Here is a 111,910-nt window from a genome sequence, read left to right on the forward strand (position 1 = left end):
AGGTCTCGATAAACAGGCCGGGGCGCTCAATATCTTCGTATACCGCCCAGCTCATCGCTCCGGCGCGGCGTCGCACCCGACGCAGCTCGTGTACCGCCTCCAGGAAGGCTTTTGCGTTGTGCGGGTCGATGAGGTACTCGTGCGAGACCAGCACCGGGCCGCGCTCGTTCGGCAGGTCGATCTCCACCCCGTCCAGCGGCTGACCGCTCAGGTCGAGGTTTAATTCCGGGTCTTTCTCCAGCTTCCAGCGGAATACGGTGGCGCTTGCCAGCACCATCCCCAGCGTGGCGACAACCAGCGCGGTCGGGGTGCCGAACCGGGAGGCAATCTGCCCCCAGATGGCGCTGCCCGTGGTCATCGAGCCGAAGAATACCGTCAGGTAGACCGCCAGCGCGCGGGCCTTCACCCAGCGGGCGGCGCTGCGCTGGGCGCCGAGGTTCAGCGTCGAGAGCACCGCAATCCACGCGAAGCCGGTGAAGAACTCAAACAGGTTGAGCAGCCAGACGTGGCGCACAAACGCCAGCGCCAGCATGGTGAGGGCAAAGACCAGGCTCGCGGCCACCATCAGCCGGTCGGCGTTCAGCCGCTGGCGCAGGCGCGGCAGCAGGATGGCCCCGGCAATGGCGCCCAGGCCAATGCATGCCAGCATCACGCCGTAGCCTGCCGGGCCCAGGCCCAGCTCGCGGCGCGCCACCAGCGGCAGCAGTGCCCAGCCCGCGCTGCCAAAGACAAAGAACGCCACGGTACGCACCAGCACGTTGCGCAGCACCGGGGCGGCGTGCACGTAGCGGATGCCGGTGCGCACCGCAGAGAAGAAGTGCTCCGGCGGCAGACGCTGAATGGACGGGGCCGGACGCCAGCGCCACAGTACCCACGCCACGCCCACCACGGACAGTGCGTTCAGGGCAAACACCATCCACGGCCCGGCGAGCGACAGCAGGAAACCACCCAGCGCGGGGCCAATCGCCCGGCTGATGTTCACCCCCAGCGAGTTCAGCGCCACGGCGGCGCCCAGCTCCGGCTTGCTCACCAGATCGGGCACCACGGCCTGGAACGGCGGCGAGCTCATCGCCGCCCCCACGCTCAGCAGAAACGTCGCCACCAGCAGCACGGTGGGGGTGACGTGTCCGGTGAAGGAGAGCGCCGTCAGCCCGGCGGCGGCGATGAACACCCACAGCTGGGAGAAGAGCAGGTATTTACGCCGGTCAACGATGTCCGCCATCACCCCGGACGGCAGGGCGAAGAGGAACATCGGCAGGCTGCTGGCCGCCTGCACCAGCGCGATATCCAGCGGGTCGGCGCTCAGGGTCAGCATGCTCCAGTTGATGCCGACGTCGCTCATCCATGAGCCGACGTTAGAGACCACCGTGGCGATCCACAGCATGCGGAACACCGGCTGGCTCAGCGGCTGCCAGGGTGAAACCGTCGGTGCGGGCGTCGTCTCGACGTGTGCGTCGCGAACGTCGTTAACCTGGGTCATGCGAACCTCTCCGTTGCCTTACGCTGCAGCCGCCACTGGCCCGGCCCGGTGAGGGCGAGAGTGGTGAAGATAATCAGCAGCAGCCAGCCAAACTGCCCTTCGGCAATCGACCAGTTCGGGTGGACCGCCAGCATCGCCACCAGCAGCACGGCGATAATCGGCAGGCACGCCAGTCGGGTGTAGACGCCCGCAATGATAAACAGCGGGCAAACCACCTCGGCGACAATCGCCGGGATCAGGCTGGCGTAAGGCCCGAAGCCGAACGGATCTTCAATGCGCGTCAGCTCTTCGCTGAAGTGCAGCACCTTCGGCAGGCCGTGCACGTACAGCAGCAGCAGGCTGCCGGTCAGGCGCAGGAAGAACAGCCCCAGGTCGATCCGGGGCGGCATAGTGGTGTTTTTCATCAGAATGCAAAGCAGCTGCAGCCCAGCGCCCCCCAGAAAGCGTTATCGTCGGACACCGGCATCGCTGACGTGCGGGCGAAATCGTGCTGGTGGCTGTGAACCCCGCACGGGCCGCTGCAGTGGTGGATAGGGCTCAAGCCGACGCGTGCGGCCTGCGGCGGCGCGCTGCGGTAGTGGCCCGGCACCTTGACCACCGGGGACCACTCGGGCAGGACCGGGATGGCCGGCGGCGCGAGCGGGCCAAAGCTGCCCGCGGCGTAGACGATATCGCCGTTGACCACCGTGAGAACGGACTCGATGCCCTTGATCTCCTCTTCCGGCACGCGGAAGTAGTCTTTGCTGAGCACCGCCAGGTCGGCGAGCTGGCCGACCTTGATCTGCCCCTTCTGGTTCTGCTCGCTGGAGAACCACGCGCTGCCCTGGGTCCAGAGCATCAGGGCGGTATCGCGATCCAGTCGGGCGCTGTGGTCGTACATCTGCATCCCGCCGACGGTGCGGCCGGAGACCAGCCAGTAGAGCGCGGTCCACGGGTTGTAGCTCGCCACGCGGGTGGCGTCCGTTCCCAGGCCCACCGGTACGCCGGTCTCGAGCATTTTCGCCACCGGCGGCGTGTGGCGGGTGGCTTCGATGCCGTAACGCTCGGCAAAGTACTCGCCCTGGAAGGCCATGCGGTGCTGGACGGCAATGCCGCCGCCGAGCGCTTTAATGCGGTCGATGTTGGCCTGTGACACGGTTTCCGCATGGTCGAAGAACCAGTGCAGGCCGTTGAACGGAATGTCGCGGTTCACCTTCTCGAAGACGTCCAGCATGCGGCTGATGGATTCGTTGTAGGTGGCGTGCAGGCGGAACGGCCAGCGGTGCTCCACCAGATGGCGCACCACGCGCTCCAGCTCGTCCTCCATGCCCGGCGCGAGATCCGGGCGCGGCTCGAGGAAATCTTCAAAATCGGCGGCGGAGAAGACCAGCATCTCGCCCGCGCCGTTGTGGCGGAAGAAGTCGCTGCCCTGGCCCGGCGTGAGCATGTCGGTCCATTTTTCAAAGTCTTCCAGCTCGTGGCCCGGGCGCTGGGTAAAGAGGTTGTAGGCGATGCGGATGGTCATCTGCTTTTTCTCGTGCAGCTCGGCAATCACCTCGTAATCTTCCGGGTAGTTCTGGAAGCCACCGCCCGCGTCGATGGCGCTGGTCAGCCCCAGACGGTTGAGCTCGCGCATGAACTGGCGGGTGGAGTTGACCTGCTGCTCCAGCGGCAGCTTCGGCCCTTTGGCCAGCGTGGCATAGAGGATCATGGCGTTCGGACGGGCAATCAGCATCCCGGTCGGGTTGCCGTTGGCGTCGCGCTGGATCTCGCCGCCCGGCGGGTTTGGCGTGTCCTTGGTGTAGCCGACCACCTTCAGCGCGGCGCGGTTGAGCAGGGCGCGGTCGTACAGGTGCAGGATGAATACCGGGGTGTCCGGCGCGGCGTCGTTAATTTCGTCGAGGGTCGGCATGCGGCGCTCGGCAAACTGGAACTCGGTCCAGCCGCCCACCACGCGCACCCACTGGGGCGACGGGGTGCGCAGGGCCTGCTCTTTCAGCATCCGTAGGGCGTCGGCCAGCGACGGCACGCCTTCCCAGCGGAGTTCGAGGTTGTAGTTCAGCCCGCCGCGGATCAGGTGCAGGTGCGAGTCGTTCAGGCCGGGGATGGCGGTGTGGCCTTTCAAATCCACTACTTTGGTGCCGTCGCCGTGGTGTTGCATCACCTCGGCGACGGTACCCACTTCCAGAAATTTTCCGTCGCGCACGGCAACGGCTTCCGCGACAGGATTCTCGCGATCGACGGTGTGAAACTGGCCGTTAACCAGAATGAGATCGGCTTTACCTGGGGTAACCATAAACTGCTCCTGACTGAGAGGGGAATGGTCAGGATTATGGGAACCGGTTTCGGCAAAGATCCAGTTATACAATAGGATAGGTATACCAAAGTATAACTATACCTAAGGTTAACTATACGAAGAGATAATTACGCGCGGAGAGGGAAAGCCGCAGGATGAGGATGACTTTATCGTCGCGGCGCTCGCGGCGATTTCTACCCTTAACCACTGGAAAATGCTATGACCTCTTCAAAGCTCGAAGTGTTAACCCCTGCGAACTGTCAGATCATCTTTATCGATCACCAGCCACAGATGGCGTTTGGCGTGCAGTCGATTGACCGCCAGGTGCTGAAAAACAACACCGTGGCGCTGGCGAAAGCGGCTAAGGTGTTCAACATCCCGACCATCATCACCACCGTAGAGACCGAAAGCTTCTCCGGCAATACCTATCCTGAGCTGCTGGACGTGTTCCCGGGTCAGGACATTCTGGAGCGTACCTCCATGAACTCCTGGGACGACCAGAAGGTGCGCGATGCGCTGAAGGCCAACGGCAAGAAGAAGGTCGTGGTTGCCGGTCTGTGGACCGAAGTGTGCAACAACAGCTTTGCCCTGTGCGCGATGCTGGAAGGCGACTACGAGATTTATATGGTGGCGGACGCGTCCGGCGGCACCTCCAAAGAAGCCCACGACTACGCGATGCAGCGCATGATCCAGGCGGGCGTGATCCCGGTGACCTGGCAGCAGGTGATGCTGGAGTGGCAGCGCGACTGGGCGCGTAAAGAGACCTACACCGCGGTGATGGACATTGTGCGCGAGCATTCCGGCGCGTACGGCATGGGCGTGGATTACGCCTACACCATGGTGCATAAAGCGCCGTCTCGCCAGAAGAGCGAGCACCGCACCTTAGCGCCGGTCCCGGCTCGCTAAGTCCCGTCGGCGGGCTGGTCCCTCATCCGGCTCGCCGCTGCCTCTTTCTCTGGAGTTCACGATGAGTACTGAGCTGATATCCCTTGCGGCAGGCGTGTTGATTGGCCTGATGTATGCCGTGCTGAAGGTGCGCTCCCCCGCGCCGCCCGCGCTGGCGCTGATTGGCCTGCTGGGGATGCTGGCGGGTGAACAGGCGACGCGGCATCTGTTATCTCGCGACGGCGCGCCTCCTCCTCAGGTGACCGTTCCGCAGGCGGCATCGCAGACGGGAGCGTCATCATGAAAGCATGGATAATTTCGCTGGTGTGCGGCGTGGTTGCTGGGGTAATTTACGCTCTGCTCGACGTCCATTCCCCGGCACCGCCGGTTGTCGCCCTGCTTGGCCTGTTTGGCATGCTGGTGGGTGAACAGCTCATCCCGGTGGGACGGCGTTTACTGAGTCGCGAACCGCTTACCCTCGCCTGGTTTCGTCACGAATGCGTACCGAAAATCAGCGGCACGGCGCCCCCTGCGCCCGCGAAGGACCCTCGCGACGTTAAATGACTGGTTAGAGGAATAACAGCATGACGCTGCCGTGGCGCATTGCCATCATTGATGACGAACGTTCCGTCCGCAGCGGGTTGAGTAATCTCCTGGAGTCGGAAGGCTATTCAACCGACACGTTTGATTCGGCAGAGGTATTTCTGAGCCATCCGCTTGCCCTGTCCGGCGCGGCGCTGGTGATCACCGATATCAAGCTCCGGGGCATGAGCGGCCTTGAGCTGTTTGACAAGCTGCGGCTGCTGGCCGTACCGCCTCCGCCCGTGCTCTTTATCTCCGGTCATGCTGATGAAAATATGCAGCGGTACGCTCTTAATCTGGGCGCCGCTGCTTTTTTGCGTAAGCCGATTAACATCGATATTCTGCTGGATCATATTCAGCGGGAGCTGGCCCGCCGACAATAAGGATCGCGGATGAACGAACACGAGCAGCCTGCATTCTGGCCCGCCCAGGGGAATCTTCACCAGGGGCGGGTTTTTGTCCTTAAAGAGGATGTGATTTTTACCGTGCTGGCGCAGGAGGGCGGAATCGCCTGGATGCATGCGCGACATCCTCATTCCGGCGGCTCGTTCATTATCGCCACCGCGGTCAGCGACGAAGAGGAAGAGCGGGCCACCCGGCTGCTGAAAAACGAGTTTGCGCTGCGTGACGCGCTGCAGGACAGCTGGGCCATTCGCGCCGTCGCGTCCACCCAGTACCGGGGACGCTTCGCGCTGGTGTACGCCCCGTTTTCGTTTGAGCTGCTGGCGCGGCGCGCGGGCAGGGCGATCTCGGGGATCGCGCGCTTTATCGAGCTGGCGATCCAGATCTGCGTTCCTCTGCGCCAGATGCATCTGCAAAACCTGATCCACGGCGATATTAAGCCCGGCAATATTTTTGTTCAGCACGATGCCACCTGCCGTCTGGGCAGCTTTGGCCTTTCATGCAGCCTCTCCGGCGCCTTCGCGCAGACCCGGCTTGCCGTTTCAGGCGGCACGCCGGCGTATATGTCCCCGGAGCACACCTCCCGCACCCAGCGCCCCGTCGATGGCCGCAGCGATCTCTACAGCCTCGGCGTGGTGCTGTATGAACTCCTGACCGGACGCCTGCCGTTTGAACTGGGGGAGGACGATCGGACCAACTGGGCGCACTACCATATTGCCTCGGCGCCGCTGGCCCCGGATGCGATACGCCCGGACGTGCCGGGAATGCTGTCGACCATCATCCTCAAGCTGCTTGAGAAGCACCCGGATAACCGCTACCAGACGGTTGACGGGCTGATTGCCGACCTCCGCCGCTGCCAGGCGACGTTGACCGGTGAGGGCGAGATCGTTGCCTTTACCCCCGGCCAGCAGGACCGCACCCCGGCTATTCTTCTGGCGGACTCGCTGTTCGCGACGCATCCGCAGGCGAATGACGTCATTGCCGCGTTTGAGCGGGTGGGGCAGAACCGCGTGCCGGAGCTGGTGACCATCGGCGGGCCGTCGGGGATCGGCAAATCCTCCATCATTGCGACGGCGTTAAAAACGCTCCAGCAGCGTACGGTGCTGCTGGCGGTGGGCAAAGTGGATCAGTTTTCACCGTCATTGCCCTACGGCGTATTAAGCTCCGCGTTCCGCCCCCTGACGCTCCACCTGCTGGGCCTGCCGGCGGACGAGGTGGCGAAGTGGAAAATCCGTCTTTCTCGCGCCCTGGAAGGACACGAGGCGCTGGCCGTGAGCCTCGTGCCCGAGCTGGGCCTGCTGCTTGAGCGCAAGCCGCGCTTCCCGGCGGATACGTTTTCCATTGATGCCCGGGCGCGCTTCAGCCATATGGTGCTGGCGCTGGTGAAAACCTTTGCCTCGCAGGGCTGCCCGCTGGTGCTGGTGCTCGACGATCTCCAGTGGAGCGACGCCGCCAGCCTGCATACGCTCAACTACCTGCTGGTGAACTGTGGCGCGATCCCGCTGCTGGTGGTGGTCGCCCACCGCGATATCGGTTCGCTGTCCGAACCCACGCTGCAACAGCAGCTGGCGAGCCTGCCGGAGGCGGCACAGCAGGCGAGCGAAATTGTCCCGCAGGCGCTGTCGGTCAAAGCCGTCTCCCGCTGGCTGGGGACGGTATTTCGCACCCGCAGCACGGCGACGACCGACCTCGCCACGCTGATCCATGAAAAGACCGGGGGCAACCCGCTCTTTGTACACGAATTTTTCCGCCGCATCGTCGATGACGGGCTGGTGGTGCACAACAAATATCAGGACAAGTGGCACTACGATCTGCAGGCCATCCGCGCCCGGCATTACACCGAAAACGTCGTCACCCTGGTGCTGGAGAAGCTGGAAGAGTTGCCCGACGAGACGCGTCGCCTGCTGGGTAGCCTTGCCTGCCTCGGCGGCACGGGCGAAATGGAGATGATCTGTCGCGTTGTCGGTATATCGATGGCGGAAATGCGCTACGCGCTGCATCCGGCGGTCATGGCGCAGCTGATCGTGCTGACGGAAAAAGCGTACTCCTTCACCCACGACCGGGTGCAGGAGGCTGCCTTTGCGCTGCTGGATCGGCATGAGAAAAGCCATCTTCATCTGACGACCGCCAGCCTGCTGGCCAACGCCGCGCGGCAGGCGGCGGGGAACGAGCTGCTGTTCCGCGCCGTACATCACGTCACGGCCGCGCTGGACAGCATCCAGCCCGCCCCGCAGCGCCAGATGTTCCGCGAGCTGAGCCTGCTGGCCGCGCGACGCGCGAAGCGTTCGGGGGATTACCTTTCGGCGCTGAGCTATATCCAGACTGCCCGAGCGCTGGGCAACGCCGGGACGGTGTCTGACTTTATGCTCGATCTCGAAGAGGCGGGCTGCGAGTTTGCGCTGGGGCACCTGGAGCGCACCCGCGAGCTGTGTGACGCCATTCTCGGCTGCCCCGGCGGGCTGACCGAAAAGGCGCTGGCGGCCAATCTGCTGGTGGAAGTGTACATTCGCCAGTCGGATAGCCGTCTGGCGCTGGAGGCGGCGCTCTGCTGGCTGGGGGTATTTGGTATTCAGATCGGCCGCTATCCGGAAGATGCAGACTGCGACGAGGCCTGGGAACACTTCTGTAATCGCGCGGGCGACGCGCCGCAAACCCTGTTTGCCCCGCTCTCGCGGATGGATAACCCGGAAACCGAAGCGGTGATGAACCTGCTCTACAGCGCCAGCATTTGCGCCAGCTTCATCTGTCCGCGCCTGCACTTTTTGCTGCTTTGCCGCATGATGCACCTGACCCTCGACCACGGTATTACCGGCGCCTCCACCACGGCGATGGCCTGGTTTGGCGTGCTGATGGGCCACCGCTACGCCGAGTATCGCCTCGGCTTCCAGTACGGCACCCTGGCCCGCGAGTTGGTGAATCGCCACGGCTACGACGCGTTCGAAGCCAAAACCCTGCTGCCGCTCGACCAGCTCAGCGTCTGGACCCAGCCTTTATCGTTTACCATCGAGTGCGCGAAAGCCTGCTTTACCTCGGCGGTGACCCACGGGGATATGACGATGGCCTGCTTTGCGGCCTGCCACCAGGTCATTAATTTCCTCTCCCGGGGCGATCACCTGGACGGGGTGCTGACCAGCATCGATCGCGGTCTGGCGTTTGTGCGTAAAACCCACTTCCAGGACGTGGAGACCATCTTGATGGTTCAGCGCGGCTACGTAGAGTTCCTGCGCACGCCGGTCATTGGCACCTGGACCGCATCGCAGGTGCTGCCGGAGGCGCTGCTTCCCGCGTCGCCGGAGCAGGCGCCGGAGCAGACCTCCACCATGCTGTTCTGGTACTGGCTCTACCGCGGCATGGCGCACTTTACCTGCGGCGAGTATGCCGACGCGCAGGCGGATCTGGAGATGGCGGGGTGGTACGCGTGGTCTGCGCCTGGGCACATCCATCTGCTGGATTACCATCTTTACAGCGCCCTGGCTCTTTCCCGTCAGCTGACGCCGGAGACCTTCTCAGCGAACCACCGCCGCAGCATTCACGCCCACTACGACAAAATCGCCCTCTGGGCGCGTATTAATCCCGGCACGTTCGCGGATAAAGAGGCGCTGATCTACGCCGAAATCGTGCGTCTGGACGGGATGAACAGCATCGCGCTTGAGCAGTATGAGAAGGCGGTTCGGCTCTCCCGCGAGGGCGGATTTAATCCGATTAATGCCCTGGCCCACGAGCTGGCGGGCCGCTTTGCGCTGGCCTGCGGCTACCCAACCGCCTCGGACGCACACTTCCGTGGCGCAATTGCCGCCTGGGGCCGGGCGGGCGCGCAGGCCAAGGTGCGCCAGCTGGAGCAGGATTTCCCGCATCTGCTGGCCTCCGGGCAGGCGAGCGCCTATGACACGGTGGCGTTCGCCCAGAACGAGACGATCCGCGATCTGCAGAGCGTCATCAAAGCCTCCCGCGCGCTGTCGGAAGAGATCAACCTCGAGCGCTTAATCGAAAACCTGATGACGATCCTCCTCGAACGCGCCGGGGCGCAGCGCGGCCTGCTGCTTCGCGTGAGCGATAGCCTGATCCCGGAGATCGAGGCCAGCGCCTGGACCAGCACCGAAGGCGTGCGGGTGCGGATCCTGAAAGACGTGCCGACGGCGACCGACATGCCCCTGTCGGTGCTGGCGGCGGTGATCCGCACCGGGCAGGAGATCCGCACCGGTAAGCCGGAGGAGTTTCACCCCTTCAGTCAGGATCCCTATCTGGTGACCTCGGGGGCGGCCGTCATGTGCGTCCCGATGTTCAAACAGGCGCGGCTGGTGGGCGTGCTCTACCTGGAAAACCGCCTGATGCCGGAAGTCTTCACCGCCGAGCATTCTCGCGTGGTGAGCCTGCTGGGGGCGCAGGCCGCGGTGTCCCTGGAGACGGCGCGGCTGTACGCCGAGCTGCTGGGGGAGAACATCCAGCGCCGTCGGGTGGAAAAAGAGCTGCGCGCCAGCCAGACCTCGCTGATGCTGGGCGAGCAGATCAGCCACACCGGCAGCTGGCGCTGGGAGCTGGAGCAGGATCTGATGTTTGTCTCGGAGGAGTACGCCCGCATCCTCGGCCTGCCCGAGCAGCAAAAGATGATCTCCATGGCGGAGTTTTTGACCTTCGTTCATGAAGACGACTACGCCCGCATCAGCGCCATCGTCACGCAGAGCGTGCGCGAAGGACTCTCCATGCGCGCGGAGTTTCGGGTCAAGCGTACCGATGGTTCAACGCGCTATATCCTCGGGATTGGCGATCCGGTGGGCGTGGGCAGCGAGGTGAACGAGTATTACGGCATCATCACCGATATCACAAGCCAGCGCGCCGCGGAGGATGCCATGCGGGTGGCGCAGGCGGATCTGGCGAGGGTGTCCCGCGCCACCACCGTCGGGCAGCTGACCTCCTCCATCGCCCACGAGATCAACCAGCCGCTGATGTCGATCGTCTCTAACGCCGGAGCGAGCCTGCGCTGGCTCAGCCGCGAGCCGGCCCGGCTGGATAAAGTGCGGGAAGGGCTGGAAGAGATCGCCGCGGAAGGCGCGCGGGCGGGGGAGATCATTCGCAGCATCCAGTCCCTGACGCGCAAGCAGGATCCCACCTTCTCGCGCATCGATCTGCACTATCTGATCCACCATATCATCGCGCTCTCCCGCAGCGAGCTGGAGCAGCGACACATTAGCGTTGATTACCTGTTGAAGGCGCAGGACAGCTTTATCACCGGCGATAGCGTGCAGATCCAGCAGGTGCTGCTTAACCTGGTGATGAACGCCGTTGAGGCGATGGCCGAGGTGAAGGATCGCGCCTGCACCATCACCCTCAGCACCAGCAACGCGGACGGGAAAGCGATCGTTGAGATCGCCGATACCGGGAGCGGCATTGAGCCCGAGCGGCTGGAGCAGATCTTTGACTCGTTCTACTCCACCAAAGCGCAGGGGATGGGGATGGGGCTGACTATCAGCGCCAGCATCATTGAGCGCCACTGCGGGAAGCTGAGCGCGCGCCGCCGGGAGCCGTACGGCACGGTGTTTGCCTTTGCGCTGCCGCTGGCGGTACAGGAAGGGTAAATGTTACTCCGCAGGCTGGCTTTTGGTCAGGCGCTCAACGGCCCTGACCAGCTCTGCCACGGAGCGCACCTGCATTTTCTCCATTACGCGGCGGCGGTGCACTTTCACCGTGATCTCGCTGACGCCCAGCTCGGCGGCAATTTGCTTGTTCAGCATGCCGCTTATCGCCAGCGTGAGCACCTCGTGTTCGCGCGGCGTGAGGGAGAGATGGCGCTGCTTCAGGGCGTAGTGCTCTTTATTGCGCTCGGCGTTGTTTTCCGCCAGCTGCAGCGCGGACTCAATGGCGTCGATGAGCGCGGTGGATTCGACGGGTTTGGTAAGAAATTCGTACGCGCCGCCTTTAATGGCGCGCACCGACATCGGGATGGTGCCGTGGCCGGTGAGAAAAATAATCGGGATCTCGCGCCCGCTGTCCTTGAGGGCATCTGCCACATCAAAACCGGAGATGGTGGGCATCTGCATATCGAGGACCACGCACGAAGGGAGCTCTTCAAAGCGGTGCTGAAGAAACGCTTCTGCCGATGAAAAGCCGATGGCGTTTAAGTCTGCGGATTCCAGCAGCCCGATCACGGACTGTCTGACTGCGTCATCGTCATCAACCACATACACAATGTGTTCCATTCACCGCCCCGGTGCTGTTTTACATGTCGAGGATGCAAACAGCCCCAGGAGTGACGTAAGGGACTGTTTATGCTGACTTTCATCTTAACACATTAAATATGATTATCATTTAACAATATGATAATCATATGAAGTATAGCGATCCGGGCGGGGGCGGTGAAGGAACGAAACGCGTGCAACATGGGCAATGTGCATGAGCTCCCTCGTGATTTGTCGGTGAGGACTTTGATCGGTAAAACAGGCTACACTCTGGTTTTGAGCGCTAAATGCTGAGGACATAACAATGCACTACACACTGAAAGAAAGCGACAAGGAAAAGGCGGAAGGGTCAAACGGCGCGGGCGCTTTGCAGCAAAAACTGCTGGAGTCTCGTTCGATTGTGATCTCCGGTGAGATCAACCAGGAGCTGGCGCAGAAAGTGATCACCCAGATGATCCTGCTGCAAAGCGTCAGCAACGATCCGATCAAGCTGTACATCAACAGCCAGGGCGGCCACGTGGAAGCGGGCGACACCATCCACGACTTCATCAAATTCATTCGCCCGGAAGTGCACGTGATCGGCACCGGCTGGGTCGCGAGTGCCGGGATCACCATCTTCCTGGCCGCGAAAAAAGAGCACCGCTACTCGCTGCCAAATACCCGCTTTATGATCCACCAGCCGCTGGGCGGCGTGCGCGGTCAGGCGACGGATATTGAGATCGAAGCGCGCGAGATCATCCGCATGCTGGATCGCGTGAACAAGCTGATCGCCGACGCTACCGGCCAGCCGCTGGAAAAAGTGAAAAAAGACACCGACCGCAACTTCTGGATGTCGCCGGCGGAAGCGCTGGACTACGGTATCGTGGGTAAACTGATTACCCACTATGACGAGCTGAAGCTGGATTAAGTTTTCGCGGCGTGTTTGTGTCGGGTGGCGGCTTCGCCTTACCCGACCTACACGTGCGGGTTTGACCCATGACAAGTTCCCCCTCTGCCTTCTTGCCTATAATCGCGCCTGTTTCCCCTCTTACTGGTGCTACCCATGGCGTATCAACTGAACCTGAACTGGCCGGAATTCCTTGAGAAATACTGGCAAAAACAACCCGTCGTGCTGAAAAATGCCTTCCCGAACTTTGTCGACCCGATTACCCCGGACGAGCTGGCGGGGCTGGCGATGGAGCCGGAGGTCGATAGCCGTCTGGTGAGCCATTTCAACGGCAAATGGCAGGCTAGCAATGGCCCGTTCGAGCACTTTGACGATCTGGGCGAAACCGGCTGGTCGCTGCTGGCGCAGGCGGTGAACCACTGGCATATGCCCGCGGCGGAACTGGTGCGTCCGTTCCGCGTCCTGCCGGACTGGCGTCTGGACGATCTGATGATCTCCTTCTCCGTGCCGGGCGGCGGCGTGGGTCCGCATATCGATCAGTACGACGTGTTTATCATTCAGGGGATGGGCAGCCGCCGCTGGCGCGTGGGTGACAAGCTGCCGATGCGTCAGTTCTGCCCGCATCCGGCGCTGCTGCATGTGGATCCGTTCGAGCCGATCATCGACGAAGACCTGGCCCCGGGCGATATCCTCTACATTCCGCCTGGATTCCCGCACGACGGTTTTACCCATGAAACGGCGCTCAACTACTCCGTCGGCTTCCGCGGGCCGAACGGTCGCGATCTGATCAGCAGCTTCGCCGATTACGCGCTGGAAAACGATCTGGGCGGTGAGCACTACAGCGATCCGGATCTGACCTGTCGTGAACATCCTGGCCGCGTGGAGCAGTACGAGCTCGATCGCATTCGTCAGATGATGATCGACATGATTAGCAAACCCGATGATTTCACAAAATGGTTCGGCAGCTTTGTCTCCACGCCGCGCCACGAGCTGGATATCGCCGCCGCCGAGCCGCCGTACGCGCCGGAAGAGGTGCTGGATGCGCTGCAGGGCGGCGAAACGCTGTCTCGCCTGAGCGGCCTGCGCGTGCTGAACATCAACGGCAGCTTCTTCATCAACAGCGAACAGCTGGAGACGGTTGACGCGAAGGCGGCGGATGCGCTGTGCCGCTTCACCGAACTCGGTCAGGCCGAGCTGGGCGATGCGCTGAACAACCCGGCGTTTGTCGAGGAGCTCACCGGGCTGATTAACCAGGGGTACTGGTACTTCGACGAGTAGTGCGGCCTGTTGCCCGGTGGCGCTGCGCTTACCGGGCCTGGAACGGCAAGAACGTAGGCCGGGTAAGGCGAAGCCGCCACCCGGCAAAACACTACTCCTCCATCGCAATCACAATCGCTTCGCCCAGCTTCTTCAGCGCCTCGCGATTTTTGTCCGTCGGCGGCAGCGCCACGTTGATCCGCAGGCAGTTGCGGTACTTCCCGGAGGCGGAAAACAGCGACCCGGCTGCGGCCTGGATCTTCAGCCGACACAGCTGCTTGCTGACGCACACCATATCGACCTTCTCCGGCAGCTCAATCCACAGCAGGAAGCTGCCCTGCGGGCGCGTGACGCAAATCTCTGCCGGAAAATACTGCCGCACCCAGCAGGTGTAGGTTTCCATATTCTGCTGATAAATCTGGCGCATACGGCGCACGTGGCGATGGTAATGCCCGTCGCGAATAAACGCCGCCACCGCCATCTGCGTGCCTGGCACGTTAAACCCGCCGGCGGCGTATTTCATGTGCATCACCCGGTCGTAGTAGCGTCCCGGCACAATCCAGCCGACGCGCAGGCCCGGCGCCACGGTTTTGGTAAACGAGCTGCAGAGGATCACGCGGCCGTCGATATCCATTGAATGAATGGTGCGCGGGCGCGGGTACTCCGCCGCCAGCTCGCCGTAAATATCATCCTCGACAATCACGATATCGTGCCGCTGGGCGAGGGCCAGCACCTGCTTTTTCCGCGCCTCCGGCATGATAAACCCGAGCGGGTTATTGCAGTTGGGCACCAGGATCACCGCCTTGATTGGCCACTGCTCCATTGCCAGCTCTAACGCTTCGATGCTGATACCGGTCTCGGGATCGGTAGGAATTTCAATCGCCTTGATGTCAAACCCGCGCAGCATCTGCATGGTGCCGTGAAACGACGGCGATTCCACCGCCACGATATCCCCCGGTTTACACACCGAGAGCAGGGCGATAGACAGCGCGCCGTGGCAGCCGTTGGTAATGACAATGTCGCTTGCCGAGACGGTGGAGCCGCCGTCGAGCATCAGGCGGGCGATCTGCTCACGCAGCTCCAGGCGCCCGTCGAGCACGTCATAGCTCAGCATCTCGCCGGGATTATGCTGCGCGATGCGGCTCATCTCGCGCCACAGGGGCTTCAGGCTCGGCTGGTTAATGTCCGGCGAACCGCCGCCGAAGGAGATCATCTCTTTGTCGGCGCGGGCGTCCAGCAGCATCATCACCTCATCCCACTGGGTAACGTCCACAGGGCGCTGCACCGGGCGCGTCATCGCCGGGACGGGCGGCTGGGCTTTGCGCGGTGAGACAAAATAGCCGGAGCGCGGCTGGGGTGTGATCAGCTGGAGGTTTTCGAGGATCTGGTAGGCCTGCTGTATGGTGCTGATGCTCACGCCGTGCTCCTGGCTCAGCGTGCGCACCGACGGCAGACGTTCGCCGCTGCGATACAGCCCTTGCTCAATGCGTTCAGCCAGAAGATTGGCCAGATGTTGGTAGCGTGTCATGCTGTATCCTTTGTTTTCACCATACAGATTATAAAACCAGTACAGATTGCTGCGAAAATTGCCATGCAGATACTGTTTTAGCGGATCTGTATGTTAAACAAAAGGTGTTTTTGCATCTGTATTGCACGGGTGTATTTCCGGGATGATAACCCCACTGACACAGTGAGGAGAGCATCATGGAATTCTACGAGAATCGTTCAAAACGTCCGTTTATTGTGTTCGTCTGGATCGGGAAAACGATCTGCAACTGGTATCGCATCAACCGCACCCGCCGCATCCTGAGCCAGATGAGCGACGAGCAGCTCAAGGACGTTGGGTTATCGCGATATGATGTGTGATCCACGTCGTCGCCGGGTGGCGGCTGCGCCTTACCCGGCCTACTCGATCCCGTAGGCCCGGTAAGCGTAGCGCCACCGGGCGATTTTCAGCGCAACAGCGCAAACGTCTGCCGCTTCGGCCTTTCCAGTAAATCCAGCGCCTCCTGATACGAGCGCACGTTGTTATAGCCCATCACCAGCCCGTAGCGTTTGCCCGACCCGCGATACCACTCCGAGAGCGCATTGACCTGCAGCTGCTGTTCCTGCCAGCAGCGCGCCACTTCCCGGTCACGGCTTCCTTTGGTCAGGAACGCCACGATATGCATTCCACCGTCGTTTTGCTCGGTGAAAAACAGATCGCCATACACCTCGCGCAGGGCGGCAATCATCCAGTCGCGGCGGGTCTGATACAGCGCGCGCATCTTTTTCAGGTGACGGAAAAAATGCCCTTCGTTGAGAAACGCGGTGAGGATCTTTTGCGTCAGCACCGGCTGGCCGCTGGTGGTGATATCCGCGCAGTCGGTAAAGGCCCCGACGGTGCTGGCGGGCATCACCACGTAGCCCATGCGCAGCGACGGCATGATGGTTTTGCTGAAGGTGCCCATAAAAATCACCCGGTCGTGATGGTCGAGGCTTTTCAGCGATGGCAGCACCTTGCGGGTGTAGTGAAACTCCCCGTCGTAATCGTCTTCGATAATCCACGCCTCGTTCTGGCTGGCCCAGTCGAGCAGCTGCTGTTTACGCGGCAGGGAGAGCGTGACCGCCAGCGGGCTCTGGTGCGACGGGGTGACGATGGCAAAACGGGCGTCGCGATGGTGACGCAGCAGGTAGTCCGTATCGATACCTGAACGGTTGACCGGCACGGTGTGCAGGCGCGGCACGATCCGCTTGAGCAGCTGCTGGCCCATAAAATAGCCCGGATTTTCAAACACCACCTTGTCGCTGCGGCTGGCGAGGGTGTCGAGGATCAGCCGCAGGCTACCGCTGTAGCCGCTGGTGATCAGCACCTGTTCGGCGCTGCAGGACAGCCCGCGCGAGATGTTGAGGTAGCTGGCAATGGCCTGGCGCAGCGGATACCAGCCCAGAACGGGCGGGTTGAGCATCTCCTCCTGACGCATGGCCCGCGTCGCCTGGCCCGCCAGCAGCAGCCACTTTTTATACGGGAAACTGTCGAGGGCGGGGATGCCGGGGCGCAGAAACCCGGCCCGCTCGCGCTGGCTGATGAGCGATGCCGGAAGCGTGCCGGTGGTCTGTTCCGCAGGGGCAGTCTTATCCGGCAGCAGTAAGTCCGGGTTAACCCGCGTGCCGCGCGCGCCCTGACTTATCAGATACCCTTCACCCGTCAGAATGGCGTACGCCGTTTCGACGGTTTTACGCGCCACCTTCAGCTCTTCCGCCAGCACGCGGATAGCAGGCACCCTGTCGCCCGGCTTCAGCACACCGCGCGTGATGTTGTCGCGATAGCGGGAATAAATCTCGTGATAGCCCGGCTTCATGTCCTACCTCATTTCACGCTTTTTGTATCTTTTTACTATGTCATGAACGGCGTAGATTTGCCCCATCGCATGACACATGCCGCACAAAAAGAGGAAAGACAATGAGCACTCGCGTTAACCACCATAAAGTTACACCTGCCCTCGCCAACGCGCTATCTGCCCTGAGCATGGAGGTGGCAAAAACCTCCATCGACCCGGCGCTGAAGCACCTGATCGACATTCGGGTGTCGCAACTGAACGGCTGCACCTTCTGCCTGGATATGCACTCGAAAGAGGCCAAAATCGCCGGCGAGCGCGAGCTGCGCCTGTACCATCTGGCGGCCTGGCGCGAGTCCCCGCTGTTCAGCGCCCGCGAGAAAGCCGCGCTGGCCTTCACCGAAGCGCTGACCCAGATTGGCGTTCACGGCGTGAGCGATGCGCTCTACCGCAGCGTGGCGGAGCACTTCTCGGACGTGGAGATTTCAGAGCTGAACTTCGCCATCGTGGCGATCAACGCCTGGAACCGTCTGGGGATCACCTCCCGCATGGAACCCGGCGCGCTGGACGCGGCTTACGGGCTGAATAAGGCTAACCTGGAATAATCCCGCGCTCGCGGACCATCGCCACCAGCGCCCGCAGTCCCGGCGGGACGTGGCGATGGCCGGGATAGTACAGGCGCAGCCCGGTAAACGGCTGCGCCCAGTCGTTTAGGACGCTCATCAGTTCTCCACGCTCAAGCTCTTCACGGATATACAGTTCCGGTAAAAATCCCACCCCTAACCCCGCTTTCACGGCGCGGATCGAGGCAAAAAGATCGGACGTCGCAAAGCGCGGCGGCACGGCAAGGGCGTACGTTTCACCCCGACGGGCCAGCTCCCAGCGGTAGATCCCGCCGTGTGCCATGCGCATGCCGATCCCCTGATGTGAAAGCAGATCGTCCGGCGTCTCGGGCATGCCGTGACGGGCGAAATAGTCCGGCGTGGCGGTGACGAGCTGGCGGATCTCACCGGTCAGCGGCACGGCGATCATGTCTTGCGGAACGGACTCTTCGAGACGGATCCCCGCGTCATAGCCTTCCGCGACGATGTCGATCATTCGCGCTTCGCTGACGGTCTCTACGCGCATCTTCGGGTAGCGGATCATAAAGTCGATCAGCAGCTGGTCCAGAAACAGGGTGCCGATATGGTTCGGCACGTTCAGACGCAGCGTGCCGGCGGGTTCTCCGGTGTCGCTGTGGATCGCCTCCCCGGCGAGACGGATCTCCTGCAGGGCCGGGCCGATACGCGCCACGTAGCGCTGTCCGGCGTCGGTGAGCGCCACGCTGCGGGTGGTGCGGTTGAAAAGCCGCGTCTCAAGGCGGCTCTCCAGTCCGGCGATGGCGTTGCTTATCGCCGTGGCGGACATCCCCAGCTCCTGCGCCGCGGCGCGAAAGCTGCCGCGCCGCACCACCGCCATCACCACTTCCAGCTCTGTCAGACCTGAACGATGCATAGATTATCCTGAAAATCGAAACAACCCTTGCAGCATAGCGTGGATTATCGCAACGGAGAAGCCGTGCCAGACTGTGCTCACACAGCCTGAGGAGGTTTATATGCACACCATCGAACAGATCTTTATTAACGGCGAGTTTGTTACCCCGCACGGCACCGAGTGGTTTGATTTGTACAACCCGGCGACGGCGCGGGTCATCGGCCTGGTTCGTCTGGCGGATGAGGTCGACGCAGCGCGCGCCATTGCGGCGGCGAAAGTGGCGTTTCCGGCGTGGTCGCAGACCACAAAGCAGGAACGCATCGCAGCGCTAAAACGTATGCACGCCGCCGTGGCCGCTCGCCACGACGATCTGCTGGAGGCGGTCATTGAAGAGTACGGCGCGCCCACCTCGCGCTCGGCGTGGATGGCCAGCTATCCGGCAGAGGTGATTGCTCAGGCCATTGAGGCGCTGGAGGCGTTTGAGTTTGTCACCCCCGCAGGTGCCGCAACGGTGCAGATGACGCCGCTCGGTGTGGCCGGGCTGATTACGCCGTGGAACAGCGATGCCGGGTTTATCTGCGGCAAGCTGGCGGCCGCGCTCGCCGCAGGCTGTACCGCAGTCATCAAGCCGAGCGAAATGAGCGCCCTGCAAACGCGGATCGTCACCGAAGCGCTACGCGATGCTGAATTACCGCCAGGGGTATTTAATATCGTCACCGGACGCGGCGAAACGGTGGGTGAAACCATTAGCCGCCATCCGGACGTGGCAAAAATCTCGTTCACCGGTTCGACGAATACCGGCAAGGCGATCCTGCGCAACGCGGCGGAAAGCTTTAAGCGCGTGACCCTGGAGTTGGGCGGTAAATCGCCGACGATCCTGCTGGATGATGTGGATCTGGCGCAGGCTATCCCGCCGGTGATTCAGGCCGGGTTTATGAACAGCGGGCAGGCGTGCGTGGCCGGAACGCGCATTCTGGTGCCGCAGGCGCGTAAGGCGGAGATCGAAGCCGCGCTGGCGCAGGCCGTAGCGGCGGTGAAATCCGGAGACCCGCGCGATAAATCAACGGACGTCGGCCCGATGGTCAGCGAAAGGCAGTGGCTGCGGGTGCAGGGCTATATCCGTAAAGGCCTCGAAGAGGGGGCACGCCTGCTGGCGGGTGGAGAAGGGCGGCCGGAAGGCACGCAGGACGGCTGGTTTGTGCGTCCGACGCTGTTTGCCGACGTGAACAACCGGATGACGGTTGCCCGCGATGAGATCTTCGGCCCGGTGCTGTGCGTAATCCCCTATCGTGACGAGGCGGAGGCGATCGCCATTGCCAACGACACCGACTATGGCCTGAGCGCGATGGTGCTGGGCGGCGATGTTGACCGCGCGCGACGCGTGGCGCAGCAGATTGTTTCCGGTCGCTTGCTGGTGAACACGCTTGCCCATGAACCGAAAGCGCCGTTCGGCGGGTTTAAGCACTCCGGTTTGGGGCGCGAGATGGGCGAGTGGGGAATTCGGGCGTTTATGGAGCCGAGGTCTATGGTGGGCTAAAACCCGCCCGGTGGCGCTGCGCTTACCGGGCCTACATGAGCCGTAGGCCGGATAAGCGCAGCGCCATCCGGCGCAACACTTCGCTCCTTGCCGAAGCATCGTGCTTTTCCATCCTGCATTCTCTCCCCAACATCACAACGGAGAGACCATCATGATCGCAGTCCTTTTCGAAGCTAAAGCCGAGCCCGCTCATCAGGCGCGCTACCTGCAGCTGGCCGCCGAACTTAAGCCGCTGCTGGCCGACATCGACGGCTTTATTGATATTGAACGGTTCCAGAGCCTGACCACCGACGGCAAAATCCTCTCCCTTTCCTGGTGGCGGGATGAAGAGGCCGTCCGCCGCTGGAAGCAGAACGTCTTTCATCAGGCGGCGCAGGCCGAAGGGCGGGAGTCGATTTTTGCGTACTACCGCATTCGGGTGGCGCAGGTCGTGCGGGAATATACCTCTGAAACCGGAGGGCATGCCGATGTATGACGTTCATGTCATTTTTCGCGATATCCCGGGTGAGCTGGCGCGCTTTGGGCAGCTGCTGGGCCGCAACGGCGTGGGGCTGGAGGGCGGTGGCGTATTTGGTACACATGCCCATTTCCTGGTGGAAGACGGGGAAAAAGCGCGACGCGTGCTGCTCGACGCCGGGTTTACCGTGAAGGCGGTGCGAAAGCCGGTGATCAGAAAGCTTAAGCAGGAACGCCCTGGCGAGCTGGGCGAGATCGCAGCGGCGCTGGCGGCACGCGGTGTGTCTATCCTGACCCAGTACAGCGACCATGCGAATCACCTTATTCTGCTGACGGATAATGATAAGCTGGCCGCTGAGATCACCGAACCCTGGGCGGCCCATGCTTAAGACGAGTTTACCCCCTGACAACAGCGCGTTGCTGGAAAAGGCGATTGCCGCGGTGGCGGCAGCAATGGCCGATCCGTCGCGCGTGAAGATGCTCTGTGCCCTGATGGACGGACGGGCGTGGACGGCCACCGAACTGAGCGCGGCGGCTGACGTTGCGCCGTCGACCGCCAGCGGGCATCTCTCCCGGCTGGTTGAAGGGCAACTGATTACCTGCCTGTCGCAAGGGCGGCATCGCTATTATCGTCTTGCCGGGCACGACGTGGCGGCGCTGGTGGAGCAGATGATGGGGCTCTCCTGGAGCCGCATTACCCCACCGGAAACCAGCGCGCCGAAAGCCATGCGCGAAGCGCGGACCTGCTATGACCATCTCGCAGGCGCGGTGGCGGTGCAGATCTATGATTTCATGCAGGCGGAAGGCTGGCTGGAGGCTGACGGTTCAGCGCCGACGCTGTACGGTCGGGAGCAGTTCCTGACGCTCGGCATTTCGTTAAGCGCGCATCCGCGCCGGAAGGCCTGCTGTGCCTGCCTGGACTGGAGCGAGCGGCGGTTTCACCTGGGCGGAGAAGCCGGCGCGTTGCTGCTCGACCATCTGGAAAGTAAAGGCTGGATCCAGCGGGTGGCGGGGTATCGGGAGGTGGTGGTGACGGCGTCGGGGAAGGCCGCCTTCAGGAAGCATTTTAGCCGCTAAACGCCGCTGCGGGCTGATGCCCTCACCCCGACCCTCTCCCACAGGGAGAGGGAGAACACCCTTTTCGCAATTCCTGCGCTTTCGCCTCTCGTTTCTTGATACTTACCCTGATAACCATTATCTTGACCGCGTGTGACGAGAGGTTTCCCCATGAGTGAAGAAGAACTGTTCTGCCGCAGGCCGATGGGCATGCGGATGGCGATGATCGTGCGCCAGTGGCGTGCCGTCATCGACGAGGCCATTCTCGATACCGGGTTAACCCAGTCGAGCTGGACGGTGATGATGCAGCTTCATCAGCTCGGGGATAACGTCTCAATGAGTGAGCTGGCGGAGGTGCAGGGCATTGAACTGCCGCCGCTGATGCGCACCCTGACACAGCTGGAAAAGCAGGGATACCTGCTGCGCGCCGTATCGCCTTATGACAAGCGCATCCGGCTTCTGACGCTGACGTCTGAGGGAAAAGCCCTGTTACAAAGGCTCACTCAGGTAATTGAGACCTATCAGGCGCGCGTATCGCAAAACATCGCGCCGGAACATCTCGACATTTTCAGCGCCACGTTGAATCAAATCGCCTGCAATTTGCGGACAATCCGCGAAGAAGATAACAAGACCGAAAAATAATGACCCCTGAACAAAAGTTTGCCCGCTGGGTAAGGGTGAGTATTGCCTCTTTCCTGCTGATGTTTGTCTACTTTATCGTCGCGGATATCTGGATCCCGCTGACGCCGGACTCCACCGTGATGCGCGTGGTGACGCCGGTGTCTCCGCGCGTCTCCGGCTACGTGGCGGCGGTACATGTTCACAACAACAGCCAGGTGAAGAGAGGCGATCTGCTGTTTGAGCTCGACGACACGCCGTTTCGCAATAAGGTGGAAGCGGCGCAGATCGCGCTCGAGCAGGCACGCCTGTCCAACGAACAGCTGGATGCGCAGATCGTTGCCGCGCAGGCCAGCCTGAAAACCGCCGTGCTGACCGCGCGTAACGACAAAGTAACCTTTGATCGCTACCAGAAGCTGAGCACCCTGCAGAACGTCTCGCAGGCGGATCTGGATAAAGTCCGCACGACCTGGCAGAGCAGCGAACAGTCCGTCAGCTCAATTCAGGCCAACATCCATAACCTGCGCATCCAGCGCGGCGAGCGGGACGAGCACCGCAACGTGACGCTGCAAAAATACCGTAATGCGCTGGATGAAGCGGAACTCAATCTTGGCTGGACGAAGGTTTACGCCCAGGCGGACGGCACGGTCAGTAACCTGCAGTTAAGCCCGGGCTTTTACGCCTCCTCGGGCTCAGCCGCGCTGGCGCTGGTGAACAACCAGACCGACATCGTGGCCGATTTCCGCGAGAAGAGCCTGCGCCATACTCGTCAGGGCACCGACGCCGCCGTGGTGTTCGACGCCTTCCCGGGGCACGTTTTCCGCGCCCACGTCACCAGCAGCGACGCGGGGATCCTTGCCGGTCAGGAGGCGGTTAACGGCCAGCTCTCCGAGCCGGAAACCTCTAACCGCTGGGTACGCGACGCTCAGCGCATGCGTATTCACGTGACGCTGGACGAGGCGCTGCCGAAGCATCTGCCGACCGGCGCCCGTGCGACCGTGCAGCTCTACAACAGCGAAGGGCCGTTCGCGCGCTTCTTCTCCGGGATGCAGATCCACCTGGTGAGCCTGCTGCACTATGTTTATTAGTTCGATGTCTATTACTACCCTGGCGCGGGTGTTTACCCCGCACGGCAACATCGTCTATACGGCAAACGACTTTCGCCAGACCCTGCGCATCGTCTTTGCCGGGATGATTGCGCTCAGCATCTCCAGCTTCTACAACACCAGCTATGGCGTATTTTTCGTGGTCTACCCGATCATGCTGCTGTCGCTGGTGCCGGTGTTTAACCGCCACGTGGCGAAGCAGTTTATCTTCAGCGCCGCGCTAAACTGCGTTGAAATGGTGATTATCATCGGCTATCTGTCGCAGTGGCCGGTCATCATGACGCTGGTGGTGTTTGCCCTCTACGTGATGCGCTTTCGCTTTATGAGTAAAGGGCCGCTGTTTTTGTTCGGGTCCATGGGCGTGGTGTGCCAGAGCGTGATGCTCAACTTTATGAGCTACCCCACCACCAACTGGCACACGCTGCTGTTTTCCAACATCGAAGCGAGCGTGATGGCGGTATGCCTGAGCGCGCTGATGAACTATCTCCTGCCGGATGTGGAGCCCCGCAAGCCGCCACCGCTGATTGAGAAAGACGACGCCCGCGTGCGCCACGAGTCGCTGCTCTCCGGCACCGTCGCGACGCTGATATTCGTCGTTTTTCAGATCAGCGATTTAAGCGATTCGCTCTCGGCGCTGATGGCGGGGATTTTAATCCTGTTCCCGATGCACTATCGCGGTTCGGTGATGAGCTCCATCTGGCGCGTGGTCGGCGTGGTGCTGGGCTGCCTCTATATTCTGGTGGTGCAGCTGATCCTCTACGATCACAGCAGCCATATGCTATTGATGATGCCGCTGATCGGCCTCGGGCTGGCGTTTGGCGCGCGACTCCACGTGATGGAGAAGGTGGGCGCAGGCGTAGGGTTCTCCAGCATCACCACCATCGGGATAATGTTCGGGCAGAACATGCACCCGGACACTGACCTGGTGTTCAGCGATCTGTACCGCATCACCTCCGTCACCTTTTCGCTGGTCGCGACGCTGACGATGGTCTTTCTGGTGCACCTGATCCTGAACCGCTTCGAGGCGACGCGCTACGTCATTCAGGGCTGATAGCGTATGCCGCCGCTGAAGCTCCAGTCTTCAGCGGCAGTAAACTGGATAACGACCATCACGTCCCCATCATTGATGCCCATCTTCTCATTCAGCTGCGCAGCCAACTGGCGGTAGAGCGCCGTTTTCTGTTCATCGCTCCTCGGCTTACCGGCCACGATATTGAACAGTATCGCCCCCTCTGTTCTGCCCGGGCTGAGATAGTGCCGATCAACGTATCGATCCCCGGCAGCGAAGCATTCAAAAAAATGAAACCGGTCCTGTGCGGGAACGGCGAAGGTTTCCGTCAGCGCCTGGTGCAGAATGTCCGAGATCTGTTTTTTCTGCATCTCGCTATAGCGGCCACCCGTCATGATGCGAACAAACGGCATTATTGTTTCTCCTCTGCCAGGCAGGTCAGGGCGCTGACGGCTGCCGGCCAGCCTGCGTAAAACGCCAGATGGGTAAACGCTTCGGCAATCTCGTCGTCCGTCACGCCGTTTTGTCGGGCAAAGTCGATATGCCAGGGAAGCTGCGCGGTACGCCCCAGGGCGGCCAGGGCGGCAAGCGTGATCAGGCTGCGATCCCGCGGGGCCAGCTGCGGACGCTGCCAGATATCGCCAAACAGCACCTGCTGGCTGAGTTCCGCCAGCTTAGGGGAGATCTGCGCAAGCGTGTCGCGATTCAGTGTTGTGCTCATTTTTATTCCTCCTGTCGTCTGGAAATCACTCTCGCAGGCTGCCACCATAAATAAAATCGCAATGTTCAGGACTAAATGTCCTGAAAATGAGGATGATATGGATAAACGCTTTTCAGCATTAGACCTGGACGCGCTGCGCAGCTTTGTGGAGGGTATTCAATCCACCAGCTTTGCCGAGGCGGCGTACAGGCTGTGTCGGTCCACCTCTGCGGTCAGCGCCCAGCTAAAAAAGCTGGAGCAGCAGTGCGGCGTGGCGCTCACCGTGAAGCAGGGGCGTACGCTGGCTCTGACCCGGGAGGGTGAAATTCTGCTGAGCTACGCCCGACGCATGCTGGCATTAAATGATGAAGCGCTCCGGGCTATCAGGGGGGAGTTGCTGCAGGGCGAGGTGCGTCTGGGTATGCAGGAGGACTTTGGGGAATCCGTGATGCCGCAGGTTATCGGCGATTTTCACAGACAACACCCTGAGCTTCGCATGATCGCGCGCGTCGATCGCAACCCGCCGCTGCTGCGGGGCGTGGCGGCAAACGAACTCGATCTGGCGCTGGTCTGGCAGGAAGGACGAGAAGGCGACTATGTGCGAAGCGAGCCGCTAAAGTGGATTTGCCGGTCCAGCGAGGACATTGAGGTACTTCTGCATCGAGGTGAGCCGCTGCCGCTGGTGATGTTTGACGCCCCCTGCCTCTTGCGAAGCCGGGCTATCGCAGCGCTGGATGCCGCAGGTATTCCCTGGCGTATCGCTTTTACCAGCTATAGCCTGAGCGGACTGTGGGCGGGCGTCAGCGCAGGGCTGGGTATTACGCTCCGCACGCGTATTGGCCTGCCCGAGACGTTACAGGTCGACAGCCGCCTGCTGCCAGATACAGGAGAGTTGGGAATAGCGCTGCATCAGGGAAGCGCCTCCGCCAATGCCGCTATTTCCAGCATGAAGGCGCTGATCCTCAGGACGCTCAATGGATAAGCGTCGGGATTTGCGAGAGCAAAAACAGGATCAGGCCAATCGTCCCGCCCACCAGGGTGCCGTTGACGCGGATAAACTGCAGATCCTTGCCAATGTTCAGCTCAATCTGGCGGGACATGTCTTTGGCATCCCAGCTTTTCACCGTGTCGCTGATGTGGCGTGTCAGGAACGCGGCAAAATCCGGCGCGAGGCGGTGCGCGGCCTGCTCCAGATGCTCGTTCAGCGAGGCCTGCAGGTTCGCATCGTTCGTCAGCGTTTCACCGAACCACAGCCCGGCGTTGGCGATGCGCTGCTTCACGCGCGAGTCCTCACTCTGCATGTCCGCCTTCAGCCACTGGCGCAGGTCGGCCCACATCTCACCCAGATAGCGGTTAAACGCCTCATCGTTTTTCAGGTAGTGCTTGATGTTGTCGGCTTTTGCCGTCATGTCCGGATCGTTTTTCAGGTTGTCGATAAGCTTCAGCGTGGCGCGGTCAAACGCCTGGCGGATCTGGTGCGTGCGGTCGTGGCTGATATCGTCCAGCAGCGTGTTCACCGCGTTTGACACCATCTCCGCGCTTTGATCGCCCAGCCACTCGGTGGGCAGCACCATCGCCTTGCGCGGATGCTCGGTTTTGAGCCAGTGGACGATCTGGTCGGCGATAAAGTCCCGCGTGCTTTCCCGCTGAATGAGGGTAATCAGCCGGTTGATGATGGTGTCCAGCAGCACCTGATGGCGGTTGTTTTTGGTCATGCTCTCCAGCATCACGGCGCTGGTTTCAGTGAAGTCGACCTTGTCGATGGCCTTATGCACCGCGCGTTTGAGCAGGCGTTGAATGCGCCCGTCGTCGGTGAGTTCGAGAAAACCGCTCATCACCTGCATCAGATGCAGCCCGACGCGCTGGGCGTTGTCGGGCTTGCTGAACCAGGAACCAATCATCTGCGCGGGCTCATAGCGGCGGATCAACGCCACCAGCGACTGGGTATCGAGAAACTTCTCCTGCACAAACTGGCCGAGATTGTCGCCGATCCGGTCTTTATTGCGCGGGATGATCGCCGTATGGCGGGAGATAAAGGGAATCGGCACCCGGCGGAACAGCGCGACCACCGCAAACCAGTCAGCCAGCGCGCCGACCATTGCCGCTTCGGCAATGGCCTTGACGCCGCGCACCCAGAAGGTCTGCGGCAGGAACAGGGTGGTGATAAACGCTGCGGCGGCAACCAGCAGCAGCGACAGCGCCAGCAGCTTGGCGCGTTTGAGTTCAGCTATTTTTTCCATGGGTTAAGGATAGAGGGAAGCGGGGGGAATGTGCAAAAAACGCCACAGCACCCACCCGCCAAACCCCATCAGCACCACACCCGCCGTGCGCTCAATACACCACAGCGCACGGCTGAGCTTCTGTTGCACCGACGATAGCCCCATCAGCGACACCAGAGCCAGATCCCACACCAGCACCATCATCACCATCCAGACGCCGCACGTTGCCTGCTGAAGCAGCGTCACATCCGGTCCCAGTAGCGCCGTCATCAGCGCCAGATAGAACAGCGCGTTCTTCGGATTAAGCAGCGCCGAGCCGAGCCCCAGCAGGATCTGCTTTCGCAGCGAGGGGCAGCGCTGACGGGTTTCATTCAGCCTCATCGCCTGCGGTTGGCTGCGCACCAGATGCGAGCCGATCCACAGCAGGTACAGCGCGCCGCAAAGTTCTATCAGCGTAAACAGCCAGGCAAACTGGCGCAGCGCGCTCCAGCCGACAATCACCAGAACAATATAGAGCGCGTTGCCCGCGGCGATGCCTAAGCACAATCCGGCGCTGCCGCGCAGTCGGTAGCGCGCGGCGTAGCCCACCAGCAGGAAGAAGTCCGGACCCGGGCTTAACAGGGCGACAAAATGCGCCAGCGCCAGGGCGAGAAAAGCGGAAGGGAAGAACAGTTCCATAGCAACCTCGGTTAACAATCTGAGGTCAGACTACGGTGATGTAAACGCTATTTATTGTCGGATATTGATCGGCCAGTGGCGTACTGGCGCGGCGTGGCGGCGGTATAGCTGACGAAGGTCTTATGAAAATGGCTCTGGTCGGCAAAGCCGCTCTGGTAGCCCACGTCGGCGATGTCATCCCCGGCACGTAGCCGCGCTTTGGCGAACTCCACGCGGGAGATGTTGAGGAAGCTGCCCGGTGTCAGGCCGGTGTCCTGCCGGAAGGTGCGGATCAGCGTCTCTTTGCGCAGCGAGAATCGTTGGGCAAGTTCGTCAAGCGAAGGCGGTGCGGCCAGGTCGGCAAGAAACGCCTGCCGCACGTGCTGACTGGTTGAGCGAAGCGCATCTGCGTTTTCCAGGCGGCGGGGCAGGGCTGAAAGCAGCGTGTCCACGGAGGCAGGCGACATCGTCTCAACAATCTCAAGGTAGCGCTTAAAGAGCGTACGGTCGCGAATCACCTGGAGCGCCAGAGGAAGATCGGTGTCGATATAGAGCATATGGTAGCTGCGCGGTTGCCCGGCGACGGGGTTGCAGCTGTGCGGCGCATAGGCCGGGATCACAATGAGGTCCCCTGGGTTAAGGATGTATTCTCTGTCATGACACACGCAGCAGGTCTGGCCTTCCACAATCGCGCCGATGGAGAGCTGCGGGTGACAATGACGTTTATACGCCTGCGTGCTCTGCCACGTGCTGCGCAGCTCAAGGCCTGAGGCGCGGTGAAAAGTCTGCCGGATGTGTCGGGTATCGGTCATATGAACTCCTTCTGGACGTTTTTTATACCATGTCAGCGAACCGTCTGGCAGCGCTTCATTAAGAACCTTCCGGATATACCCAACTTTACGTCCACAGCCAGTCATGTTGACTACCATTAATACCCTAAGCGGTAAAACAAGGAGATTCGACATGGCTTATCAGACAGTAAATCCTGCCACTAACCAGCTCATCAAAGAATACCCCTCACATACCGACGCGGATATTGAAGCGGCCCTGAAGGCGGCCGATGCGCTTTACCATTCGGACTGGGCGAAAGGCGACATCAGCCAGCGCCTGCCGGTGCTGCATAAGCTTGCCGACCTGATCGACGAGCGCACCGAGGATCTGGCGAAGATCGCCAGCCAGGAGATGGGTAAGCTCATCGAACAGAGCCGCGGCGAGGTGAAGCTGTGCGCGCAGATCGCCCGCTATTACGCCGACAATGCGAAGCAGTTCCTGGCCCCGGTGAAGTACGACTCTGAGCTTGGGGAAGCGTGGGTGGAGCATCACCCCATCGGCGTGCTGATGGCCGTTGAGCCGTGGAACTTCCCGTATTACCAGCTGATGCGCGTCCTGGCACCAAACCTGGCGGCGGGCAACCCGGTGATCGCCAAGCATGCCAGCATCGTGCCGCACTGCGCCGAGACCTTTGCCCACCTGGTTCGCGAGGCGGGCGCGCCGGAAGGGGCATGGACTAACCTGTTTATTTCGTCCGAGCAGGTGGCGAACATCATTGCCGACGATCGCGTGCAGGGGGCGGCGCTGACCGGCTCCGAAAAAGCCGGCAGCGTGGTGGCCGCACAAGCGGCGAAGCACATTAAGAAATCCACGCTGGAGCTGGGCGGTAACGACGTCTTCGTGGTGCTGGACGATGCGGACCTGGACAAAGCCGTGAAGATTGGTGTGAATGCGCGCCTCAACAACGCCGGGCAGGTCTGCACCGCGGCGAAGCGCTTTATCCTGCATGAAAAGATTGCGGATGCTTTCCTGAGCAAATTCACCGAAGCGTTTAAGCAGGTGAAGATTGGCGATCCGCTGGACGAAAGCACCATGCTGGGGCCGCTGTCGTCGAAAGATGCGCTTGAAACACTGACCAAACAGGTTAACGAGGCGGTGAAAAGCGGCGCCACGCTGCACTATGGCGGCAAGCCGGTGCAGCGCGACGGGAGCTTCTTCGAGCCGACGATCCTGACGAATATCTCGCGCGACAACCCGGCGTACTTCGAAGAGTTCTTCGGCCCGGTGGCGCAGATATACGTGGTGAAAAACGACGACGAGGCGGTCGCGCTGGCGAACGACTCCCACTACGGCCTGGGCGGGGCGGTATTCAGCCAGGATATCGAGCGCGCGAAGAAAATGGCGTCCCGGATCGAGACCGGGATGGTGTACATCAACTGGCTCACAGATACTGCTCCAGAGCTGCCGTTCGGCGGCGTGAAGCGCTCCGGTTACGGACGCGAGCTGTCGGATCTGGGGATCAAAGAGTTTGTGAACCAGAAGCTGGTGGTGGTGCGTAAGTAAGAGGTCATAAAAAAACCTGCCAGCCGGCAGGTTTTTTTAAGGGGATTATTGCACTTCGATCTTGTCCCAGCCGCTTTTAAACATGCAGCTGTCAACCAGCGTATCCCGGCGATATTCATTCGCGTCTTCAACCGTGTAGCTCGTGGAAATATCCTTTTTCTTTTTCGATTTGTCCGTTTTTTCCGAGCTCGAACCGGTCACCACGTTATCCGGGGGAAGGTCGATCAGTGCCTGCGCTTCGCATTCCGTGAGCTTTTTATTCATTTCCACGTCGCTGACGCCCGGTTTCACCCATTTGTACTGGACGCAGCCGGTGAGCATCAGCGTGAGGCTCAGAACGCAAAGCGCGGTCATGCGGTGTTTCATCAGAAGGTGACTCCACCGCCAACATATGCGCCGTCAATCAGCGTATGGTTCGGACGACCGTCTTTGCCATCAACGCTCACGTGGCGGTAGCCCACTTTCAGGGTCACCGGCGCGATCGGCGTCCAGCTTACGCCACCGTTGGCTTCCACGTAGTTTTTCACGCTGTTGTTCAGCCCTTCTGGTGCCACGTAGCCTTCACCGTACACGTGGATGCTGTCGGTCAGGGCTACGTTTACGCCGCCACCGATTGGGAACGCCACGCCGTTATCGCCTTTTTTCGGGCCGATGTAGATAGCTTTCGCACCTGCGTTCAGCATCACCGGGCCCACTTCCAGGTTGTAGCCTGCGCCCACGCCGCCGGTCTGGGTACCGTCATCGGTGTTTTTAAGCCAGTTGCTTTCGGCATACAGGCCGGATGAGGATTTACCCATTTCCAGATTGAGGTTGGTAAAGTTTTTACCCTGCTCAATGCTGCCGCCCATTGCCAGAGCGGAACCCGAGAGGGCGGTCAGAGCAGAAAGAAGAAGGATATTCAGTTTTTTCATGTTTTATGCCTCGTCATTAAATTCATCTGGGGGCACCTTAACAAGCGATGTTTATGACTGCAAATGTGATGAAAGTCGCTGTTTTATGCTGATATTGTTAAGTTTTTTATAGAAGTTGTTGCAGTGCTGTTTGATTGCCGGGGTGTCAACGGGTGATGTTTTGGTGTTTAGGAACCGTTTAATTTTTTGACTAAACATAAACTGAACGAAGAAGGGATAGTGATTAGAGGTGAATTAATTGAGTTTCTAATAATTTCCAAAAGTATTTCAGTTGTCACACAATACAACACAACCTTACATTTCCGGGCAATGAATATACGTTCACTCGCCCATGCCGGTTGCCTTTCCATGTCATTTTTCTGACACGTTTATTCTTTACGTTGTTGGCTTCACTAACTGGATGCTAACAATATGAAAAGAAAAATTATTCCTGTGCTTATCGGTTGTGCGCTCTCTTTCTCTGGCCTGGCGGCACAGCCTACCGCTGAGCGCTATGTCGTCAGCTTCCCTGACGGCTCCCATGTGAAATACAGCGGCGCGTTTGCCGATGCTTTCCCGAACGGGCTCCCGGTGGGGATTGGCTCTGGCCTGCTGTTTACGGGCAAGCAGGGCGATGCCCTGACGTTTGCGACCGTGACCGATCGCGGTCCCAACGCCGATGCGCCAAAAATGGGTAAAAACGAAGCCAAAATATTTGTCACGCCAGATTTCGCGCCGCTGCTGATGACCATCCGCGTCCAGAACGGCAAAGCAGAGGCAACGGATGCCCGCCCGCTGCATGACGATAAAGGCGAGATTAACGGTCTGCCGCTGCAAAGCGGCGTGATTGGCTCCACCAATGAAGTGGCCTTCAGCGATACCTTAAAGACGTTGAAGGGTGACAACCGCGGGCTGGACACGGAAGGCATCACGCCGGACGGCAAAGGCGGCTACTGGCTGTGCGACGAGTATGGCCCGTTCCTGATTAACGTCGACAGCAAAGGCAAGATCCTCGCGATCCACGGGCCGCAGGCCGCGGAAGGCGAAAAATCCATCGCGGGCGGTCTGCCAAACATCATCAAATGGCGCCAGCCCAACCGGGGCTTTGAAGGCCTGACCCGAATGCCGGACGGGCGGATTATCGCCGCCGTGCAAAGCACGCTGGACATCGACGGCAAGAGCAAAAAGCAGGCGCTGTTCACCCGTCTGGTGAGCTTTGACCCGGCGACCGGCAAAACCGCGATGTACGGTTACCCCATCGACAGCGCGGCCTACGATAAAAACAGCGACGCCAAAATCGGCGACATCGTGGCGCTCGATAATCAGCACATCCTGCTGATTGAGCAGGGAAGCGATAAAAACGACGGGATGCGTAACCTGATTTACAAGGTGGATCTCAGCAAGGCGAGCGATCTTTCCGCCTTTGACAAGCCGGGCGAGTACCCGGAGTTTGATGATGAGAAAACCCTGGCGCAGCGCGGGATTACCCTCGCGGCAAAAACGCAGGTGGTCGATTTGCGCGCGCTGGGCTGGCAGCAGGAGAAGGCCGAAGGACTGGCGCTTATCGACAGCAAAACGCTTGCGGTGGCGAACGATAACGACTTTGGCGTGAAGGTGGCGATGCAAAACCCGGTCGAGGGCAAGAAGCTCAAGGATTATCGGGTGAACGCGGAAGGCAAGTTGACGCTTGATGATAAGCCGGTTGAAACCACGCTCAGCGTGAAGCCGCTGAAGAAGCCGGAGTCCGACAGCGAGCTGTGGATTGTGACGCTGCCGGAGGCGGTGAAATAAGTATCCCCACAAAATAATGCCTGCACAGACGGCCCCCTCTCCCTTGAGGGAGAGGGCTGGGGTGAGGGGGAACATACGGCTGTAGAGGTCATTCCGTTCACTTTATGTTCCTTGCTACTCTGTAACGACATGACCTGTGAACGTGCCAGGGTGGCTCAATCTGCACTGAACCCCTAAACCTGGACACTGCGATTTCATTGTTGCTCTGCCAGCGTCCGGTATTGTACCGGACTCATCCCGCCCGTTTTTAAACTGATTCGTTCGGTGTTGTAATAGCGAATATATCTGCCAATATCGCTTTCCAGTTCTTTCACTGAACTGTACTTTTTCCTGTAATACATCTCTACTTTCAGATGACTGAAGAAGTTTTCCATCACTGCATTATCCAGACAGTTACCCTTACGCGACATACTTTGTGTGATGCCCGCTTCAGCCAGCATTCTGCGCCATACAGGTGTTCGGTAAGCCCAGCCCTGATCGCTGTGTAGCATCGCGCCTTCTTTGTTTCTGCATGCTTTAAGCGCTTTTTTTAGCATCCTGCAGACCAGAGGTTGTGACTGACTGGTTGATGTTTGCCAGGCCACTATTTCATTATTGAACAGGTCCTGAAGGGCTGACAGGAACAGTTTTTGACCACCGGCACGGAACTCCGTCACGTCTGTGCACCACTTTATTCCACTGCATGCAGCAGTGAAGTTACGGGCAAGCAGATTATCTGAAGCCAGTCCGCCTCCAGCCATACAGGAACGGTATTTCCTTCGGCGTAACTGACATGTCAGGCCATACTTTTTCATCAATATGCGAACCGTTTTATGGTTCAGGATGAAGGCTTCATTACGCAGCGCCACCGTCATTCTTCGGTAGCCGTAGCGTTGTGCATTTCTCTGACTGATGGTGGACATAGCACTGACAGCAGATGCATACCGCTCCGACTGAGTGACAGGTCTGGAGAGCTGGTAATAATACGTGCTACGCGCCAGCCCTGCGGCACATAACAGGTAAACAAGTCGGTGGTCTGCAAGCAAACTCTGTATCACTCGCGTTTTTTCTGCTGTTCCCTGAGAGCGTTTTCCTCCCTCAGGGCTTTGAGCTTTTTTAAATATGCATTTTCCGCCCGCAGATATTCCAGCTCTCTCAGAAGTTCTGAGGGAGTCATCTCACTGAGCGGTCTGGAGTCAGGTATAAACTTTTTCTGTGACATAGCGGGCCCGGGTTTGGCTGTATTAAGCGCCTGTGCGCCTCCTTTCCGGTAACGTCTTGTCCAGTCGAGAATGAGCGATTCATTTGGAATGGCAAAGCGCGCTGAAGCTTCCGCATAGCTGCAACCGTGTTCAGTAACATAACGGATTACGCGGAGCCTGAAAGCTGAAGTATAGGCCCGTGCAGGACGGTCCTCCAGCCCGGCCTTTCCCTGACGCCTGTAAGCCCGTATCCAGCGGGTAAGAGGCGTCCGGCCAACACTGAACAGATGTGCTGTTTCTTTAATGCTCGACTCACCAGTCATGTAATGCTGTACAGCCGCAAGACGAATGTGAAAAGGATATCTCATCTGAACCTCCAGATTTTATGATCTGGTGTCCAGGATATGGGGTTCAGTGCAATCGCCACCACCCTGGCGACCCGGGCTCCCGGCGGTAAATCGCCGCTTCGCGGTGCCCTCAGCTTATTCCTTCGGGCTATCGGGTCGGGCATGAGCCTGCATCCCTGCAGGCCACGCCCTCTCGGCGCATCCCTGCGCCTCGCCCCGGCCCTACGGAAACGCTTCGGCGATTTACAGCCGGACCAGAACATCGCTGTAATTTATTCATTTTCCTGATACAAAATTCATCGCTTCAGGTTAATAAATTACAGAGGAGAGGGGATGCATGGCGGCTATTTCTTCAGACCCGCAAACGCCGCCCGAATCTCCTCTTCCGGCAGCTGTATACCAATAAACACCATCACGCTGCGCGGTACTTCATCGCCCCACGGTCTGTCCCAGTCGGCGCTGTACAGGCGCTGAACGCCCTGGAACAGCAGGCGGTTGGGTTCGCCGTCAATCCACAGCATCCCTTTGTAGCGCAGAAGCTTGTCGGCAAACGACAGCAGCAGGTTCTCCATCACGCGCGAAACCTCGCTGATGTCCACCGGGTAGTCCAGTTCCACCACAATCGACGCCACGTCGTTTTGCTTGTCTCCCATAAAGTGGAAGCGCGGTTTCGCGGTGACGTTCTCTTCCAGCATAAAGCCGTTGGTGTTGAACAGCTGAGACAGGTCGATATCACCGTGCGTCACCGTGTAAATTGGCGCGCGGGAGTTGATGCGCGTCAGGCGCTCGCGAAGCTTAACGCTTTCTCCCGTCACGTCGGTTTTGGTCAGCAGGATGCGGTCGGCGTAGCCCACCTGAGACTGGGCGATGGTGAACTGATTCATCTGCTCATCGGCGTGGACCGCATCGACCAGGGCAATGACGCCGTCCAGCAGATAGCGCTGGCAAAGGATCTCATGAGAGAAAAAGGTCTGAATAATCGGGCCGGGGTCGGCCATGCCGGTGCACTCGATCACCAGGCGGTCAAAGTCGATTTCACCGCGATCGCGGCTGTCGAGCAGGTCCAGCAGGGCGTCTTCCAGCTCGTTAGAGCGGGTGCAGCAGATACAGCCGTTGGTCAGGGTTTTGATCTGCGTGGCGCGATCGCCAATCAGCTGGTCGTCTACGGAGACTTCGCCAAATTCGTTTTCGATGACGGCGATTTTAAAACCGTGCTGTTCATTCAGGATGTGGCGCAGCAGGGTGGTTTTACCGGCGCCGAGGAAACCGGTCAGCAGGGTAACGGCAATCGGGGTCATGGTCTCTCCTTTAGCAGCAGCGGACGCCGCCTTCTCCACTTCCGCCGTAGCGCGCTTCCTGACGCTCGCGGAAGAATTCGGTGTAGGTCATGTACGGCTTATCCGGATGGTTGGTCTTCATATGCTCAACGTAGTTGTCATAGTCCGGAATGCCAATCAGCATTTTCGCCGCCTGACCGAGGTATTTTTTTGCTTCGCCTAAGTTACCAAACATAACGGGTCCTGATAAGAAAAAGCCCGGTGGCGCGCAGCGATCCGGGCCTACAGTTACATGCTGGATTAATGGTGTGAAGAGGTCTTCACGCCGCCTTCCGGCACCGGCACGTACGGGGTTTCTTTATCCGTACGGCCTTCAGCGTTACGCACTTTCAACCAGGTTTTGATGCCGTAGAAGATAATGCTGTACACCACCACCAGGAACAGAATGCTCAGACCCGCGTTGGTGTAGTTGTTCACCACGATATGGTTCATGTTGGCAATCTGCTGGGCAGTCAGGTCTGCGCCGCCTGCGGCAATCTTCTCTTTGTACTGGTTAGCCATGAAGAAGAAGCCTTCCAGCTGCGGGTTAGCGCTGAACAGCTTCAGGCCAAGCGCCCAGGTGGTGCAGAGCAGCAGCCACAGCGCAGGAACCACGGTGACCCAGATGTATTTGGTGCGCTTCATCTTCACGAGGACCACGGTGCCGAGCACCAGCGCCACGGCAGCCAGCATCTGGTTAGAGATACCGAACAGCGGCCACAGGCTCTTCACGCCGCCCAGTGGGTCGACAACGCCCTGATACAGCAGGTAGCCCCACAGGCCGACGCAGCCCGCCGTACCCAGGATGCCCGCTACCAGAGAGTCGGTTTTCTTCAGGAACGGCACGAAGTTACCGAGCAAATCCTGCAGCATGAAGCGGCCTGCACGGGTACCGGCGTCCAGCGCGGTCAGGATGAACAGCGCTTCGAACAGAATACCGAAGTGGTACCAGAAGCCCATGTCCGCCCACGGCAGCACTTTGTGGAACACGTGTGCGATACCGACAGCCAGTGTAGGAGCGCCACCGGCGCGGTTCAGCACGGACGGTTCGCCGATGTCCTTCGCAGTCTGCATGATCTGCTCAGGCGAAATCACGAAGCCCCAGGAGCTGACGGTCGCCGCCGCGTGTGCGCTGGCGTCTTTCAGCTGCGCCATAATCAGCGCCGCGTTGTCACCGCCCATCTCGTGCAGGTTTGGCATGGTGATGCCGAGACCCGCCGGCGGGGTGTTCATCGCGAAGTACAGACCCGGTTCGATGATGGACGCTGCAACCAGCGCCATGATCGCCACGAAGGACTCCATCAGCATCGCGCCGTAGCCGATCAAGCGTGCGTCTTTCTCGTTCGCCAGCAGCTTAGGCGTAGTACCGGAGGAGATCAGGGCGTGGAAGCCGGAGACCGCACCGCAGGCAATGGTGATGAACAGGAACGGGAACAGGGCGCCTTTCCACAGCGGGCCGGTACCGTCGATGTACTGCGTTACTGCCGGCATTTTCAGATCCGGGTTAATCACCAGGATACCGATCGCCAGACCGACGATAACGCCGATTTTCAGGAAGGTCGCCAGGTAGTCACGCGGGGCCAGAATCAGCCAGACCGGCAGCAGCGCGGAGATAAACGCATAGCCAATCAGCGCGAAGGTAATGGTGGTGTCCTTGAAGGTCAGCGCCGGGCCCCAGTACGGGTCGTGCGCAATCACGCCGCCGAAGTAGATGGAGGCCACCAGCAGCACGATACCAATCACCGACACCTCGCCTACGCGTCCCGGTCTCAGGAAGCGCATGTAGATACCCATGAACAGCGCAATCGGCACGGTTGAGCAGACGGTGAAGACACCCCACGGGCTTTCGGCCAGCGCTTTCACCACGATCAGGGCCAGCACCGCGAGGATGATGATCATAATCAGGAAGCAGCCGAACAGGGCGATAGTCCCCGGCACGCGGCCCATCTCTTCTTTGACCATCTCACCCAGAGAGGCGCCGTTACGGCGAGAAGAGATAAACAGCACCATAAAGTCCTGCACCGCACCCGCCAGCACCACGCCAGCGAGCAGCCACAGGGTACCCGGCAGGTAACCCATCTGCGCGGCCAGCACCGGGCCCACCAGCGGGCCTGCACCGGCGATAGCGGCAAAGTGGTGACCAAACAGCACGTAGCGGTTGGTTGGCACGTAGTTCAGGCCGTCATTGTTAATGACCGCCGGAGTGGCGCGCGTTGGGTCGAGCTTCATGACCTTCTGCGCGATGTACAAGCTGTAGTAGCGATAAGCAACAAGATAGACGGAAACGGACGCGACCACGATCCACAGGGCGCTTACGTGTTCGCCCCGGCGTAATGCGACAACCGCCAGACAAAAAGCGCCGAGGATCCCGAGTAAGGCCCAGGGCACGTGCTTCAGTAGTTTTTTAGTATCCATAGTAAGACCTGGTTTTTTATGTAAAGAAAAAAGGGTCAGGGTTCGTTGTGAGGAGGTATTGATTAATGCTGGAGCGATCGTGCCAGATCCTCGCGCGTATAAAGGACGGTAAATGAATGAGTGGTTGAAAGTGACAGGTGAGCGGTCAAAGGCGGCGACGAGCGGTTTCGGCTCGCCGCCAGGGGGCGAAATTATGTGATTGAGATCACTTGATTATTCGTATTGCGCTCCACCGCCAGATAGTGCTCCAGCGTTCCGAGCAGTTTTTCCTTCAGCCAGTTCGGCTCCAGAATCTGAATATGAGGCAGCCAGTAGAACAGCAACGGCAGGATCTGGTTCTCGTGGGCCGCCTGGCAGCGCAGCGTGACGCCGCCCTGTTGCTCCGCCAGCAGCTCTTGTTCTGGCAGAAGATCGCGACGCAGGAAGTAATGTGAAATATTATCTTTGATGAATATTTTCACCGCGAAAGTATTTTCAGAGACCCAGGGGTCGAGGCTTTTTTCCAGCAGCGCAAGGACATTTTCTTCCGGGGTGAAGGTCGTTTTCTGAATATCAAACCAGCTAATCTGACTCAATGAGAAGGATTTCAGGCGGCTATTTTCGGTGGCTTGTAAATACCATATATTTTTTTTGTTAATGAGTTTATAGGGATTAATCAGACGGGTTTTCCCCTTATAAACAATCTGACAAACATTATGGTTTTTAATCGATCTCTCGATTTTCGTTAAATGACGGCGAATATCACGTTGTACCGTATGTTCGGCTTCATTCGCAAGAATAAGAATATGGTTTTCGTCAACGCGCGTTTCAAGATTCTGCCAGAATTCCGTATTTCTTTCAGGGAAAAAGCTATCAGCATTCAGGAAGTTAGCAAGAGTGTGATGTAAGCCTTGTCCACCGGGCGATTGTGCCGAATGGATCAGTCGATATAGCCCGTTACCGGTATGTTCAACAATGGGAGAGAGGGCATTTAAATCCCGGTAGACGGTACGCTCGGTAATTTTAAATTTCTCCATTAGCGCACTGCGGTTTACCACACCGTTTAAATGTAGCTCAAGGAGAATATCGACCAGACGTTCAGCCGAGCGGCTCCGCGTCGTTTTAGCCATAAGGTCATCCTGTATATTTAGGTATGCGCTGAATGATGCGGGTGCACTGACACAAAATGTCAGTATTCAGGCACAGAAAATTTCTCTTATGGTTATATAACGGCGTGATTTAGCGGAAACCTTAGGAGTTTTTGTAGAAAGCGGCGCTGGCCGGAAAAAAAAGCCAGCGCGAGGGGGATTACAAGGCGGCTTCCGCCTCCAGCATAACCGGGTGGAAACGGCGCCTGAAGTAGATCAGGCCGTGTCCTTCGTCACTCAGGATGATGTTTTTAATTTCAACAAGGTAGACAAGATGCGTGCCGATGGTTTGCACCTGGCTAATCTCGCCTTCAAGGCTGGCCAGCGCGCCCTTGAGCACCGGCTGCGCCAGCGGGCCTTTTTGCCAGCAGGAGAGGGCAAAGCGCTCCTCCATCGTTATTCCGGTCATCCCGGCGAAATGGCGAGCCATGATCTCCTGCTCGTGGTTCAGCACGTTAACGCACAGCCTGCCGTTACCCTGAAATACCGGATTCATGGCGCTGTTAGCGTTGATGCACACCATCACTGATGGCGGGGTGTCGGTCACCGAGCAGACGGCGGTAGCGGTGATGCCGCAGCGTCCGGCCTCACCCTCGGTGGTGATCACATTGACCGCCGCCGACAGGCTACTCATTGCGTCGCGAAAACGCAGGCGTTGTTCATCTGAATGCATTGCAACCTCCCGCTGCGCTATTTCAGCAGCTTGTCGAGCATGTTGATATCGCTGTTGTTGTGCAGGTGCGGTACCGTCCAGCCGTGCTGGTCGTATTCGGACATGCAGCGGTCGACCATCGCCATCATCTTGTCCATGTTGCCGGAGCTCTGCGCCTGGCGCAGACACTGCAGGCGGATCTCATCCTGGCTGCCGGAGTAGTTAATTTCGTACAGCTCGTGACGACCGCCAAACTCGCTGCCGATGGCGTCCCACATCAGTTTCAAAATCTTGATGCGTTCGACGTGATCCATGCCGTTGGAGCCGCGCACGTACTTCGCCAGATACTGGTCGATCTGCGGGTTGTTCAGATCCCGGGCGCTGGACGGCAGGTAGATCAGCCCGGAGGTGACGTTACGCTCGATGATGTTCTTGATCTTGGCGTAGGCCATCGGCGCCATCACGCGGTAGGTCTGCAGCGCGGCGTGATCCGGCAGATACGCACCGTTGACCCACGGGGTGGCTTCGGAACACATGGAGTCGCTCAGCGCCCAGAACATGTTGCGCCAGGCCACCACTTCGCCGAGATCCGCCTGCACGCCGCGGAACTCCAGGGTGCCGGTGCACTCCAGGGATTTCTTCAGCAGGGCGGTGATGAAGTCGAGCTTCACCGCCAGACGCACGCAGGCCTGCAGCGGGTACATGCGGGCGAAACCGCCCTCCATCGTCCAGCGACGGCAGCGGTCGAAATCGCGGTAGATCAGCACGTTTTCCCATGGGATCAGCACATGATCCATCACCAGGATCGCATCGTTCTCGTCGAAGCGGCTGGAGAGCGGGTAGTCGTACGGGGATCCGGTTGCGCCTGCCACCATCTCGTAAGAGGCGCGGGAGATCAGCTTCACGCCCTCGGCTTCCATCGGTGCGACGAACATCAGTGCGAAGTCCGGGTTTTCGCCCATCACCTGCGCGGAGCCGAAGCCAATCATGTTGTAGTGGGTCAGGGCGGAGTTGGTGGCCACCACTTTCGCGCCGCTGACGATAATCCCGGCGTCGGTCTCTTTCTCCAGCTTGATGTAGACGTCTTTTACCTCGTCCGCTGGCTTGTGGCGGTCGATTGGCGGGTTAACGATGGCGTGGTTGAAGTACAGGCCGGTTTCCTGAATGCGGGTGTACCAGTTCCGGGCGTTCTGTTCGAACTGGCCGTAGAAGGCCGGGTTGGCGCCCAGCGCGCAGCCGAACGCGGCTTTGTAGTCCGGCGTGCGGCCCATCCAGCCGTAGCTCAGGCGCGACCACTCGGCGATGGCGTCGCGCTGCTGGCGCAGGTCGTCGGCGCTTTTCGCCACGCGGAAGAATTTATGGGTGTAGCCGCCGCTGCCGGTGTCGGTGCCCCAGCAGAGCGTGTCCTGCATGTCCGGCTTGTGCAGCGCGTCGTACATCTGCGCGATGGAGGCCGCCGCATTGCGAAACGCCGGATGGGTGGTGACGTCTTTGACGCGCTCGCCGTAGATATAAATCTCACGACCGTCCTGCAGGCTTTTTAAATACTCTTCGCCGGTTAACGGGCGTTTGGCATCAGCGCGGAACTCTTCAGGCTTCATAGGGGACCTCGTATCGGAATAGGGTTGTTAAATTTATGTTTTGTTTTTGTTGTTTAATTGAAGCCTGAGAGGGACGTAACGTGAAGGGACGATTGGGACAACGGCGGGTACTTTTCGGGCGGGATTGGGTTTTGTGATCTGTGCGGCTTTTCGGCGGGTGGCGCTGCGCTTACCCGCCCTACGAACCGTGATGCGTTCAGGAAACCGGTACTTTCTGCGCCCGATACGCGCTCGGCGAGCACCCTACTAAGCGGTTAAAAAAGCGGGCGAAATAGGCCGGATCTTTGAACCCCAGCTGCCAGGCAATCTCGCTGACGGTGCTGTCGGAGAAGAGCAGCAAGCGCCTGGCCTCCCGCAGCTGGCGGTCGAAGATCAGGCGTTTTGGCGGACGGTTGGCGAAGCGGCGACAGATATCGGTCAGGCGGGATTCGGTCAGGTGCAGCTCGCTGGCGTATTCCGGCACCGTCCAGTGCTGGTGGTAGTGGGTGTCGATCAGCTGGGTAAAGCGCTGGAACAGCTTCAGCTCGCCGCGCATGCCGCCTGAGGCGTGGTCGTCGAGCTTCGCGTTGCGCAGCAGCAGGGTAAACACCGCCTGCGCCAGCAGGACCAGGGTATGCTCGCGCCCGGGCAGCTGCTCCGTGGATTCCCGGGCAATCAGCTGCCAGTAGTGCTTCAGCGCCGCCAGCTCGTCCGGCCTGTCGGAAAGCGAAAGGCAGATCCCCGGCAGGCCGAACGCCTCCCGCGTGCCGGGGTAAAGCACCTCCAGCAGCGGCCAGATCAGATCCTCGCGCACCGTCAGCACGTGACCGTCGCTGTCGGATTCGGTGATAAACGCGTGCGGCACCGACGGCGGCGTGAGGACGAACAGCGGGGCCTGCACCGAGTAGCGGTGATCGTCGAGCTGGAGTTCAATCTGCCCGGTATCGAGAAAGTGCATCTGAAAGTACTGGTCGTGACGATGCGCCTGCATGTCGCGGCCAAAAAAGGCCGCCATGCGGGCGAACGACTGGTAGTGCACATCGTCGGTGCCCAGACTTTCGTCGTACTCCTTGCTGATATCAATGTTGGCGATAGGGCTCTGGCACATGACCGTTCCTCTGTTGATCCCGCTGCGTCATCGGAATGCGCGTCAGCACCAGGGCGCCGACCACCAGCAGCCCGGCCACGAACCACAGCCCCGAGCTGAAGCTGCCGGTCGCGTCGCGCAGGATCCCAATCAGCAATGGGCTGACGGCGGATCCGACGTTGCCGATGGCGTTGATCACCGCCAGCGCCACCGCGCGGGACTGCAGGCTAATAACCCGATCCGGCGTGGTCCAGAATATCGCCATGGCGGTAAACGATCCGGTTGAGGCCATGATGATGCCAAGCAGCTGGATCAGGCTGTGATCGGTGGCTGAGGCCAGCATCCATCCCGCCGCCGCGAACAGGTACGGCAGGATGGTGTGCTTTTTTCGCTCTTTCAGCCTGTCGGAGCGGCGGCTCCACCAGATCATCCCGAGGATGGTGCAGAACTGCGGGATCGCCGCCAGCAGGCCGATGACGATGTTGCTGCTTCCCGTGTTGAAGCTTTGCAGGATCTGCGGCGTCCAGATGTTGATCGCGCTCAGCGTGTTGGTCAGGCAGAAGTAGGCCAGCGTGTAGAGCAGCACCGCCGGGGTCAGCACCTCGCGCAGCGTCGAACGCGGCGTGACGGATTGGGCAATGGCGACCTCCTGCTCGCGGGCGATCATCGTTTTCAGCGCCTGTTTTTCGTCCTCATCCAGCCAGGTGGCCTGGTCCGGCGTGTCGTTGAGGTAAAACCAGGTCACCACGCCGAGCACCACCGACGGCAGCCCCTCCAGCAGGAACAGCCACTGCCAGCCCTTGAGGTTCCATAGCCCGTCCATCGCCAGAATGTACCCGGAGAGGATCGAACCGAGCATCATGGTCACCGGCATGGCGATCATAAATAGCGCGTTGGCGCGGGCGCGGTGATAGGCCGGGAACCACCAGGTGAGATAGACCAGGATCCCCGGCAGGAAGCCGGCTTCGGCAATGCCTACCAGCATGCGCAGGACGTAGAGCGTTTCAGGGCTGGTGGCGAACATGGTGCAGGTGGAGGCAATACCCCACACCACCATGATCCCGGCGATCCAGCGCCGCGCGCCGATCTTCGCCAGCATGATGTTGCTCGGGATGCCGCACAGCACGTAGGTGACGTAAAACAGCGTCGCGGCCAGACCAAACATGGTTGACGTGAGGCCCAGATCTTTACCCATCGTCAGCCCGGCGAAGCCGATGTTGATGCGATCGAGGAACGAGAAGACAAACAGGATAAAGAGAAAGACGATCAGACGCCGGAACAGCTTGTGAATGGCGCGATGTTCAACAGCTTTATTATCATGAGCTTGCAGGGTAGAGGTCGTCATGGTGCGCTCCAGATCTTACGTTTAGTAGACGGATTTATTGTTATTAACTGACGTAACCGGTTGTTCGATAAAACGTGCCGCCAGCGCTTCCGCGCCGCGGGCGAGCAGGGTGGTGTCGACGCCGACGGCGACAAACAGCGCGCCGAGTTCGAGGTAGCGTTTAGCCATCTGCTCGTTCGCCATCAGGATGCCGGGGGCTTTACCGGCAGCGCGTATCTGCGCGATCGCCTGCTCGATGGCGGCCTGCACTTCAGGGTGCTGCGGATTGCCGGCAAAGCCCATGTCGGCGCTCAGATCCGCCGGGCCGATAAACACGCCGTCGACGCCTTCCACGTCCAGGATCTGCGGCAGGTTTTTCAGCGCCTCGCGGGTTTCAATCTGCACCAGCACGCACATGGCGTCGTTGGCCTGCTGCAGGTAGTCCGGGATGCGGTTCCAGCGCGACGCCCGCGCCAGGGCGCTGCCGACGCCGCGAATGCCCGCAGGCGGGTAGCGGGTGGCACGTACCGCCAGCCGCGCTTCGTCGGCGTTTTGCACCATCGGCACCAGCAGGGTTTGCGCACCCACGTCCAGCAGCTGTTTGATTTGCACCGGGTCGTTCCACGACGGGCGGACCACCGGCTGGCTCGGATAAGGGGCGATAGCCTGCAGCTGGGTCAAGACGGTCTGCACGCTGTTCGGTGCGTGCTCGCCATCGATCAGCAGCCAGTCGAAGCCTGCTCCGGCCAGCAGCTCGGCGCTGTAGCTGCTGGTCAGCCCCAGCCATAACCCAATTTGCGGACGGCCAGCTTTCAGCGCCGCTTTAAATGCATTTTGCATCGTGCTCTCCTAGACAAAGCGGCAGCTGATGGAGCCCATGTTGCCGTAGTCGACGTGGAAGGTGTCGCCTCTGCTGGCGGGCACCGGGCGGGTAAACGAGCCGCCGAGAATGATCTGGCCAGGCTCAAGCTGCACGTCGTACGGCGCAAGCTTGTTGGCCAGCCACGCCACGCCGTTGGCCGGGTGGTTCAGAACGCCTGCGGCCACGCCGGTCTCTTCGATCACGCCGTTGCGGTAGAGCAGGGCGGAGATCCAGCGCAGATCCAGCTCGTCGGGCTTAATCGGACGGCCGCCGAGGATCACGCCCGCGTTGGCGGCGTTATCGGAGATAGTGTCGAAGACCTTGCGCGGACGCTGGGTCTCCGGGTCGACGTTGTGGCAGCGGGCGTCGATCAGCTCCAGCGCGGGGATGACGTAATCCGTGGCGTTATAGACGTCGAAGATCGTGCAGTTCGGGCCGCGCAGCGGTTTTGCCAGCACGAACGCCAGCTCCACTTCAATGCGCGGGACGATAAAGCGATCGACGGGAATATCGCTGCCGTCATGGAAGAACATGTCGTCCAGCAGTGCGCCGTAGTCCGGCTCGCTGATCTGCGAGCTGGCCTGCATCGCTTTGGAGGTGAGGCCGATCTTGTGGCCCTTCAGCACGCGGCCTTCGGCGATCTTCAGGCTCACCCATTCGCGCTGGACGGCGTAGGCGTCTTCAATCGTAATCTCCGGGTAGTCCAGCGAGATCGCGCGGATCTGCTCCCGGGATTGTTCCGCCTGATGCAGACGATGGGCAATCAGGGTATGGGTATGTTTGTCGAGCATGGCGATATCCTGTTTAACGTTTGTTTTCTCCCTCTCCCTGTGGGAGAGGGACGGGGTGAGGGCATCAGGCTGCAGAGATTTCCCCTCACCCTAACCCTCTCCCACAGGGAGAGGGGACGGTTTTACTTAAACAACGCGTGCACGTTGTTTTGTTTGTAATTGAGCGTCGGATGCAGCTCGTCGAGCTCGAACGACAGCGCCAGGTAGCGGCTCGCCATCAGTTCCGCAAAGTGCGCTTTGATCAGCCCAAACAGCATCTCCCCCACGGCCTCCCGGCTCTCCAGACTGCGCCCCGCGCCAATCTTCAGCGTCATATGGACAAAGGCGTAATCATGCTTGCCGTCGGCCATCTGCCAGGTGTCCAGCCAGTGGGCGCGGCTGCGGATACCGCCGAGCGGGAAGATGCCCGTGGCGGCGAGCGCCTCGTTCACTTTGGCGAACAGCCCCGGCAGGTCGGCCTGCTGGCGGATGTTGTCGGTACATTCAGCAATAAAATGCGGCATGGTGGCTCCTTATGCGGGCAGGGGGAAAACGGCGTTGACCTGGCCGGTGCCGGAGCTGGCGAACAGCTCGGTGAGAAACTCCACCTTGCCATCGTATTTGTCCCAGCCGAGCATGCCCAGCAACATCACCGTGTCGTGCATGTTGCCCTCGCCGTAGCAGTAGTCGGCGTACTCCGGCAGCATGCTGCAAAACTCCTTAAACTGACCCTCGCGCCACAGCTTCACCACGCGCTCGTCCATCTGGCGGTCGAACTCGCGGGTATAGCTGTTCATCCCTTCTTCCGCGCGCTGGTCGTCGATAAAGCGGTGCGACAGCGAGCCGCTGGCGAGCACCGCCACGGTGCCGTCGTATTTTTCGATGGCGCTGACGATGGCTTCGCCCAGCCTGCGGCTGTCGGCGAAGTCGTGAACCGTGCAGAACGCCGAGATGGATATCACTTTGAAGTGCTTATCCGCGTTCATGTAGCGCATCGGCACCAGCGTGCCGTACTCCAGCTTGAGGCTCGGGATGTTGTGCGCTTTGGCACGCACGCCGAGCTTCACCGCTTCGTCGGCGATAAGCTGGCCGAGTGCCGGGTTGCCGTCGTAGTCGTAGGTCATGTCGCGGATAAAATGCGGCAGCTCGTTACTGGTGTAGACGCCTGAAAAATGGTCCGCACAGTTGATGTGGTAGGCGCTATTCACCAGCCAGTGGGTATCGAACACGATGATGGTGTCCACGCCCAGCTCCCGGCAGCGCTTGCTGATCTCTTTGTGTCCGTCGATGGCCGACTGGCGGCAGCCGTGGTTTTTGCCCGGCAGCTCGGAAAGGTACATCGACGGCACGTGGGTGATTTTCGCTGCTAACGCTAATTTACCCATTTTCAGATCCCCCACTTTGGAATCGGATGGTCGCCCATGGAGATGCAGACGTTCTTCATCTCCGCGAACACCTCGAAGCTGTACTCGCCACCCTCGCGGCCGGTGCCGGAGGCCTTCACGCCGCCAAACGGCTGGCGCAGGTCGCGCACGTTCTGGGTGTTGACGAACACCATGCCCGCTTCGATATTGCGCGCCAGGCGCAGCACCTTGCTGACGTCCTGGGTCCAGATGTACGACGCCAGGCCGTACTCCACGTCGTTGGCCAGGCGCAGCCCTTCCGCTTCGTCCTTGAACGGCAGCAGGCAGGCCACTGGCCCGAAGATCTCCTCCTGCGCCACGCGCATGCGGTTATCAACGTCCGCCAGCACGGTCGGGCGCAGGAAGTTGCCGCCTTTCAGGTGTGCAGGCAGGTCGGTCGGTTTGTCCGGGCCGCCCGCCAGCAGGGTTGCGCCTTCCTCGATACCGAGGCGGATATAGCCGGAGACTTTTTCCCAGTGCTGCTGGCTGATGAGCGCGCCAATCTGGGTGGTCGGATCGGTCGGGTCGCCCACGCGCAGGCGGTTGGCGCGCTCGGCAAAGCGCTTGACGAATTCCGGGTAGATGCTCTGCTGGATAAAGATGCGCGAGCCCGCGGTGCAGCGCTCACCGTTGATGGAGAAGATGGTGAACAGGGCGGCGTCCAGCGCGCGCTCGATGTCGGCATCCTCAAAAATCAGTACCGGGGATTTGCCGCCCAGCTCCATGGAGTATTTCTTCAGCCCGGCATTTTTCATGATGTTGCGCCCGGTGGCGGTGCCGCCGGTGAAGGAGACCGCGCGCACGTCGTGATGACGCACCAGCGCGTCGCCTGCCGTCGCGCCGTAGCCCTGCACCACGTTCAGCACGCCCGCCGGAATACCCGCTTCGAGGGCCAGCTCGCCCAGACGATCGGCGGTCATCGGGGAGAGTTCGGACATCTTCAGCACGGCGGTATTACCTAAGGCCAGACAGGGCGCGACCTTCCAGGTGGCGGTCATAAACGGCACGTTCCACGGCGACACCAGCGCGCAGACGCCCACCGGCTGCACCAGGGTGTAGTTGAGCATCTTGTCGTCAACCGGGTAGGTCTTGCCGTTCATTTGCTGGCACACCTCGGCGAAAAATTCGAAGTTGTGCGAGGCGCGCGGGATCAGCACGTTTTTGGTCTGGTGGATCGGCAGCCCGGTATCGGCGGTTTCCATGGCGGCAATCTCGGGCACGTTCTGGTCGATCAGATCGCCCAGACGACGCATCAGGCGCGCGCGCTCCTTCATCGGCAGGTTGGCCCACTTCGGGAACGCCTCTTTGGCGGCGGCAACGGCCTGATGGATTTCGGCCTGGCCGCCGGCGGCAACTTCTGCCAGGAGCTCGCCGGAGGCCGGGTTAGTAGTGTGGAAGTAGTCGCTGCCCGCGACGTTTTTACCGTTGATCCAATGGTTTATCTTTTTCATTTTGCCGTCTCCTCACTCACAATTCGGTTCACCAGGCGTCCAACGCCTTCCACTTCCACCACCACCTCATCGCCCGGCACCACGTCGGAGAGCCCCTTCGGCGTGCCGGTGGCAATCATGTCGCCCGGCTGCAGGGTCATAAAGTCGCTCAGGTACGCAATCAGGTACGGGATGCTGAAGATCAGATCCGCCGTGGTGCCTTCCTGACGCAGCTCGCCGTTAACGAAGGTGCGCAGGGCGAGGTTGTGCGGGTCGGGAATGGCTGCTTTTGGCACGATGTTTGGGGAAATGGGGGTCAGCCCGTCGCGGCTTTTCACCCGCAGGTTCGGGCGGTAGTAGTTTTCCAGGTAGTCGCGGATGGCGTAGTCGTTGCAGACCGTGTAGCCCGCAACATAGTCCATCGCATCGGCTTCACTGACCTTACGCGCGGTTTTACCGATGACCACCACCAGCTCCGCTTCGTAATGCATGTATTCGATATTGTTCGGACGCACCGACGTCTGGTTGTCACCGTTGAAGGTGTTTGGCGCTTTGATAAAGACCAGCGGCTCGGTGGGCGGCTTGAAGTCCAGCTCGCTGGCGTGGTCGGCATAGTTCAGACCGAGGGCAAACAGCGTGGCGTGCGGCGGCCTGCTGTGCGCAATAGTGACGTTGCGCTCATCCACCACCGGGTTTTCCAGCGGTGGAAAGCCTTCCGCCAGAATACGCACGCGATCGCCCGGGCGGATCTCAACGCGGCTGTGAGGGGTACCGAGCAGGATAGCATCGCCGGGATTGAGGGTGGCGAACTCGCTCAGGGCGCTCAGCAGTTCGGCAGCGTTACGCTGAAGATCGGCGGTGTTCCAGTGGTCCGCTTCGCGGCCGTTGATCTTGGTGATGATGGTCAGGTTATCTACGTTATCAAGGGCGACAAGTTCGCCGAGCGGGCAGAATCCGTCACGACATTTGGCCTTGATGGCCGGGCGATAGAAGCTCTCTTCCGGCAGGCTCACCTCGTTGGCCAGCGCATACCCCGCGATGTGCTCCGCAGCGTCCTCCACGCGTACCTTGCTGGCGGTTTTACCGATCACCAGCGCCACCGTCGCGCCGCTGAGCACCTTTTCCCCCTGCGGGAACGGAATGGGTTCGCCCGCACGAATCACGGTGTTATGGGGTTTGATAAACCACACCGCCGTTTTCGGCGGCGTGTTGTAGGGGGCTTTTTCAAACGCCTCACGCCAGGCTTCACGCTGGCTTTGATGGTTGAGGGCGACGGCAAAAACGGTACCTTTCATTCACATACTCCTCAGGCCGGATGTCCTGTTTGGATTTCATTAATATGTTAATGATCTGGTTTTATGCTTTTGCTGTTCATTTCGCAATCAGAAGTGAAAAATTTGTGATATGAATAACAATAAATTTACATATTATTTTTTATGTATATTAAAATCAGTGTGTTAATAAAATTGATGGGTTTCTGTTAGACTTTTTGATGGAAAACGTGTTGTTTATAAAAACATCTTTTAGTGATTGTTTACTTGTTAATGATGTGAAGGGAAGAGGCTATGCATGATTCATTAACCATCGCGCTGCTGCAGGCGCGGGAAGCGGCGATGTCCTACTTCCGCCCGATCGTGAAGCGCCATAATCTGACCGAGCAGCAGTGGCGCATTGTGCGCGTGCTGGCTGAACATCCGTCGATGGATTTTCACGATCTGGCGTTTCGCACCTGCATTTTGCGCCCGAGCCTGACCGGTATTCTGACGCGCATGGAGCGTGACGGCCTGGTGCTGCGCCTAAAGCCGGTGAACGACCAGCGCAAGCTGTACGTGTCGCTGACCAAAGAGGGGAATGCGCTGTATGAACACGCTCAGGCGCAGGTCGAAGAGGCGTATCAGCAGATTGAGGCGGAATATACGCCGGAGAAGATGAAACAGCTGACGGCGCTGCTGGAAGAGTTTATTGAACTCGGAAACCGGCATAACGCAGCGCGGGAAGAAGAGTAAAAACCCCAAATTCCAGGATGATTTTCGTAAAGTTTTCCCTTTCCAGGCCGAAAATTCTGTATCTGCCTGAGGAAAGAGAAAACATGTTAAACCGTATCAAGATTGTCACCAGCTTAATGCTGGTTTTAGCGATATTTGGCCTTTTACAACTCACGTCCGGTGGTCTTTTCTTTAATGCTCTGAAGAATGACAAAGAGAATTTCACCGTCCTGCAAACCATTCGCCAGCAACAGTCCACGCTGAACGCCAGCTGGGTAGCGTTGCTGCAAACCCGTAATACCCTGAACCGCGCGGGTATCCGCTACATGATGGATCAGAGCAATATCGGCAGCGGCGCGACCGTTAACGATTTGATGCAAATCGCGTCTACGTCTCTGAAACAGGCGGAAAAAAACTGGGCTGCCTACGAAGCCCTGCCGCGCGATCCGCGTCAAAGCGATGCGGATGCCATGGAGATCAAGCGTAACTATGATATTTACCACGGTGCGCTGGCGGAGCTGATCCAGCTGCTGGGCGCGGGCAAAATCAACGCCTTCTTCGACCAGCCGACCCAGAGCTATCAGGACGGTTTTGAGAAGCAGTACGTGAGCTACCTGCAGCAGAACGACAAGCTGTACCAGATGGCGGTCGAAGACAGCAACAGCTCCTTCAGCCAGGCTATCTGGGTGCTGATTAGCGTCCTGATTGCCGTGCTGGTGGTGATCGTGGCCGTCTGGCTCAACATCAAGCAGACGCTGATCTCCCCGCTGAATCGTCTGATCGACAACATTCGCCATATCGCCAGCGGCGACCTGGTGAAGCGTATTGAGGTTCAGGGCACCAACGAAATGGGTGAACTGGCCGACTCGCTGCGTCATATGCAGGGTGAGCTGGTGCGTACCGTCGGCGACGTGCGTAACGGCGCGAACGCGATCTACAGCGGCGCGAGCGAAATTGCGATGGGCAATAACGACCTCTCCTCCCGTACTGAACAGCAGGCCGCTTCCCTGGAAGAGACCGCTGCCAGCATGGAGCAGCTGACGGCGACCGTTAAGCAGAACGCCGAGAACGCCCGTCAGGCGAGCCATCTTGCCCTGAGCGCCTCTGAAACCGCGCAGAAAGGCGGCAAAGTGGTGGATAACGTGGTGCAGACCATGCGCGATATCGCGGGCAGTTCGCAGAAAATTGCCGACATTATCAGCGTGATCGACGGCATTGCTTTCCAGACCAACATCCTGGCACTGAACGCGGCGGTAGAAGCGGCGCGTGCGGGCGAGCAGGGCCGTGGCTTTGCGGTGGTGGCCGGTGAAGTGCGTAACCTGGCCCAGCGCAGTGCCCAGGCGGCTCGTGAAATCAAGAGCCTGATTGAAGACTCCGTGGGTCGCGTAGAAGTGGGTTCAACGCTGGTAGAAAGCGCCGGTGAAACCATGGGTGAGATCGTGAACGCGGTAACCCGCGTAACGGACATCATGGGTGAAATCGCCTCTGCGTCTGACGAGCAGAGCCGCGGTATCGACCAGGTGGGTCTGGCGGTAGCTGAGATGGATCGCGTGACCCAGCAGAACGCCTCGCTGGTTGAGGAATCTGCCGCAGCGGCTGCCGCACTGGAAGAGCAGGCGAGCCGTCTGACGCAGGCCGTGGCGGTGTTCCGCATTCAGCAGGAGCAGATGAAAGCGCGCGAGTTCGCTGCGGCTAAAGCGGTTTCCACGCCGGTGATGGCGCGTAAAACCGCGACGGTCGATTCAGGCGATAACTGGGAAACGTTCTAACTCTGCGCGTTGCGCCGGGTGGCGGCTGCGCCTTACCCGGCCTACGGTTCAGGGTTTTGTAGGCCCGGTAAGCGCAGCGCCACCGGGCGATATTACAGAGGCAGGCGCATGGCGCAGCGCGTTTCATACGCGAAACCGTGCGCTGTCTCTTCTTCCCTTTTCTGACGCAGTTCAGGCGTCAGCGTCGTCATTTTTTCAAACCCCAGCCGTGCATAGAACGGCGCGTTCCACGGTACGTCCCGGAACGTCGTCAACGTCAGCGACGCCAGCCCCAGCGTGCGGGCATGGTCAGCCGCACAGGCGATAAGCTGCCGGCCAATCCCTTTTCCCTGCCAGTTCAGATCGACCGAAAGCTCCACGATAAACAGCGACGAAGAGTGCGCTTCGGTGAGGATAAACCCCACGGGGCGGTCGTTCACCCGCGCCAGCCAGCTTAGCCCACGTTCAACATACTCAAGGTGCTGCTCAGCGGAAATGACCTCGCCATCGGCAAGCCAGGCGAGCTCCGGGTCTTCACGAAAGCGCTCGCCCGCCGCGCGTTCAATGGCGGGCAGGGCGGCAACGTCGCCGGGACGCGTGGGTCGAAGGGTGATGTTAAGGTCGACCATTAGCCTGCTCGACTCACAATTTTAATTTCGACCATGCCAATTCCGAGCTCGCGCGGTGAATGGCCAAGAATATTCCCTTCATTGGTGGACTGCGGATCCGGCGGGACGATCACCAGGGTATTGCTGCGCGAAGGATTCTCAAAATGCAGCGTATGCGTGCTCACGTCGTTCCCGAGCGTCAGCGTCTGCTCCCGATCGCCCACGCGCACCGGTACGGGCTTGTTAGCGTTAGGGCCATACGCTCTGGCGGTAATCACCAGGTCGAATTGTTCCGGCAGCGGATGGGTGTACTCAATTTTCATCTCATTGCCCAACTGCGCGTTTGACCAGCGTCCCCAGGACTCCGGCCGCGAGATGCCGCTAAACTGCTTCACTTCTTCCGGCGCGCCGGCCACGTTAAAGATAAAGCTGTCCGCTTTGTAGCGAATATCGTTGTCGCTGATTTTCAGCATGTCGATGTTGTGCTGATAGCGCGCCGTATCAATCACCGTATCTTTAAACGCGGTTTTGCCTTTCCACTGGGCTTTATCCACGTGCTGCACGGTTTGCTCCCCGCCAAGCTGACCCTGAGAGACGCACCAGTCGGTAGAGAGCGCCAGCGGCTGCGACCAGAGCTGGCCCATCTTGTAACATCTGTCGACCCAGACGAAATTATCGCGTGGCGCAAAATCGGCCAGCTGATAGCGCAGCGGCGCGGAATATTCGCTTTCCGGCAGGGGCTCAACGCGTCCCTCCGACACGCGCACCAGCAGCGGCAGACGGAAGTTGCTGCCCGAGAAGGCAATCGTGTTTTTATCCCGATCGACGGTGAAGTCCTTCATCTCTTTCGGGAAGTTCCACAGGCGGATGATGTCGGGCTTCCAGGCGAGGATTTTTTCCTTCATGTTGAGGAACACTTCCGACAGGGATTGCCCCGACAGCGTGCTGCGGCCCAGGCCAATAAAGTTGTCGCCGCCCAGGATGTCCAGCACGGTGGCGCCGTTATCCATGGAGTTGCGTTTGGTGGCAATCTCCTCCTGCTGCGGCTGGTCGCCGCGCAGGACGAAGAACAGATTGCTGCGATCCTGCTTGTTGAGCTGATCCCAGGCACTGTTTTTCATCGCCAGATGGTCAGACGAAACGACGATGACGGTGTTTTTAAACCAGGGTGAGGCTTTGATTTTTTCGACCAGCGCGGCAATGTGCTCCTGACTGCAGGTGACGGCGCTGAAAGACTTGTTGTTTTTGCCATCAACGTTATAGCTTTTGCGTTTACAGCTGCGCGAGACGAACCCGTCAGGATGGTGAGTGTCCACCGTCAGCGCAAAGAGAGAGAAACGCTTGCCCGCGCGGGACAGCTCCTCGAATTTCTTCCAGGTTTCGTCGAGTACCGTATCGTCATAGAAGCCCCAGTCGTTGCGGTAGTTTGGGTCGGCAACCGTCGTTTTTAACTCTTCTGAGCCATACAGGTGATCAAAACCGTGGGATTTCAGGAACACATCTTTTCCGGCGAAGCGCAGGTTTGCCCCCTGCACAAAATAGTTTTCGTAACCGGAGTTTTTCAGGATATCGCCGAGGCAAATATTCTGCGGGAAGAAGGTCGACATGGAGGCTGAGGCGTTACCTTCAAAAGGCGCGAACAGCGGGATACCGCACTGGGAGGCAACCATCCCGGCAATCGTGTAATCCGTACCGGGCAACTGCATGGTGTGGCTGAAATCGAGACCTTCGTTTTTCAGCGCACCCAGATCTGGCGTCAGGTCCGGGAAGGCATCGTTATCAAAGTACGTGCGCTCCAGACTTTCTCCGTAGATATAGACCAGATTGAGCCTCGGGTTGGCGATCGTTTTCGACGGCTCTTTGTAGTAAGCCGTGAAATCCGGATCGCCGTCGCGCGACTGGGATTTCACCAGTTCGGTGATCTGATGGAACGCCGGGCTGGCGTCGACGGAGGCCAGCGCCAGGAATAACGCCAGCAGGCTGTAGCCATGATGGTGTGGATGATGGCGACGTCGACGCAGCACCCAGGCCAGCGCGCCAAAAATGGTGACCAGCGCGACGACAAGGCCGAGCCCCGGAAGAATGTACTTGCTGACCCCCGCGCCCGTCAGGCTGTTTGTCAGCGTGTAGAGCACCGCATCGTTAATGCCGTCACCGGTAAAGTAATCGCTGGCGTATAAGGTAATGTTTAAAATAATAAAAATGCCGAGCACAACCAGCGTGGCGATAAACCACCAGGTGTGACGGCCGGCTTTGCAGGCGTAAACGCCGACAGAAGCCAGAAAAAGGATAAGAGACATGAATTCAGACAACAGCATATCCTCGTGACGCCAGATGCTTCGCTGGCTAACTGTTTATTTTTTGGGTCATACAATGTAATTGCGATGTCGTTAAGCTGCAATTTTAGTGTCACGAAAGTGTGCTGTTGTTAGGATTTGGTTTAGAAAATCGTTTTTATGAAGGTGTGCACATCCTGACAAACGGACGCTGAGACGGTGGCAGGTGGGAAAAACGCTCATTTAGCGCCGCGCTGCAAGACTATCGCATTAAACGCGGCGTGTTGTGGCAGAAAATGGGATGGATCAGGAGATGAAATTAACGCCTTGTTTCAGCACCAGATCGCAGGCTTTGGTTTTCACCTGTTTGGCCAGAGAGGAGTTGCCGAGGGTGCTCAGGTTAAGCTGCTGACCGTTCTGCGCGTTAAGCAGGCCCTGAATGCCGTCCATATAGTTGGTGTCCGCTTTTTGCTCCTGGGTATCCAGACCCAGTTTACCCAGCACCTGATTTTTCACGTTTTGCGCGTCGGTCACGGAGGCCAGTTTTTGCTTCGCGCAATATTCCAGAATCCCCGCCGCGTTGTTCATCGTGCCCGCGCTTAGGCTCTGACCGCTGTTGCCCAGCAGGCTGGTGAGGGAAGAGGCGGAGAGTCCGCCCTGCGTGCTGCTGCTCTCTTTGGTCAGCTCGTTTGCTGCGCTTGACAGGGACTCCTGCCAGGACGCCGCCTGCGCTGCACCGGTTACCAGCAGCGCGCCTAAAAAGGTGCTGATTAGAATCTGTTTTTTCATCATGGCTCTCTCAAAAAGGTCCGTTTTGGGCCGAAGGGGTTCCAGTATATACCTGCGACCTGTCGGCGATTCCTGGAACTGTCTTAATACTCTTTGCCGGTGACGCGGCTGCGGTAACTTTCCCAGTCGAAGATGACATACAGGCTGTTACCCAGCTTCATGCGGTCCATGACGCGTTCCCCCAGCAGGCGGGTCATTTCGTCAATATTGTGGTTCGTCAGCATGCCGGTGGGGCGCTTGGACGAGGAGCGGCGATCGACAATCTGGTTTATGATCACTTTTTCATAGCGCGATTCCGTCTGAACGCCAATCTCGTCGATGACCAGCAGGTCGACATTACTCAGATCGTTAAGCAGCTGTTCTTCGCTGGTTTCGCGGTTGCTGAAGGTGTCTTTCATCGCAGACATGATATCGGCCACGGTGATGATAAGAACCGATTTACCGCGCAGAAGCAGCTCGTTGCAGATGGCGGCAGCAAGGTGGTTTTTTCCGGTGCCCGGCTTGCCGCTAAAGATGAAGCTGGCGATATTGCCGTCGAATTCATCCACGTACTGCCGTGCGGCGGCCAGCGCGTTCATCTGCCCGGTGGTCTCGATTTTATAGTTATCGAACGAGCAGTTCTGGTGCAGGGGACGGATACCGGAACGGTTAAAGGTGCGCTGCATTTTCATCGCCCGGTTTTCGCGGGCGAGCGCGGCGGCGCGGATCTTACCTTGCTCTTTTTGCCACGCCAGCAGCTCTTCACCGGTGGTGAAAGCAGGCTTCACGTTGGCAGGCATCATTTTTTGCAGACGTTTCATCAGGTCGCCGACGTTCTTCATTTCGCACCTCGGAATCCGCTGGGGATCTGTTTATCCGGTTCTGAAAACGCATTGATATCACGTTTTGGCTGGCCATTGTTGCCGGCGCGGGTAATCTGGAGATGACGCGCGAGCTTTTGCTGCCACTGAATATGGGTGAACACTTTCCCTTCCGCCTGCCACCAGGCGGTAAACGCGGCAAGCTCTTCCGCGGTGGCGGGTTGGGTTAACGCAATGCCCCACAGCGCGGCCTGCCGCTGAAAATCCGCATCCGGCTGCCAGCCCGCATAGAGGGCAAATTTACCCATCGGAACGGTCACGGGAACGTTAACCGGTTCATCAAAGAACTGGTTATCCAGCGTGACATCGCTTGCCGGGCGTGACAATTGCGCTTCGATCTCCAGAAGCTGTGCCAGACGTTCCGGTGTGATTGCGTAAAACGCCGGCGCGTTGTCGGCAAAAACCGCAACCGTGCCCCCTTCGGCGTGGGTCAACACACCGCGAGGGTCGCGCATAAAGGCATCAATACCAGCAATGCTGGTGGTCAGAATTCTGGAGGACATAACGCTTACTCTACTGATGACTACGGGCGTGATATGGACTTATGGTAGCACAGAGAGGGGAAAGGAAAGGAGGGGTAAAGTGCGGGCTGATGCCCTCACCCTGACCCCCTCCCACAGGGAGAGGGAACAGAAGGGATTACGCGATGATGTTCAGCGTCACGTCAATGTTGCCGCGGGTCGCGTTAGAGTACGGGCAAACAATGTGCGCCGCATCGACCAGCTTTTTGGCTTCCGCAGGATCCATACCTTCAACGTGGATGTTCAGTTTTGCTTCAATACCAAAACCGGTTGGCAGTGGGCCAATGCCGACTTCGCCTTCAATAAAGGCCTCTTTTGGCAGGGTGAATTTGTCGCGCGATGCCACAAACTTCATCGCGCCCAGGAAGCAGGCAGAGTAGCCGGCAGCAAACAGCTGCTCAGGGTTGGTCACGTCTCCCCCCATGCCGCCCATCTCTTTTGGCACGCCCAGTTTTACGTCCAGTACGCCGTCGGAAGAGGTGGCACGACCGTCACGGCCACCGGTGGCTTTGGCTTTGGCGGTATAAACAACTTTTTCTAAAGACATGGCAGGTTCCTCATCTTGTTTTAATGTGCGCTATTAAATAGCGCGCGATATATATGGATAAATAATAACGCGTAAAGTATAGCGTTACGCGCGGTGTAGCTGTTGTCGCAAAAGTTCGAGCTGCTGTTTGAGCGCCAGCAGGGTGTCGGTATCACACTGCGCTGCGCACCCCACCGCATGGGGGATACCCAATGCCTGCTGCTGCAGTTCACGTCCCGCTTCACTCAGGGTGACGGCGACCTGGCGTTCATCTTTGCGTGAACGGTGGCGGTTGATGAGCCCGGCGCTTTCCAGACGCTTCAACAGCGGCGTCAGGGTTGCAGAGTCCAGAAACAGCCGTTCACCGATGTCCGACACCGTCATATCATCCTGCTCCCACAGCACCAGCATCACCAGATATTGCGGGTAGGTCAGGTTCAGCGGTGCCAGCAGCTGCCGGTACAGCTTGTTAAGCGCCAGGTTTGCCGAATAGAGGGCAAAGCAGAGCTGGTTGTCCAGCTTGAGCGCAGCGGTTGCAACGTTCGTTTTCGCGTTCATGAGATGAATATAGGTAGTGTGCGATTTAATTGCAAGCAATTTTATGGGCAAGTATAGCGGAGCGCCACCTGAACGGCCATTTTGCGGTAGTGCTGGCGCTGAGCCTGCTCGTCTGCGCCTTCTTCAAACAACAGCGTAAAGGTGTAGCTGTTGGCAACGTAGTGAAAGCTGAAGCTGCTTATCAGACGATGAAGATCGCGGGCGTCTACCGTCTCACTGAAGAGCTGTTTTTCTTTGCCCCGGCGCAGGATCTCCTCCAGCAGGTCGAGCGCGCTGCGGTTGACCTGGCGGAGATAGCTCGACTGCTGCATAAAGCGGCCGCGCTGCATGTTTTCCATGCAGATAATCCGGATGTAGTCAGGGTGGTCGGCATGATAGTCAAAGGTGGCTTCAACCAGATTGACCAGCGCTTCGACCGGGGGCATTCCCGTCAGGCTTAGCGCTTTTTCACTGGCGCGAATCTGGGTGTAAACATGTTCCAGAACCAGGAGATAGAGGTTCTCTTTATTCTTGAAATGGTAAACCACCATGCGTTTGGTGGTGCCCGCTTTCTCTGCGATCTGCTCCATTCGTGCACCGTTCAATCCATACTCGGCAAAAAGCGCGATGGCGCTCTGAAAGATTTTCTCTTTCAGGCTGGATTCTTCACTGTGCTCGGGGTGTTCGCTGCCAGGGTTAGCCACATCCTTTCCTTATTTTCACCAAACGGACCAGAAGAATTATCTCCACGGCAGCGAAATAATACAAATATCAAACGCGTGGGCGTTTACGGTACAGCCACAGTCCGGGGATCGACAGCCCGATAGAGAGCGCGCCGACGATGGATGACGCCTTAAGAAAGTTGCTCAGGAGGAGGATCATCTGAGGCTCGGTATAACCGAAATGGCTGATTTTCACTGCGGAAATCATCGCCGTATACGCAGATATGCCTGGGAACATCGGGATAACGGCGGCAACGGTGAACACTTTGGGATGCGCCAGATACCAGCGCGACCACTGGATGCCGATACTGCCGACCAGCATGGAAGCGATGAATGTTGACCATTCGATATTAAAACCCGCGGTCATCATCACCATTCGCGAGCCATGGCCAATCGCACCCAGCAGCGCGCACCACGGCAGCGCGCGTTGCGGTACGTTAAATACCATCGCGAAGCCGACGGCAGGGATGGCGGCCAGAAGCATGTCCTGTGCCAGCGCCAGCAGAAAATCTATCACGCCCATCCGCGTAACCCCCAGAGAGTCATGGCCATGACCACGCCGATGCAGGTCGCCAGCGTCAGCAGGCTGGCGATAGCCCAGCGTGCCAGACCGGTATTGATATGCCCTTTAAACATGTCGGCGACGGCGTTGATCAGCGGAAAGCCCGGGACCAGCAGAAGCACGCTGGCGGCCATGGCAACGGTTGGGGTGTTGGCAAACTGCGGCAGGCGCAGAAGCAGGCCGGAAACCGTGGTGGCGACAAACGCGGTAATGCAGAAGTTAATTTGCGGGTGCAGCTGCCGGTGCGTGAGCAACTGGCGAACATACATGGCGATACTGCTGGCAAAAAAGGTGACGATCGCGCCGTCCCAGCCGCCTTTATTGAGCTTACAAAAGCAGGCGCAAGAGAGCCCTACCATTAACACGACGAGCCAGCGCGGATAACGTAATGGCTTGATCTGGTTGAACCGTTTTTCAATTTCATGGAGATCGAGAAGCTTGTGTTCAGCAAGGATGACGATGTGCTGCACTTCGGTCACGACGTGCATGTTAATACCGCGGTCATGGTTTTTGCGGGTGGAGGTCAGGCACTGACCGTCTTTGATCGTGGTCAGCACAATGGCGTTGGATGAGATCGCGCTTTCAACGCTATCCATACCCAGCGCCACCCCCAGCCGGGTTGAAAGCTCCTCAACCAGCGCGCTTTCCGCGCCGTGCTGGAGCAGAAAAAGACCGCACTTTATACATAGCCGCGTGATAGCACGCTGCGTTGACCGATCTGCCTGCATGTATTGTCCTGAAAAAGATGGATAGGTTGCCGGTTAGCCCGTAGTGAGTACTTTTAGCACAAAGTGCAGTCCCTCTTGCTGTGGGCCAGATCAAGGTTTATGCAAACAGTTTCAGCCCGTATCACGAAAGGGGAGTTGGATTAAATTATCAATGCGGTGAATTATAAATATAAAAATATAGAATATTTGTATTTAGTTATTCTAATTTTATATTGTCGTTATTTTAATGGCTCCGCAATTAAATTTATTTGCGCTTTATGAGATATTACCGTTGTTTTAGGCATTTCTTATACTAAGAACATATCTCATCTTCTGCTTGTATTAATCAGTTTTACACTCAGGGACGAAAATACTCATACATTGGTGCGTTTTAACGTTACTCATCAAATGAAGAATGGACACGGAGGGTCTATGTTGTCATTGCATGGTAAGTATGGCGTTGTCATTAGCCGGATGCCCGTGATGCAAAACGGGTTAGGGGGCGTGATGGCACGCCATTTCCCGGATTTTGAATTGACCTATTGTCGCTCATTGCAGGAGTTAACACTGCTCCAGCTTCGCCGCGCAGATGTCATTATTGCCGATATTTCAGGTGAATACAGAAATCCTCGGGGAACCCTCGAAGAGTATTACGGTTTATTGAACCAATACCGGGACATTCACTGGATCTTTTTAGTCTCGCGGCCGCTTTACCCTATTGCGGTTGAGTTGCTTATGCGCCCGGAAAGCACGTTGCTGTCTGATATGGAGCCCATTGAAGGCGTGGTTAACGCGATTCGGGCAGGTAGCGAGCGGGCAGAGCGGATAAGCCAGACGTTATTAACCCCGGAGCCTCAAAGTACGGAGGATGAAGACGAACACGTTATCGCACTCACGCACTCCGAACGCAAGGTACTGCGTCTGTTAGGTAAAGGATGGGGGATTAACCAAATCGCCACATTGCTGAAGAAGAGCAATAAAACCATCAGTGCGCAGAAAAACAGTGCGATGCGGCGGCTATCTTTACGTAGTAATGCCGATATGTACGCCTGGATCAACAGTACGCAGGGAATGAGAGAGCTGAATTTGATGTCAGCCTATGGAGAGTTTGAGGAATGGAAAAAACCGATTCAACACGACATATCGCCATCGTCGAAAATTGCACGATGAGTGCTGTTGGGCTACAGCATTTTTTTGCGATGCCCGGCCTGAATCACTATCAGCTGCATCTGTTTAGCGAATTTGACAGCTTCAAGAAAGCACTTCAGCACGTCAATTTTTTCTCGCTAATCTATTCACTTTCCGATGCACGAGAGGAGCGCCGTAACTGTCTGGCGCACCTGCGGGAGCTCGCGTTTACGCATGGTCATATCCAGCGCATTATCCTGGTCGCTGATGAGACGGAAGCACGGTTAGTTAGCCATCTTTCACCGTCACGCCTTCACGGTGTGGTCAGTAAATCGCTGACGCTTGAGCACCTGCAGCAGGAACTTATGGTGTTGTTGAGTGAAACGCTGCGCATCAATGACAATATGATGAATCACTGGTACCGGAGTCAAAACAGAATGTTAAGCCCAACGGAACGGGCAATACTGCGTTATATGTCTTGCGGCTATTCTATTCCTCAAATTGCGGCACAGCTTGAACGCAATATTAAGACCATCCGGGCGCATAAGTTTAATGCGATGGTGAAGCTGGGGGTGAGCTCTGACGTCGGGTTGCTCGATGCGGCGGATATTATTACTCACCTTCCGGCAAGAGAACCGCGAAGTTCGGCACTCAGCAAGCCGACCTTTTTATAGCCAGCCCGCTGCGCGCCAGACAGGCTCTGGCGCATCAATCAGATGCAAACGTCAACCCACTTTGCGGAAGTCAGCTCTGCCATTCTGTCAGGTGAAATACGCACGGCACTATGAATTGCGCCTGCGGCGGGCAGGACTTCGGCGTACTGCTTTAATGAGATATCGCAGTAAACCGCGAGCGGATTTTCCAGCCCGAACGGGCACACGCCGCCAACGGGATGACCGGTGATGGTCACCACTTCATCACTGCTGAGCATGCGCGCTTTCGCACCAAACGTGTCTTTCAGCTTTTTGTTATCCAGGCGCGCATCGCCTTTCGCCACCACCAGAATCACCTCATTTTTAACCTTGAGTGACAGGGTTTTGGCGATTTGTCCCGGCTCGACACGATGGGCGGCAGCAGCCAACGCAACGGTAGCAGTACTTTGACTAAGCTCAATAACGTCTATATCCGGCGCGTTGTCGGCAAAAAACTGCTGTACAGACTGCAAACTCATTGTTTCCTCCTGACAAATATCCTGCGTAATCTGTCATAAGAAATTATGCTCTGTAAATATCTCTTAAGTAACAAATATCCCAAACGGCTGATTTCTGGATCCTCTTCACAATCACAGAAACCGGTTACAGTAACCGGTTGCAGAGCGGGAAGCGTAGATTAATACTGAGTACGTAACGTCCCCTGTATCCAATAATAAGAGCCAAATATGAAACCATTTCGTCTGAGCAGTACCGCTGGTTGGCAAGCCAGCAAGGTTGTGAAGCTGATGTATGGAACAACGTGCGGCGCGTATGTGCCCGTAACAAACGTCTGACAGGAGATCTGCCATGTCTGCCAACCATGCTGCGTTTAACCTGATATTCCGTTTCGTCGAAAATTACGTCAGCCCGATAGCCGGGCGGATCTCGTCCCAGCGTCATGTTATGGCTATTCGTGACGGGTTCATCTCCGCGATGCCATTTATGATTGTGGGTTCGTTTTTGTTAGTGTTCGCTTACCCACCTTTTTCGCCTGATACCACCTGGGGTTTCGCCCGCGCCTGGCTGGATATGGCGAAGCAGTTTGAGGGCCAAATCCTGACGCCGTTTGATATGACAATGGGCATTATGTCCATTTATATCTGTGCGGCGATTGCCTATAACCTTGGCAAACACTACGTCAAATCTCATCAGCTGGACCCGTTTATGTGCGCCATGCTGTCGCTGATGGCGTTTCTGCTGGTCGCGGCACCCAAAACCAAAGGCACGCTCCCTGTCGACAGTCTGGGGGGAACGGGCATTTTTACCGCGATTCTGGTGGCGATTTACTGCGTTGAGATGATGCGTTTCCTCAAAGCGCATAACATCGGCATTCGCCTGCCGGACCAGGTCCCGCCGATGATCAAAAACTCTTTTGATCTGCTGATCCCGGTGCTGGTGGTGGTGGTGACCCTCTATCCTCTGAGCCTGGTGATTCAGTCTCAGTTTGGCATGCTGATCCCGCAGGCCATTATGTCGGTCTTTAAACCTCTGGTTTCCGCGGCGGATTCACTGCCTGCGATCCTGCTGGCGGTGTTGATTGGTCATTTGCTGTGGTTTGCCGGGATCCACGGCGCCGCCATCGTCTCCGGGATGTTGCAGATGTTCTGGCTGACTAACCTGGGCGCTAACCAGACCGCACTGGCCGCCAGCCAGCCTCTGCCGCATATTTTTATGGAGGCGTTCTGGACGTTCTTTATCGTGATTGGCGGATCGGGCGCGACGATGGGGCTGGTGATTTGCTATCTGCGTAGCCGTTCAGCGCATTTACGCTCTATCGGGCGTTTGAGCGTGGTGCCCAGCTTCTTTAACATCAACGAACCTGTCATTTTCGGTACACCAATCGTGATGAACCCGGTGTTCTTTATTCCGTTCCTGCTGGCACCGATGGTTAACGCCGTGCTGGCGTGGGCGGCGATGACGTTTGATTTGATTGGGCGCGTCATCTCGGTCGTTCCCTGGACGGCACCGGCGCCGATAGGGGCAGCATGGGCTCTGGGCTGGGACTTCCGCGCGGCTATTCTGGTTGTGGTTCTGGCCTGCGTATCGGCGATCATCTACTTCCCGTTCTTCAAAGTGTATGAGAAGCAACTGCTGGAGCAGGAAGCGGAAGAAGCGCAGCGTAATGCGGAAGAGGACAATCAGCAGGTGGCTTAGGTAAAAGCAAAACGGCAACGCAGGTTGCCGTTTTTAGTGTTTGTTCCCTCTCCCCGTGGGCTGAGGAATCCCCACAAAATAATGCCTGCACGGACGACCCCCTCTCCCTTGAGGGAGAGGGCTGGGGTGAGGGGGAACATACGGCTGTGGTGGTCATTCCGTTCACTTTATGTTTCTTGCTACTCTGTAAGGACATGACCGGTGAACGTGCCATGGCGGCTCAATCGCCGCCGCCCTGGCGACCCGGGCTCCCGGCGGTAAATCGCCGCTTCGCGGTACCCTCAGCTTATTCCTTCAGGCTATCGGGTCGGGCATGAGCCTGCATCCCTGCAGGCCACGCCCTCTCGGCGCATCCCTGCGCCTCGCCCCGGCCTTACGGAAACGCTTCGGCGATTTACAGCCGGACCAGGGCGTCGCTGTAAGTTATTAATTTTTCTGAAGCAACGTTCATCGCTTCAGGTAAAAAATTACTGGGGATTCCTCAGTCCTGTGGGAGAGGGTCAGGGTGAGGGCATCAGGCCGGGCAATCCACTGCTCTACTTCAGCGTGCAATCCCCGCACTGCTTAACGTCCGGCAGGCGATAGCGCTGGCAGCAGGTGCGACGAACCAGAAGCCCATCACGGAGAACGACGGTTCGGAACAACGGGTTGTCACGGCCATCGGAAAGCTGTTTTGCAAAGAAACAGGACTGACGCAGGGCCTCAACGTTCTCATCACCGAGCAGCGGCTTCATTTCCGTTAAATACCAGTGGATTAAATAGCCCGTATTGCTCCAGATAAGCTTCCCGTTAATCTCTCCCGTCGCTTCCAGCGCTTCCACCACCGGGATCAGAGTCTGAGTGATGAGCTGCTCCATACGTTCCTGAGCCGTCAGGCGTTCAGCGCTGTGGTTTTCGTGGAGATCAATCCAGAAGCAGGCAGCACGTCCGGTTTCGTGAAACTCAACATGGAAATTATCCGGCGAGAGTTCCAGCATGCTCTTCTGTGTTAACAGCGCCAGCATCAGCGGCGGCACCATCAGCCCGATATACCACTGCGCCCAGAGAGAGAGCAGGGGTTTATTTTCCCGCGTAAGGGTGGGTTGATTGCGATAGATATGGTCGGAATAGGTGGCCAGCAGCGATTGCAGCTTGGACGGCTGTCGCCACTCTGAGAGTGTCATCGCATGGGACGGGGGCGCTTCATCAAGCCGGATAAAGTCCAGCAGGTGGGCGCGCGTTTCCGCAATTTTGTCTCGTATCGCATCTGCAAGCGAAGCATTCCCGCTGGTGAGCGGCGCTCGCCAGAGGAGAGGTTCGACGATGTGTGCAGTATGCGTGGCCATAGTATAGATAGAAATCTAAATGATAATGATTGCCAATCCTAACTATTGCTCATACCAATGGCAAGACTTTTGTCCTGGTGACATCGCCGTGATGTTTACGCCGTCTGAATCTCTTCACTCAACAGAATGTTGTTGCGCCCCATATGCTTTGCTTCGTAGAGGGCTTTGTCCGCTTTTTCCAGCGCGCCTTCCACGTCTTCATCCTCGAAAATGGCAATACCAATGCTGATGGTAACGTTTGTCGCGACGCTTTCGTTAAACAGATGCGGGATTTTCAAATCGTAGACTTTCTGACGGATCCGCTCGGCCGTCTGGCGAGCATGTTCGAGTGAGATGTTGGTCAGCAGCACCATAAATTCTTCCCCACCAAAACGCGCCACAATATCGCGAGAACGCACGGCATCGCGGATTGCCGCAGAGACGCGCTTCAGCGCCTGGTCGCCCATCATATGGCCGTAATGGTCGTTATAGGCTTTGAAGTGGTCGATATCCATCAGCAGGACAAAGTGCTCGCCATTCTCTACCGTGGGCAAATTCTCCAGACGGCTTTGCAGACCGCGACGATTATAGAGCCCGGTAAGCGGGTCCATCATGCTGAGATCGGTAAGGGTTTCTCGTTCCTCCAGAAGGCGAGAAAGGAGCTCCTGAGCAAAACGGTCGTTGCGTCTTTGCAAAATGTTATGAATAGCAATTGCCACCACAGGAAGTGCGAAAGAATAGGTCATTCGCAGCCATATATCATGATCGCTTAACCACAGGCAGACAATAAAGGTGGGCAATGAATGCAGCGTAAAGGCTTTGATATTACTGGCGAACGCCAGCGTGCCGATAAAAAGCACCGTTAAAAGGGCGATTAACAAATACGTCGCATGATCGTGGGTAATTAAGGCGAATTTGGAGACAATTTGCCAGGCCCACAAAATACCGAAGATCCCTGAAACGACAGGAATATTTATCTTCCGCGCGCGCTTTCTCCAGTGCCAGACGAACAGGCCGGTACTGATGGAGAATATAGCAATCAGAGGGGCGGAAAACAGTCGTACAGAATTGAGCGGGTTTGTTACCGAGAACACTGCCGATGTTGCGTTCAGAAATAAAAATAAACGTAACGATAATTGATATTTTCTGTGAACCAAAGACCGCCAGGATTGTGATGTCATAGTCGTGTATTTTTATTAAAATTTAATTAAAACAAATAAATAGATGTCGTTTCGCAATTAAATATGCAAAAAGCTCAAAGAGTAATTATCAGAAAATCTTTAGACGTTGTTAACAGGTGCGCAATTTATCACCTTAGGCAATTCCTGTCATTACGGGAAAGGTAAAGGTCGATGGATTTTGATTCATTCAGCTGACAAATGATAATTCCTGTCATATGATATTGGTTATCATTATCGTTGTGAGAGGGCAGATCATGTTGAACAGGGCGCTGGGAAGTTGTTGGGGGGTATTGCTACCGGGAGCCATTCTCGGCGGTTTGACGTTTGCCGATCTCTCTCTCGATACCTGGAAAGCCATCATTGTATCAGGACTGTTAGTCACGTCAGGCATGATCTGGCATAAGCAACTACGTCACTTTGTTTTACTGCCATCCTGCGTAGCACTGGTCAGTGGAATTCTGGTGATACTGATGAGTTTGAAATAACAGGGAAAAGAAGATCTTCAGAGGGGTTGTAAGATAATTGGTGCGAGGGGGGGGACTCGAACCCCCACATCCTAAGGACACTAACACCTGAAGCTAGCGCGTCTACCAATTCCGCCACCTTCGCACAGTCATCTTACTATTTACATCATTACTATGTTGATATCGCCTCGTTGGTGCGAGGGGGGGGACTCGAACCCCCACATCCGTAAGGACACTAACACCTGAAGCTAGCGCGTCTACCAATTCCGCCACCTTCGCCCAGTGCGAGCAATATCATCGTGATTTATGGTGCGAGGGGGGGGACTCGAACCCCCACATCCGTAAGGACACTAACACCTGAAGCTAGCGCGTCTACCAATTCCGCCACCTTCGCATACCATCGATACTGTAAAAGTATCGTAACCACGGAGGCGCATTCTAGATGTTTTCAGCTTTACGTCAACTGAAAAGTGCTCACCTTTTATTGATTGCTGCAAAAATGGCCGGAACTGAGACGCCTGCTTGCCGGATAGTGATTGCGCTTATCCGGCCTGCAGGAGTGAGATTACTTTTTGGCCTGGCGCGTCATCACGGTACGATAGACCTTAAAGCGGCCGGTCTGCGCGATCACTTCGTGGAAGCCAAAGGTTTCGTCCAGCACTTTCGGGTACGCCAGGAAGGCGTTCGCAACGATACGCAGCTCGCCGCCGCTGTTAAGGTGACGGGTTGCGCCACGGATCAGCGTTTGTGCCGCTTCAAGGCTGGTTTCCATACCGTCGTGGAACGGCGGGTTGGAGATGATCATGTCGAAGCGACCGGTGACGTCAGAGAAGACGTTGCTGGCAATCACCTCGCCTTCAATGCCGTTTGCGGCAAGCGTTGCGCGGCTGGCTTCAACCGCCGGGGCGCTAACGTCACACAGGGTTAAGCGCACCTTTGGCGAATGGCTGGCGAGCACGGTAGAGAGCACGCCAGCGCCGCAGCCCACGTCCAGCACTTTGCCTTTGGTGTGCGGCGTCAGAGTGGAGAGCAGCAGCTTGCTGCCCGTATCCAGCGCGTCACGGCTGAACACGCCCGGCAGGGTTTTGATGGTCAAGCCGTCAAGCTGGTATTCGTCCCAGTAAGCCTGCGCATCAAACGTTGTCTGTTTTTCCAGTCGTCCGTGGTACAGACCACAGCGGCGGGCGCTGTCGACTTTATTCAGCGGCGCGTAGTCTTCCAGCATCTGTTCAGCGCTACGCACGCCGCTGCGGTTCTCTCCTACCACGAAAATATCGCAGCCGACCGGCAGCAGGGAGAGCAGGTTCATCAGCTGGAACTGGGCTTCCGGTTTATTCTTCGGCCAGTAGTAAATCAGCGTATCGCAGTCGGCGATATCGCTCTGCTCCGCCACCAGGCTAAAGCGCGCGCGCTCGCCCATCTGGCGGCTCAGCACCTGCCAGTGGTGGTAATATTGGGTGTGGGCACGGCTTTCAGCACAGTCGAAACGCGCGGGCAGGTCATCCTGCATATCTCCGGCAAACAGAATACGGCTTTCTTCGAAATCATCACTGTGACGCAGCAAGACTTCACTTGCCGGGGTAAATGCAGACATGAATTGTTCCTCAATAAACTCAGGCGGGGATTATAGTAGGTAGATGGCGCACTTTCGACACATTTGCTATATTTGCGCGCCTGAGAGACAGGAGTTTTCCCTATGACATCCCGACGAGACTGGCAGTTGCAGCAGCTGGGCATCACCCAGTGGGCTTTGCGTCGCCCGACGGCGTTGCAGGGCGAAATCGCTATCTCCATCCCGGCGCACGTTCGGCTGGTGATGGTGGCGGAAGAACTGCCTGCCCTGAATGAACCCCTGATCGATGATGTCCTTCGCAGCCTGAAGCTGACGGCCGACCAGGTTTTACCGCTGACGCCAGAGCGTGTCGCGATGCTGCCTCCTGATAGCCGCTGTAACAGCTGGCGTATCGGAGAGACAAATGAGATCTCCCTCCAGGGGAGCCAGATCTGCTCGCCAGCGCTGGACGAACTGAAAGCCAACCCAAAAGCGCGCAGCGCGCTATGGCAACAAATCTGCGAATATGAACACGATTTCTTCCCTCACGACGCCTGACCTGACCACAGCGTTTGCGATTGAAACACGCGCCCACGCGTTTCCGTGGAGCGAAAAAACCTTCGCCAGCAATCAGGGCGAACGGTATCTGAACTACCGCCTGGACGTTGACGGCACCATGGCCGCTTTCGCGATCACGCAGGTTGTTCTTGATGAGGCGACGCTGTTTAATATCGCGGTTGATCCCGCGTTTCAGCGTCGTGGGCTGGGAAGAGAACTGCTTGAGCACCTCATCCGTGAGCTCGAAACCCGTGACGTTTTCACCCTGTGGCTGGAGGTGCGCGCGTCGAATGTCGCCGCCATCGCGCTCTATGAAAGCTTAGGCTTTAACGAGGCGACAATCCGCCGTAACTACTACCCCACCGCAGAGGGACGTGAAGACGCCATCATAATGGCTCTGCCGATTGGATAATAAAAAATAAGGTTGTAACGATGAAATGGGACTGGATTTTCTTTGATGCCGACGAAACGCTGTTTACGTTCGATTCGTTCGGCGGCCTGCAGCGGATGTTTCTCGACTATAGCGTGACCTTCACCGCTGAAGATTTTCAGGACTATCAGGCGGTAAACAAGCCGCTGTGGGTGGATTACCAGAACGGTGCCATCACCGCGTTACAGCTTCAGCACCAGCGCTTTGACGTCTGGGCGGAACGTTTAAAGGTCAGTCCGGGGACGCTGAACGAGGCGTTTCTGAACGCGATGGCGGATATCTGCGCGCCACTGCCGGGCGCGGTTTCCCTGCTGAACGCGTTGAAAGGCAAGGTGAAACTGGGGATCATCACCAACGGTTTTACCGCCCTGCAGCAGATCCGCCTCGAGCGCACCGGCCTGCGCGATCATTTCGACGCGCTGGTGATCTCGGAAGAGGTGGGTGTACCTAAACCGGATCCGCGAATTTTCGATTATGCGCTGGCGCAGGCCGGTAATCCCGACCGCGATCGCGTCCTGATGGTGGGGGATACGGCAGAGTCAGATATTCTGGGCGGCATGAAGGCCGGTTTGTCGACCGTCTGGCTCAACGCGCATGGCCGCGTTAAGCCTGAAGGCATCGAGCCGACCTGGACCGTGACGTCGTTGAACGAACTGGAGCAATTCCTGTGTAAACAATGATTGCCTGCCCCCCGTTGATGGGTAAAATAGCCGCAATTTTGTATTCCATGATGCGTGGCGTGCTGCCGCGCTTATAAAAGAAGATTTAATTATGACGTTGTCTCCTTATCTGCAAGAGGTGGCCAAGCGCCGCACTTTTGCCATTATCTCGCACCCGGATGCCGGTAAAACGACCATCACTGAGAAGGTGTTGCTGTTCGGACAGGCGATCCAGACTGCGGGTACCGTTAAAGGCCGTGGCTCCAGCCAGCATGCAAAATCTGACTGGATGGAGATGGAAAAGCAGCGTGGTATTTCGATTACCACCTCCGTGATGCAGTTCCCGTATCACGACTGCCTGGTGAACCTGCTGGACACCCCGGGGCACGAAGACTTCTCCGAAGATACCTACCGTACCCTGACGGCGGTGGACTGCTGTCTGATGGTGATCGACGCCGCGAAAGGTGTCGAAGACAGGACCCGTAAGCTGATGGAAGTCACCCGTCTGCGCGATACGCCGATCCTCACCTTTATGAACAAACTCGACCGTGACATCCGCGATCCGATGGAAGTGATGGATGAAGTGGAAAACGAGCTGAAGATCGCCTGTGCGCCAATCACCTGGCCAATCGGCTGCGGTAAGCTGTTCAAAGGGGTTTATCACCTCTATAAAGACGAAACTTACCTGTATCAGACCGGTAAAGGCCACACCATTCAGGAAGTGCGCATCGTGAAAGGTCTGGACAACCCGGATCTGGACGCGGCGGTTGGCGAAGAGCTGGCCGCGCAGCTGCGCGACGAGCTGGAGCTGGTGAAGGGCGCGTCTCACGAGTTCGACAAAGAGCTGTTCCTGAGCGGTGAAATCACTCCGGTCTTCTTCGGTACCGCACTGGGTAACTTCGGCGTTGACCACATGCTGGACGGTCTGGTGGAGTGGGCGCCGCGTCCGATGCCGCGTAAAACCGATACCCGTGAAGTGGAAGCGCAGGAAGAGAAATTTACCGGCTTCGTGTTCAAAATTCAGGCCAACATGGATCCGAAACACCGCGACCGCGTGGCCTTTATGCGCGTGGTGTCCGGTAAGTATGAAAAGGGCATGAAGCTGCGCCAGGTACGTACCGGGAAAGATGTGGTGATCTCCGACGCCCTGACCTTTATGGCGGGTGACCGTTCGCACGTTGAAGAGGCCTATCCGGGCGACATCATCGGTCTGCACAACCACGGCACTATTCAGATCGGCGATACCTTCACCCAGGGCGAAATGATGAAGTTCACCGGCATTCCGAACTTCGCGCCGGAGCTGTTCCGTCGTATCCGTCTGCGCGATCCGCTGAAGCAGAAACAGCTGCTGAAAGGCCTGGTGCAGCTCTCCGAGGAGGGCGCCGTGCAGGTCTTCCGCCCAATCGCGAACAACGATCTGATCGTTGGCGCGGTCGGCGTGCTGCAGTTTGACGTGGTTGTCGCGCGTCTGAAGAGCGAATACAACGTGGAAGCGATTTACGAATCGGTGAACGTCGCGACCGCGCGCTGGGTTGAGTGTTCTGACGTGAAGAAATTCGAAGAATTTAAGCGTAAGAATGAAGTTCAGCTGGCGCTGGATGGCGGCGATAACCTGACCTATATCGCGCCAACCATGGTGAACCTGAACCTGACGCAGGAACGTTATCCCGACGTTCAGTTCCGTAAAACCCGCGAGCACTAATCCCCTCTCAGAGCACGGCTGCCGCCGTGCTCTTCTTTAATTCCTGTCTTATTAATCCCTTGCGGAATGTTCTTAATTCAACGCAATTTCACGCTATTCGCGCGTTTTTTACCCAATTCTGAAAGCGGCTCTGTGAGAGTGATCTATATTTAACTCAGTGTTTAACACCGGGCGTGGATAAATTAACTGTTCAATGCATGACTTTATGTTATCCATTTTGCCCGTGTGTTTATTCGCAATATATATCACTACTAAGGAAGTGCGTAGCCCGAATAACGGGTCAACACAGGAATAGATCGATGAATATGACAAGACTGAAGATTTCTAAAACTCTGCTGGCTGTAACCCTGGGTAGCGTTCTGGTGAGCGGCTCCGCCCTCGCGGAAAGCAGCACCATGGATAAAGCACAATCCACGGCCGATAGCGCAGGGCAAAAAATCGATAGCTCTATGAATAAAGTCGGCAACTTCATGGATGACAGCTCAATCACAGCAAAAGTGAAAGCCGCGCTGGTGGATGATGAAGCCATTAAGAGCACCGATATTTCCGTTAAGACCGACAAGAAAGTGGTCACGCTGAGCGGCTTTGTTGAAAGCCAGGCTCAGGCAGAACAGGCGGTGAAAGTCGCGAAAGGCGTCGAAGGTGTTGCCTCCGTCAGCGATAAACTGCACGTACGTGACGGCAAAAACGCGTCGGTGAAAGGTTACGCCGGTGATGCCGCCACCACCAGCGAAATCAAAGCTAAACTTTTAGCAGATGACATCGTGCCGTCCCGTAAGGTGAAAGTAGAAACCACCGATGGTGTGGTTCAGCTTTCCGGTACGGTAGATTCGCAGGCGCAAAGTGAACGTGCCGAGTCCATTGCGAAAGCGATTGATGGTGTGAAAAGCGTTAAAAACGATCTGAAAACGAAGTAAATCTGGACCATTCGCCCGCCAGGCTAACACCTGCGGGCGATATAAGAACGACTCTGGAAAAACGCCGGTGAGTGACCTGAGCGCTCACGTTTAGCGGCCGACATTAACTATGGTAAAGGAGAAGCTTATGTTTCGTTGGGGCATTATATTTCTGGTTATCGCGTTAATTGCCGCCGCATTGGGCTTTGGTGGACTGGCAGGTACAGCGGCATGGGCAGCTAAAATTGTCTTCGTTGTGGGTATTATTCTGTTCCTGGTCAGCCTGTTTACGGGTCGTAGACGTCCGTAGCAAACGCAATATTCCTTCAACAAAAAAAAGCCAGTCGCAGTGACTGGCTTTTTCTTATTTGCGTAACAGGTCGGGTGCGTTACTGTGGTGTTATAAAATAATCAAAACAGGAAAGCAGAGGTGGGGCAACGAATTCCCGTTACGCTCGGCAATATTGCGCCGCTGACGTTAAAACCGTTTCGCGCAGGTCAACTCGCGCTGGTCTGCGAAGGTGGAGGACAGCGCGGCATTTTCACCGCCGGCGTGCTGGACGAATTTATGCGCGCGCAGTTCAACCCGTTTGACCTCTACTTCGGCACGTCTGCCGGGGCGCAGAACCTTTCTGCCTATGTCTGCAACCAGCCCGGCTACGCGCGAAAGGTCATCATGCGCTACACCACAGCGAAAGAGTTTTTTAATCCGGTGCGCTTTGTGCGCGGCGGTAACCTGATCGATCTCGACTGGCTGCTGGAGTCGACCTCCAGCCAGATGCCGCTGGCCATGGATACTGCGGCCCGTCTGTTTGATAGCGGCAAAGAATTCTGGATGTGCGCGAGCCGGGGGGATGACTATTCGCCGGGCTATTTTTCGCCTCAAAAAGAGAACTGGCTGGACATCATCCGTGCCTCCAGCGCGATCCCCGGTTTTTATCGTACCGGTGCGCTGCTGGACGGCATTAGCTATCTGGACGGGGGGATCAGTGACGCGGTACCGGTGCAGGAAGCCGCCCGTCGCGGGGCGAAAACCATTGTGGTGATCCGTACCGTACCGTCGCAAATGTATTACACGCCGCAGTGGTTTAAACGGATGGAGCGCTGGTTGGGCGACAGCAGCCTGCAGCCGCTGGTGAACATCGCGAAGCAGCATGAAACCACCTACGGCGCGATGCAGCGCTTCATTGAAAAACCGCCGGGTAAGCTGCGTATTTTTGAAATCTATCCGCCTAAGCCGCTGCTGAGCATGGCCCTGGGCAGCCGCGTCCCTGCGCTGCGCATGGATTACAAAACGGGACGGCTGTGCGGGCGCTACTTCCTGGCAACGGTAGGGAAAATGCTGGCGGAGCAGCCACCGCTTCATCGCCATAAACGCATTATTACGCCGCCTGCGATTGTCGCCAACGATGCCCTGACGATGCCGCTGGTGGACATCCCGCAGGCGAATGACGCTTTACTGGATAACGAGGATCTGGCGTGACGCACCGCTTTGTCGATACCCACTGCCACTTTGATTTCCCGCCGTTTACGGGGGAGGAAGCGCAAAGCATTGCGAAAGCGGCTGACGCAGGCGTTCAGGCCATCATTGTGCCGTCAGTGGAAGCGGCGTACTTTTCCCGCGTGCTGGATCTTTCTGCACGACACCCCGCGCTCTATGCGGCGCTCGGCCTGCATCCGATCGTGATTGAGCGGCATCGTGATGAGCACATAGAGAGACTTGATGAGATAGTGCAGACCGCAGGCGACAAGCTTGTCGCCATCGGGGAGATCGGCCTCGATCTTTATCGCGAGAACCCGCAGTTTGAGCGCCAGCAGACGATCCTCGACGCGCAGCTCAGGCTGGCGAAGCGTCACGATCTGCCGGTGATCCTCCATTCAAGACGCACGCACGATAAGCTGGCGATGCACCTGAAACGCATCGATCTGCCGCGCAGGGGCGTCGTGCACGGTTTCTCCGGCAGCCTGCAGCAGGCGCAGCGTTTTATTGAGCTGGGCTATAAAATCGGCGTCGGTGGCACCATCACCTATCCGCGAGCCAGTAAAACCCGGGACGTGATGGCGCAGCTGCCGCTGTCGGCACTTCTGCTGGAAACCGACGCGCCGGATATGCCACTGAATGGTTTTCAGGGTCAGCCGAATCGCCCGGAACAGGCGGCGCGCGTGTTTGCCACCCTGTGTGAACTGCGAAAAGAGCCTGAAGAGGTGATTGCCGATGCGCTGCTGGAAAATACGCGGTCGGTATTTGGTATCACGCTATAGGTAAAGCGCCGGGCGGATCACCGTTATCTTCTGTTTTTCCAGCGCCAGTGCCAGCGGTTCAACGTCCTCGGGCGTGGCGCTGCGCCATGACGCTGCCTCACCGTACACGCCATGCCCATGAAACGCGTTAATACGCACCGGAATATTCCCCAGCCCGTGGATAAACGTTGTCAGCGGTTTCAGATGTTCCAGATAATCACATTGCTCTGGGATCACCAGGAGCCTCAATTCAGTCAGCCGTTGATGCTGTGCCAGCCAGCGAATACTCTGTTTAATCTGCGGGTTTTCGCGCCCGGTCAGAAAACGGTGATGCTCATTGTCCCACGCCTTCAGATCCAGCATCGCGCCATCCAGTACCGGCAGCAGCTTTTGCCAGCCGGTTTCGCTTAACAGACCGTTGCTGTCGACCAGACAGGTGAGGTGGTGCAGGGTGGGATCGGCTTTGATCGCAGTGAACAGGGCGATCAAAAACGGTAATTGCGTTGTGGCTTCACCGCCGCTGACGGTGATCCCTTCGATAAACGGTGCGGATTTGCGGACCTGAGCGAGGATCTCTTCCACGCTGAAGCGGTGCGCCATAGGCGTTGCCTGCTGCTGACACAGGTGCAGACAGGTGTCGCACTGCTGGCAGTCGCTCTCCTGCCACCAGACGCGCCCGGCCTGAATGGTCAGCGCGTCGTGCGGACAGTGGGGCACGCAGTCCCCGCAGTCGTTGCAGCGGCCAATCGTCCACGGGTTGTGGCAGGTTTTACAGCGCAGGTTACAGCCCTGCAGGAACAGGGCCAGGCGGCTGCCCGGCCCGTCCACACAGGAAAAAGGAATGACCTGACTAACTAAAGCGCATCTGCTGTTCATGGCTAATCACGCGCGGCTGACGTTCCAGAATGCGGGTATTGCGTGCGGCTTCTTCCCCCAGCCACGTGGTGTTCGTTCTCGAACCTGCTTCCCGGTATTTCTCCAGATCCGATAGCCGCACCATATACCCGGTGACGCGTACCAGATCGTTACCCGCTACGTTGGCGGTAAATTCACGCATACCCGCCCTGAACGCGCCCAGGCACAGCTGAACCACCGCCTGCGGGTTGCGTTTTACCGTCTCATCCAGCGTCAGGATATCGCTTATCCCGGAAGAGTAGTGCTTGTGATGGGGAGCTACCGCCAGCAGGTGGCTGATGGGATCCGGCTCGTCGCCGTAGGGCAGGCGCGCGCCCGGCGTGGTGCCGGAGTCGGAGCTGATCCCCGACTGCGCGTGAAGCATCGCGCGCTGCTTCCAGCCGTGCTTCACCGGCGTGTTTTCGACAAACGCCGCAAGCTGTTCGCTGATGCGATAGCCCAGCGCGTTGGCCTGCTCATCTTTGCCGTAACGTCCCGCGATGCCAGCTTTCTCACAGAGCACGTTTACCGCTTCCGCCAGTCCGTACATGCCAAACATCGGCACAAACCGATCGGCATCAATCAGCCCCTCTTTTACCAGGAAGCTATTCTCAAAGAAGCCAGATTGCTCGTACAGGAAACCACAGCGTGCATCGATGATGGCCATTTGCTGCTGGCAATAGTGCGGGAGCGTGCGGGTGAAGAAGTCTTCAATGGACGTGCTGCATTCAGCAATGGCTTTGAGATTAAGGCGCACCAGGGTGCTGCCACCGCCAGCCAGAGGCAGGGAGTTGTAACAGCTCACCACGCCATAACGACCTTTTGTGAAAATTTTATCATTCACTGGGCCATTAGAAATGTGCGGTTTACTGCATTCACATATGTTTTTTGCTACCTCAAGCAGCAAATCGTCCGGGGTGGTCTCTGGATCATAAATAAAGGTCAGGTTCGGCGCGACCTGCTTCAGCTCTGCATCGGCACGCAGAATTGCACGGGTGATGGGCGTATCTTCCGGCCCGATATTGGCATGCATAAAGGCATCCGGCAGCGTACGGTCAAGATAGCGCCAGAAACGTTTTATTCGGCTATTGATTTCTTCTTGTGTTAGAATTCTAACATATGGTTGCAGCAGCGCATCAAGCTGGCCGAGATAGACCGGCATCGATGTGACGGACGGAACATGGTGATAAAGGATGGTTAGCAGCGAGAGGGCATCGTCGAGATCTTTTGCCCCTTCCAGCACCAGCCATTCTGAACCGTTAGCCAGAAATTTTGCGTAATCCGGCAGAACGTAACGGGGTTTGTAAGGCGCATGGCCTTCGAACATGTCGCAGATAAACCCCTCGTCCAGCGCGGCGCGCGCAGCTTCAGGAAGTGCCGGATACGGCAGGTTGTTTTCCGCTTCCAGCGCCAGAAAATGACGTTTTTGTTCCGCGGATAACACCGGGCTTGTCACAATCTGCTGGCAACGTTGCTGCAGGGCGTCGGGGCTGGAGTGGGGCATATTCGCTTCCTTGAATGTTCTGCGGATGATGAACGGATTGTAGAAAGCCTGCCTGTTGGCGCTTTTGATCCCACAGGGGGTATTGCTGCTTTAGTCGACAATTTGCGCACTAAAGTTTGAAGAAGATCTCATTACAGTAATGCAAATTTGTACGCAGTTTTCATTAACTGTGATGAATGTCGAAGTGTGGATGCGGGTGGATGTTAGAATACTCACAGACCCGCAAGGTAAAATTTATACGGCACTGCCGTTGGAGATTGTTATGACCGATTTAACTGCAAGCAGCCTGCGCGCGTTGAAACTGATGGACCTGACTACCCTGAACGATGACGACACCAATGAGAAAGTCATCGCCCTGTGCCATCAGGCGAAAACGCCAGTGGGTAACACCGCAGCCGTTTGTATCTACCCGCGCTTTATCCCGATTGCCCGTAAGACGCTGAAAGAGCAGGGCACGCCGGACGTGCGCATTGCAACCGTGACTAACTTCCCGCACGGCAACGACGATATCGAGATTGCGCTGGCAGAAACCCGCGCGGCGATTGCTTACGGTGCAGACGAAGTTGACGTGGTGTTCCCATACCGCGCGCTGATCGCCGGCAACGAGCAGGTCGGTTTTGACCTGGTGAAGGCCTGTAAAGACGCGTGTGCGGCGGCAAACGTGCTGCTTAAAGTGATCATCGAAACCGGCGAGCTGAAAGAAGAGGCGCTGATTCGTAAGGCATCTGAAATCTCCATCAAAGCCGGTGCGGATTTCATTAAAACCTCTACCGGTAAAGTGCCGGTTAACGCCACCCCGGAAAGCGCGCGCATCATGATGGAAGTGATCCGCGACATGGGCGTGTCCAAAACCGTTGGTTTCAAACCTGCGGGCGGCGTGCGTACCGCCGAAGACGCGCAGCAGTTCCTGGCGATTGCTGACGAACTGTTCGGCACCGACTGGGCCGATTCCCGTCACTACCGTTTCGGTGCGTCCAGCCTGCTGGCTAGCCTGCTGAAGGCGCTGGGTCACGGCGACGGTAAGAGCGCAAGCAGCTACTGATTGCCAGACAACGCCGGATGACGCTTCGCTTATCCGGCCTACAGGATCGTAGGGCGGGTAAGCGTAGCGCCACCCGCCACAATTCCCCCGATTCCGCATGGAGGTTACCGTGTTTCTCGCACAAGAAATTATTCGTAAAAAACGTGATGGTCATGCATTAAGCGACGAAGAGATCCGCTTCTTTATCAACGGCATTCGTGATAACACCGTCTCAGAAGGGCAGATTGCGGCTCTGGCGATGACCATTTTCTTCCACGATATGTCGATGCCTGAGCGCGTGTCGCTGACCATGGCGATGCGAGATTCAGGAACCGTTCTGGACTGGAAAAGCCTCAACCTTAACGGCCCGATTGTGGATAAACATTCCACCGGCGGCGTGGGCGACGTAACGTCTCTGATGCTCGGCCCAATGGTGGCAGCCTGTGGCGGTTACATCCCGATGATCTCCGGACGCGGCCTGGGCCACACTGGCGGTACGCTCGACAAACTGGAAGCCATTCCGGGCTTCGATATCTTCCCGGATGACAACCGCTTCCGCGACATTATTAAAGACGTTGGTGTGGCGATTATCGGCCAGACCAGCTCTCTTGCTCCGGCAGACAAGCGTTTCTACGCGACCCGCGACATCACCGCGACCGTTGACTCCATCCCGCTGATCACCGCCTCTATCCTGGCGAAGAAGCTGGCAGAAGGGCTGGACGCGCTGGTGATGGACGTGAAGGTAGGCAGCGGCGCGTTTATGCCAACCTATGAACTCTCTGAGGCGCTGGCCGAAGCGATCGTTGGCGTCTCCAACGGCGCGGGCGTGCGCACCACCGCACTGCTCACCGATATGAACCAGGTGCTGGCTTCCAGCGCCGGTAACGCCGTCGAAGTGCGTGAGGCGGTACAGTTCCTCACCGGCGAATACCGTAACCCGCGCCTGTTCGACGTCACCATGGCGCTGTGCGTTGAGATGTTAATCTCCGGCAAGCTCGCCAAAGACGACGCCGACGCCCGCGCGAAGCTGCAGGCGGTGCTGGACAACGGCAAAGCGGCGGAGATCTTCGGCCGCATGGTCGCGGCGCAGAAAGGCCCGACCGACTTCGTCGAAAACTACGCGAAATACCTGCCAACCGCGACGCTCAGCAAAGCGGTGTATGCCGATAGCGAAGGGTTTGTTTCTGCGATGGACACCCGTGCCCTCGGCATGGCGGTGGTCTCGATGGGCGGCGGCCGTCGTCAGGCGTCAGACACCATTGATTACAGCGTCGGCTTTACCGATATGGCCCGTCTGGGCGACAGCGTTGACGGCCAACGTCCGCTGGCGATGATCCACGCCAAAGACGAAGCCAGCTGGCAGGAAGCGGCGAAAGCGGTGAAGGCGGCCATCACGCTTGACGATAAAGCACCGGAAACCACACCGACTGTCTATCGCCGTATCACCGAATAGCGGTATACTGATCTGATCGATAATTTTTGAAGCACTACGTACGGAGAACAATTATGAAACGTGCATTTATTATGGTGCTGGACTCATTCGGCATCGGCGCAACCGAAGATGCAGAACGTTTTGGTGACGTGGGTTCCGATACCATGGGTCACATCGCGGAAGCCTGTGCGAAAGGCGAAGCGGACAACGGTCGTAAAGGCCCTCTGACTCTACCCAACCTGACCCGCCTTGGTCTGGTGAAAGCGCATGAAGGCTCTACCGGTAAAATCGCAGCCGGTATGGACGGCAACGCGGAAGTCGTGGGCGCCTACGGCTGGGCGCACGAGCTTTCCTCCGGTAAAGACACCCCGTCTGGCCACTGGGAAATCGCCGGTGTGCCGGTGCTGTTCGACTGGGGCTACTTCTCCGATCACGAGAACAGCTTCCCGCAGGAGCTGCTCGATAAGCTGGTGAAGCGTGCCAACCTGCCGGGCTACCTCGGTAACTGCCACTCTTCCGGTACCGTGATTCTGGACCAGCTCGGCGAAGAGCATATGAAAACCGGCAAGCCGATTTTCTACACCTCTGCTGACTCCGTGTTCCAGATTGCCTGCCACGAAGAGACGTTTGGCCTGGATAAACTCTACGAGCTGTGCGAAATCGCACGCGAAGAGCTGACCGAAGGCGGCTACAACATTGGCCGCGTGATCGCGCGTCCGTTTATCGGCGACAAAGCGGGTAACTTCCAGCGTACCGGTAACCGTCACGACCTGGCCGTTGAGCCGCCAGCGCCAACCGTGCTGCAGAAGCTGGTCGATGAGAAAGACGGTCACGTGGTGTCCGTGGGTAAAATCGCGGACATCTACGCCAACTGCGGCATCACCAAAAAAGTGAAAGCCACCGGTCTGGATGCGCTGTTCGATGCCACCATCAAAGAGATGAAAGAAGCGGGCGACAAGACCATTGTCTTCACCAACTTCGTGGACTTCGACTCCTCCTGGGGTCACCGTCGCGACGTCGCGGGTTATGCTGCGGGTCTTGAACTGTTCGACCGCCGTCTGCCGGAGCTGATGGAGCTGGTGGGTGAAGATGACATTCTGATCCTGACCGCGGACCACGGCTGTGACCCAACCTGGACCGGTACCGACCACACCCGTGAGCACATTCCGGTGCTGGTGTACGGCCCGAAAGTGAAGCCGGGCTCGCTCGGTCACCGTGAAACCTTCGCGGACATCGGCCAGACTATTGCGAAATACTTTGGTACGTCTGACATGGAATATGGCAAGGCCATGTTCTGAATCATGTAGGGTGCGGTCTGATGCCCTCACCCCGGCCCTCTCCCACAGGGAGAGGGTGAAAAGAATAAACAATGTAAAAGGAACTGAAGATGGCAACTCCTCACATTAATGCAGAAATGGGTGATTTCGCTGACGTCGTATTGATGCCGGGCGACCCGCTGCGCGCGAAGCACATTGCAGAAACTTTCCTGGAAGACGTGCGTGAAGTGAACAACGTTCGCGGCATGCTGGGCTTCACCGGTACCTATAAAGGCCGCAAAATCTCCGTCATGGGCCACGGTATGGGTATCCCATCCTGCTCTATCTACACCAAAGAGCTGATCACCGACTTCGGCGTGAAGAAAATCATCCGCGTTGGCTCCTGCGGCGCGGTGCGTATGGACGTTAAGCTGCGCGACATCGTTATTGGTATGGGCGCCTGCACCGATTCCAAAGTTAACCGCATGCGTTTCAAAGACCATGACTTCGCGGCAATTGCAGACTTCGGCATGGTACGTGACGCGGTTGACGCGGCAAAAGCGCTGGGCGTTGACGCGCGCGTGGGTAACCTCTTCTCTGCTGACCTGTTCTATGCACCGGACGGCGGTGAGATGTTCGACGTGATGGAAAAATACGGCATCCTGGGCGTGGAAATGGAAGCGGCGGGCATCTACGGCGTGGCGGCGGAGTTTGGTGCGAAAGCGCTGACCATCTGCACCGTGTCTGACCATATCCGTACCCACGAGCAGACCACTGCCGCTGAGCGTCAGACGACCTTCAACGACATGATCAAAATCGCGCTGGAATCCGTTCTGCTGGGCGATAAAGAGTAATTCTGTCTCTTCCCTCCCTCTCCCTTTGGGAGAGGGCCGGGGTGAGGGCACCAAACCGCACTTAACGTACGGCCTGCGCAATCCATGCTGACAAATCCCTTAACTCTTTTTCCTGCTCCGGGAAATCCCCAATCAACGCGTCGCATTCCTGCTGCAGCATATCCGCCCGGTATAAACAGCCCTGCAAACGTGCCGCCAGCGCCTCTAACGGTGCCGGATTCAGGCTATCGGTAAACACCTGCGTGCGGGTGATATGGCCTTTCTCCACGTCAAAATGCAGCTCCACGCCGCCCCAGGTAAAACGCTCATCCAGCAGATGGGAAAACGCAGGAGCCTGGCCGAAGTTCCACTCCCAGCTGCTCTGGCGGGCGAAGGTTTCGGCAAAGTTGGGCAGGTCCGGGGTTTTATCAGGAGAGATCACTTCGGCTTTCACGCGCTCGCCGTAATGTTCAAAGAACGCGTCACGGATCGCATCGCAAATCTGCTCGTGCGTAATCCCCGGCAGCAGCTCCACTAGATTCGCCACGCGCCCGCGCACGGAGGTAATCCCCTTAGCCTGGAGCTTTTTCTTGTCCGGATTCAGGTAGTTCGCCAGACGGCTCAGATCGGCATTCAGCAACAGGGTGCCGTGGTGGAACCCGCGATCCATCGTTTCGCGGTAGGCGGAGCCGGAGACCTTCCGGTCGCCCTCGGGGGTTTTGACCACCAGATCGTTACGTCCGGAGGCTTCAGCCTTCACGCCGAGTGAATTCAGCGCATTGAGGACAATGGAAGTAGAGATGGTTTTGTCGTACTCCGGTTTTCCTGCCATAAAGGTAAAGCAGGTATTGCCCAGATCGTGGAACACCGCACCGCCGCCGCTGCTCCGGCGCGCCAGGCGGACGTTGTCCTCTTCCATACGCCGGGTGTTGCACTCTTTCCATGGGTTTTGCGCACGACCAATGACCACCGTATCGGCGTTACGCCAGAGAAACAGTACGCGCTGGGTGGCGGGCATCTGGCGGAAGATGCACTCTTCTACCGCGAGATTAAACCAGGGATCGTAAGAGTCAGAGATAAGCAGGCGTAACGTCGTCATGGCAAAGTTCCTTTTCCGAATCGTTCGCCTACTTTATCACTATTCTTTCTTCTCGCTCTCTTCGTCTTCAGGGACGGATTTGCTGGCGGTCAGCAGGAACGGCGATTGCTGCCAGCGCGAGCGCTTGCCCCGAAGCAGGGTGCGTGCCAGCACCACGCCGATGGCGAGTGAAAGCAGCAGCATCAGGCGCAGAATATTGGTGGTATTATCGACCTGTTTGGCTTCAGTGGGCAGGGTGTGGGTATCGAGAGTCAGGCGCAGATAGCCCAGCGGACCATTCTTTCCCTGAATAGGTTCGACGATCTGCTGGTTAAAATAGCCCCCGGCTTTTTTACCGTCCAGCGCCAGCCTGTCGCGCACGTCGACGTGCTCGCCCGCGCGGGCAATCAGGTTGCCTTGCTCATCATAGACGCCGGCATCAAGAATGCGGCTGTTCTCCGTGAGCTGGCGTAAAACCTGGCTTATCCGCTTATCGTCTGGCGTTTCAGTACGCATGGATGGCGCGACGTTGAGCGTCACCTGGCGTGCCAGCGTGCGGGCCAGCTCTTCAAACTGCGGGTTGCGTTGCCGTTGATGGTTCTGGCTAAACCAGGATGCCCCTTGCATCAGCACCACTAACAGTGCGAGACAGGAGAGGACAATCACGGCGCGATGGAGCCGGAATTTCAGTTTTGCGCGAGCCATATTCCACCTGCTGAAAATTTACGGCTTAATGTTGCCAGAAGTGATGGTTACAGGGTAGCCTCATGCGTTATTTTCCCTCTGCAACCTTCCGGCGCGAACGAAACTACAGGAGCTTTAATGCCGAACATTACCTGGTGTGACCTGCCAACGGATGTCTCTTTATGGCCAGGATTGCCGCTCTCTTTAAGTGGCGATGAGGTGATGCCTCTGGATTACCACGCCGGTCGTAGCGGCTGGCTCCTCTACGGACGCGGTCTGGATAAGCAACGCCTGACCCAGTATCAAAGCAAGCTGGGGGCGGCGATGGTGATCGTCGCCGCCTGGTGCGTGGAAGACTACCAGGTTATTCGCCTGGCGGGCTCTCTGACGCAGCGCGCAACGCGTCTGGCGCATGACGCAGGGCTGGACGTCGCGCCGCTGGGTAAAATTCCGCATCTGAAAACGCCGGGCCTGCTGGTGATGGACATGGACTCTACCGCCATTCAGATCGAGTGTATCGACGAAATTGCAAAGCTGGCGGGCAGCGGCGAGCTGGTGGCGGAAGTGACCGAGCGTGCGATGCGCGGCGAGCTGGACTTCACCGCCAGCCTGAGACAGCGCGTGGCGACCCTGAAAGGGGCCGATGCCAACATTCTGCGCCAGGTGCGCGACGTGCTGCCGCTGATGCCAGGGCTGACGCAGCTGGTGCTGAAGCTGCAGTCGCTGGGCTGGAAAGTGGCGATCGCCTCCGGTGGCTTCACCTTCTTCGCGGATTATCTGCGGGAAAAACTGCATCTGACCACCGTGGTGGCCAACGAGCTGGAGATCATGGACGGCAAGCTGACCGGCCAGGTGATCGGCGATATTGTGGATGCCCAGTACAAAGCCAATACGCTGACGCGTCTGGCGGAAAAATATGAAATTCCGGTTGTCCAGACCGTCGCTATCGGGGACGGCGCGAACGACCTGCCGATGATCAAAGCGGCCGGCCTGGGCATTGCCTACCATGCCAAGCCAAAAGTGAATGAAAAGACGGAAGTGACTATCCGTCACGCTGACCTGATGGGGGTGTTCTGCATTCTCTCCGGCAGCCTTAATCAGAAATAACGGCCTGCTTTGTAGACCGGGTAAGCGTAAGCGCCACCCGGCTCGCAGGCCGCGCAGAAATAACGAGGTGAACCGTGGCGAAAGCTCCAAAACGCGCATTTGTCTGTAATGAATGTGGTGCGGATTATCCGCGCTGGCAGGGGCAATGCAGCGCCTGCCATGCCTGGAACACCATCACCGAAGTGCGTGGTGTGGCGGCTTCGCCGAGCGTGGCGCGCAATGAACGCCTGAGCGGCTATGCGGGCAATGCGGGCGTAGCGAAAGTCCAGAAGCTCTCGGACATCAGCCTCGAAGAGCTGCCGCGCTTCTCCACCGGGTTCAAAGAGTTTGACCGCGTGCTCGGCGGCGGCGTAGTGCCGGGCAGCGCGATTCTTATCGGCGGTAACCCGGGCGCGGGCAAGTCAACCCTGCTGCTGCAAACGCTCTGCAAGCTCGCCGAACAGATGAAAACCCTGTACGTCACGGGGGAAGAGTCCCTGCAGCAGGTGGCGATGCGCGCGCACCGTCTGGGCCTGCCGACCGGTAATCTGAACATGCTGTCGGAAACCAGCATCGAGCAGATCTGCATGATCGCCGAAGAAGAGCAGCCGAAGCTGATGGTGATCGACTCCATCCAGGTGATGCACATGGCGGACATCCAGTCCTCGCCGGGCAGCGTCGCGCAGGTGCGTGAAACCGCGGCCTACCTGACGCGCTTTGCCAAAACGCGCGGCGTGGCGATTGTGATGGTCGGCCACGTGACCAAAGACGGCTCGCTGGCCGGGCCGAAGGTGCTTGAACACTGTATCGACTGCTCCGTGATGCTTGACGGCGACGCGGACTCCCGCTTCCGTACCCTGCGCAGCCATAAAAACCGCTTTGGGGCGGTGAACGAACTGGGCGTGTTTGCCATGACCGAGCAGGGGCTGCGCGAAGTCAGCAACCCGTCGGCCATCTTCCTGAGCCGTGGCGATGAGATCACCTCCGGCAGCTCGGTGATGGTGCTATGGGAAGGGACGCGCCCGCTGCTTGTCGAAATTCAGGCGCTGGTGGACGTGTCGATGATGGGCAACCCGCGGCGCGTGGCGGTCGGTCTGGAACAGAACCGTCTGGCGATCCTGCTGGCGGTGCTGCACCGTCACGGCGGGCTGCAGATGGCGGATCAGGACGTCTTCGTGAACGTGGTCGGCGGCGTCAAAGTCACTGAGACCAGCGCAGACCTGGCGCTGCTGCTGGCGATGGTCTCCAGCCTGCGCGACAGACCGCTGCCGCAGGATCTGGTGGTGTTTGGTGAAGTGGGGCTGGCCGGGGAAATCCGCCCGGTGCCCAGCGGCCAGGAGCGTATCTCCGAGGCGGCAAAACACGGTTTCCGTCGCGCGATCGTTCCCGCCGCCAACGTGCCGAAAAAAATCCCGGAAGGGATGCAGGTTTTTGGCGTGAAGAAACTCGCAGATGCGTTAAATGTCTTTGACGACTTATAATTACGTATTCGATTTTGCAGGAGGCACCGTAATTTATGTCATCATTTGACTACATCAAGACCGCTATCCGCCAGAAGGGCTGCACGCTGCAGCAGGTGGCAGACGCCAGCGGCATGACCAAAGGCTACCTGAGCCAACTGCTGAACGCCAAAATCAAAAGCCCCAGCGCGCAGAAGCTCGAAGCGCTACACCGCTTTCTGGGGCTGGAATTCCCGCGTATGCAAAAGAACATCGGCGTGGTGTTCGGCAAGTTTTACCCGCTGCATACCGGGCATATCTATCTGATCCAGCGCGCCTGTAGTCAGGTAGACGAGCTGCACATCATCATGGGCTATGACGAAACCCGCGACCGTCAGCTGTTTGAAGAGAGCGCCATGTCGCAGCAGCCGACCGTGCCGGACCGCCTGCGCTGGCTGCTTCAGACCTTCAAGTATCAGAAAAATATTCGTATTCATGCCTTTAACGAAGAGGGTATGGAGCCGTACCCGCACGGCTGGGACGTGTGGAGCAACGGCATCAAAGCGTTTATGGAAGAGAAGGGCATTGCGCCGAACTGGATCTACACCTCTGAAGAGTCCGATGCGCCGCAGTTCCGCGAGCATTTGGGCATCGAGACGGTGCTGATCGATCCGAAGCGCACCTTCATGAACATCAGTGGGGCGCAGATCCGCGAAAACCCGTTCCGCTACTGGGATTACATTCCGACCGAGGTGAAGCCGTTCTTTGTGCGCACCGTCGCGATCCTGGGCGGCGAGTCGAGCGGGAAATCAACGCTGGTCAACAAGCTGGCGAACATCTTCAATACCACCAGCGCGTGGGAGTACGGACGCGACTATGTCTTCTCCCATCTGGGCGGTGATGAGATGGCGCTGCAGTATTCCGACTACGATAAAATCGCGCTCGGTCATGCCCAGTACATTGATTTCGCGGTGAAATACGCCAACAAGGTGGCGTTTATCGATACCGATTTCGTCACCACCCAGGCGTTCTGTAAAAAATACGAAGGGCGCGAGCACCCGTTCGTGCAGGCGCTGATTGACGAATACCGCTTTGACCTGGTGATCCTGCTGGAGAACAACACCCCGTGGGTCGCTGACGGCATGCGCAGCCTCGGCAGCTCCGTGGACCGGCGGGAGTTCCAGTCCATGCTGGTGGAGATGCTCAATGAAAACAACGTTGAGTTTGTGCACGTGGAAGAGTCGGACTACGACTCCCGTTTCCTGCGCTGCGTCGAGCTGGTGAAGGAGATGATGGGGGAGCAGGGGTAAAAAACTTACCCCTCACCCTAACCCTCTCCCCAAAGGGGAGAGGGAACGATTACCCCCTCGCCCCTTTGGGGAGAGGGCTGGGGTGAGGGGAAAACTTAGAACTCAACCACCACTTTCCCGCGCATATGCCCGTCCAGCACCTTACGGTGCGCCTCGGTAATGCTTTCCACGCTCAGCCCGTGCAGCGTTTCACTCAGCGAGCTTTCCACCACGCCGTTATCCACCAGCTTCGCCACCTCATTGAGGATCTCACCCTGACGCGCCATATCAGCGGTCTGGTACATGCTGCGGGTGTACATAAATTCCCAGTGCAGCGCGGCGGATTTCGACTTCAGCTTGTCCTGGTTCAGCGGACGTTCATTCTCGACGATAGAACAGATGTGCCCCTGAGGCGCAATCAGTTCGCTGACCGCATCCCAGTGTCCGTCGGTATCGTTGAGGATGAAAATATAATCCACAAAGGTCAGCCCGTGTTTCGCCAGTTCGCCTTTCAGATCGCGGTAGTTCACCACCACATCTGCACCGCGATCGCGGCACCACTGGGCGGAATCTTCACGCGACGCGGTTGCGATGATTTTCACCTTGCTGTTGTGCTTCGCAAACGGGATCGCCAGCGATCCCACGCCGCCCGCACCGCCGATGATCAGCAGGGTTTTGTCCGCACCGGCATCCTGAATGTTCAGCCGTTCAAACAGGCCTTCCCACGCGGTGAGTGCGGTCAACGGTAGCGCAGCGGCAGCCGCCCAGCCGAGGCTGGCAGGCTTGTGCCCGACAATGCGCGCATCGATCAGCTGGTGTGTGGTGTTGCTGCCCGGACGGGTGATGTCGCCCGCGTACCACACTTCATCTCCCGGCTTGAATCCGGTCACGCCCGTCCCAACGGCTTTGACGATCCCGCTGGCATCCCACCCGAGAATGCGCGGCGCGTTCAGCCCGTTCCTGGCAATGCCCGCGTGGACTTTGGTATCGACCGGGTTAACGGAGACGGCCTTCACCTCCACCAGCAGATCGTGCTCGCCGGGCTGCGGCATCTGCGGGGTGATTTCAATGAAGGTAGAGGGATTTTCAGGGTTAACGGCGATGGCTTTCACTGACATGGTGTGCTCCTCAATGGCATGCGTTTTGTTGAGGCTAGTCTATTAAGTGGCCAGCTGCATGATAAGATGGACAATCAAGAACTCAGCGTTCGTACAGGATGAACAATCATGTTTAAGCAGCTGCAGGATATGGCGCTGTTCGCGCTGGTGGCGGAGATGGGCAGCTTTACCGCGGCGGCGCAGAAGGCTGAACTGCCGAAATCCAGCGTCAGCCAGCGTATTAGCCAGCTGGAGCAGCAGGTGGGTATCCGCCTGCTCAACCGCACCACGCGCAGGATCAGCCTCACGTTTGCGGGCGAGCACTATCTGGTGCACTGCCGCGAAATGCTGGCGGCCAGCGAGCGGGCGGAGTACGCCATTCAGCGCCTGCGCGAAAACCCGAGCGGGCGGCTGCGCATCACCTGTCCGGCTGGGATTGGGGCGACGCTGCTGGCACATATGAATGCCGAGTTCCAGCTTCGCTATCCTGAGGTTTCGCTGGACGTGTCGATCTCTGATGACGTGGTGGACCTGGTCGAGGCCGGGTTTGACGTGGCGCTGCGTACCGGCAAGCCGCAGGACTCCTCCCTGATTGGCCGGATGATCGGGCACTGCCCGCGCTACATGCTGGCTTCGCCGGACTATCTGGCGCGCCGGGCGCCGCTGACGCATCCCCGTCAGCTGGTGGAGCACCGCAGCATTACGCATCGGGCGTGGTCAGAGTGGCTTCTGCGAAGCGAGAGCGAGGATTACCGCTACCTGCCGGATAACGCGCACATGACCGATAACCTGGTATACGCCCGCGAATGTGCGATTGCCGGTGCGGGGATTACGCTCCTTCCGGCTTTTTTGCTGGAAGATAAGGTCGAGAAAGGGGCGCTGGTGCAGGTATTGCCGGAGTGGAACGTTGAAGGAAACGACCTGTGGCTGGCCTATCCGAGCCGTAAGCTCAACTCACCCGCGCTGATGAGCTATATCGACTTTGCAATGCAGTTTGATGAGGTGAAGCGGTATTACGTGGGTGGGTGATTTTGTGCGGCCTGATGCCCTCACCCTGGCCCTCTCCCACGGGGAGAGGGTACAAACATAAAAAACGGCAACCGAAGTTGCCGTTTTGCTTTTATTTCGCAATACGCTTGTACTTAATACGCTTCGGCTCCAGCGCGTCGGCGCCCAGCGTGCGTTTCTTGTACTCTTCGTATTCGGTGAAGTTACCTTCGAAGAACTCCACTTTACCTTCGTCCTGGTAGTCCAGGATGTGGGTCGCGATACGGTCCAGGAACCAGCGGTCGTGCGAGATAACCATCGCGCAGCCCGGGAACTCCAGCAGGGCGTTTTCCAGCGCGCGCAGGGTTTCGATATCCAGGTCGTTGGTTGGTTCATCGAGCAGCAGAACGTTACCGCCCACCTGCAGCAGCTTCGCCAGGTGCAGACGACCGCGCTCACCGCCGGACAGCTCGCCCACGCGTTTGCCCTGATCGGTGCCTTTAAAGTTAAAGCGACCAACGTAGGCGCGGCTTGGCATCTCGGTGTTGCCGATACGCATGATATCCAGACCGCCGGAGACTTCTTCCCACACGGTTTTGCTGTTATCCATCGCGTCACGGAACTGGTCAACGGAGGCCAGCTTCACGGTTTCACCCAGGGTGATTGAGCCGCTATCAGGCTGTTCCTGACCGGACATCATGCGGAACAGGGTTGATTTACCCGCGCCGTTCGGACCGATGATGCCGACGATAGCGCCTTTCGGTACGGAGAAGGTCAGGTCGTCGATCAACAGGCGGTCGCCGTAAGACTTGCGCAGGTTGGTCACTTCAACCACTTTATCCCCCAGACGTGCTCCAGGTGGAATAAACAGTTCGTTGGTTTCGTTACGTTTCTGGTATTCGGTGTTGTTCAGCTCTTCAAAGCGTGCCAGACGGGCTTTGCCCTTAGACTGACGGCCTTTCGCGCCCTGACGCACCCACTCCAGCTCTTTCTCGATAGACTTACGACGGGCCGCTTCCTGAGACGCTTCCTGAGCCAGACGCTGATCTTTCTGCTCCAGCCAGGAGGAGTAGTTGCCTTCCCACGGAATACCTTCGCCGCGGTCCAGCTCCAGGATCCAGCCGGCGACGTTGTCGAGGAAGTAACGGTCGTGGGTGATCGCCACAACGGTGCCTTCGAAGTCGTGCAGGAAGCGCTCCAGCCACGCCACGGATTCCGCATCCAGGTGGTTGGTTGGTTCGTCGAGCAGCAGCATGTCTGGTTTTTCCAGCAGCAGGCGGCACAGCGCCACGCGGCGGCGTTCACCACCGGAGAGGTTCGCGATTTTCGCATCCCAGTCCGGCAGACGCAGGGCATCAGCCGCGCGCTCCAGCTGCACGTTCAGGTTGTGACCGTCGTGCGCCTGGATAATCTCTTCATACTTGCCCTGCTGCGCGGCCAACTTGTCGAAGTCCGCATCCGGTTCGGCGTATTTGGCATACACTTCATCCAGACCTTTCAGGGCGTTAACCACTTCGGAAACCGCTTCTTCAACGGACTCACGCACGGTGTGTTCCGGATTCAGCTGAGGTTCCTGCGGCAGGTAGCCGATCTTGATGCCAGGCTGCGGACGGGCTTCACCTTCGATGTCTGTATCAATGCCGGCCATGATGCGCAGCAGGGTGGACTTACCGGCACCGTTGAGACCCAGAACACCGATTTTTGCGCCCGGGAAGAAGCTCAGCGAGATATTTTTAAGAATATGACGTTTCGGCGGGACAACTTTGCCGACACGATGCATGGTATAAACGAATTGAGCCACGTTGGACTTCGCCTCTTTTATCGTAATGAGAAGGAATTTCAGCCTCGAAGTGTAGCCTTTTTCACGGCCTAATCCCAGCCAGGAACGTCGGGAGTGTTAAAACGCGCAAGAAAGGTAAAAAAGTGTCCATGACGTGGCGCGTTGAAGGATGCCTGGTTAGCATAAGTTAATTAGACTTTGACGTGGCAAGACGCTGCAATTGACGAAAAAACAATGAGGAAGAGCTTGTGGAAAAAGCCAAACGGGTGGTCTGGCGTCTGCTGGCTGCCAGCGTATGCGTAATGGCGGTAAGCCAGGCGGTGCATGCCGATTCACTGGATGAACAACGTAATCGCTACGCCCAGATTAAACAGGCGTGGGACAACAAGCAGATGGATACCGTGCAGGCGCTGATGCCGACGCTAAAGGATTATCCGCTGTATCCGTATCTGGAGTATCGCCAGATCACGGACGATCTGATGAACCAGCCTACCGTCACCGTGAATAACTTCATTCAGGCGAACCCGACCCTGCCGCCAGCCCGAAATCTCCAGTCTCGTTTTGTGAATGAGCTGGCGCGTCGCGAAGACTGGCGTGGACTGCTGGCGTTTAGTCCTGAAAAGCCGAACGCCACCGAAGCCCAGTGTAACTACTACTACGCGAAATGGGCGACTGGCCAGCAGGAAGAGGCCTGGGCCGGGGCGAAAGAGCTCTGGCTGACCGGGAAAAACCAGCCGAACGCCTGTGATTCCCTGTTTGGCGCATGGCGCGCTTCCGGTAAACAGGATCCGCTGTCCTACCTTGAGCGCATCCGTCTGGCGATGAAAGCCGGTAACACGCGTCTGGTGACCACGCTGGCGGGGCAGATGCCGTCCGATTACCAGACGATCTCCACCGCGGTTATCTCGCTGGCGAACGATCCGAACAGCGTGCTGACCTTTGCCCGCAGTACGGGCGCGACCGATTTTACCCGCCAGATGGCGGCGGTGGCCTTTGCCAGCGTGGCGCGTGACGACGTGGAAAACGCGCGGCTGATGATCCCGCAGCTGGTGCAGGCGCAGCAGCTTAATGAGGAGCAAACCCAGGAGTTACGCGATATCGTGGCGTGGCGACTGATGGGTACCGATGTGACCGACGAACAGGCGCGCTGGCGAGACGATGCCATTATGCGTTCGAACTCCACGTCGCTGGTGGAACGCCGCGTGCGCATGGCGCTGGGCACGGGCGATCGCCGTGGGCTGAATACCTGGCTCGCGCGGTTGCCAATGGAGGCTAAAGAGAAAGACGAATGGCGCTACTGGCAGGCCGATCTGCTGTTGGAACGCGGTCGTGATGATGAAGCAAAAGAGATCCTCCATACGCTGATGCAGCAGCGCGGGTTCTACCCGATGGCGGCCGCGCAGCGTCTGGGCGAGGAGTATACCTTCCGCATTGATAAAGCGCCCGCTAACGCGAACCCGGCGCTGACGCAGGGGCCAGAAATGGCGCGCGTTCGCGAGCTGATGTACTGGAATATGGATAACACCGCGCGCAGCGAGTGGGCGAATCTGGTGACCAGCCGCACCACCGACGAAAAAGCCCAGCTTGCTCGCTATGCCTTTGATAATCACTGGTGGGATCTCAGCGTGCAGGCGACGATCGCCGGCAAGCTCTGGGATCATCTGGAAGAGCGTTTCCCGCTGGCGTACAAAGATCTCTTCGATCGCTATACCAGCGGCAAAGATATCCCGCAAAGCTACGCGATGGCGATTGCCCGTCAGGAGAGCGCATGGAACCCGAAAGTCCGTTCCCCGGTGGGCGCCAGCGGCCTGATGCAGATTATGCCGGGCACGGCGACGCACACGGTGAAGATGTTTAATATCCCTGGGTACAGCAGCCCGTCACAGCTTCTCGATCCGGATACCAACATCAACATCGGTACCAGCTACCTGCAGTACGTGTATCAGCAGTTTGGCAATAACCGCATCTTCTCGTCGGCGGCGTATAACGCGGGGCCTGGACGTGTGCGCACCTGGCTCGGCAACAGCGCCGGGCGCATCGACGCCGTGGCGTTTGTCGAGAGCATCCCGTTCTCGGAAACGCGCGGCTACGTGAAGAACGTGCTGGCCTATGACGCCTACTATCGCTACTTCATGGGGCAGAAAGATACCCTGATGAGCGATGCCGAGTGGCAGAGACGTTACTGATCGGCGTGGGTTGTGTTATGCTGTACTCGCTAATGAGTACAAGAGGCAGCATAACATGACCCAGCATTCCCCGTATTCCTCGGCAATGGCCGAACAACGTCATCAGGAGTGGCTTCGTTTTGTGGAGCTGCTTCGCCAGTCTTACGAGCAGGATCTGCATTTACCCCTGATGCAGCTGATGCTCACGCCGGACGAGCGCGAGGCGCTGGGCACGCGCGTGAGGATCATTGAAGAGTTGCTGCGCGGCGAGATGAGCCAGCGCGAGCTGAAGAATGAGCTCGGCGCGGGCATTGCCACGATCACCCGCGGCTCGAACAGCCTGAAGTCGGCGCCGGTTGAGCTGCGCCAGTGGCTCGAGTCAGTCTTATTAAGCGATCAACGATAAATCGCGTTATGGAACGGGCTTAACGCCAAAATCACCGCCTGGTGGTAAACGCCTGAACGCGTCAGTGCGCCTGCGGTAAAGACGCCAATCGCCCCTTCTTTACGGCCAATCTCATCGATGCCGGTGTACTGCGACATCACCGGCCCGAGCGCTTCACCCGCACGGACTTTTTCCAGAATGATCTCCGGCAGCGGCAGGGTGGCCGAACGCGCTTCACCGCGCTGCTCGCGGCTTTCGATCACCACCCAGCTAAAGGTTGCGCCTTCGTCGATACCGGCTTCAATCGCTACCCAAAAGTCAGCATTCGGTGCCGCGGCCTTAGCGTTTGCCACGCGATTTCGTGCGCCAGCGCGCGTTTCCTCGCTGCCAAACGGCTGTTCAGGCACGCCACTCTCGACGCCGATGGCCTCAATATGGCAGGATCCTGCGCCGAAGATCTCGTCAAATGCCCTTAGAATTGCCTGAATTTTGGCAGGATTAGTGGTAGCAGAGACAACATGGTGCATAATTAAGCTCGATTCAAAAAAAACTCATCGCAGTATAACGGAAAAAAAGCATGTTACAGGTATACCTTGTTCGCCACGGTGAAACGCAGTGGAACGCCGAGCGACGTATTCAAGGCCAGTCAGACAGTCCTCTCACTGAGAAGGGTGTGCAGCAAGCGTGGCAGGTGGCGGAACGCGCCAGAACGCTGGGCATAACCCACGTGATTACCAGCGATTTAGGTCGCACACAGCAGACGGCGCGCATCATCGCGGACGCCTGCGGCTGTGACGTCATGCTTGAGCCGCGCCTGCGCGAGCTGGATATGGGCGTGCTGGAAAAACGCCATATCGATACGCTGACGGAAACGGAAGAGGGCTGGCGCCGCACGCTGGTGAACGGTACCGAAGATGGCCGTATTCCTGAGGGCGAATCCATGCAGGAGCTCAGCGTACGTATGCATGCCGCACTGGCGGAATGCCTGAAACTCCCGGCAGGAAGCCGTCCGCTGCTGGTGAGTCACGGGATTGCGTTGGGTTGCCTGGTGAGCACCATTCTGGGGTTACCGGCTTACGCCGAGCGCCGCCTGCGTCTGCGCAACTGCTCCATTTCCCGGATTGATTATCAGGAAAGCGCGTGGCTGGCGTCAGGTTGGGTAGTGGAGATGGCAGGGGACATTTCGCATCTTGATGCCCCTGCGCTTGACGAACTGCAGCGTTAACGGCGTATCGGAATCAAGAATTCCATACGCAGATTGATTGGGCCTTCTTCCGGTTTGGCATCCTGCGCCGGGTAGTAGCGCTCAATGTCCTGACCTTTACGGCGATTCAGATTCAGCATCGGCATGCAGGTTCCGTAAACGGTCAGGATGAACTCCTGAACTCCCGTTCCCAGCCCTTCATAGGCGAACATCACGTATTCGCCGCCTTCCAGCACGACAGGCTTCGAACCCTGAATGTAGCCATTGGCCATATCCGGCGTCAGCGCGGTGGTGTAGAACACTTCCTGCTCGTCGTCTTTTTCCTGGCTCGGGTGCGTTTCGTTGAGACCATACAGAATCGGCGGGATCGCCGGCGCGTGGCTCAGGAAGTCGCGCCAGAACTGGACGCGCATCTGATGACGGAACTCGGAAATCTGCTCCAGTGAACAGGAGTAGCTCTGCGTTGTGCCAATCAGATGGGTTTCCGGCAGGGTAATAATTTCGTATTTCGGCATCGCGAACTCGCCCAGACGCAGCGGCGGACGCATGCCAAACGAGCTCCAGTCAGGCGAGCGACGATAAAGCGCTGGCGTCAACGAGAACTGTTTTTTAAAGGCGCGGGTGAAGGTCTGCTGCGAATCGAAACGATATTGCAGGGCAATATCCAGAATCGGCCGCGCCGTCAGGCGCAGTGCCACAGCAGATTTTGATAAACGACGCGCGCGAATATAGGCCCCGATAGCATGACCGGTGACATCCTTGAACATCCTTTGCAGATGCCACTTGGAATAGCCTGCTTTAGCCGCCACATTATCCAGTGACAAAGGCTGGTCGAGATGACCTTCCAGCCAGGTGAGCAGGTCGCGAATAATTCCAGCCTGATCCATATACTATCCTCATCCTTAAAACAGCAGGTGCCTGATAACAGGTTAGCGGATAATAGCATTTTTTGATGTTTTAGCATTCAGTGTTTTTTTTGCGCATTCATGCTTTTTAGAGCACATTACAGGCAGATATATTCTAATCCTGTGATCTTGCTACATTTTTATCTAAAGTGTTGAATAATTGCTCAATGTAATTTTAAAGAATGGTAACAATATGAAATACAAGACTTTGATCTTCACCGCGTTAATGCTGATGGTCGGGCGCGCGGCGCAGGCTGAGCAGATTGGCTCCGTCGATACCGTGTTCAAAATGTTTGGCCCGGACCACAAAATCGTGGTGGAGGCGTTTGACGATCCGGACGTGAAAAACGTCACCTGCTACGTCAGCCGCGCGAAAACGGGCGGTATCAAAGGCGGGCTGGGACTGGCGGAAGACACCTCCGATGCGGCGATTTCGTGTCAGCAGGTGGGGCCGGTTGAGCTAAGTGATAAAATTAAAAACGGCAAAGCGCAGGGCGACGTGGTATTCCAGAAACGGACCTCGCTGGTGTTTAAAAAGCTGCAGGTGGTGCGTTTTTATGATGCCAAACGCAACACGCTGGCTTACCTCGCCTATTCCGATAAAGTGGTGGAAGGCTCGCCGAAAAACGCGATCAGCGCGGTGCCAATTATGCCTTGGCAGTAACTCAGGGATGAATCATGCAACAACCTGTGGTCTGGCTGGTTGAAGACGAAACCAGTATCGCCGATACGCTGATCTACATGCTTCAGCAGGAAGGATTCGCGGTAAAGGCGTTTGAACGCGGTTTACCCGTGCTGGAGGAGGCGCGGCGGCAGGTTCCGGCGCTTGCCATTCTGGATGTCGGGCTGCCGGACATCAGTGGATTTGAGCTTTGCCGCCGGCTGCTGGCGCAGCATCCCTCACTGCCCGTGCTGTTTCTGACGGCGCGCAGTGATGAGGTAGACAAGCTGCTTGGCCTGGAAATGGGCGCTGATGACTACGTTGCGAAACCTTTCTCCCCTCGTGAAGTCTGCGCCCGGGTGCGAACGATTTTACGGCGCATGCAAAAATCCGCCGCACCATCAGAAACGTTACGTATCGGGCAGTTTGAACTGAACGAACCTGCCGCTCGAATCAGCTGGTGCGGGGAAGCACTGCCCCTGACCCGCTACGAATTCTTGCTGCTCAAAACCTTGTTACAGGCGCCCGGGCGGGTCTTTTCGCGTCAGCAGCTCATGGACAAGGTATGGGGTGAAGACGGCGACAGCTTCGATCGTACCGTGGACACCCACATCAAAACCCTGCGCGCCAAGCTGCGGGCGGTGAACGAAGAACTGTCACCCATCAGCACCCATCGCGGTATGGGCTACAGTCTGGGCCTTTACTGATGCGCATTGGGATGCGGCTATTGCTGGGATACTTCCTGATCGTGGCCATCGCCGCGTGGTTTGTGCTGTCGATCTTTGTTCAGGAAGTAAAGCCCGGGGTGCGTAGGGCAACCGAGGGCACGTTAATCGATACCGCGACCCTGTTGGCCGAAATCGGACGTGATGATTTGCTTTCGGGTCATCCGCAGCAGGGCAAGCTGGCACAGGCCTTTTCCCAGCTTCATCAGCGCCCCTTTCGCGCCAATATCGGCGGGATCCATAAAGTGCGTAACGAGTATCACGTCTACATGACCGATGCGCAGGGCAGGGTCGTGTTTGATTCCGCCGGTCTGGCCGTGGGGCAAGATTACTCGCGCTGGAACGATGTCTGGCTGACGCTTCGCGGCGAATACGGCGCGCGCAGTACCCAGAGCCATCCCGACGATCCGGAGAGCACGGTGATGTATGTTGCCGCGCCGGTTGTGGATCAGGGCAAGATTATCGGCGTGCTGTCGGTGGGGAAACCGAACAGCGCGATGGCGCCGGTGATTCACCGCAGCGAGCGAAGGATCCTGTGGGCTGGCGGGGCGCTGCTCGGCATTGCCCTGCTGATTGGCCTCGTTGTGGCATGGTGGATCAATCGATCTATCGGTACGTTATCGCGCTATGCCGACTCGGTGACCACGGATACACCTCTCCCGCTGCCTAATCCTGGCAGCAGCGAACTGCACAAGCTGGCCCAGGCGCTGGAAAATATGCGCATTCGCCTTGAAGGGAAAAACTACATTGAACGCTATGTCCATGCGCTGACCCACGAGCTGAAAAGCCCCATCGCCGCCATACGCGGCGCGGCAGAAATTCTCTCCGAGCAGCCACCGCCGCAGGTGGCCGCGCGGTTTATCGATAATATTCTGGTGCAAAACGCGCGTATGCAGTCGCTGGTTGAAAAACTGCTCACTCAGGCGCGGCTTGAAAATCGGGTCGAGATTACGCCTCAGACCGTCCGCGTCGATCTGCTGTTTACGCGGCTTGCCGATGCGCGCTCGGCGGTGCTGGCGGCAAAAGAGATTTCGCTGACTCTCCAGCCCGCTTCGCTTCATGTTGAAGGCGATCCCGATCTGCTCGAACAGGCGCTCGGCAATTTGCTGGATAACGCTATCGATTTTACACCGCAGGGCGGTGCCATTGAACTGGCGGCCCGGGAGGAGCACGGGCAGATACAGCTTTTCGTCACCGACAGCGGAAGCGGGATCCCGGATTACGCGCTGGAGCGTATTTTTGAGCGCTTTTATTCCCTGCCGCGCGAGAACGGGTTGAAGAGCAGTGGGCTCGGGCTGGCGTTTGTCCAGGAAGTGGCGCGTCTGCATCAGGGAGAGATTACATTGCGTAATCGTGATGAAGGCGGCGTGATGGCCACGCTGACACTTCACCGTCCCTTCACATAACTTCAAACTGACCCCACACAGCCTGGTTACGCTCTCCTCATTACAAAGGAGACGTAATGATGAAATCCCCCCTGTTCTGGAAAGTCAGCACCCTGCTGGGGTGCATTCTGCTGCTGTTAGTCCCGCTTTTTATGGTCAGTAACCTGATATCAGAGCGGGAGAGCTACCGCAACGATGTCGAAAATACGCTTCGCCAGAGTACCAGCGGACCGCAAAAGCTGGTCGGTCCGATGATTGCGATTCCGATGACGGAGATTTTTTACAAGATAGAGGACGAGAAAAAGGTCGAGTACAAGAAAAGCTATATGCACTTCATTCTGCCGGAATCTCTGGTTGTGGAAGGGAACCAGCGCGTGGAGTCCCGAAGTATTGGCATCTACGACGGGCAAATCTGGAACACTGACCTGAAGATCAAAGCGCAGTTTAATACCGACGAGCTGAAGCAGCTGAAAGGGGAAACGATCGCGACAGGGCAGCCGTTTATCGTGACGGGCGTTGGCGACGCGCGGGGCATTGGCACGGTCAGTATCTCTAAAATCAATGGTGAGACGCTAAGCGTGGAACCCGGTTCAGGCGTCTACGGGGCGCTTGCGGGGATCCACATCCCGCTGACCGACAAAGCGCTGGAAGCCAAAACGTTTACGCTTGAGATGTCCCTCAGTCTGGCGGGAACCGGCAGTTTTGCGGTGGTACCGGTAGGGCGTAATAGCGAAATGACGCTTAACAGCAACTGGCCGCATCCGGGTTTTATGGGCGATTATCTCCCTGTTAAGCATCAGATTGGCGAGTCTGGTTTCCAGGCGAACTGGCAGAGCAGCTGGTTTGCAAATAACCTTGAGAGCTGGTTCTACGACAAGGAGTCGCCGGAGTGGGAGGCGCTCCCGGCCTTTAGCGTCACGGTAGCCACGCCCGCCGATCAGTATCAGCTGACTGACCGTGCGATCAAGTACGCTATTTTGCTGATTGCGCTGACGTTTATGGCCTTCTTTGTCTTCGAAACCTTAACCGGATTACGCCTTCACCCGATGCAGTATCTGCTGGTGGGGCTGTCGCTGGTCCTGTTCTATCTGGTGCTGCTGGCGCTGTCTGAACACGTCGGGTTTACACCAGCCTGGGTTGTTGCAAGTCTGGTGGGCGCAGCGATGAACGGAATGTACCTGCAGGCCGTGCTGAAAAGCTGGAAGCGCAGCGGGCTGTTTGTGCTGGCACTGCTCGGGCTGGATGTCGTGATGTGGTTCCTGCTGCGCTCGGAGGACAGCGCGCTGCTGTTGGGGTCAGCGGTTCTCGCGCTGGCGCTGTTCGCCGTGATGTACCTGACCCGGCATTTCGACTGGTACTCGCTCTCTCAGCCGAAGCGACCTGAGCCACCCGCAGAGCCTGATAACGACACGATGCGGATCTGGAAATAAAAAAACGGCGCAAATGCGCCGTTTTTTAATGCGTTAACTGCGGGATTATTCCTGCAGGTCACCGCAGAAACGGTACCCTTCGCCGTGGATCGTGGCGATGATTTCCGGCGTATCTGGCGTAGATTCGAAGTGCTTACGAATACGACGGATGGTCACGTCTACGGTACGGTCGTGCGGTTTCAGCTCACGGCCGGTCATTTTCTTCAGCAGTTCTGCACGGGACTGAATTTTGCCCGGGTTTTCGCAGAAGTGCAGCATCGCGCGGAATTCACTGCGCGGCAGTTTATACTGCTCACCGTTCGGGCTAATCAGTGAACGGCTATTGATATCAAGTTCCCAGCCGTTGAATTTGTAGCTATCTACGCTACGACGCTCTTCGCTGACCGTACCCAGGTTCATAGTGCGGGACAGCAGGTTGCGTGCACGAATGGTTAACTCGCGAGGATTGAACGGCTTGGTGATGTAGTCATCCGCACCGATTTCCAGGCCAAGAATTTTATCAACTTCGTTATCACGGCCCGTCAGGAACATTAACGCGACGTTCGCCTGCTCGCGCAGTTCGCGCGCCAGAAGAAGACCGTTTTTGCCCGGCAGGTTAATATCCATGATCACCAGGTTGATATCATTTTCAGAAAGGATCTGATGCATCTCTGCGCCATCGGTCGCTTCAAAGACATCGTAGCCTTCTGCTTCGAAAATGCTCTTTAACGTGTTGCGTGTTACCAACTCGTCTTCAACGATAAGAATGTGCGGGGTCTGCATGTTTGCTACCTAAATTGCCAACTAAATCGAAACAGGAAGTACAAAAGTCCCTGACCTGCCTGATGCATGTCGCAAATTAACATGATCGGCTTAACGTGACTAAAGTACGTAATTGCGTTCTTGATGCACTTTCCATCAACGTCAACAACATCATTAGCTTGGTCTTGGGTACTTTCCCTTTGGACCCGACAGTGTCAAAAACGGCTGTCATCCTAACCATTTTAACAGCAACATAACAGGCTAAGTGACACCAGACACCCAATAAAACTACGCTTCGTTGACATATATCAAGTTCAATTGTAGCACGTTAACAGTTTGATGAAATCATCGTAGCCGAATGCTAGCCTTTGTCACAATTTTTCAATAAACCAACTAGTTGCGGACATTGATTTATAAACGAAGCGAATCCAATCAGAATAGGGTATTCATGCCGCCATTATCATTATAAAACATAAGGATAATAGTGTTCTGTTAACATTCTAACTGATTGTTCAGACACAGAATAGTTTAGCGTTTTTAATTTGTTATGAAACGCTATTTCGGTGATTTGTGTTGCAATTTTGTAAATTCGCGCTGCGTAATATGTTGAAGCGCATCACATTTTTACCTGCTAACTGATTAAAAAGAGAGCATAAATGCATCTGTCGATAGTACTGGTCGCCCCAGCCAGAGCAGAAAATATAGGCGCAGCGGCGCGTGCCATGAAGACCATGGGTTTTACCGATTTGCGTATCGTGGACAGCACGGCGCACCTGGAGCCAGCCGCCCGTTGGGTGGCGCACGGATCGGGAGATATTCTCGATAATATAACCACTTACGCTACGCTTGCCGACGCGCTGCATGATATTTCGTTTACCGTCGCAACCACGGCGCGCAGCCGGGCGAAGTTTCACTACTATGCCACGCCAGCGGAGCTGGTGCCGATGCTGAGCGAGAAAAGCCAGTGGCTGGAGAAAGCGGCGCTGGTGTTTGGGCGTGAAGATTCTGGGCTGACCAATGAAGAACTGGAACTGGCGGATGTGCTGACAGGCGCGCCGATGGTTGCAGATTACCCTTCTCTCAATTTAGGCCAGGCGGTGATGGTCTATTGCTATCAATTAGCATCCTTAATACAAATTCCGCAGTCGCCTGTTACAGGTACCGATGAAAACCAGCTGGCTGCACTTCGCGCGCGCGTGGAAAACCTGCTCATGCAACTGGGTGTGGCTGACGATCAAAAAATGGTCGACTGGTTACAGCAGCGTTTGGGCCGTCTTGAGCAACGCGACACGGCAATGCTGCACCGTTTGCTGCACGATATTGAAAAAAAATTGGCCGAGTAAAGTGCTGTCATAAATTTTTATTATGGTGTAATCATCTGATGCTAAGGGTTGCTTTTGGGGTATTCGGATGAAAATAAATCTGACGGCAGCGGGACGTGAGAGTCTCCCGAATTGTGATCAAATTAAAAATTCGTTGACTTAAGGTGCCCGATCCTTTAACCCTAAAAGAATACAGCACAGACAGATAATAATGACAGAGTACACAACATCCATGAAACGCATCAGCATCACCACCATTACCACAACCATCATCATTACCACAGGTAACGATGCGGGCTGACGCGTACAGGAAAAACAAAAAAAAGCCCGCACCTAGACAGTGCGGGCTTTTTTTTCGGCTAAAGGAAACGAGGTAGAACCATGCGAGTGTTGAAGTTCGGCGGTACATCAGTGGCAAATGCAGAACGTTTTCTGCGTGTTGCCGATATCCTGGAAAGCAACGCCAGGCAGGGGCAGGTTGCGACCGTGCTCTCTGCCCCGGCAAAAATCACGAACCATCTGGTGGCGATGATTGAAAAAACCATCGGTGGCCAGGATGCACTCCCGAACATCAGCGACGCAGAGCGTATCTTCGCTGACCTGCTGCAAGGGCTGGCAGAGGCGCTGCCTGGCTTCCCGCACGCTCAGCTGAAGTCTTTCGTTGAGCAGGAATTTGCCCAAATCAAACACGTCCTGCACGGCATCAGCCTTCTCGGCCAGTGTCCGGACAGCATCAACGCGGCGCTGATTTGTCGCGGTGAAAAACTTTCTATCGCCATCATGGCCGGCGTGCTGGAAGCGCGCGGCCATAGCGTGACCGTGATCGATCCCGTTGAAAAACTGCTGGCGGTGGGTCACTACCTCGAATCCACCGTTGATATTGCCGAATCAACCCGCCGTATCGCCGCCAGCAAAATTCCGTCTGACCACATGATCCTGATGGCTGGCTTCACCGCCGGTAACGAGAAGGGCGAGCTGGTGGTGCTGGGCCGTAACGGCTCCGATTATTCCGCCGCCGTGCTGGCCGCCTGTTTACGCGCGGACTGTTGTGAGATCTGGACTGACGTCGACGGCGTCTATACCTGCGACCCGCGCCAGGTACCGGACGCCAGGCTGCTGAAGTCGATGTCGTATCAGGAAGCAATGGAGCTTTCCTACTTCGGCGCCAAAGTGCTTCACCCGCGTACCATCTCCCCGATTGCCCAGTTCCAGATCCCTTGCCTGATTAAAAATACCGGTAACCCGCAGGCGCCGGGTACGCTGATTGGCGCGAGCACCGATGAGGACGGCCTGCCGGTGAAAGGCATCTCCAACCTCAACAACATGGCGATGTTCAGCGTCTCCGGTCCGGGGATGAAGGGGATGGTCGGCATGGCGGCGCGCGTGTTTGCGGCCATGTCCCGCAACGGTATCTCTGTTGTGCTGATCACCCAGTCCTCTTCCGAATACAGCATCAGCTTCTGCGTGCCGCAGGCCGACTGCCTGCGCGCCCGTCGCGCGCTGGAGGAAGAGTTCTATCTGGAGCTGAAAGAAGAGCTGCTGGAGCCGCTCTCTATTCAGGAGCGTCTGGCGATCATCTCCGTGGTGGGCGACGGTATGCGCACGCTGCGCGGTATCTCCGCCAAGTTCTTTGCCGCACTGGCGCGCGCCAATATCAATATCGTGGCGATTGCCCAGGGCTCGTCTGAGCGTTCAATTTCTGTTGTTGTGGACAACGATGACGCGACCACTGGCGTACGTGTGGTTCACCAGATGTTGTTCAACACCGATCAGGTTATCGAGCTGTTCCTGATTGGCGTCGGCGGCGTGGGCGGCGCGCTGCTGGAGCAGGTTAAGCGTCAGCAGGAATGGCTGAAGAAGAAACACATCGACCTGCGCGTCTGCGGGATTGCGAATTCCAAAGCGCTGCTGACCAACGTCCACGGCCTGAACCTGGAAAACTGGCAGGCCGAGATGAAGGAGGCGAAAGAGCCGTTCAACCTGGGCCGCCTGATCCGTCTGGTAAAAGAGTATCACCTGCTTAACCCGGTTATCGTCGACTGCACCTCGAACCAGGCGGTGGCCGACCAGTACGCGGACTTCCTGCGCGAAGGTTTCCACGTGGTGACGCCGAACAAAAAGGCCAACACCTCGTCGATGGATTACTATCACCAGCTGCGTCTGGCGGCGAGCAAGTCGCGCCGCAAGTTCCTGTACGACACCAACGTTGGGGCAGGCCTGCCGGTTATCGAGAACCTGCAGAACCTGCTTAACGCGGGCGACGAACTGCAGCGTTTCTCCGGCATTCTCTCTGGCTCGCTGTCGTTTATCTTCGGCAAGCTGGATGAGGGGATGAGCCTCTCGGAAGCCACCCGCGCCGCGCGCGAGCTGGGCTATACCGAGCCGGATCCGCGTGATGACCTTTCCGGTATGGACGTGGCGCGTAAGCTGCTGATCCTCGCCCGTGAAACGGGCCGTGAGCTTGAGCTTTCGGATATCGTGATTGAGCCTGTCCTGCCGGCAGAATTTGACAGCAGCGGTGATGTCGCTGCCTTTATGGCCAGTTTGCCGCAGCTTGACGACGCGTTTGCCGCGCGCGTTGCAAAAGCCCGTGATGAAGGTAAGGTATTGCGCTATGTTGGCAACATTGAAGAAGATGGCGTGTGCCGGGTGAAGATTGCCGAAGTGGATGGCAACGACCCGCTGTACAAAGTCAAAAATGGCGAAAACGCCCTCGCGTTTTACAGCCACTATTATCAGCCACTGCCGCTGGTGCTTCGCGGCTATGGCGCAGGGAACGATGTTACGGCGGCGGGTGTGTTTGCCGATCTGCTGCGTACCCTGTCATGGAAGTTAGGAGTTTAACATGGTCAAAGTTTATGCCCCGGCTTCCAGCGCGAATATGAGCGTCGGATTTGACGTGCTGGGTGCGGCGGTGACGCCGGTGGATGGTTCGCTGCTGGGCGATACGGTTACGGTGGAAGCGGCAGACAGCTTCAGCCTGAACAACGTGGGCCGCTTCGCCAGCAAACTGCCGTCTGAGCCGCGCGAAAATATCGTCTATCAGTGCTGGGAACGCTTCTGTCAGGAGATCGGCAAAAACGTGCCGGTCGCCATGACGCTGGAAAAAAGTATGCCGATCGGCTCGGGACTGGGCTCCAGCGCCTGCTCGGTGGTCGCCGCGCTGGTGGCGATGAACGAGCACTGCGGCAAGCCGCTGAACAACAACCGCCTGCTGGGGTTAATGGGCGAGCTGGAAGGGCGCATCTCCGGCAGCATTCACTATGACAACGTGGCGCCGTGCTTCCTCGGCGGCATGCAGCTGATGATCGAAGAAAATGGCATCATCAGCCAGCAGGTGCCAGGGTTTGATGAGTGGCTGTGGGTGCTGGCCTATCCGGGTATCAAGGTTTCAACCGCGGAAGCGCGTGCGATCCTGCCCGCGCAGTATCGTCGTCAGGACTGTATTGCCCACGGGCGTCATCTGGCGGGCTTTATCCACGCCTGTTACACCCGTCAGCCGCAGCTGGCGGCCAAACTGATGAAGGACGTCATTGCCGAGCCGTACCGCACGAAGCTGCTGCCCGGCTTTAACGAGGCGCGACAGGCATCGATGGATATCGGCGCGCAGGCGTGCGGCATCTCCGGCTCCGGCCCGACGCTGTTCGCCCTGTGCGACAAGCCTGATACCGCGCAGCGCGTGGCGGACTGGCTCTCTAAACACTACCTGCAAAATCAGGAAGGCTTTGTTCATATTTGCCGTCTGGACACGGCTGGCGCACGAGTACTGGGATAATCAATGAAACTCTATAACCTTAAAGATCATAACGAGCAGGTCAGCTTCGCGCAGGCGGTCACTCAGGGACTGGGCAAAAACCAGGGGCTGTTCTTCCCGCATGACCTGCCGGAATTCCACCTGACCGACATCGACGAACTGCTGAAGCAGGACTTTGTCACCCGCAGCACTAAAATTCTTTCGGCGTTTATCGGCGACGAAATCCCGCAGGAGCTGCTGGAAGAGCGCGTGCGTGCGGCGTTCGCTTTCCCGGCACCGGTGAAGCAGGTGGAGCCTGACGTTGGCTGCCTGGAGCTGTTCCACGGCCCGACCCTGGCGTTCAAAGACTTCGGCGGCCGCTTTATGGCGCAGATGCTAACCCACATCAGCGGCGACAAGCCGGTGACCATTCTGACCGCGACCTCCGGGGATACCGGTGCGGCGGTGGCGCACGCGTTCTACGGCCTGAAAAACGTCCGCGTGGTGATCCTCTATCCGAAAGGCAAAATCAGCCCGCTGCAGGAAAAACTGTTCTGTACGCTCGGCGGCAACATTGAAACCGTGGCAATTGACGGTGATTTCGATGCCTGTCAGGCGCTGGTCAAGCAGGCCTTCGACGACGAAGAGCTGAAGGTGGCCCTGGGTCTGAACTCTGCCAACTCTATCAACATCAGCCGTCTGCTGGCGCAGATCTGCTACTACTTCGAAGCGGTGGCGCAGCTGCCGCAGGAAGCGCGTAACCAGCTGGTGATCTCCGTGCCGAGCGGTAACTTTGGTGACCTGACGGCTGGCCTGCTGGCGAAATCCCTGGGTCTGCCGGTGAAACGCTTTATCGCCGCCACCAACGCTAACGACACCGTGCCGCGCTTCCTGAAAGACGGGAAGTGGGCGCCGAACGCCACGCAGGCAACGCTCTCTAACGCCATGGACGTGAGCCAGCCGAACAACTGGCCGCGCGTGGAAGAGCTGTTCCGCCGTAAGATCTGGCGTCTGGGCGATCTGGGCTACGCCGCGGTGACGGATGAAACCACCAAAGCGACCATGCGCGAGCTGAAGGCGGTGGGGTATACCTCTGAACCGCATGCGGCGATTGCTTACCGCGCGCTGCGCGACCAGCTTAACCCGGGTGAATATGGCCTGTTCCTGGGCACCGCGCATCCGGCGAAGTTTAAAGAGAGCGTTGAAGCGATCCTGGGCGAAACGCTGCCGCTGCCGAAAGAGCTGGCCGAGCGTGCCGACCTGCCGCTGCTGTCACATGAGCTGCCGGCAGACTTTGCCGCGCTGCGTAAGCTGATGATGACCCGAGCATAATTTTTGTCGGGTGCGGCTACGCCTTACCCGACCTACATCGGCTCAGAACGTAGGCCGGGTAAGGCGAAGCCGCACCCGGCTTTTTTGTGAAGAAATTAAGGAGAAAAATAGCAGGGAAAAAGCAGAAATTCCCAATAAATGCGGTCACTTAGCGTTTAGGATTGCAGAGAATAACATCCCCCGTTCCCCTCGCGTACTCTCCTTACATCGGCCCACGTTGGGCAAAGATAATAAGGAGTCACCGATGTCTACACTGAAACCTGTGCTGATTGCGCTTTCACTGATGCTGGTCGCTCCCATGGCGGTACAGGCATCTGAAATCACCCTTGTGCCTGCGGTCAAACTGCAGATTGGCGACCAGGATAATAACGGGCATTACTGGGACGGTGGCCGCTGGCGCGACCACGACTGGTGGAAAGCGCATTATGACTGGCGCGATAACCACTGGCGTCCGCATGATGAGCATCGTAAACATGACGATCGCCATGATGACCATCACCACGATGACCACCGCGACGATCGCGGCCCTGACTGGAAACACCATTAATGCAAAACCCCGCCAGCTGGCGGGGTTTGTTTTTACTGCTCGTGGCGCTTAAACACCAGCTCGCCTTTCCCTGACGACGCCTCGTCAAAGAAATAGCCTTCGCTGTTGAAGGCGGTCAGCTGTTCCGGCTTCGTCAGACGGTTCTGGATGATGTAGCGGCTCATCAGGCCACGCGCTTTCTTGGCGTAGAAGCTGATCACCTTGAACTTACCGTTCTTCTCGTCGAGGAACACCGGTTTGATAATCTCTGCATCCAGCTTTTTCGGTTTCACCGACTTGTAGTATTCATCGGATGCCAGGTTAATCACCACGTTATCGCCCTGAGCGCGCAGTGCCGCGTTCAGCTTATCGGTGATGATATCGCCCCAGAAATGGTACAGATCTTTGCCTTTGGCATTCTCCAGACGAATCCCCATCTCCAGACGATAGGGCTGCATCAGATCCAGCGGGCGCAGTACGCCGTACAGACCCGACAGCATGCGCAGATGCTGCTGGGCAAAATCGAAATCGGCTTCGCTAAAATCTTCCGCCTGCAGGCCGGTATAGACATCGCCTTTAAAGGCCAGAATCGCCTGGCGAGCGTTAGCCGGGGTGAAATCCGGGTGCCACTCGTGAAAGCGGGTCGCGTTAAGGTCTGCCAGCTTGTCGCTGATGCTCATCAGCGAGGCGATTTGCGGTGCAGAGAGCTTGCGCGCTTCGCGGATCAGCTGTTGCGAGTAGTCCAGCAGTTCAGGCTGGGTATAGCGCTCGGTGGCGAGTTGGCTCTGGTAGTCGAGCGTTTTTGCAGGTGAAATCAGAATCAGCATATCCAGTCCTTGCAGGAAATTTAGAGCGACTTTAGCAAAAAATCGCCCCGAATTGATCGATAGCTGTTATTGCCGCGGCAAATCATCCCACGTGCCCGGGGCAAGCTGCGCCTTAATATCGGGATAGCGGGCGGGATCAAATACCGGCGGAACACCCAGTTTGCGCTGACGAAGATAGTCTCTGGCAATCAGGGTCACCACGGGTGAGAGCAGCAGGATTGCCGTGAGGTTAGTGATCGCCATCAGCGCCATAATGATATCGGCCAGCTGCCAGACCAGCGGCATACTGAGCAGGGAGCCTGCTATCACCATCAGGACGACCCCGAGACGCAGGGTTCCGATTGCAGCGCGGGAGTCGAGCTTCAGGAAAATAAGGTTATTTTCAGCGTAGAGGTAATTCACCACTATTGAGCTGAAGGCAAACAAGATCAGGATGAGCGAGACAAACCCTGCACCCCAGCCGCCGGTCAGGTTCACCAGCGCCTGCTGGAGAAGCTGTATCCCGGCGGTTCCTGAGGAATGCGGGACGGGGCCTGCCAGCAGCAAAATCATGGCGCTGGCGGAACAGATGATAATGGTATCGGTAAAGACGCCAATCATCTGCACAATGCCTTGTGCGGCCGGGTGCGGCGGCCAGGAAGAGGCGGCGGCGGCCGCGTTGGGGGTTGACCCCATACCGGCTTCATTGGAGAACATCCCCCGCTGAAAGCCCGCCATCAGCGCCTGGCTGAAGGTGTAGCCCAGCGCCCCGGAGGCCACTTCGCGCCAGCCAAAGGCGCTTTTGACGATGGTGGCAATCACGCCCGGCACCTGGTCGAGATGCAGTGCGGCAACAAACAGGCTCGCGGCAACCCAGAGCAACGCCATAATGGGCACCAGCCACTGCATCAGGCGGGCGATGCCCTTAAGACCGGCAGAAATGGTGAGCAGAACGATGAGGGCTAAAGCAATACCGGCGACCCACTCCGGGCAGGAGAAGGCGTAGCTCAGGGCATTGGCGACAGAATTTGCCTGGACGGTATTAAAAATGAGGCCGTACGCGAGCAGTAAAAAAACCGAGAACAGGACGCCCATCCAGCGCATCCCCAGGCCACGCGCCATGTACCAGGCAGGGCCACCGCGAAACTGGCCGTGTTTATCTTTCTCTTTATAGAGTTGTGCAAGCGAACTTTCGGCAAAGGAGGTGGCCATTCCGAGTAGCGCCGTCACCCACATCCAGAAGACCGCGCCTGGCCCACCGGCGCTGATGGCCAGCGCAACGCCCGCCAGATTGCCGCTGCCGAGACGCGCCGCCAGGCTGGTACAGAGCGCCTGGAACGACGTTAATCCACCCGGCTGGGGCGTAACGCTGTTTTTCAGACTTCTGCCAAACTTGCGAATATAGCGAAACTGGATAAACCCACTGCGTAGCGTAAACCAAATACCTGCTCCCAGAAGCAGGTAAATCATTATCGAACCCCAGAGGACTTCGTTAATAAAGAAAAAGAAATCAGGCATTAACGTCCCTCTTGTTGATGCCAATGTGAATATGTAAGCGCTACCACTGATTGGGCATGCTGTTGCTTAGCAGCCTGTTAATCTTCCGAGTTTACCATACTCTGCCTAAGCGCACTGTCTGCGGTTGCGCTACCCCTCCGTCGTGTTATCATCAGGGCAGACCGGTTACATCCCCCTAACAAGTAAACCTGTCATTTTTCCGCTGCAGGCATGCTGTCGGTAGCGTGAATTATCCAGGGCACGTTAAAAGAGAAACACTATCATGACGGATAAATTGACCTCCCTTCGTCAGTTCACCACTGTCGTAGCTGACACCGGAGATATCGCGGCAATGAAGCTGTACCAGCCGCAGGATGCCACAACCAACCCTTCTCTGATCCTTAACGCCGCACAGATCCCTGAGTATCGCAAACTGATTGACGACGCAGTGACCTGGGCGAAAGCGCAGAGCAATGACCGCGCGCAGCAGGTTGTGGATGCCACCGACAAACTCGCAGTGAACATCGGTCTGGAAATCCTGAAACTGGTTCCTGGCCGTATCTCTACCGAAGTGGATGCGCGTCTCTCCTACGACACCGAAGCGTCTATCGCCAAAGCGAAACGTCTGATCAAAATGTACAACGACGCGGGCATCAGCAACGACCGTATCCTGATCAAACTGGCTTCTACCTGGCAGGGTATTCGCGCGGCAGAGCAGCTGGAAAAAGACGGTATCAACTGTAACCTGACCCTGCTGTTCTCCTTCGCGCAGGCGCGTGCATGTGCAGAAGCAGGCGTATACCTGATTTCTCCGTTCGTGGGCCGTATTCTGGACTGGTACAAAGCCAACACCGATAAGAAAGAGTACGCACCGGCTGAAGATCCAGGCGTGATTTCTGTGACTGAAATCTACGAATACTACAAACAGCACGGCTATGAGACTGTGGTTATGGGAGCAAGCTTCCGTAACGTCGGTGAAATCATCGAGCTGGCTGGCTGTGACCGCCTGACCATCGCGCCTGCGCTGCTGAAAGAGCTGGCAGAAAGCGAAGGTACCCTGGAGCGTAAACTGTCTTACACCGGTGAAGTGAAAGCACGCCCAGAGCGCATCACGGAATCCGAGTTCCTGTGGCAGCACAACCAGGATCCAATGGCGGTAGACAAGCTGGCGGACGGTATCCGTAAGTTTGCTGTTGACCAGGGCAAACTGGAAAAAATGATCGGCGACCTGCTGTAATCATTCTGCGTGACCGGGCTCCCGGTCACGCGACTTCTTTCGTCCCCTGTCTGAATCTCCTCTCTGCGTGTATCATT

General features: G+C 57.8%; 110 protein-coding genes, 3 tRNA genes and 1 other annotated feature (1 of these 114 running past the window's edge). Of the genes, 56 read left to right on the top strand and 57 right to left on the bottom strand.

Features of this window, described 5'->3' with window-relative positions; translation table 11 throughout:
* The 3 genes in view from AC4IC4_RS02620 to AC4IC4_RS02630 are tightly spaced (each overlapping or abutting the next) and all read right to left on the bottom strand, a layout consistent with a single transcriptional unit that may run on beyond the window.
* Positions 1–1,480 carry the 5' portion of an MFS transporter gene (locus AC4IC4_RS02620; RefSeq protein WP_491472104.1) on the bottom strand. The gene continues 140 nt to the left of window position 1, outside the view, so only the first 1,480 of its 1,620 coding nucleotides appear in the window; it begins with the start codon at positions 1,478–1,480; its stop codon lies beyond the left edge, outside the window.
* Positions 1,477–1,884, bottom strand: coding sequence for a DoxX family protein (locus tag AC4IC4_RS02625; protein ID WP_248165906.1), 408 nt, complete (start codon positions 1,882–1,884; stop codon positions 1,477–1,479). Before AC4IC4_RS02625 ends, AC4IC4_RS02620 begins: the two co-directional genes overlap by 4 nt.
* Positions 1,884–3,755 carry an amidohydrolase gene (locus tag AC4IC4_RS02630; RefSeq protein ID WP_048990672.1) on the bottom strand — a complete coding sequence of 624 codons (1,872 nt, stop codon included), beginning with the start codon at positions 3,753–3,755 and terminating at the stop codon, positions 1,884–1,886. Before AC4IC4_RS02630 ends, AC4IC4_RS02625 begins: the two co-directional genes overlap by 1 nt.
* A 219-nt stretch (positions 3,756–3,974) precedes the next feature.
* Here AC4IC4_RS02630 and AC4IC4_RS02635 point away from each other — a divergent pair, with 219 nt between their 5' ends.
* The 5 genes from AC4IC4_RS02635 (at position 3,975) to AC4IC4_RS02655 (ending at position 11,197) form a co-directional block, all read left to right on the top strand.
* Positions 3,975–4,661 carry a hydrolase gene (locus AC4IC4_RS02635; RefSeq protein ID WP_008501349.1) on the top strand — a complete coding sequence of 229 codons (687 nt, stop codon included), beginning with the start codon at positions 3,975–3,977 and terminating at the stop codon, positions 4,659–4,661.
* A gap of 61 nt (positions 4,662–4,722) precedes the next feature.
* Positions 4,723–4,944 (top strand): DUF1427 family protein, encoded by a 222-nt coding sequence (locus tag AC4IC4_RS02640; protein WP_491472105.1) that lies wholly within the window; start codon positions 4,723–4,725, stop codon positions 4,942–4,944.
* Positions 4,941–5,204, top strand: coding sequence for a XapX domain-containing protein (locus tag AC4IC4_RS02645; RefSeq protein WP_024909507.1), 264 nt, complete (start codon positions 4,941–4,943; stop codon positions 5,202–5,204). Before AC4IC4_RS02640 ends, AC4IC4_RS02645 begins: the two co-directional genes overlap by 4 nt.
* Before the next feature lie 20 nt (positions 5,205–5,224).
* Positions 5,225–5,605, top strand: a complete 381-nt coding sequence (locus AC4IC4_RS02650; RefSeq protein WP_041911343.1) for a response regulator transcription factor — start codon at positions 5,225–5,227, stop codon at positions 5,603–5,605.
* A gap of 9 nt (positions 5,606–5,614) precedes the next feature.
* A complete protein-coding gene (locus AC4IC4_RS02655) occupies positions 5,615–11,197 on the top strand; it encodes a trifunctional serine/threonine-protein kinase/ATP-binding protein/sensor histidine kinase (protein ID WP_491472106.1) in 5,583 nt (1,860 codons plus the stop codon).
* 3 nt (positions 11,198–11,200) lie between these two features.
* Here AC4IC4_RS02655 and AC4IC4_RS02660 read toward each other — a convergent pair whose 3' ends face one another.
* Positions 11,201–11,818, bottom strand: a complete 618-nt coding sequence (locus AC4IC4_RS02660) for a response regulator transcription factor (protein WP_032649964.1) — start codon at positions 11,816–11,818, stop codon at positions 11,201–11,203.
* Between the two features lie 283 nt (positions 11,819–12,101).
* Here AC4IC4_RS02660 and AC4IC4_RS02665 point away from each other — a divergent pair, with 283 nt between their 5' ends.
* Both AC4IC4_RS02665 and AC4IC4_RS02670 read left to right on the top strand, forming a co-directional pair.
* Positions 12,102–12,704, top strand: coding sequence for an ATP-dependent Clp protease proteolytic subunit (locus tag AC4IC4_RS02665; RefSeq protein ID WP_024909504.1), 603 nt, complete (start codon positions 12,102–12,104; stop codon positions 12,702–12,704).
* 135 nt (positions 12,705–12,839) lie between these two features.
* Positions 12,840–13,961, top strand: coding sequence for a ribosomal protein uL16 3-hydroxylase (locus AC4IC4_RS02670; protein WP_491472107.1), 1,122 nt, complete (start codon positions 12,840–12,842; stop codon positions 13,959–13,961).
* Positions 13,962–14,052: 91 nt separating this feature from the next.
* Here AC4IC4_RS02670 and AC4IC4_RS02675 read toward each other — a convergent pair whose 3' ends face one another.
* Complete coding sequence (locus tag AC4IC4_RS02675) at positions 14,053–15,468, bottom strand: aminotransferase-like domain-containing protein (RefSeq protein ID WP_216358078.1); 1,416 nt, start codon at positions 15,466–15,468, stop codon at positions 14,053–14,055.
* A gap of 176 nt (positions 15,469–15,644) precedes the next feature.
* On the opposite strand from AC4IC4_RS02675, the gene AC4IC4_RS02680 reads away from it, so the two are divergent.
* Positions 15,645–15,806: a DUF1127 domain-containing protein gene (locus tag AC4IC4_RS02680; RefSeq protein ID WP_013095422.1), complete on the top strand. Its 162-nt coding sequence runs from the start codon at positions 15,645–15,647 to the stop codon at positions 15,804–15,806.
* 86 nt (positions 15,807–15,892) lie between these two features.
* On the opposite strand, the gene pdxR is transcribed toward AC4IC4_RS02680, so the two are convergent.
* Positions 15,893–17,281 (bottom strand): MocR-like pyridoxine biosynthesis transcription factor PdxR, encoded by a 1,389-nt coding sequence (pdxR, locus tag AC4IC4_RS02685; RefSeq protein ID WP_491472108.1) that lies wholly within the window; start codon positions 17,279–17,281, stop codon positions 15,893–15,895.
* Between the two features lie 101 nt (positions 17,282–17,382).
* Between pdxR and AC4IC4_RS02690 the strand changes: the two genes are divergently transcribed.
* Complete coding sequence (locus AC4IC4_RS02690) at positions 17,383–17,862, top strand: carboxymuconolactone decarboxylase family protein (protein ID WP_024909883.1); 480 nt, start codon at positions 17,383–17,385, stop codon at positions 17,860–17,862.
* Here the strand turns inward: AC4IC4_RS02690 and AC4IC4_RS02695 are convergent.
* Positions 17,849–18,751, bottom strand: a complete 903-nt coding sequence (locus tag AC4IC4_RS02695; protein ID WP_491472109.1) for a LysR family transcriptional regulator — start codon at positions 18,749–18,751, stop codon at positions 17,849–17,851. The two genes, AC4IC4_RS02690 and AC4IC4_RS02695, sit on opposite strands and share 14 nt — an antisense overlap.
* A 100-nt stretch (positions 18,752–18,851) precedes the next feature.
* Between AC4IC4_RS02695 and AC4IC4_RS02700 the strand changes: the two genes are divergently transcribed.
* The 7 genes from AC4IC4_RS02700 (at position 18,852) to AC4IC4_RS02730 (ending at position 24,554) form a co-directional block, all read left to right on the top strand.
* Positions 18,852–20,267, top strand: coding sequence for an aldehyde dehydrogenase family protein (locus AC4IC4_RS02700; protein WP_491472110.1), 1,416 nt, complete (start codon positions 18,852–18,854; stop codon positions 20,265–20,267).
* A gap of 151 nt (positions 20,268–20,418) precedes the next feature.
* Complete coding sequence (locus tag AC4IC4_RS02705; protein WP_126545533.1) at positions 20,419–20,742, top strand: antibiotic biosynthesis monooxygenase family protein; 324 nt, start codon at positions 20,419–20,421, stop codon at positions 20,740–20,742.
* Positions 20,735–21,112, top strand: coding sequence for a hypothetical protein (locus tag AC4IC4_RS02710; RefSeq protein WP_061716024.1), 378 nt, complete (start codon positions 20,735–20,737; stop codon positions 21,110–21,112). The genes AC4IC4_RS02705 and AC4IC4_RS02710 overlap by 8 nt, the downstream gene beginning before the upstream one ends.
* Positions 21,105–21,800: an ArsR/SmtB family transcription factor gene (locus AC4IC4_RS02715; protein ID WP_491472111.1), complete on the top strand. Its 696-nt coding sequence runs from the start codon at positions 21,105–21,107 to the stop codon at positions 21,798–21,800. Before AC4IC4_RS02710 ends, AC4IC4_RS02715 begins: the two co-directional genes overlap by 8 nt.
* A 150-nt stretch (positions 21,801–21,950) precedes the next feature.
* A complete protein-coding gene (locus AC4IC4_RS02720; protein WP_090419208.1) occupies positions 21,951–22,421 on the top strand; it encodes a MarR family winged helix-turn-helix transcriptional regulator in 471 nt (156 codons plus the stop codon).
* Entirely contained in the window at positions 22,418–23,485 is a 1,068-nt protein-coding gene (locus tag AC4IC4_RS02725; RefSeq protein WP_463726594.1) for an HlyD family secretion protein, read from the top strand. The genes AC4IC4_RS02720 and AC4IC4_RS02725 overlap by 4 nt, the downstream gene beginning before the upstream one ends.
* A gap of 4 nt (positions 23,486–23,489) precedes the next feature.
* The gene (locus AC4IC4_RS02730) at positions 23,490–24,554 is read left to right on the top strand and encodes a DUF2955 domain-containing protein (RefSeq protein ID WP_463726545.1); all 1,065 of its coding nucleotides are present in this window, start codon (positions 23,490–23,492) and stop codon (positions 24,552–24,554) included.
* On the opposite strand, the gene AC4IC4_RS02735 is transcribed toward AC4IC4_RS02730, so the two are convergent.
* A complete protein-coding gene (locus AC4IC4_RS02735; protein WP_491472112.1) occupies positions 24,545–24,925 on the bottom strand; it encodes a tautomerase family protein in 381 nt (126 codons plus the stop codon). The genes AC4IC4_RS02730 and AC4IC4_RS02735 overlap by 10 nt on opposite strands.
* Complete coding sequence (locus AC4IC4_RS02740) at positions 24,925–25,233, bottom strand: carboxymuconolactone decarboxylase family protein (RefSeq protein WP_491472113.1); 309 nt, start codon at positions 25,231–25,233, stop codon at positions 24,925–24,927. The genes AC4IC4_RS02735 and AC4IC4_RS02740 overlap by 1 nt, the downstream gene beginning before the upstream one ends.
* Before the next feature lie 97 nt (positions 25,234–25,330).
* On the opposite strand from AC4IC4_RS02740, the gene AC4IC4_RS02745 reads away from it, so the two are divergent.
* Complete coding sequence (locus AC4IC4_RS02745) at positions 25,331–26,194, top strand: LysR substrate-binding domain-containing protein (RefSeq protein WP_267215291.1); 864 nt, start codon at positions 25,331–25,333, stop codon at positions 26,192–26,194.
* On the opposite strand, the gene AC4IC4_RS02750 is transcribed toward AC4IC4_RS02745, so the two are convergent.
* From AC4IC4_RS02750 to AC4IC4_RS02760, 3 genes are read right to left on the bottom strand one after another with little or no spacing between them, the layout of a single operon-like run.
* The gene (locus AC4IC4_RS02750; protein ID WP_491472114.1) at positions 26,184–27,452 is read right to left on the bottom strand and encodes a DUF445 domain-containing protein; all 1,269 of its coding nucleotides are present in this window, start codon (positions 27,450–27,452) and stop codon (positions 26,184–26,186) included. The two genes, AC4IC4_RS02745 and AC4IC4_RS02750, sit on opposite strands and share 11 nt — an antisense overlap.
* Positions 27,453–27,455: 3 nt before the next feature.
* Entirely contained in the window at positions 27,456–28,109 is a 654-nt protein-coding gene (locus AC4IC4_RS02755; RefSeq protein WP_491472115.1) for a LysE family translocator, read from the bottom strand.
* 47 nt (positions 28,110–28,156) lie between these two features.
* Positions 28,157–28,900, bottom strand: a complete 744-nt coding sequence (locus AC4IC4_RS02760) for a helix-turn-helix domain-containing protein (protein WP_032649933.1) — start codon at positions 28,898–28,900, stop codon at positions 28,157–28,159.
* A gap of 151 nt (positions 28,901–29,051) precedes the next feature.
* Between AC4IC4_RS02760 and AC4IC4_RS02765 the strand changes: the two genes are divergently transcribed.
* A complete protein-coding gene (locus AC4IC4_RS02765) occupies positions 29,052–30,422 on the top strand; it encodes an NAD-dependent succinate-semialdehyde dehydrogenase (protein ID WP_491472116.1) in 1,371 nt (456 codons plus the stop codon).
* Positions 30,423–30,467: 45 nt separating this feature from the next.
* Here AC4IC4_RS02765 and AC4IC4_RS02770 read toward each other — a convergent pair whose 3' ends face one another.
* Positions 30,468–30,788, bottom strand: coding sequence for a hypothetical protein (locus AC4IC4_RS02770; RefSeq protein ID WP_048992924.1), 321 nt, complete (start codon positions 30,786–30,788; stop codon positions 30,468–30,470).
* Positions 30,788–31,333, bottom strand: a complete 546-nt coding sequence (locus AC4IC4_RS02775; protein WP_047746519.1) for a YfaZ family outer membrane protein — start codon at positions 31,331–31,333, stop codon at positions 30,788–30,790. The genes AC4IC4_RS02770 and AC4IC4_RS02775 overlap by 1 nt, the downstream gene beginning before the upstream one ends.
* A gap of 411 nt (positions 31,334–31,744) precedes the next feature.
* On the opposite strand from AC4IC4_RS02775, the gene AC4IC4_RS02780 reads away from it, so the two are divergent.
* Positions 31,745–33,103, top strand: a complete 1,359-nt coding sequence (locus AC4IC4_RS02780) for an esterase-like activity of phytase family protein (protein ID WP_491472117.1) — start codon at positions 31,745–31,747, stop codon at positions 33,101–33,103.
* A 194-nt stretch (positions 33,104–33,297) separates the two neighbouring features.
* On the opposite strand, the gene AC4IC4_RS02785 is transcribed toward AC4IC4_RS02780, so the two are convergent.
* The 15 genes from AC4IC4_RS02785 to hpaG form a co-directional block, all read right to left on the bottom strand.
* Positions 33,298–34,652, bottom strand: a protein-coding gene (locus tag AC4IC4_RS02785) for an IS3 family transposase (protein WP_491471184.1) whose coding sequence is annotated in 2 segments (ribosomal slippage) — positions 33,298–34,202 and positions 34,202–34,652 — 1,356 coding nt in all. Because the reading frame shifts where the segments join, the coding sequence is not laid out codon by codon here.
* 323 nt (positions 34,653–34,975) lie between these two features.
* A complete protein-coding gene (gene yjiA / locus AC4IC4_RS02790) occupies positions 34,976–35,929 on the bottom strand; it encodes a GTPase (RefSeq protein ID WP_048991730.1) in 954 nt (317 codons plus the stop codon).
* Between the two features lie 10 nt (positions 35,930–35,939).
* A complete protein-coding gene (locus AC4IC4_RS02795; RefSeq protein ID WP_003856610.1) occupies positions 35,940–36,143 on the bottom strand; it encodes a YbdD/YjiX family protein in 204 nt (67 codons plus the stop codon).
* 65 nt (positions 36,144–36,208) lie between these two features.
* Positions 36,209–38,362, bottom strand: a complete 2,154-nt coding sequence (locus tag AC4IC4_RS02800) for a carbon starvation CstA family protein (protein ID WP_032649928.1) — start codon at positions 38,360–38,362, stop codon at positions 36,209–36,211.
* A 191-nt stretch (positions 38,363–38,553) separates the two neighbouring features.
* A complete protein-coding gene (locus AC4IC4_RS02805; RefSeq protein ID WP_491472118.1) occupies positions 38,554–39,471 on the bottom strand; it encodes a helix-turn-helix transcriptional regulator in 918 nt (305 codons plus the stop codon).
* A gap of 178 nt (positions 39,472–39,649) precedes the next feature.
* Positions 39,650–40,162, bottom strand: a complete 513-nt coding sequence (locus AC4IC4_RS02810; RefSeq protein WP_491472119.1) for a 4-hydroxyphenylacetate 3-monooxygenase reductase subunit — start codon at positions 40,160–40,162, stop codon at positions 39,650–39,652.
* Between the two features lie 17 nt (positions 40,163–40,179).
* Positions 40,180–41,742, bottom strand: a complete 1,563-nt coding sequence (hpaB, locus tag AC4IC4_RS02815) for a 4-hydroxyphenylacetate 3-monooxygenase, oxygenase component (protein ID WP_491472120.1) — start codon at positions 41,740–41,742, stop codon at positions 40,180–40,182.
* 196 nt (positions 41,743–41,938) lie between these two features.
* Positions 41,939–42,829, bottom strand: coding sequence for a 4-hydroxyphenylacetate catabolism regulatory protein HpaA (gene hpaA, locus AC4IC4_RS02820; RefSeq protein ID WP_024908293.1), 891 nt, complete (start codon positions 42,827–42,829; stop codon positions 41,939–41,941).
* A complete protein-coding gene (gene hpaX, locus AC4IC4_RS02825) occupies positions 42,801–44,153 on the bottom strand; it encodes a 4-hydroxyphenylacetate permease (protein ID WP_491472121.1) in 1,353 nt (450 codons plus the stop codon). Before hpaX ends, hpaA begins: the two co-directional genes overlap by 29 nt.
* 21 nt (positions 44,154–44,174) lie before the next feature.
* Positions 44,175–44,972 carry a 4-hydroxy-2-oxoheptanedioate aldolase gene (gene hpaI, locus AC4IC4_RS02830; RefSeq protein ID WP_491472122.1) on the bottom strand — a complete coding sequence of 266 codons (798 nt, stop codon included), beginning with the start codon at positions 44,970–44,972 and terminating at the stop codon, positions 44,175–44,177.
* 9 nt (positions 44,973–44,981) lie between these two features.
* Positions 44,982–45,785, bottom strand: a complete 804-nt coding sequence (gene hpaH / locus AC4IC4_RS02835) for a 2-oxo-hept-4-ene-1,7-dioate hydratase (protein ID WP_024908290.1) — start codon at positions 45,783–45,785, stop codon at positions 44,982–44,984.
* Positions 45,786–45,907: 122 nt separating this feature from the next.
* A complete protein-coding gene (locus AC4IC4_RS02840) occupies positions 45,908–46,288 on the bottom strand; it encodes a 5-carboxymethyl-2-hydroxymuconate Delta-isomerase (protein ID WP_024908289.1) in 381 nt (126 codons plus the stop codon).
* Between the two features lie 9 nt (positions 46,289–46,297).
* Entirely contained in the window at positions 46,298–47,149 is an 852-nt protein-coding gene (gene hpaD / locus AC4IC4_RS02845; RefSeq protein WP_032649922.1) for a 3,4-dihydroxyphenylacetate 2,3-dioxygenase, read from the bottom strand.
* Between the two features lie 2 nt (positions 47,150–47,151).
* Positions 47,152–48,618, bottom strand: coding sequence for a 5-carboxymethyl-2-hydroxymuconate semialdehyde dehydrogenase (gene hpaE / locus AC4IC4_RS02850; RefSeq protein WP_491472123.1), 1,467 nt, complete (start codon positions 48,616–48,618; stop codon positions 47,152–47,154).
* Positions 48,615–49,892, bottom strand: a complete 1,278-nt coding sequence (gene hpaG / locus AC4IC4_RS02855) for a 4-hydroxyphenylacetate degradation bifunctional isomerase/decarboxylase (RefSeq protein ID WP_267217464.1) — start codon at positions 49,890–49,892, stop codon at positions 48,615–48,617. Before hpaG ends, hpaE begins: the two co-directional genes overlap by 4 nt.
* Before the next feature lie 270 nt (positions 49,893–50,162).
* Between hpaG and hpaR the strand changes: the two genes are divergently transcribed.
* Entirely contained in the window at positions 50,163–50,603 is a 441-nt protein-coding gene (gene hpaR / locus AC4IC4_RS02860) for a homoprotocatechuate degradation operon regulator HpaR (protein WP_023334396.1), read from the top strand.
* Between the two features lie 83 nt (positions 50,604–50,686).
* Positions 50,687–52,351, top strand: a complete 1,665-nt coding sequence (gene tsr, locus AC4IC4_RS02865; protein ID WP_024908285.1) for a methyl-accepting chemotaxis protein — start codon at positions 50,687–50,689, stop codon at positions 52,349–52,351.
* A 92-nt stretch (positions 52,352–52,443) separates the two neighbouring features.
* On the opposite strand, the gene AC4IC4_RS02870 is transcribed toward tsr, so the two are convergent.
* From AC4IC4_RS02870 to AC4IC4_RS02915, 10 genes are all read right to left on the bottom strand, one after another.
* Positions 52,444–52,959 (bottom strand): GNAT family N-acetyltransferase, encoded by a 516-nt coding sequence (locus AC4IC4_RS02870; RefSeq protein ID WP_491472124.1) that lies wholly within the window; start codon positions 52,957–52,959, stop codon positions 52,444–52,446.
* Positions 52,959–55,250 carry a phosphatidylglycerol--membrane-oligosaccharide glycerophosphotransferase gene (gene opgB / locus AC4IC4_RS02875; RefSeq protein ID WP_491472125.1) on the bottom strand — a complete coding sequence of 764 codons (2,292 nt, stop codon included), beginning with the start codon at positions 55,248–55,250 and terminating at the stop codon, positions 52,959–52,961. Before opgB ends, AC4IC4_RS02870 begins: the two co-directional genes overlap by 1 nt.
* Before the next feature lie 270 nt (positions 55,251–55,520).
* The gene (locus AC4IC4_RS02880; protein ID WP_024908282.1) at positions 55,521–56,003 is read right to left on the bottom strand and encodes a YjjA family protein; all 483 of its coding nucleotides are present in this window, start codon (positions 56,001–56,003) and stop codon (positions 55,521–55,523) included.
* An 83-nt stretch (positions 56,004–56,086) separates the two neighbouring features.
* Complete coding sequence (dnaC, locus tag AC4IC4_RS02885) at positions 56,087–56,824, bottom strand: replicative helicase loader DnaC (RefSeq protein WP_252033062.1); 738 nt, start codon at positions 56,822–56,824, stop codon at positions 56,087–56,089.
* Entirely contained in the window at positions 56,821–57,366 is a 546-nt protein-coding gene (gene dnaT / locus AC4IC4_RS02890; protein WP_048225551.1) for a primosomal protein DnaT, read from the bottom strand. Before dnaT ends, dnaC begins: the two co-directional genes overlap by 4 nt.
* Positions 57,367–57,502: 136 nt before the next feature.
* Positions 57,503–57,931 carry an organic hydroperoxide resistance protein gene (locus AC4IC4_RS02895; RefSeq protein ID WP_491472126.1) on the bottom strand — a complete coding sequence of 143 codons (429 nt, stop codon included), beginning with the start codon at positions 57,929–57,931 and terminating at the stop codon, positions 57,503–57,505.
* Positions 57,932–58,015: 84 nt separating this feature from the next.
* Positions 58,016–58,468, bottom strand: coding sequence for a MarR family winged helix-turn-helix transcriptional regulator (locus AC4IC4_RS02900; protein ID WP_491472127.1), 453 nt, complete (start codon positions 58,466–58,468; stop codon positions 58,016–58,018).
* Positions 58,469–58,509: 41 nt separating this feature from the next.
* Positions 58,510–59,151 (bottom strand): TetR/AcrR family transcriptional regulator, encoded by a 642-nt coding sequence (locus tag AC4IC4_RS02905; RefSeq protein ID WP_008502090.1) that lies wholly within the window; start codon positions 59,149–59,151, stop codon positions 58,510–58,512.
* Between the two features lie 67 nt (positions 59,152–59,218).
* Positions 59,219–59,692, bottom strand: a complete 474-nt coding sequence (locus AC4IC4_RS02910) for a threonine/serine exporter (protein ID WP_024908279.1) — start codon at positions 59,690–59,692, stop codon at positions 59,219–59,221.
* Positions 59,683–60,459, bottom strand: a complete 777-nt coding sequence (locus AC4IC4_RS02915) for a threonine/serine exporter family protein (RefSeq protein ID WP_032649907.1) — start codon at positions 60,457–60,459, stop codon at positions 59,683–59,685. Before AC4IC4_RS02915 ends, AC4IC4_RS02910 begins: the two co-directional genes overlap by 10 nt.
* A 411-nt stretch (positions 60,460–60,870) precedes the next feature.
* Between AC4IC4_RS02915 and AC4IC4_RS02920 the strand changes: the two genes are divergently transcribed.
* Entirely contained in the window at positions 60,871–61,608 is a 738-nt protein-coding gene (locus tag AC4IC4_RS02920; protein WP_024908277.1) for a helix-turn-helix transcriptional regulator, read from the top strand.
* Positions 61,605–62,240 carry a DNA-binding transcriptional activator BglJ gene (gene bglJ / locus AC4IC4_RS02925; RefSeq protein ID WP_157189904.1) on the top strand — a complete coding sequence of 212 codons (636 nt, stop codon included), beginning with the start codon at positions 61,605–61,607 and terminating at the stop codon, positions 62,238–62,240. Before AC4IC4_RS02920 ends, bglJ begins: the two co-directional genes overlap by 4 nt.
* A 38-nt stretch (positions 62,241–62,278) precedes the next feature.
* Here bglJ and AC4IC4_RS02930 read toward each other — a convergent pair whose 3' ends face one another.
* Positions 62,279–62,737: a YbaK/EbsC family protein gene (locus AC4IC4_RS02930; RefSeq protein WP_008502085.1), complete on the bottom strand. Its 459-nt coding sequence runs from the start codon at positions 62,735–62,737 to the stop codon at positions 62,279–62,281.
* A gap of 328 nt (positions 62,738–63,065) precedes the next feature.
* Between AC4IC4_RS02930 and AC4IC4_RS02935 the strand changes: the two genes are divergently transcribed.
* The gene (locus AC4IC4_RS02935; RefSeq protein ID WP_491472128.1) at positions 63,066–64,412 is read left to right on the top strand and encodes a PTS sugar transporter subunit IIC; all 1,347 of its coding nucleotides are present in this window, start codon (positions 63,066–63,068) and stop codon (positions 64,410–64,412) included.
* 536 nt (positions 64,413–64,948) lie between these two features.
* Here the strand turns inward: AC4IC4_RS02935 and fhuF are convergent.
* Both fhuF and AC4IC4_RS02945 read right to left on the bottom strand, forming a co-directional pair.
* The gene (gene fhuF, locus AC4IC4_RS02940; RefSeq protein ID WP_491472129.1) at positions 64,949–65,737 is read right to left on the bottom strand and encodes a siderophore-iron reductase FhuF; all 789 of its coding nucleotides are present in this window, start codon (positions 65,735–65,737) and stop codon (positions 64,949–64,951) included.
* Between the two features lie 95 nt (positions 65,738–65,832).
* The gene (locus AC4IC4_RS02945) at positions 65,833–66,897 is read right to left on the bottom strand and encodes a GGDEF domain-containing protein (protein ID WP_032649902.1); all 1,065 of its coding nucleotides are present in this window, start codon (positions 66,895–66,897) and stop codon (positions 65,833–65,835) included.
* A gap of 215 nt (positions 66,898–67,112) precedes the next feature.
* On the opposite strand from AC4IC4_RS02945, the gene AC4IC4_RS02950 reads away from it, so the two are divergent.
* On the top strand, positions 67,113–67,382 hold the full coding sequence (locus AC4IC4_RS02950) for a DUF1435 domain-containing protein (RefSeq protein ID WP_032649899.1): 270 nt from the start codon (positions 67,113–67,115) through the stop codon (positions 67,380–67,382).
* Positions 67,383–67,420: 38 nt separating this feature from the next.
* Here AC4IC4_RS02950 and AC4IC4_RS02955 read toward each other — a convergent pair.
* The 4 genes from AC4IC4_RS02955 to rsmC all read right to left on the bottom strand — a co-directional run bounded on the left by AC4IC4_RS02955 (position 67,421) and on the right by rsmC (position 68,955).
* Positions 67,421–67,506, bottom strand: a tRNA-Leu gene (locus AC4IC4_RS02955).
* Between the two features lie 47 nt (positions 67,507–67,553).
* Positions 67,554–67,640: transfer RNA gene (locus AC4IC4_RS02960), tRNA-Leu, on the bottom strand.
* Between the two features lie 28 nt (positions 67,641–67,668).
* Positions 67,669–67,755, bottom strand: a tRNA-Leu gene (locus AC4IC4_RS02965).
* A gap of 171 nt (positions 67,756–67,926) precedes the next feature.
* Complete coding sequence (gene rsmC / locus AC4IC4_RS02970) at positions 67,927–68,955, bottom strand: 16S rRNA (guanine(1207)-N(2))-methyltransferase RsmC (protein ID WP_024908271.1); 1,029 nt, start codon at positions 68,953–68,955, stop codon at positions 67,927–67,929.
* 102 nt (positions 68,956–69,057) lie between these two features.
* Here rsmC and AC4IC4_RS02975 point away from each other — a divergent pair, with 102 nt between their 5' ends.
* The 8 genes from AC4IC4_RS02975 to AC4IC4_RS03010 all read left to right on the top strand — a co-directional run bounded on the left by AC4IC4_RS02975 (position 69,058) and on the right by AC4IC4_RS03010 (position 75,420).
* A complete protein-coding gene (locus tag AC4IC4_RS02975; protein WP_061715999.1) occupies positions 69,058–69,471 on the top strand; it encodes a DNA polymerase III subunit psi in 414 nt (137 codons plus the stop codon).
* Complete coding sequence (gene rimI / locus AC4IC4_RS02980; RefSeq protein ID WP_023334424.1) at positions 69,440–69,883, top strand: ribosomal protein S18-alanine N-acetyltransferase; 444 nt, start codon at positions 69,440–69,442, stop codon at positions 69,881–69,883. The genes AC4IC4_RS02975 and rimI overlap by 32 nt, the downstream gene beginning before the upstream one ends.
* 20 nt (positions 69,884–69,903) lie before the next feature.
* Positions 69,904–70,581: a pyrimidine 5'-nucleotidase gene (gene yjjG / locus AC4IC4_RS02985; protein WP_491472130.1), complete on the top strand. Its 678-nt coding sequence runs from the start codon at positions 69,904–69,906 to the stop codon at positions 70,579–70,581.
* Between the two features lie 91 nt (positions 70,582–70,672).
* Positions 70,673–72,262, top strand: a complete 1,590-nt coding sequence (gene prfC, locus AC4IC4_RS02990) for a peptide chain release factor 3 (RefSeq protein WP_024908269.1) — start codon at positions 70,673–70,675, stop codon at positions 72,260–72,262.
* 299 nt (positions 72,263–72,561) lie between these two features.
* Positions 72,562–73,179 (top strand): molecular chaperone OsmY, encoded by a 618-nt coding sequence (gene osmY / locus AC4IC4_RS02995; RefSeq protein ID WP_008502075.1) that lies wholly within the window; start codon positions 72,562–72,564, stop codon positions 73,177–73,179.
* 127 nt (positions 73,180–73,306) lie between these two features.
* Positions 73,307–73,468, top strand: coding sequence for a DUF1328 domain-containing protein (locus tag AC4IC4_RS03000; protein ID WP_003856556.1), 162 nt, complete (start codon positions 73,307–73,309; stop codon positions 73,466–73,468).
* 120 nt (positions 73,469–73,588) lie between these two features.
* On the top strand, positions 73,589–74,641 hold the full coding sequence (locus AC4IC4_RS03005) for a patatin-like phospholipase family protein (protein WP_024908268.1): 1,053 nt from the start codon (positions 73,589–73,591) through the stop codon (positions 74,639–74,641).
* Positions 74,638–75,420 (top strand): TatD family hydrolase, encoded by a 783-nt coding sequence (locus tag AC4IC4_RS03010; protein WP_024908267.1) that lies wholly within the window; start codon positions 74,638–74,640, stop codon positions 75,418–75,420. Before AC4IC4_RS03005 ends, AC4IC4_RS03010 begins: the two co-directional genes overlap by 4 nt.
* Here AC4IC4_RS03010 and AC4IC4_RS03015 read toward each other — a convergent pair.
* Together AC4IC4_RS03015 and AC4IC4_RS03020 are read right to left on the bottom strand one after the other, a co-directional pair.
* Positions 75,415–76,275: a YjjW family glycine radical enzyme activase gene (locus AC4IC4_RS03015; protein WP_491472131.1), complete on the bottom strand. Its 861-nt coding sequence runs from the start codon at positions 76,273–76,275 to the stop codon at positions 75,415–75,417. The two genes, AC4IC4_RS03010 and AC4IC4_RS03015, sit on opposite strands and share 6 nt — an antisense overlap.
* On the bottom strand, positions 76,250–77,797 hold the full coding sequence (locus AC4IC4_RS03020) for a YjjI family glycine radical enzyme (protein WP_491472132.1): 1,548 nt from the start codon (positions 77,795–77,797) through the stop codon (positions 76,250–76,252). Before AC4IC4_RS03020 ends, AC4IC4_RS03015 begins: the two co-directional genes overlap by 26 nt.
* A gap of 262 nt (positions 77,798–78,059) precedes the next feature.
* Between AC4IC4_RS03020 and deoC the strand changes: the two genes are divergently transcribed.
* The 4 genes from deoC to deoD all read left to right on the top strand — a co-directional run bounded on the left by deoC (position 78,060) and on the right by deoD (position 82,360).
* Positions 78,060–78,839, top strand: a complete 780-nt coding sequence (gene deoC / locus AC4IC4_RS03025; RefSeq protein ID WP_491472133.1) for a deoxyribose-phosphate aldolase — start codon at positions 78,060–78,062, stop codon at positions 78,837–78,839.
* A gap of 109 nt (positions 78,840–78,948) precedes the next feature.
* Positions 78,949–80,271 (top strand): thymidine phosphorylase, encoded by a 1,323-nt coding sequence (gene deoA, locus AC4IC4_RS03030; protein ID WP_491472134.1) that lies wholly within the window; start codon positions 78,949–78,951, stop codon positions 80,269–80,271.
* Positions 80,272–80,324: 53 nt separating this feature from the next.
* Positions 80,325–81,548 (top strand): phosphopentomutase, encoded by a 1,224-nt coding sequence (gene deoB / locus AC4IC4_RS03035; protein WP_024908262.1) that lies wholly within the window; start codon positions 80,325–80,327, stop codon positions 81,546–81,548.
* An 89-nt stretch (positions 81,549–81,637) separates the two neighbouring features.
* Positions 81,638–82,360 (top strand): purine-nucleoside phosphorylase, encoded by a 723-nt coding sequence (gene deoD, locus AC4IC4_RS03040; protein ID WP_032649888.1) that lies wholly within the window; start codon positions 81,638–81,640, stop codon positions 82,358–82,360.
* Positions 82,361–82,421: 61 nt separating this feature from the next.
* On the opposite strand, the gene lplA is transcribed toward deoD, so the two are convergent.
* Both lplA and AC4IC4_RS03050 read right to left on the bottom strand, forming a co-directional pair.
* Entirely contained in the window at positions 82,422–83,438 is a 1,017-nt protein-coding gene (lplA, locus tag AC4IC4_RS03045; protein ID WP_061715994.1) for a lipoate--protein ligase, read from the bottom strand.
* Positions 83,439–83,477: 39 nt separating this feature from the next.
* Positions 83,478–84,122, bottom strand: coding sequence for a YtjB family periplasmic protein (locus AC4IC4_RS03050; protein WP_491472135.1), 645 nt, complete (start codon positions 84,120–84,122; stop codon positions 83,478–83,480).
* Positions 84,123–84,239: 117 nt separating this feature from the next.
* Here AC4IC4_RS03050 and serB point away from each other — a divergent pair, with 117 nt between their 5' ends.
* The 3 genes from serB (at position 84,240) to nadR (ending at position 87,936) form a co-directional block, all read left to right on the top strand.
* Positions 84,240–85,208, top strand: coding sequence for a phosphoserine phosphatase (gene serB, locus AC4IC4_RS03055; RefSeq protein ID WP_025757501.1), 969 nt, complete (start codon positions 84,240–84,242; stop codon positions 85,206–85,208).
* A gap of 74 nt (positions 85,209–85,282) precedes the next feature.
* Positions 85,283–86,668: a DNA repair protein RadA gene (gene radA / locus AC4IC4_RS03060; protein WP_014068810.1), complete on the top strand. Its 1,386-nt coding sequence runs from the start codon at positions 85,283–85,285 to the stop codon at positions 86,666–86,668.
* A 35-nt stretch (positions 86,669–86,703) separates the two neighbouring features.
* Complete coding sequence (nadR, locus tag AC4IC4_RS03065; RefSeq protein WP_024907400.1) at positions 86,704–87,936, top strand: multifunctional transcriptional regulator/nicotinamide-nucleotide adenylyltransferase/ribosylnicotinamide kinase NadR; 1,233 nt, start codon at positions 86,704–86,706, stop codon at positions 87,934–87,936.
* A 95-nt stretch (positions 87,937–88,031) separates the two neighbouring features.
* Here nadR and AC4IC4_RS03070 read toward each other — a convergent pair whose 3' ends face one another.
* Positions 88,032–89,033, bottom strand: a complete 1,002-nt coding sequence (locus tag AC4IC4_RS03070) for a zinc-binding alcohol dehydrogenase family protein (RefSeq protein WP_491472136.1) — start codon at positions 89,031–89,033, stop codon at positions 88,032–88,034.
* A gap of 108 nt (positions 89,034–89,141) precedes the next feature.
* Between AC4IC4_RS03070 and AC4IC4_RS03075 the strand changes: the two genes are divergently transcribed.
* Positions 89,142–90,041, top strand: coding sequence for a LysR family transcriptional regulator (locus tag AC4IC4_RS03075; RefSeq protein WP_024907402.1), 900 nt, complete (start codon positions 89,142–89,144; stop codon positions 90,039–90,041).
* A 91-nt stretch (positions 90,042–90,132) separates the two neighbouring features.
* Here AC4IC4_RS03075 and ettA read toward each other — a convergent pair whose 3' ends face one another.
* Positions 90,133–91,800, bottom strand: a complete 1,668-nt coding sequence (ettA, locus tag AC4IC4_RS03080; RefSeq protein ID WP_006810191.1) for an energy-dependent translational throttle protein EttA — start codon at positions 91,798–91,800, stop codon at positions 90,133–90,135.
* Between the two features lie 227 nt (positions 91,801–92,027).
* Between ettA and sltY the strand changes: the two genes are divergently transcribed.
* Together sltY and trpR are read left to right on the top strand one after the other, a co-directional pair.
* Positions 92,028–93,965 carry a murein transglycosylase gene (gene sltY / locus AC4IC4_RS03085; protein ID WP_032649881.1) on the top strand — a complete coding sequence of 646 codons (1,938 nt, stop codon included), beginning with the start codon at positions 92,028–92,030 and terminating at the stop codon, positions 93,963–93,965.
* A gap of 55 nt (positions 93,966–94,020) precedes the next feature.
* Positions 94,021–94,350 carry a trp operon repressor gene (gene trpR / locus AC4IC4_RS03090; RefSeq protein WP_024907404.1) on the top strand — a complete coding sequence of 110 codons (330 nt, stop codon included), beginning with the start codon at positions 94,021–94,023 and terminating at the stop codon, positions 94,348–94,350.
* Here the strand turns inward: trpR and yjjX are convergent.
* Positions 94,341–94,856 (bottom strand): inosine/xanthosine triphosphatase, encoded by a 516-nt coding sequence (gene yjjX / locus AC4IC4_RS03095; RefSeq protein ID WP_023334447.1) that lies wholly within the window; start codon positions 94,854–94,856, stop codon positions 94,341–94,343. The genes trpR and yjjX overlap by 10 nt on opposite strands.
* Before the next feature lie 50 nt (positions 94,857–94,906).
* Between yjjX and gpmB the strand changes: the two genes are divergently transcribed.
* Entirely contained in the window at positions 94,907–95,554 is a 648-nt protein-coding gene (gpmB, locus tag AC4IC4_RS03100; RefSeq protein WP_008502057.1) for a 2,3-diphosphoglycerate-dependent phosphoglycerate mutase GpmB, read from the top strand.
* Here gpmB and robA read toward each other — a convergent pair.
* Positions 95,551–96,420, bottom strand: a complete 870-nt coding sequence (robA, locus tag AC4IC4_RS03105) for an MDR efflux pump AcrAB transcriptional activator RobA (RefSeq protein ID WP_024907406.1) — start codon at positions 96,418–96,420, stop codon at positions 95,551–95,553. The genes gpmB and robA overlap by 4 nt on opposite strands.
* A 211-nt stretch (positions 96,421–96,631) precedes the next feature.
* On the opposite strand from robA, the gene creA reads away from it, so the two are divergent.
* From creA to creD, 4 genes are read left to right on the top strand one after another with little or no spacing between them, the layout of a single operon-like run.
* On the top strand, positions 96,632–97,102 hold the full coding sequence (gene creA / locus AC4IC4_RS03110; RefSeq protein WP_024907407.1) for a protein CreA: 471 nt from the start codon (positions 96,632–96,634) through the stop codon (positions 97,100–97,102).
* A 14-nt stretch (positions 97,103–97,116) separates the two neighbouring features.
* Complete coding sequence (gene creB, locus AC4IC4_RS03115) at positions 97,117–97,806, top strand: two-component system response regulator CreB (RefSeq protein ID WP_032649878.1); 690 nt, start codon at positions 97,117–97,119, stop codon at positions 97,804–97,806.
* Entirely contained in the window at positions 97,806–99,230 is a 1,425-nt protein-coding gene (creC, locus tag AC4IC4_RS03120) for a two-component system sensor histidine kinase CreC (protein WP_491472137.1), read from the top strand. The genes creB and creC overlap by 1 nt, the downstream gene beginning before the upstream one ends.
* A 56-nt stretch (positions 99,231–99,286) precedes the next feature.
* A complete protein-coding gene (gene creD / locus AC4IC4_RS03125; protein ID WP_491472138.1) occupies positions 99,287–100,639 on the top strand; it encodes a cell envelope integrity protein CreD in 1,353 nt (450 codons plus the stop codon).
* A 45-nt stretch (positions 100,640–100,684) separates the two neighbouring features.
* On the opposite strand, the gene arcA is transcribed toward creD, so the two are convergent.
* Positions 100,685–101,401: a two-component system response regulator ArcA gene (gene arcA, locus AC4IC4_RS03130; protein WP_003856501.1), complete on the bottom strand. Its 717-nt coding sequence runs from the start codon at positions 101,399–101,401 to the stop codon at positions 100,685–100,687.
* A 95-nt stretch (positions 101,402–101,496) separates the two neighbouring features.
* Between arcA and yjjY the strand changes: the two genes are divergently transcribed.
* From yjjY to AC4IC4_RS03165, 7 genes are all read left to right on the top strand, one after another.
* Positions 101,497–101,637, top strand: a complete 141-nt coding sequence (gene yjjY / locus AC4IC4_RS03135) for a YjjY family protein (RefSeq protein WP_085928893.1) — start codon at positions 101,497–101,499, stop codon at positions 101,635–101,637.
* A gap of 399 nt (positions 101,638–102,036) precedes the next feature.
* Positions 102,037–102,723 (top strand): tRNA/rRNA methyltransferase, encoded by a 687-nt coding sequence (locus AC4IC4_RS03140; RefSeq protein ID WP_024907411.1) that lies wholly within the window; start codon positions 102,037–102,039, stop codon positions 102,721–102,723.
* A gap of 211 nt (positions 102,724–102,934) precedes the next feature.
* The gene (thrL, locus tag AC4IC4_RS03145; protein ID WP_015572623.1) at positions 102,935–103,003 is read left to right on the top strand and encodes a thr operon leader peptide; all 69 of its coding nucleotides are present in this window, start codon (positions 102,935–102,937) and stop codon (positions 103,001–103,003) included.
* Positions 102,942–103,059: a sequence feature (Thr leader region), on the top strand. (Overlaps the previous gene by 62 nt.)
* 24 nt (positions 103,060–103,083) lie before the next feature.
* Complete coding sequence (gene thrA, locus AC4IC4_RS03150) at positions 103,084–105,546, top strand: bifunctional aspartate kinase/homoserine dehydrogenase I (RefSeq protein ID WP_420277765.1); 2,463 nt, start codon at positions 103,084–103,086, stop codon at positions 105,544–105,546.
* A gap of 1 nt (position 105,547) precedes the next feature.
* Positions 105,548–106,477: a homoserine kinase gene (gene thrB, locus AC4IC4_RS03155; protein WP_032660770.1), complete on the top strand. Its 930-nt coding sequence runs from the start codon at positions 105,548–105,550 to the stop codon at positions 106,475–106,477.
* Positions 106,478–106,480: 3 nt separating this feature from the next.
* Positions 106,481–107,767, top strand: coding sequence for a threonine synthase (gene thrC / locus AC4IC4_RS03160; RefSeq protein WP_024907414.1), 1,287 nt, complete (start codon positions 106,481–106,483; stop codon positions 107,765–107,767).
* A gap of 244 nt (positions 107,768–108,011) precedes the next feature.
* On the top strand, positions 108,012–108,314 hold the full coding sequence (locus AC4IC4_RS03165; RefSeq protein ID WP_045327616.1) for a DUF2502 domain-containing protein: 303 nt from the start codon (positions 108,012–108,014) through the stop codon (positions 108,312–108,314).
* A 32-nt stretch (positions 108,315–108,346) separates the two neighbouring features.
* Here AC4IC4_RS03165 and yaaA read toward each other — a convergent pair whose 3' ends face one another.
* Together yaaA and AC4IC4_RS03175 are read right to left on the bottom strand one after the other, a co-directional pair.
* Positions 108,347–109,120 (bottom strand): peroxide stress protein YaaA, encoded by a 774-nt coding sequence (gene yaaA, locus AC4IC4_RS03170; protein WP_491472139.1) that lies wholly within the window; start codon positions 109,118–109,120, stop codon positions 108,347–108,349.
* Positions 109,121–109,186: 66 nt separating this feature from the next.
* Positions 109,187–110,617, bottom strand: coding sequence for an alanine/glycine:cation symporter family protein (locus AC4IC4_RS03175; RefSeq protein WP_473712549.1), 1,431 nt, complete (start codon positions 110,615–110,617; stop codon positions 109,187–109,189).
* Positions 110,618–110,879: 262 nt separating this feature from the next.
* Between AC4IC4_RS03175 and tal the strand changes: the two genes are divergently transcribed.
* Complete coding sequence (gene tal, locus AC4IC4_RS03180) at positions 110,880–111,833, top strand: transaldolase (protein WP_024907418.1); 954 nt, start codon at positions 110,880–110,882, stop codon at positions 111,831–111,833.
* Positions 111,834–111,910 lie beyond the last annotated feature (77 nt).

The sequence above is a fragment of the Enterobacter sp. Taxon_2 genome, from assembly GCF_058355295.1.

Bases quoted from the DNA above. Each gene is read 5' to 3' on its own strand.
- AC4IC4_RS02625 (WP_248165906.1), bottom strand. From the start codon at position 1,884: ATGAAAAACACCACTATGCCGCCCCGGATCGACCTGGGGCTGTTCTTC.
- AC4IC4_RS02630 (WP_048990672.1), bottom strand. From the start codon at position 3,755: ATGGTTACCCCAGGTAAAGCCGATCTCATTCTGGTTAACGGCCAGTTT.
- AC4IC4_RS02635 (WP_008501349.1), top strand. From the start codon at position 3,975: ATGACCTCTTCAAAGCTCGAAGTGTTAACCCCTGCGAACTGTCAGATC.
- AC4IC4_RS02640 (WP_491472105.1), top strand. From the start codon at position 4,723: ATGAGTACTGAGCTGATATCCCTTGCGGCAGGCGTGTTGATTGGCCTG.
- AC4IC4_RS02645 (WP_024909507.1), top strand. From the start codon at position 4,941: ATGAAAGCATGGATAATTTCGCTGGTGTGCGGCGTGGTTGCTGGGGTA.
- AC4IC4_RS02650 (WP_041911343.1), top strand. From the start codon at position 5,225: ATGACGCTGCCGTGGCGCATTGCCATCATTGATGACGAACGTTCCGTC.
- AC4IC4_RS02655 (WP_491472106.1), top strand. From the start codon at position 5,615: ATGAACGAACACGAGCAGCCTGCATTCTGGCCCGCCCAGGGGAATCTT.
- AC4IC4_RS02660 (WP_032649964.1), bottom strand. From the start codon at position 11,818: ATGGAACACATTGTGTATGTGGTTGATGACGATGACGCAGTCAGACAG.
- AC4IC4_RS02665 (WP_024909504.1), top strand. From the start codon at position 12,102: ATGCACTACACACTGAAAGAAAGCGACAAGGAAAAGGCGGAAGGGTCA.
- AC4IC4_RS02670 (WP_491472107.1), top strand. From the start codon at position 12,840: ATGGCGTATCAACTGAACCTGAACTGGCCGGAATTCCTTGAGAAATAC.
- AC4IC4_RS02675 (WP_216358078.1), bottom strand. From the start codon at position 15,468: ATGACACGCTACCAACATCTGGCCAATCTTCTGGCTGAACGCATTGAG.
- AC4IC4_RS02680 (WP_013095422.1), top strand. From the start codon at position 15,645: ATGGAATTCTACGAGAATCGTTCAAAACGTCCGTTTATTGTGTTCGTC.
- pdxR (WP_491472108.1), bottom strand. From the start codon at position 17,281: ATGAAGCCGGGCTATCACGAGATTTATTCCCGCTATCGCGACAACATC.
- AC4IC4_RS02690 (WP_024909883.1), top strand. From the start codon at position 17,383: ATGAGCACTCGCGTTAACCACCATAAAGTTACACCTGCCCTCGCCAAC.
- AC4IC4_RS02695 (WP_491472109.1), bottom strand. From the start codon at position 18,751: ATGCATCGTTCAGGTCTGACAGAGCTGGAAGTGGTGATGGCGGTGGTG.
- AC4IC4_RS02700 (WP_491472110.1), top strand. From the start codon at position 18,852: ATGCACACCATCGAACAGATCTTTATTAACGGCGAGTTTGTTACCCCG.
- AC4IC4_RS02705 (WP_126545533.1), top strand. From the start codon at position 20,419: ATGATCGCAGTCCTTTTCGAAGCTAAAGCCGAGCCCGCTCATCAGGCG.
- AC4IC4_RS02710 (WP_061716024.1), top strand. From the start codon at position 20,735: ATGTATGACGTTCATGTCATTTTTCGCGATATCCCGGGTGAGCTGGCG.
- AC4IC4_RS02715 (WP_491472111.1), top strand. From the start codon at position 21,105: ATGCTTAAGACGAGTTTACCCCCTGACAACAGCGCGTTGCTGGAAAAG.
- AC4IC4_RS02720 (WP_090419208.1), top strand. From the start codon at position 21,951: ATGAGTGAAGAAGAACTGTTCTGCCGCAGGCCGATGGGCATGCGGATG.
- AC4IC4_RS02730 (WP_463726545.1), top strand. From the start codon at position 23,490: ATGTCTATTACTACCCTGGCGCGGGTGTTTACCCCGCACGGCAACATC.
- AC4IC4_RS02735 (WP_491472112.1), bottom strand. From the start codon at position 24,925: ATGCCGTTTGTTCGCATCATGACGGGTGGCCGCTATAGCGAGATGCAG.
- AC4IC4_RS02740 (WP_491472113.1), bottom strand. From the start codon at position 25,233: ATGAGCACAACACTGAATCGCGACACGCTTGCGCAGATCTCCCCTAAG.
- AC4IC4_RS02745 (WP_267215291.1), top strand. From the start codon at position 25,331: ATGGATAAACGCTTTTCAGCATTAGACCTGGACGCGCTGCGCAGCTTT.
- AC4IC4_RS02750 (WP_491472114.1), bottom strand. From the start codon at position 27,452: ATGGAAAAAATAGCTGAACTCAAACGCGCCAAGCTGCTGGCGCTGTCG.
- AC4IC4_RS02755 (WP_491472115.1), bottom strand. From the start codon at position 28,109: ATGGAACTGTTCTTCCCTTCCGCTTTTCTCGCCCTGGCGCTGGCGCAT.
- AC4IC4_RS02760 (WP_032649933.1), bottom strand. From the start codon at position 28,900: ATGACCGATACCCGACACATCCGGCAGACTTTTCACCGCGCCTCAGGC.
- AC4IC4_RS02765 (WP_491472116.1), top strand. From the start codon at position 29,052: ATGGCTTATCAGACAGTAAATCCTGCCACTAACCAGCTCATCAAAGAA.
- AC4IC4_RS02770 (WP_048992924.1), bottom strand. From the start codon at position 30,788: ATGAAACACCGCATGACCGCGCTTTGCGTTCTGAGCCTCACGCTGATG.
- AC4IC4_RS02775 (WP_047746519.1), bottom strand. From the start codon at position 31,333: ATGAAAAAACTGAATATCCTTCTTCTTTCTGCTCTGACCGCCCTCTCG.
- AC4IC4_RS02780 (WP_491472117.1), top strand. From the start codon at position 31,745: ATGAAAAGAAAAATTATTCCTGTGCTTATCGGTTGTGCGCTCTCTTTC.
- yjiA (WP_048991730.1), bottom strand. From the start codon at position 35,929: ATGACCCCGATTGCCGTTACCCTGCTGACCGGTTTCCTCGGCGCCGGT.
- AC4IC4_RS02795 (WP_003856610.1), bottom strand. From the start codon at position 36,143: ATGTTTGGTAACTTAGGCGAAGCAAAAAAATACCTCGGTCAGGCGGCG.
- AC4IC4_RS02800 (WP_032649928.1), bottom strand. From the start codon at position 38,362: ATGGATACTAAAAAACTACTGAAGCACGTGCCCTGGGCCTTACTCGGG.
- AC4IC4_RS02805 (WP_491472118.1), bottom strand. From the start codon at position 39,471: ATGGCTAAAACGACGCGGAGCCGCTCGGCTGAACGTCTGGTCGATATT.
- AC4IC4_RS02810 (WP_491472119.1), bottom strand. From the start codon at position 40,162: ATGCATTCAGATGAACAACGCCTGCGTTTTCGCGACGCAATGAGTAGC.
- hpaB (WP_491472120.1), bottom strand. From the start codon at position 41,742: ATGAAGCCTGAAGAGTTCCGCGCTGATGCCAAACGCCCGTTAACCGGC.
- hpaA (WP_024908293.1), bottom strand. From the start codon at position 42,829: ATGTGCCAGAGCCCTATCGCCAACATTGATATCAGCAAGGAGTACGAC.
- hpaX (WP_491472121.1), bottom strand. From the start codon at position 44,153: ATGACGACCTCTACCCTGCAAGCTCATGATAATAAAGCTGTTGAACAT.
- hpaI (WP_491472122.1), bottom strand. From the start codon at position 44,972: ATGCAAAATGCATTTAAAGCGGCGCTGAAAGCTGGCCGTCCGCAAATT.
- hpaH (WP_024908290.1), bottom strand. From the start codon at position 45,785: ATGCTCGACAAACATACCCATACCCTGATTGCCCATCGTCTGCATCAG.
- AC4IC4_RS02840 (WP_024908289.1), bottom strand. From the start codon at position 46,288: ATGCCGCATTTTATTGCTGAATGTACCGACAACATCCGCCAGCAGGCC.
- hpaD (WP_032649922.1), bottom strand. From the start codon at position 47,149: ATGGGTAAATTAGCGTTAGCAGCGAAAATCACCCACGTGCCGTCGATG.
- hpaE (WP_491472123.1), bottom strand. From the start codon at position 48,618: ATGAAAAAGATAAACCATTGGATCAACGGTAAAAACGTCGCGGGCAGC.
- hpaG (WP_267217464.1), bottom strand. From the start codon at position 49,892: ATGAAAGGTACCGTTTTTGCCGTCGCCCTCAACCATCAAAGCCAGCGT.
- hpaR (WP_023334396.1), top strand. From the start codon at position 50,163: ATGCATGATTCATTAACCATCGCGCTGCTGCAGGCGCGGGAAGCGGCG.
- tsr (WP_024908285.1), top strand. From the start codon at position 50,687: ATGTTAAACCGTATCAAGATTGTCACCAGCTTAATGCTGGTTTTAGCG.
- AC4IC4_RS02870 (WP_491472124.1), bottom strand. From the start codon at position 52,959: ATGGTCGACCTTAACATCACCCTTCGACCCACGCGTCCCGGCGACGTT.
- AC4IC4_RS02880 (WP_024908282.1), bottom strand. From the start codon at position 56,003: ATGAAAAAACAGATTCTAATCAGCACCTTTTTAGGCGCGCTGCTGGTA.
- dnaC (WP_252033062.1), bottom strand. From the start codon at position 56,824: ATGAAGAACGTCGGCGACCTGATGAAACGTCTGCAAAAAATGATGCCT.
- dnaT (WP_048225551.1), bottom strand. From the start codon at position 57,366: ATGTCCTCCAGAATTCTGACCACCAGCATTGCTGGTATTGATGCCTTT.
- AC4IC4_RS02895 (WP_491472126.1), bottom strand. From the start codon at position 57,931: ATGTCTTTAGAAAAAGTTGTTTATACCGCCAAAGCCAAAGCCACCGGT.
- AC4IC4_RS02900 (WP_491472127.1), bottom strand. From the start codon at position 58,468: ATGAACGCGAAAACGAACGTTGCAACCGCTGCGCTCAAGCTGGACAAC.
- AC4IC4_RS02910 (WP_024908279.1), bottom strand. From the start codon at position 59,692: ATGGGCGTGATAGATTTTCTGCTGGCGCTGGCACAGGACATGCTTCTG.
- AC4IC4_RS02915 (WP_032649907.1), bottom strand. From the start codon at position 60,459: ATGCAGGCAGATCGGTCAACGCAGCGTGCTATCACGCGGCTATGTATA.
- AC4IC4_RS02920 (WP_024908277.1), top strand. From the start codon at position 60,871: ATGTTGTCATTGCATGGTAAGTATGGCGTTGTCATTAGCCGGATGCCC.
- bglJ (WP_157189904.1), top strand. From the start codon at position 61,605: ATGAGTGCTGTTGGGCTACAGCATTTTTTTGCGATGCCCGGCCTGAAT.
- AC4IC4_RS02930 (WP_008502085.1), bottom strand. From the start codon at position 62,737: ATGAGTTTGCAGTCTGTACAGCAGTTTTTTGCCGACAACGCGCCGGAT.
- AC4IC4_RS02935 (WP_491472128.1), top strand. From the start codon at position 63,066: ATGTCTGCCAACCATGCTGCGTTTAACCTGATATTCCGTTTCGTCGAA.
- fhuF (WP_491472129.1), bottom strand. From the start codon at position 65,737: ATGGCCACGCATACTGCACACATCGTCGAACCTCTCCTCTGGCGAGCG.
- AC4IC4_RS02945 (WP_032649902.1), bottom strand. From the start codon at position 66,897: ATGACATCACAATCCTGGCGGTCTTTGGTTCACAGAAAATATCAATTA.
- AC4IC4_RS02950 (WP_032649899.1), top strand. From the start codon at position 67,113: ATGATATTGGTTATCATTATCGTTGTGAGAGGGCAGATCATGTTGAAC.
- rsmC (WP_024908271.1), bottom strand. From the start codon at position 68,955: ATGTCTGCATTTACCCCGGCAAGTGAAGTCTTGCTGCGTCACAGTGAT.
- AC4IC4_RS02975 (WP_061715999.1), top strand. From the start codon at position 69,058: ATGACATCCCGACGAGACTGGCAGTTGCAGCAGCTGGGCATCACCCAG.
- rimI (WP_023334424.1), top strand. From the start codon at position 69,440: ATGAACACGATTTCTTCCCTCACGACGCCTGACCTGACCACAGCGTTT.
- yjjG (WP_491472130.1), top strand. From the start codon at position 69,904: ATGAAATGGGACTGGATTTTCTTTGATGCCGACGAAACGCTGTTTACG.
- prfC (WP_024908269.1), top strand. From the start codon at position 70,673: ATGACGTTGTCTCCTTATCTGCAAGAGGTGGCCAAGCGCCGCACTTTT.
- osmY (WP_008502075.1), top strand. From the start codon at position 72,562: ATGAATATGACAAGACTGAAGATTTCTAAAACTCTGCTGGCTGTAACC.
- AC4IC4_RS03000 (WP_003856556.1), top strand. From the start codon at position 73,307: ATGTTTCGTTGGGGCATTATATTTCTGGTTATCGCGTTAATTGCCGCC.
- AC4IC4_RS03015 (WP_491472131.1), bottom strand. From the start codon at position 76,275: ATGAACAGCAGATGCGCTTTAGTTAGTCAGGTCATTCCTTTTTCCTGT.
- AC4IC4_RS03020 (WP_491472132.1), bottom strand. From the start codon at position 77,797: ATGCCCCACTCCAGCCCCGACGCCCTGCAGCAACGTTGCCAGCAGATT.
- deoC (WP_491472133.1), top strand. From the start codon at position 78,060: ATGACCGATTTAACTGCAAGCAGCCTGCGCGCGTTGAAACTGATGGAC.
- deoB (WP_024908262.1), top strand. From the start codon at position 80,325: ATGAAACGTGCATTTATTATGGTGCTGGACTCATTCGGCATCGGCGCA.
- deoD (WP_032649888.1), top strand. From the start codon at position 81,638: ATGGCAACTCCTCACATTAATGCAGAAATGGGTGATTTCGCTGACGTC.
- lplA (WP_061715994.1), bottom strand. From the start codon at position 83,438: ATGACGACGTTACGCCTGCTTATCTCTGACTCTTACGATCCCTGGTTT.
- AC4IC4_RS03050 (WP_491472135.1), bottom strand. From the start codon at position 84,122: ATGGCTCGCGCAAAACTGAAATTCCGGCTCCATCGCGCCGTGATTGTC.
- serB (WP_025757501.1), top strand. From the start codon at position 84,240: ATGCCGAACATTACCTGGTGTGACCTGCCAACGGATGTCTCTTTATGG.
- nadR (WP_024907400.1), top strand. From the start codon at position 86,704: ATGTCATCATTTGACTACATCAAGACCGCTATCCGCCAGAAGGGCTGC.
- AC4IC4_RS03070 (WP_491472136.1), bottom strand. From the start codon at position 89,033: ATGTCAGTGAAAGCCATCGCCGTTAACCCTGAAAATCCCTCTACCTTC.
- AC4IC4_RS03075 (WP_024907402.1), top strand. From the start codon at position 89,142: ATGTTTAAGCAGCTGCAGGATATGGCGCTGTTCGCGCTGGTGGCGGAG.
- trpR (WP_024907404.1), top strand. From the start codon at position 94,021: ATGACCCAGCATTCCCCGTATTCCTCGGCAATGGCCGAACAACGTCAT.
- yjjX (WP_023334447.1), bottom strand. From the start codon at position 94,856: ATGCACCATGTTGTCTCTGCTACCACTAATCCTGCCAAAATTCAGGCA.
- gpmB (WP_008502057.1), top strand. From the start codon at position 94,907: ATGTTACAGGTATACCTTGTTCGCCACGGTGAAACGCAGTGGAACGCC.
- robA (WP_024907406.1), bottom strand. From the start codon at position 96,420: ATGGATCAGGCTGGAATTATTCGCGACCTGCTCACCTGGCTGGAAGGT.
- creA (WP_024907407.1), top strand. From the start codon at position 96,632: ATGAAATACAAGACTTTGATCTTCACCGCGTTAATGCTGATGGTCGGG.
- creB (WP_032649878.1), top strand. From the start codon at position 97,117: ATGCAACAACCTGTGGTCTGGCTGGTTGAAGACGAAACCAGTATCGCC.
- creC (WP_491472137.1), top strand. From the start codon at position 97,806: ATGCGCATTGGGATGCGGCTATTGCTGGGATACTTCCTGATCGTGGCC.
- creD (WP_491472138.1), top strand. From the start codon at position 99,287: ATGATGAAATCCCCCCTGTTCTGGAAAGTCAGCACCCTGCTGGGGTGC.
- arcA (WP_003856501.1), bottom strand. From the start codon at position 101,401: ATGCAGACCCCGCACATTCTTATCGTTGAAGACGAGTTGGTAACACGC.
- AC4IC4_RS03140 (WP_024907411.1), top strand. From the start codon at position 102,037: ATGCATCTGTCGATAGTACTGGTCGCCCCAGCCAGAGCAGAAAATATA.
- thrA (WP_420277765.1), top strand. From the start codon at position 103,084: ATGCGAGTGTTGAAGTTCGGCGGTACATCAGTGGCAAATGCAGAACGT.
- thrB (WP_032660770.1), top strand. From the start codon at position 105,548: ATGGTCAAAGTTTATGCCCCGGCTTCCAGCGCGAATATGAGCGTCGGA.
- thrC (WP_024907414.1), top strand. From the start codon at position 106,481: ATGAAACTCTATAACCTTAAAGATCATAACGAGCAGGTCAGCTTCGCG.
- AC4IC4_RS03165 (WP_045327616.1), top strand. From the start codon at position 108,012: ATGTCTACACTGAAACCTGTGCTGATTGCGCTTTCACTGATGCTGGTC.
- yaaA (WP_491472139.1), bottom strand. From the start codon at position 109,120: ATGCTGATTCTGATTTCACCTGCAAAAACGCTCGACTACCAGAGCCAA.
- AC4IC4_RS03175 (WP_473712549.1), bottom strand. From the start codon at position 110,617: ATGCCTGATTTCTTTTTCTTTATTAACGAAGTCCTCTGGGGTTCGATA.
- tal (WP_024907418.1), top strand. From the start codon at position 110,880: ATGACGGATAAATTGACCTCCCTTCGTCAGTTCACCACTGTCGTAGCT.